This is a genomic window from Leeia oryzae DSM 17879 (genome assembly GCF_000376945.1).
Classification (GTDB): domain Bacteria; phylum Pseudomonadota; class Gammaproteobacteria; order Burkholderiales; family Leeiaceae; genus Leeia; species Leeia oryzae.
In genome coordinates this window covers 288,358-402,123 of sequence record NZ_AQXU01000025.1, presented here as the reverse complement: position 1 = coordinate 402,123, position 113,766 = coordinate 288,358, and the positions used below count along the sequence as shown (strand labels likewise).

110 protein-coding genes, 1 pseudogene and 1 riboswitch (2 of these 112 cut by a window edge) are annotated in these 113,766 nt (G+C 55.8%); of the genes and pseudogenes, 73 read left to right on the top strand and 38 right to left on the bottom strand.

Features of this window, described 5'->3' with window-relative positions; all coding sequences use genetic code 11:
- Positions 1–2,134 carry the 5' portion of a PAS domain-containing sensor histidine kinase gene (locus F552_RS0115350; protein WP_018152646.1) on the bottom strand. It extends 179 nt beyond the left edge of the window, so the window shows 2,134 of its 2,313 coding nt (coding positions 1–2,134); the start codon lies at positions 2,132–2,134; the stop codon falls past the left edge of the window.
- A gap of 276 nt (positions 2,135–2,410) precedes the next feature.
- Between F552_RS0115350 and F552_RS0115335 the strand changes: the two genes are divergently transcribed.
- Complete coding sequence (locus tag F552_RS0115335; RefSeq protein ID WP_018152645.1) at positions 2,411–3,421, top strand: TRAP transporter substrate-binding protein; 1,011 nt, start codon at positions 2,411–2,413, stop codon at positions 3,419–3,421.
- A 65-nt stretch (positions 3,422–3,486) separates the two neighbouring features.
- On the opposite strand, the gene F552_RS0115330 is transcribed toward F552_RS0115335, so the two are convergent.
- On the bottom strand, positions 3,487–4,650 hold the full coding sequence (locus F552_RS0115330; protein ID WP_018152644.1) for a hypothetical protein: 1,164 nt from the start codon (positions 4,648–4,650) through the stop codon (positions 3,487–3,489).
- A gap of 89 nt (positions 4,651–4,739) precedes the next feature.
- Positions 4,740–7,655 carry an ATP-binding protein gene (locus F552_RS0115325; protein WP_026182794.1) on the bottom strand — a complete coding sequence of 972 codons (2,916 nt, stop codon included), beginning with the start codon at positions 7,653–7,655 and terminating at the stop codon, positions 4,740–4,742.
- 472 nt (positions 7,656–8,127) lie between these two features.
- Here F552_RS0115325 and F552_RS0115320 point away from each other — a divergent pair, with 472 nt between their 5' ends.
- The 8 genes from F552_RS0115320 to gloA2 all read left to right on the top strand — a co-directional run bounded on the left by F552_RS0115320 (position 8,128) and on the right by gloA2 (position 15,216).
- Positions 8,128–8,730, top strand: coding sequence for a TRAP transporter small permease (locus F552_RS0115320; RefSeq protein WP_018152643.1), 603 nt, complete (start codon positions 8,128–8,130; stop codon positions 8,728–8,730).
- Positions 8,727–10,007, top strand: a complete 1,281-nt coding sequence (locus tag F552_RS0115315) for a TRAP transporter large permease (RefSeq protein ID WP_018152642.1) — start codon at positions 8,727–8,729, stop codon at positions 10,005–10,007. Before F552_RS0115320 ends, F552_RS0115315 begins: the two co-directional genes overlap by 4 nt.
- Before the next feature lie 144 nt (positions 10,008–10,151).
- The gene (gene nhaA / locus F552_RS0115310) at positions 10,152–11,480 is read left to right on the top strand and encodes a Na+/H+ antiporter NhaA (RefSeq protein ID WP_018152641.1); all 1,329 of its coding nucleotides are present in this window, start codon (positions 10,152–10,154) and stop codon (positions 11,478–11,480) included.
- Between the two features lie 126 nt (positions 11,481–11,606).
- Positions 11,607–12,938, top strand: a complete 1,332-nt coding sequence (miaB, locus tag F552_RS0115305; RefSeq protein ID WP_018152640.1) for a tRNA (N6-isopentenyl adenosine(37)-C2)-methylthiotransferase MiaB — start codon at positions 11,607–11,609, stop codon at positions 12,936–12,938.
- Positions 12,939–12,993: 55 nt separating this feature from the next.
- Positions 12,994–13,947: a PhoH family protein gene (locus tag F552_RS0115300; protein WP_018152639.1), complete on the top strand. Its 954-nt coding sequence runs from the start codon at positions 12,994–12,996 to the stop codon at positions 13,945–13,947.
- A gap of 18 nt (positions 13,948–13,965) precedes the next feature.
- Positions 13,966–14,337, top strand: a complete 372-nt coding sequence (locus F552_RS0115295) for a DUF5329 family protein (RefSeq protein WP_018152638.1) — start codon at positions 13,966–13,968, stop codon at positions 14,335–14,337.
- Position 14,338: 1 nt separating this feature from the next.
- Positions 14,339–14,827: an rRNA maturation RNase YbeY gene (ybeY, locus tag F552_RS0115290; protein ID WP_018152637.1), complete on the top strand. Its 489-nt coding sequence runs from the start codon at positions 14,339–14,341 to the stop codon at positions 14,825–14,827.
- Positions 14,827–15,216, top strand: a complete 390-nt coding sequence (gloA2, locus tag F552_RS0115285; protein ID WP_018152636.1) for an SMU1112c/YaeR family gloxylase I-like metalloprotein — start codon at positions 14,827–14,829, stop codon at positions 15,214–15,216. The genes ybeY and gloA2 overlap by 1 nt, the downstream gene beginning before the upstream one ends.
- On the opposite strand, the gene F552_RS0115280 is transcribed toward gloA2, so the two are convergent.
- Together F552_RS0115280 and F552_RS0115275 are read right to left on the bottom strand one after the other, a co-directional pair.
- Positions 15,198–16,406 carry an amino acid aminotransferase gene (locus F552_RS0115280; protein ID WP_018152635.1) on the bottom strand — a complete coding sequence of 403 codons (1,209 nt, stop codon included), beginning with the start codon at positions 16,404–16,406 and terminating at the stop codon, positions 15,198–15,200. The genes gloA2 and F552_RS0115280 overlap by 19 nt on opposite strands.
- Entirely contained in the window at positions 16,399–17,265 is an 867-nt protein-coding gene (locus tag F552_RS0115275) for a DMT family transporter (protein WP_018152634.1), read from the bottom strand. Before F552_RS0115275 ends, F552_RS0115280 begins: the two co-directional genes overlap by 8 nt.
- A gap of 177 nt (positions 17,266–17,442) precedes the next feature.
- Between F552_RS0115275 and F552_RS0115270 the strand changes: the two genes are divergently transcribed.
- Together F552_RS0115270 and F552_RS0115265 are read left to right on the top strand one after the other, a co-directional pair.
- The gene (locus tag F552_RS0115270; RefSeq protein ID WP_018152633.1) at positions 17,443–17,934 is read left to right on the top strand and encodes an Lrp/AsnC family transcriptional regulator; all 492 of its coding nucleotides are present in this window, start codon (positions 17,443–17,445) and stop codon (positions 17,932–17,934) included.
- Between the two features lie 96 nt (positions 17,935–18,030).
- Positions 18,031–19,284 carry an HD-GYP domain-containing protein gene (locus tag F552_RS0115265; RefSeq protein ID WP_018152632.1) on the top strand — a complete coding sequence of 418 codons (1,254 nt, stop codon included), beginning with the start codon at positions 18,031–18,033 and terminating at the stop codon, positions 19,282–19,284.
- Between the two features lie 20 nt (positions 19,285–19,304).
- On the opposite strand, the gene F552_RS0115260 is transcribed toward F552_RS0115265, so the two are convergent.
- Positions 19,305–20,189, bottom strand: coding sequence for a pirin family protein (locus F552_RS0115260; RefSeq protein WP_018152631.1), 885 nt, complete (start codon positions 20,187–20,189; stop codon positions 19,305–19,307).
- A 181-nt stretch (positions 20,190–20,370) separates the two neighbouring features.
- Positions 20,371–21,585, bottom strand: coding sequence for an HD-GYP domain-containing protein (locus F552_RS0115255; protein ID WP_018152630.1), 1,215 nt, complete (start codon positions 21,583–21,585; stop codon positions 20,371–20,373).
- Between the two features lie 212 nt (positions 21,586–21,797).
- Between F552_RS0115255 and F552_RS0115250 the strand changes: the two genes are divergently transcribed.
- The 3 genes from F552_RS0115250 (at position 21,798) to cysN (ending at position 25,038) form a co-directional block, all read left to right on the top strand.
- Positions 21,798–22,175 carry a YidB family protein gene (locus F552_RS0115250; RefSeq protein WP_018152629.1) on the top strand — a complete coding sequence of 126 codons (378 nt, stop codon included), beginning with the start codon at positions 21,798–21,800 and terminating at the stop codon, positions 22,173–22,175.
- A gap of 188 nt (positions 22,176–22,363) precedes the next feature.
- Positions 22,364–23,263 carry a sulfate adenylyltransferase subunit CysD gene (gene cysD / locus F552_RS0115245; protein ID WP_018152628.1) on the top strand — a complete coding sequence of 300 codons (900 nt, stop codon included), beginning with the start codon at positions 22,364–22,366 and terminating at the stop codon, positions 23,261–23,263.
- Positions 23,263–25,038: a sulfate adenylyltransferase subunit CysN gene (cysN, locus tag F552_RS0115240; RefSeq protein WP_018152627.1), complete on the top strand. Its 1,776-nt coding sequence runs from the start codon at positions 23,263–23,265 to the stop codon at positions 25,036–25,038. Before cysD ends, cysN begins: the two co-directional genes overlap by 1 nt.
- A gap of 307 nt (positions 25,039–25,345) precedes the next feature.
- Here cysN and F552_RS0115235 read toward each other — a convergent pair whose 3' ends face one another.
- The 4 genes from F552_RS0115235 to waaC form a co-directional block, all read right to left on the bottom strand.
- Entirely contained in the window at positions 25,346–26,119 is a 774-nt protein-coding gene (locus F552_RS0115235) for a transporter substrate-binding domain-containing protein (protein ID WP_156802346.1), read from the bottom strand.
- Positions 26,120–26,309: 190 nt separating this feature from the next.
- The gene (gene recQ, locus F552_RS0115230; protein WP_026182790.1) at positions 26,310–28,433 is read right to left on the bottom strand and encodes a DNA helicase RecQ; all 2,124 of its coding nucleotides are present in this window, start codon (positions 28,431–28,433) and stop codon (positions 26,310–26,312) included.
- 5 nt (positions 28,434–28,438) lie between these two features.
- The gene (gene waaA / locus F552_RS0115225) at positions 28,439–29,728 is read right to left on the bottom strand and encodes a lipid IV(A) 3-deoxy-D-manno-octulosonic acid transferase (protein ID WP_018152624.1); all 1,290 of its coding nucleotides are present in this window, start codon (positions 29,726–29,728) and stop codon (positions 28,439–28,441) included.
- The gene (gene waaC / locus F552_RS0115220; RefSeq protein WP_033375827.1) at positions 29,728–30,702 is read right to left on the bottom strand and encodes a lipopolysaccharide heptosyltransferase I; all 975 of its coding nucleotides are present in this window, start codon (positions 30,700–30,702) and stop codon (positions 29,728–29,730) included. Before waaC ends, waaA begins: the two co-directional genes overlap by 1 nt.
- A gap of 83 nt (positions 30,703–30,785) precedes the next feature.
- Here waaC and F552_RS0115215 point away from each other — a divergent pair, with 83 nt between their 5' ends.
- From F552_RS0115215 to F552_RS0115130, 18 genes are all read left to right on the top strand, one after another.
- Positions 30,786–31,568: a glycosyltransferase family 2 protein gene (locus F552_RS0115215; RefSeq protein ID WP_018152622.1), complete on the top strand. Its 783-nt coding sequence runs from the start codon at positions 30,786–30,788 to the stop codon at positions 31,566–31,568.
- Positions 31,565–32,572 carry an NAD-dependent epimerase gene (locus F552_RS0115210; RefSeq protein ID WP_018152621.1) on the top strand — a complete coding sequence of 336 codons (1,008 nt, stop codon included), beginning with the start codon at positions 31,565–31,567 and terminating at the stop codon, positions 32,570–32,572. Before F552_RS0115215 ends, F552_RS0115210 begins: the two co-directional genes overlap by 4 nt.
- A 124-nt stretch (positions 32,573–32,696) precedes the next feature.
- Complete coding sequence (locus F552_RS0115205; protein ID WP_018152620.1) at positions 32,697–33,062, top strand: ATP synthase subunit I; 366 nt, start codon at positions 32,697–32,699, stop codon at positions 33,060–33,062.
- Positions 33,063–33,067: 5 nt separating this feature from the next.
- Positions 33,068–33,871 (top strand): F0F1 ATP synthase subunit A, encoded by an 804-nt coding sequence (gene atpB / locus F552_RS0115200; RefSeq protein WP_018152619.1) that lies wholly within the window; start codon positions 33,068–33,070, stop codon positions 33,869–33,871.
- Positions 33,872–33,943: 72 nt separating this feature from the next.
- Positions 33,944–34,225 (top strand): F0F1 ATP synthase subunit C, encoded by a 282-nt coding sequence (atpE, locus tag F552_RS0115195; protein ID WP_018152618.1) that lies wholly within the window; start codon positions 33,944–33,946, stop codon positions 34,223–34,225.
- Positions 34,226–34,260: 35 nt separating this feature from the next.
- Positions 34,261–34,731 carry a F0F1 ATP synthase subunit B gene (locus F552_RS0115190; RefSeq protein WP_018152617.1) on the top strand — a complete coding sequence of 157 codons (471 nt, stop codon included), beginning with the start codon at positions 34,261–34,263 and terminating at the stop codon, positions 34,729–34,731.
- Between the two features lie 5 nt (positions 34,732–34,736).
- A complete protein-coding gene (locus F552_RS0115185) occupies positions 34,737–35,273 on the top strand; it encodes a F0F1 ATP synthase subunit delta (protein ID WP_018152616.1) in 537 nt (178 codons plus the stop codon).
- Positions 35,274–35,281: 8 nt separating this feature from the next.
- Complete coding sequence (atpA, locus tag F552_RS0115180) at positions 35,282–36,823, top strand: F0F1 ATP synthase subunit alpha (protein ID WP_018152615.1); 1,542 nt, start codon at positions 35,282–35,284, stop codon at positions 36,821–36,823.
- 24 nt (positions 36,824–36,847) lie between these two features.
- A complete protein-coding gene (gene atpG / locus F552_RS0115175) occupies positions 36,848–37,714 on the top strand; it encodes a F0F1 ATP synthase subunit gamma (RefSeq protein WP_018152614.1) in 867 nt (288 codons plus the stop codon).
- Positions 37,715–37,768: 54 nt separating this feature from the next.
- Positions 37,769–39,169 (top strand): F0F1 ATP synthase subunit beta, encoded by a 1,401-nt coding sequence (gene atpD / locus F552_RS0115170; protein ID WP_018152613.1) that lies wholly within the window; start codon positions 37,769–37,771, stop codon positions 39,167–39,169.
- A gap of 21 nt (positions 39,170–39,190) precedes the next feature.
- Positions 39,191–39,610, top strand: a complete 420-nt coding sequence (locus F552_RS0115165; protein ID WP_245546699.1) for a F0F1 ATP synthase subunit epsilon — start codon at positions 39,191–39,193, stop codon at positions 39,608–39,610.
- A 144-nt stretch (positions 39,611–39,754) separates the two neighbouring features.
- Positions 39,755–41,131, top strand: coding sequence for a bifunctional UDP-N-acetylglucosamine diphosphorylase/glucosamine-1-phosphate N-acetyltransferase GlmU (gene glmU, locus F552_RS0115160; protein ID WP_033375670.1), 1,377 nt, complete (start codon positions 39,755–39,757; stop codon positions 41,129–41,131).
- Between the two features lie 146 nt (positions 41,132–41,277).
- Positions 41,278–42,069 carry a DeoR/GlpR family DNA-binding transcription regulator gene (locus tag F552_RS0115155; RefSeq protein WP_018152610.1) on the top strand — a complete coding sequence of 264 codons (792 nt, stop codon included), beginning with the start codon at positions 41,278–41,280 and terminating at the stop codon, positions 42,067–42,069.
- Positions 42,070–43,899 (top strand): glutamine--fructose-6-phosphate transaminase (isomerizing), encoded by a 1,830-nt coding sequence (gene glmS, locus F552_RS0115150; RefSeq protein ID WP_018152609.1) that lies wholly within the window; start codon positions 42,070–42,072, stop codon positions 43,897–43,899.
- A gap of 102 nt (positions 43,900–44,001) precedes the next feature.
- The gene (locus F552_RS0115145) at positions 44,002–44,613 is read left to right on the top strand and encodes a glutathione S-transferase N-terminal domain-containing protein (RefSeq protein WP_018152608.1); all 612 of its coding nucleotides are present in this window, start codon (positions 44,002–44,004) and stop codon (positions 44,611–44,613) included.
- 95 nt (positions 44,614–44,708) lie between these two features.
- On the top strand, positions 44,709–45,593 hold the full coding sequence (gene argB / locus F552_RS0115140) for an acetylglutamate kinase (RefSeq protein WP_018152607.1): 885 nt from the start codon (positions 44,709–44,711) through the stop codon (positions 45,591–45,593).
- 66 nt (positions 45,594–45,659) lie between these two features.
- A complete protein-coding gene (locus F552_RS0115135) occupies positions 45,660–46,337 on the top strand; it encodes a pyrimidine 5'-nucleotidase (protein WP_051078346.1) in 678 nt (225 codons plus the stop codon).
- A 4-nt stretch (positions 46,338–46,341) separates the two neighbouring features.
- Positions 46,342–46,950, top strand: coding sequence for a 6-pyruvoyl trahydropterin synthase family protein (locus F552_RS0115130; protein WP_018152605.1), 609 nt, complete (start codon positions 46,342–46,344; stop codon positions 46,948–46,950).
- Positions 46,951–47,041: 91 nt separating this feature from the next.
- Here F552_RS0115130 and F552_RS0115125 read toward each other — a convergent pair whose 3' ends face one another.
- Positions 47,042–47,866 carry a BPSS1780 family membrane protein gene (locus F552_RS0115125; RefSeq protein ID WP_018152604.1) on the bottom strand — a complete coding sequence of 275 codons (825 nt, stop codon included), beginning with the start codon at positions 47,864–47,866 and terminating at the stop codon, positions 47,042–47,044.
- Positions 47,867–48,006: 140 nt separating this feature from the next.
- Entirely contained in the window at positions 48,007–48,738 is a 732-nt protein-coding gene (gene cobS / locus F552_RS0115120) for an adenosylcobinamide-GDP ribazoletransferase (protein ID WP_018152603.1), read from the bottom strand.
- Positions 48,739–48,837: 99 nt separating this feature from the next.
- A riboswitch (cobalamin riboswitch) is annotated at positions 48,838–49,036 on the top strand.
- A gap of 188 nt (positions 49,037–49,224) precedes the next feature.
- On the opposite strand from cobS, the gene F552_RS0115115 reads away from it, so the two are divergent.
- The 10 genes from F552_RS0115115 to F552_RS0115070 all read left to right on the top strand — a co-directional run bounded on the left by F552_RS0115115 (position 49,225) and on the right by F552_RS0115070 (position 58,878).
- Complete coding sequence (locus F552_RS0115115) at positions 49,225–51,090, top strand: TonB-dependent receptor domain-containing protein (RefSeq protein WP_156802345.1); 1,866 nt, start codon at positions 49,225–49,227, stop codon at positions 51,088–51,090.
- 1 nt (position 51,091) lies between these two features.
- A complete protein-coding gene (gene cobU / locus F552_RS0115110) occupies positions 51,092–51,619 on the top strand; it encodes a bifunctional adenosylcobinamide kinase/adenosylcobinamide-phosphate guanylyltransferase (RefSeq protein WP_018152600.1) in 528 nt (175 codons plus the stop codon).
- The gene (gene cobT, locus F552_RS0115105) at positions 51,616–52,662 is read left to right on the top strand and encodes a nicotinate-nucleotide--dimethylbenzimidazole phosphoribosyltransferase (protein WP_018152599.1); all 1,047 of its coding nucleotides are present in this window, start codon (positions 51,616–51,618) and stop codon (positions 52,660–52,662) included. The genes cobU and cobT overlap by 4 nt, the downstream gene beginning before the upstream one ends.
- 4 nt (positions 52,663–52,666) lie before the next feature.
- Entirely contained in the window at positions 52,667–53,275 is a 609-nt protein-coding gene (gene cobO, locus F552_RS0115100; RefSeq protein ID WP_018152598.1) for a cob(I)yrinic acid a,c-diamide adenosyltransferase, read from the top strand.
- Between the two features lie 2 nt (positions 53,276–53,277).
- Positions 53,278–54,153, top strand: coding sequence for a cobalamin-binding protein (locus F552_RS0115095; RefSeq protein ID WP_026182785.1), 876 nt, complete (start codon positions 53,278–53,280; stop codon positions 54,151–54,153).
- Positions 54,147–55,133 (top strand): FecCD family ABC transporter permease, encoded by a 987-nt coding sequence (locus F552_RS0115090; RefSeq protein WP_018152596.1) that lies wholly within the window; start codon positions 54,147–54,149, stop codon positions 55,131–55,133. The genes F552_RS0115095 and F552_RS0115090 overlap by 7 nt, the downstream gene beginning before the upstream one ends.
- Entirely contained in the window at positions 55,130–55,900 is a 771-nt protein-coding gene (locus F552_RS0115085) for an ABC transporter ATP-binding protein (RefSeq protein ID WP_018152595.1), read from the top strand. The genes F552_RS0115090 and F552_RS0115085 overlap by 4 nt, the downstream gene beginning before the upstream one ends.
- Positions 55,891–56,415 (top strand): histidine phosphatase family protein, encoded by a 525-nt coding sequence (locus F552_RS19585; RefSeq protein ID WP_051078331.1) that lies wholly within the window; start codon positions 55,891–55,893, stop codon positions 56,413–56,415. The genes F552_RS0115085 and F552_RS19585 overlap by 10 nt, the downstream gene beginning before the upstream one ends.
- Before the next feature lie 13 nt (positions 56,416–56,428).
- Positions 56,429–57,895 (top strand): cobyric acid synthase, encoded by a 1,467-nt coding sequence (locus F552_RS0115075; protein ID WP_033375668.1) that lies wholly within the window; start codon positions 56,429–56,431, stop codon positions 57,893–57,895.
- 104 nt (positions 57,896–57,999) lie between these two features.
- A complete protein-coding gene (locus tag F552_RS0115070) occupies positions 58,000–58,878 on the top strand; it encodes a substrate-binding periplasmic protein (RefSeq protein ID WP_018152592.1) in 879 nt (292 codons plus the stop codon).
- Positions 58,879–58,887: 9 nt separating this feature from the next.
- Here F552_RS0115070 and F552_RS0115065 read toward each other — a convergent pair whose 3' ends face one another.
- The 4 genes and pseudogenes from F552_RS0115065 to F552_RS0115050 all read right to left on the bottom strand — a co-directional run.
- The gene (locus tag F552_RS0115065) at positions 58,888–59,508 is read right to left on the bottom strand and encodes a LysE family translocator (protein WP_018152591.1); all 621 of its coding nucleotides are present in this window, start codon (positions 59,506–59,508) and stop codon (positions 58,888–58,890) included.
- A gap of 28 nt (positions 59,509–59,536) precedes the next feature.
- On the bottom strand, positions 59,537–60,715 hold the full coding sequence (locus F552_RS19580) for a cation diffusion facilitator family transporter (RefSeq protein ID WP_033375666.1): 1,179 nt from the start codon (positions 60,713–60,715) through the stop codon (positions 59,537–59,539).
- A gap of 175 nt (positions 60,716–60,890) precedes the next feature.
- Entirely contained in the window at positions 60,891–61,673 is a 783-nt protein-coding gene (gene pssA / locus F552_RS0115055) for a CDP-diacylglycerol--serine O-phosphatidyltransferase (protein ID WP_018152589.1), read from the bottom strand.
- Positions 61,674–61,711: 38 nt separating this feature from the next.
- Positions 61,712–62,350, bottom strand: a pseudogene (locus tag F552_RS0115050) (phosphatidylserine decarboxylase); the annotation flags it as partial.
- A gap of 198 nt (positions 62,351–62,548) precedes the next feature.
- On the opposite strand from F552_RS0115050, the gene F552_RS0115040 reads away from it, so the two are divergent.
- Both F552_RS0115040 and F552_RS0115035 read left to right on the top strand, forming a co-directional pair.
- Positions 62,549–63,016 (top strand): EVE domain-containing protein, encoded by a 468-nt coding sequence (locus F552_RS0115040; protein ID WP_026182783.1) that lies wholly within the window; start codon positions 62,549–62,551, stop codon positions 63,014–63,016.
- 5 nt (positions 63,017–63,021) lie between these two features.
- Positions 63,022–63,519, top strand: a complete 498-nt coding sequence (locus tag F552_RS0115035; RefSeq protein WP_018152585.1) for a flavodoxin family protein — start codon at positions 63,022–63,024, stop codon at positions 63,517–63,519.
- Positions 63,520–63,533: 14 nt separating this feature from the next.
- Here F552_RS0115035 and ruvC read toward each other — a convergent pair whose 3' ends face one another.
- Genes ruvC through F552_RS0115020 form a run of 3 tightly spaced genes read right to left on the bottom strand, consistent with a single transcriptional unit; the run spans position 63,534 to position 65,835 of the window.
- Positions 63,534–64,067: a crossover junction endodeoxyribonuclease RuvC gene (ruvC, locus tag F552_RS0115030; protein WP_018152584.1), complete on the bottom strand. Its 534-nt coding sequence runs from the start codon at positions 64,065–64,067 to the stop codon at positions 63,534–63,536.
- Positions 64,064–64,783: an N-acetylmuramate alpha-1-phosphate uridylyltransferase MurU gene (murU, locus tag F552_RS0115025; protein ID WP_018152583.1), complete on the bottom strand. Its 720-nt coding sequence runs from the start codon at positions 64,781–64,783 to the stop codon at positions 64,064–64,066. Before murU ends, ruvC begins: the two co-directional genes overlap by 4 nt.
- Positions 64,783–65,835 carry an aminoglycoside phosphotransferase family protein gene (locus F552_RS0115020; protein WP_018152582.1) on the bottom strand — a complete coding sequence of 351 codons (1,053 nt, stop codon included), beginning with the start codon at positions 65,833–65,835 and terminating at the stop codon, positions 64,783–64,785. Before F552_RS0115020 ends, murU begins: the two co-directional genes overlap by 1 nt.
- 45 nt (positions 65,836–65,880) lie before the next feature.
- Between F552_RS0115020 and F552_RS19575 the strand changes: the two genes are divergently transcribed.
- From F552_RS19575 to ruvA, 5 genes are all read left to right on the top strand, one after another.
- Positions 65,881–68,121 carry an LPS-assembly protein LptD gene (locus F552_RS19575; RefSeq protein ID WP_018152581.1) on the top strand — a complete coding sequence of 747 codons (2,241 nt, stop codon included), beginning with the start codon at positions 65,881–65,883 and terminating at the stop codon, positions 68,119–68,121.
- A 21-nt stretch (positions 68,122–68,142) separates the two neighbouring features.
- Entirely contained in the window at positions 68,143–69,453 is a 1,311-nt protein-coding gene (locus F552_RS0115010) for a peptidylprolyl isomerase (protein ID WP_211208296.1), read from the top strand.
- Positions 69,453–70,433 carry a 4-hydroxythreonine-4-phosphate dehydrogenase PdxA gene (gene pdxA / locus F552_RS0115005; RefSeq protein WP_018152579.1) on the top strand — a complete coding sequence of 327 codons (981 nt, stop codon included), beginning with the start codon at positions 69,453–69,455 and terminating at the stop codon, positions 70,431–70,433. The genes F552_RS0115010 and pdxA overlap by 1 nt, the downstream gene beginning before the upstream one ends.
- A gap of 50 nt (positions 70,434–70,483) precedes the next feature.
- On the top strand, positions 70,484–71,266 hold the full coding sequence (gene rsmA / locus F552_RS0115000) for a 16S rRNA (adenine(1518)-N(6)/adenine(1519)-N(6))-dimethyltransferase RsmA (RefSeq protein WP_018152578.1): 783 nt from the start codon (positions 70,484–70,486) through the stop codon (positions 71,264–71,266).
- Between the two features lie 151 nt (positions 71,267–71,417).
- The gene (gene ruvA / locus F552_RS0114995) at positions 71,418–72,002 is read left to right on the top strand and encodes a Holliday junction branch migration protein RuvA (RefSeq protein WP_018152577.1); all 585 of its coding nucleotides are present in this window, start codon (positions 71,418–71,420) and stop codon (positions 72,000–72,002) included.
- 4 nt (positions 72,003–72,006) lie between these two features.
- Here the strand turns inward: ruvA and F552_RS21125 are convergent, their stop codons facing one another.
- From F552_RS21125 to F552_RS0114965, 5 genes are all read right to left on the bottom strand, one after another.
- Positions 72,007–72,327 (bottom strand): TfoX/Sxy family protein, encoded by a 321-nt coding sequence (locus F552_RS21125; protein ID WP_018152576.1) that lies wholly within the window; start codon positions 72,325–72,327, stop codon positions 72,007–72,009.
- Between the two features lie 28 nt (positions 72,328–72,355).
- Complete coding sequence (gene dksA, locus F552_RS0114985) at positions 72,356–72,772, bottom strand: RNA polymerase-binding protein DksA (protein ID WP_018152575.1); 417 nt, start codon at positions 72,770–72,772, stop codon at positions 72,356–72,358.
- 143 nt (positions 72,773–72,915) lie between these two features.
- Positions 72,916–74,061 carry a c-type cytochrome biogenesis protein CcsB gene (gene ccsB / locus F552_RS0114980; protein WP_018152574.1) on the bottom strand — a complete coding sequence of 382 codons (1,146 nt, stop codon included), beginning with the start codon at positions 74,059–74,061 and terminating at the stop codon, positions 72,916–72,918.
- A gap of 1 nt (position 74,062) precedes the next feature.
- Complete coding sequence (locus tag F552_RS0114975) at positions 74,063–76,105, bottom strand: cytochrome c biogenesis protein ResB (protein ID WP_026182780.1); 2,043 nt, start codon at positions 76,103–76,105, stop codon at positions 74,063–74,065.
- Positions 76,106–76,333: 228 nt separating this feature from the next.
- Positions 76,334–76,981: a c-type cytochrome gene (locus tag F552_RS0114965; protein WP_018152572.1), complete on the bottom strand. Its 648-nt coding sequence runs from the start codon at positions 76,979–76,981 to the stop codon at positions 76,334–76,336.
- A gap of 169 nt (positions 76,982–77,150) precedes the next feature.
- Here F552_RS0114965 and yihA point away from each other — a divergent pair, with 169 nt between their 5' ends.
- Complete coding sequence (yihA, locus tag F552_RS0114960) at positions 77,151–77,777, top strand: ribosome biogenesis GTP-binding protein YihA/YsxC (RefSeq protein ID WP_018152571.1); 627 nt, start codon at positions 77,151–77,153, stop codon at positions 77,775–77,777.
- Between the two features lie 162 nt (positions 77,778–77,939).
- Here the strand turns inward: yihA and F552_RS0114955 are convergent, their stop codons facing one another.
- The gene (locus tag F552_RS0114955) at positions 77,940–78,491 is read right to left on the bottom strand and encodes a gamma carbonic anhydrase family protein (protein ID WP_018152570.1); all 552 of its coding nucleotides are present in this window, start codon (positions 78,489–78,491) and stop codon (positions 77,940–77,942) included.
- A 174-nt stretch (positions 78,492–78,665) separates the two neighbouring features.
- Between F552_RS0114955 and F552_RS0114950 the strand changes: the two genes are divergently transcribed.
- The 6 genes from F552_RS0114950 to F552_RS19565 all read left to right on the top strand — a co-directional run bounded on the left by F552_RS0114950 (position 78,666) and on the right by F552_RS19565 (position 85,696).
- Entirely contained in the window at positions 78,666–80,696 is a 2,031-nt protein-coding gene (locus F552_RS0114950; RefSeq protein ID WP_018152569.1) for a M3 family metallopeptidase, read from the top strand.
- Between the two features lie 84 nt (positions 80,697–80,780).
- A complete protein-coding gene (locus F552_RS0114945; RefSeq protein ID WP_026182779.1) occupies positions 80,781–81,305 on the top strand; it encodes an SH3 domain-containing protein in 525 nt (174 codons plus the stop codon).
- Entirely contained in the window at positions 81,289–81,870 is a 582-nt protein-coding gene (locus tag F552_RS0114940) for a glutaredoxin family protein (RefSeq protein WP_018152567.1), read from the top strand. The genes F552_RS0114945 and F552_RS0114940 overlap by 17 nt, the downstream gene beginning before the upstream one ends.
- Positions 81,871–82,164: 294 nt before the next feature.
- Complete coding sequence (locus F552_RS19570) at positions 82,165–82,749, top strand: YqiA/YcfP family alpha/beta fold hydrolase (protein ID WP_018152566.1); 585 nt, start codon at positions 82,165–82,167, stop codon at positions 82,747–82,749.
- A gap of 35 nt (positions 82,750–82,784) precedes the next feature.
- Positions 82,785–84,719 (top strand): ribonuclease catalytic domain-containing protein, encoded by a 1,935-nt coding sequence (locus F552_RS0114930; protein ID WP_018152565.1) that lies wholly within the window; start codon positions 82,785–82,787, stop codon positions 84,717–84,719.
- A gap of 47 nt (positions 84,720–84,766) precedes the next feature.
- Entirely contained in the window at positions 84,767–85,696 is a 930-nt protein-coding gene (locus tag F552_RS19565; RefSeq protein ID WP_018152564.1) for an energy transducer TonB, read from the top strand.
- A 17-nt stretch (positions 85,697–85,713) separates the two neighbouring features.
- On the opposite strand, the gene F552_RS0114920 is transcribed toward F552_RS19565, so the two are convergent.
- Positions 85,714–87,138: a cryptochrome/photolyase family protein gene (locus tag F552_RS0114920; RefSeq protein WP_018152563.1), complete on the bottom strand. Its 1,425-nt coding sequence runs from the start codon at positions 87,136–87,138 to the stop codon at positions 85,714–85,716.
- 127 nt (positions 87,139–87,265) lie between these two features.
- Between F552_RS0114920 and F552_RS0114915 the strand changes: the two genes are divergently transcribed.
- The 10 genes from F552_RS0114915 to F552_RS19560 all read left to right on the top strand — a co-directional run bounded on the left by F552_RS0114915 (position 87,266) and on the right by F552_RS19560 (position 95,664).
- Entirely contained in the window at positions 87,266–87,826 is a 561-nt protein-coding gene (locus tag F552_RS0114915; RefSeq protein ID WP_018152562.1) for a YqgE/AlgH family protein, read from the top strand.
- Positions 87,827–87,828: 2 nt separating this feature from the next.
- Positions 87,829–88,335: a Holliday junction resolvase RuvX gene (gene ruvX, locus F552_RS0114910; protein WP_018152561.1), complete on the top strand. Its 507-nt coding sequence runs from the start codon at positions 87,829–87,831 to the stop codon at positions 88,333–88,335.
- 6 nt (positions 88,336–88,341) lie between these two features.
- Complete coding sequence (gene pyrB, locus F552_RS0114905) at positions 88,342–89,358, top strand: aspartate carbamoyltransferase (RefSeq protein WP_018152560.1); 1,017 nt, start codon at positions 88,342–88,344, stop codon at positions 89,356–89,358.
- An 87-nt stretch (positions 89,359–89,445) separates the two neighbouring features.
- Positions 89,446–90,294: an undecaprenyl-diphosphate phosphatase gene (locus tag F552_RS0114900; RefSeq protein ID WP_026182777.1), complete on the top strand. Its 849-nt coding sequence runs from the start codon at positions 89,446–89,448 to the stop codon at positions 90,292–90,294.
- 29 nt (positions 90,295–90,323) lie between these two features.
- Positions 90,324–91,511 carry a cystathionine beta-lyase gene (gene metC, locus F552_RS0114895; RefSeq protein ID WP_018152558.1) on the top strand — a complete coding sequence of 396 codons (1,188 nt, stop codon included), beginning with the start codon at positions 90,324–90,326 and terminating at the stop codon, positions 91,509–91,511.
- Positions 91,512–91,623: 112 nt separating this feature from the next.
- Positions 91,624–92,517 carry a 50S ribosomal protein L11 methyltransferase gene (gene prmA / locus F552_RS0114890; protein ID WP_026182776.1) on the top strand — a complete coding sequence of 298 codons (894 nt, stop codon included), beginning with the start codon at positions 91,624–91,626 and terminating at the stop codon, positions 92,515–92,517.
- A 10-nt stretch (positions 92,518–92,527) separates the two neighbouring features.
- The gene (locus F552_RS0114885; protein ID WP_018152556.1) at positions 92,528–93,625 is read left to right on the top strand and encodes a DUF3426 domain-containing protein; all 1,098 of its coding nucleotides are present in this window, start codon (positions 92,528–92,530) and stop codon (positions 93,623–93,625) included.
- A gap of 66 nt (positions 93,626–93,691) precedes the next feature.
- Positions 93,692–94,069, top strand: a complete 378-nt coding sequence (gene gcvH / locus F552_RS0114880) for a glycine cleavage system protein GcvH (RefSeq protein ID WP_018152555.1) — start codon at positions 93,692–93,694, stop codon at positions 94,067–94,069.
- Positions 94,070–94,235: 166 nt separating this feature from the next.
- On the top strand, positions 94,236–94,754 hold the full coding sequence (gene tpx, locus F552_RS0114875; protein ID WP_018152554.1) for a thiol peroxidase: 519 nt from the start codon (positions 94,236–94,238) through the stop codon (positions 94,752–94,754).
- A 109-nt stretch (positions 94,755–94,863) separates the two neighbouring features.
- A complete protein-coding gene (locus F552_RS19560; RefSeq protein WP_018152553.1) occupies positions 94,864–95,664 on the top strand; it encodes a DUF3025 domain-containing protein in 801 nt (266 codons plus the stop codon).
- Here F552_RS19560 and F552_RS0114865 read toward each other — a convergent pair.
- Positions 95,661–96,263, bottom strand: coding sequence for a DUF2889 domain-containing protein (locus F552_RS0114865; RefSeq protein ID WP_026182775.1), 603 nt, complete (start codon positions 96,261–96,263; stop codon positions 95,661–95,663). The genes F552_RS19560 and F552_RS0114865 overlap by 4 nt on opposite strands.
- A gap of 258 nt (positions 96,264–96,521) precedes the next feature.
- On the opposite strand from F552_RS0114865, the gene F552_RS20180 reads away from it, so the two are divergent.
- The gene (locus F552_RS20180; protein WP_169333609.1) at positions 96,522–98,858 is read left to right on the top strand and encodes a sensor domain-containing diguanylate cyclase; all 2,337 of its coding nucleotides are present in this window, start codon (positions 96,522–96,524) and stop codon (positions 98,856–98,858) included.
- Between the two features lie 26 nt (positions 98,859–98,884).
- Here the strand turns inward: F552_RS20180 and F552_RS0114850 are convergent, their stop codons facing one another.
- From F552_RS0114850 to F552_RS20860, 3 genes are read right to left on the bottom strand one after another with little or no spacing between them, the layout of a single operon-like run.
- Positions 98,885–99,334, bottom strand: a complete 450-nt coding sequence (locus F552_RS0114850) for a GNAT family N-acetyltransferase (protein ID WP_018152549.1) — start codon at positions 99,332–99,334, stop codon at positions 98,885–98,887.
- Between the two features lie 30 nt (positions 99,335–99,364).
- Positions 99,365–99,796, bottom strand: a complete 432-nt coding sequence (locus tag F552_RS0114845) for a carboxymuconolactone decarboxylase family protein (RefSeq protein WP_018152548.1) — start codon at positions 99,794–99,796, stop codon at positions 99,365–99,367.
- A gap of 12 nt (positions 99,797–99,808) precedes the next feature.
- Positions 99,809–100,537, bottom strand: a complete 729-nt coding sequence (locus F552_RS20860) for a rhodanese-like domain-containing protein (protein WP_018152547.1) — start codon at positions 100,535–100,537, stop codon at positions 99,809–99,811.
- Positions 100,538–100,640: 103 nt separating this feature from the next.
- Between F552_RS20860 and pdxR the strand changes: the two genes are divergently transcribed.
- Entirely contained in the window at positions 100,641–102,155 is a 1,515-nt protein-coding gene (pdxR, locus tag F552_RS0114835) for a MocR-like pyridoxine biosynthesis transcription factor PdxR (protein ID WP_169333608.1), read from the top strand.
- A 7-nt stretch (positions 102,156–102,162) separates the two neighbouring features.
- On the opposite strand, the gene F552_RS0114830 is transcribed toward pdxR, so the two are convergent.
- The 3 genes from F552_RS0114830 to F552_RS0114820 form a co-directional block, all read right to left on the bottom strand.
- Positions 102,163–102,705 (bottom strand): DinB family protein, encoded by a 543-nt coding sequence (locus tag F552_RS0114830; RefSeq protein WP_018152545.1) that lies wholly within the window; start codon positions 102,703–102,705, stop codon positions 102,163–102,165.
- 51 nt (positions 102,706–102,756) lie between these two features.
- The gene (locus F552_RS0114825; protein WP_018152544.1) at positions 102,757–103,071 is read right to left on the bottom strand and encodes a rhodanese-like domain-containing protein; all 315 of its coding nucleotides are present in this window, start codon (positions 103,069–103,071) and stop codon (positions 102,757–102,759) included.
- Between the two features lie 113 nt (positions 103,072–103,184).
- A complete protein-coding gene (locus F552_RS0114820; protein ID WP_018152543.1) occupies positions 103,185–103,838 on the bottom strand; it encodes a protein-L-isoaspartate O-methyltransferase family protein in 654 nt (217 codons plus the stop codon).
- 285 nt (positions 103,839–104,123) lie between these two features.
- Here F552_RS0114820 and F552_RS0114815 point away from each other — a divergent pair, with 285 nt between their 5' ends.
- On the top strand, positions 104,124–104,990 hold the full coding sequence (locus tag F552_RS0114815) for a CorC family transporter (protein WP_033375664.1): 867 nt from the start codon (positions 104,124–104,126) through the stop codon (positions 104,988–104,990).
- A gap of 2 nt (positions 104,991–104,992) precedes the next feature.
- Complete coding sequence (lnt, locus tag F552_RS0114810; protein ID WP_169333607.1) at positions 104,993–106,495, top strand: apolipoprotein N-acyltransferase; 1,503 nt, start codon at positions 104,993–104,995, stop codon at positions 106,493–106,495.
- Here lnt and F552_RS0114805 read toward each other — a convergent pair.
- Both F552_RS0114805 and F552_RS19550 read right to left on the bottom strand, forming a co-directional pair.
- Complete coding sequence (locus F552_RS0114805; RefSeq protein ID WP_018152540.1) at positions 106,487–106,681, bottom strand: hypothetical protein; 195 nt, start codon at positions 106,679–106,681, stop codon at positions 106,487–106,489. The two genes, lnt and F552_RS0114805, sit on opposite strands and share 9 nt — an antisense overlap.
- 10 nt (positions 106,682–106,691) lie before the next feature.
- On the bottom strand, positions 106,692–107,450 hold the full coding sequence (locus tag F552_RS19550) for a flagellar brake protein (protein WP_018152539.1): 759 nt from the start codon (positions 107,448–107,450) through the stop codon (positions 106,692–106,694).
- Between the two features lie 210 nt (positions 107,451–107,660).
- Here F552_RS19550 and F552_RS0114795 point away from each other — a divergent pair, with 210 nt between their 5' ends.
- Both F552_RS0114795 and F552_RS19545 read left to right on the top strand, forming a co-directional pair.
- The gene (locus F552_RS0114795; RefSeq protein ID WP_018152538.1) at positions 107,661–108,422 is read left to right on the top strand and encodes a GNAT family N-acetyltransferase; all 762 of its coding nucleotides are present in this window, start codon (positions 107,661–107,663) and stop codon (positions 108,420–108,422) included.
- 112 nt (positions 108,423–108,534) lie between these two features.
- Complete coding sequence (locus F552_RS19545) at positions 108,535–109,308, top strand: lysophospholipid acyltransferase family protein (protein WP_083917522.1); 774 nt, start codon at positions 108,535–108,537, stop codon at positions 109,306–109,308.
- 18 nt (positions 109,309–109,326) lie between these two features.
- Here F552_RS19545 and F552_RS0114785 read toward each other — a convergent pair whose 3' ends face one another.
- Complete coding sequence (locus tag F552_RS0114785; RefSeq protein ID WP_018152536.1) at positions 109,327–110,163, bottom strand: symmetrical bis(5'-nucleosyl)-tetraphosphatase; 837 nt, start codon at positions 110,161–110,163, stop codon at positions 109,327–109,329.
- Between the two features lie 23 nt (positions 110,164–110,186).
- On the bottom strand, positions 110,187–113,588 hold the full coding sequence (locus F552_RS20175) for an EAL domain-containing protein (RefSeq protein WP_018152535.1): 3,402 nt from the start codon (positions 113,586–113,588) through the stop codon (positions 110,187–110,189).
- Between the two features lie 108 nt (positions 113,589–113,696).
- Here F552_RS20175 and F552_RS0114775 point away from each other — a divergent pair, with 108 nt between their 5' ends.
- A protein-coding gene (locus tag F552_RS0114775) for a UvrD-helicase domain-containing protein (protein ID WP_018152534.1) crosses the window boundary here: on the top strand, positions 113,697–113,766 show its start. It continues 1,958 nt past the right edge of the window; only the first 70 of its 2,028 coding nucleotides appear in the window; it begins with the start codon at positions 113,697–113,699; its stop codon lies beyond the right edge, outside the window.

The window sequence follows — 113,766 nt, the reverse complement described above, 5'->3', positions numbered from 1 at the left end:
GCTGCTCCTTCTGCATTTGGTTCAGGCCGCAGCCACGATCAATGATCCGGCATTCGACCATGCCGTCCTGTTCATGGACATCCAGCGTCATCGAGCGGATTTCCCGAGGGGTGTCCGTCATGGCATCGACCGCATTGCGCACCAGATTGAACAAGACCTGTTCGATCATGACACGGTCGACGGGAATGTCCGGCAAGGGGTGTTGCTGGCGCTTGATGCGTACACCGGCGTGTCGCAGTTCTACATCCAGCAAGGCCAGCACGTTGTCTATCAGGGTATCGAGCTGACAAGGGCGCAGGTTGGGTTCTTTCCGCTGCACAAAGTCACGGATGCCGCGGATGATATGTCCCGCACGCTGAGCCTGTTCGCCGGTTTTCTCGATGGCCTGACGGATCAGGTCGAGATTGGGGGCGGGTTGCGCAAGCAGGTTCAGGCAGCCGGTACTGTAGCTGGAAATGGCCGCGAGCGGCTGGTTTAGCTCATGCGCCAGACTGGAGGCCATTTCCCCCATGCTGATCAGGCGGGAAGAATGCTGCAACCGCTCGGCATGCTGACGTTCCCGCTCGCTGGCCAGGCGGGTATCGGTGATGTCCGTCGCGATTTCCAGCCAGACGGCCCGGCCATCCACCCAGATGGTCTGGCGCCGCTGGATGTGATACCAGCGCTGATTGATCGCATCCCAAAATTCGCCTTCCTGTGTTTCCTGATGTTGCCCCTGTGCCGGTAGCAAGGGGATGACGCACAGCGGGGTCTCGCTTTCTGTCAACAGGAAGCGGGTACGGAAATTGTGGTTGGTAAACAGCAGCTGGCGGGACTCGGTATCCACCACGCTGACGGCGGTATCCAGTCCGTTCAGCACCGTCACAAAGCGCTCCTGGGAGGCACTCAGCGCCTCACGCTCCCGTTTGAGTTCGGTGATGTCATACAGGGAGCCCATCCACCCGGTCTGCTTACCCTGACCGTCAATCAGCGGTGAGTAATACACCCGTACATCAAAGCGTTCACCATTCTTGCGCATGAAGCGCAGGGTGTAGCCGGTTTTGGACGGATTCTGATGTACCAGCACATCCTTGTATACGGCCCGGCAGGCTTCGTCTTCTTCCGGCGGCCAGTAAGGCATCGGTGCATGATGCCCGATCAGTTCCTCGGCCGGCATGCCTACCATGTTGCAAAACGCGCGGTTGACATAGATGATGTTGCCGTTCATGTCCATGGCGCGCATGCCGCTGACCATGGAGTCTTCCATGGCACGGCGCATGCCCATTTCCTGGCGCAAGGCCAGCTCGGCCTCGCGGCGCTGCTGCATATGACGCTTTAGTGTCCATAACGACCACAGCATGATCATGGCCAGCGCACTGACCACAATCAGCAAGGTATTTTGCAGTTGCGGCGTGCTGGTCTGATAGCTGGTGGCCCGCAGGCGGATGCCATCGCCAAACGGTTCCAGTTCCAGATCGTGGGTAATGTCTGATGGCGGCAGGGACTGGTCAAACCGGGCGGCCAATAGCTTGCCGGAGATGGTTTCGATACTGATCTGGTGCTTGCGGGCAATCCACCACGGTACGTGCTGCTTGAGGATGGTCTTCAGCGAGAACGCCGCTATCATGGTACCGGCTGGTTTGGTGCCCTGGTAGGCCGGGATGACCAGAAAGATCAGGGCATCCTGATTGGCCTGGACCAGCGGCGGGCTGTAGACCGGGCGTGCCATCAACCGGGCGCGGCGCAAACCTTCCTGAACCTCCGGTGTCTGCAACCAGCCATTTTGCAACCTGTGACTGGAAGGAGGAGAGGACCAGACCGCATGATGTGCTCTGTCCAGCCAGATAATGCCAGTCAGTTCAGGATTATCATTCTGGAGAAACTGGCTGCGTGCCAGAAACACTGGCTGGGAGATATATTCGCTTACGGTGGCTTTGGTCAGGTCCGCCAACTGGTTTTGTTGCCCTTGCACTTGCAGGCGCAAGGCTTGCTCCTGCCACAGCACATCTTCGATCAGGCTTTCCTGCCGGCTACGGTATTCGTTCAGGCGAAACAGCACCACAAAGCCGATTACGGCTGCCAGAAACAGCAAAATGACCATGTTGGGCATGGCCCACAGCCAGCGGGTATGGAATCGCCAGGGTCTGACGCGCATGTCGGGTTCTCTAGGTGTGAATCAGTATCATGATGGTAACCCCATCATCATCTTACCTTGATGCAAAATGCAAGGGTTGGCTATTGCGGTTTTCCCTGATAAAGATTTCCCCAATAGGCGTGCATGATGGCTTCCGGTAAAAAGTGATCATGCAAGGCAAAAACTGGTCTGGCACCTGCAAGTCTTTGCAATACAACGAGAAGTCGGCGATCTGGATCGTGAACGACTTTTGACGCCAAAGGTAAACCTTGGTAGTTACTTTAAAGGAAAACAGAGATGAAGACCTCCTGGACATTGAAAGCATTATTGGTTGCGGGTGCAGTATTTGGCGGCCTGACCGCCATGGCAGACCCGATCGTGATTAAATTCAGTCATGTGGTGGCGATCGATACGCCCAAAGGGCAGGCCGCGGAATACTTCAAGAAGCAAGTGGAGTCACGCAGCAAAGGCCGCATCAAGGTTGAGGTGTATCCTAACAGCCAGCTGTTCAAGGACAAGGAGGAGCTCGAAGCATTGCAGCTGGGATCGGTGCAGATGCTGGCCCCTAGCCTGGCCAAATTTGGCCCATTGGGCGTGAAAGAGTTCGAAGTCTTCGACCTGCCGTTCCTGTTTGACAACTACGATGAAGTCCATAAAGTAACCCAGGGTCCTATCGGGCAGAGCATGCTAAAGAAACTGGAAGCCAAAGGCATTACCGGTCTGGCCTTCTGGGACAACGGCCTGAAACAGATGAGCGCCAACAAGCCGTTGCATACCGTTGCCGATTATAAGGGCCTGAAAATGCGTATCCAGGCATCCAAGGTGCTGGATGCCGAGATGCGTGCCCTGGGTGCCAACCCCCAGGTGATGGCGTTCTCCGAGGTGTATCAGGCGCTGCAGACCGGCGTGGTGGACGGCACGGAAAACCCGATGTCCAACTTTTATACCCAGAAAATGCATGAGGTGCAAAAACACCTGACACTGACCAACCACGGTTATCTGGGCTATGCGCTGATCATCAACAAAAAGTTTTATGATGGCCTGCCGTCCGACCTGAAGAGCATTGTGGATGTGTCCGTGAAACAGGCAACCGACTTTGGCAACAAGATTGCCAAGGAAGAGAACGACAAGGCTTTGGCGGCCGTCAAGGCCTCCGGTAAAACTACCGTGTATGTGCCAACAGCGGCAGAGCGCAACGAAATGAAGAAAGCGCTTGTCAAAGTTCACAGCCAGATGGATGACCGGGTTGGTCTGGATCTGGTCAAGCAGATTTACAAAGAAACCGGGTTTGATCCTGCCAAGCTGTAAGCCGGTACATCCCGTTAAAAAAGGGCAACCCTCAAATGAGGGTTGCCCTTTTTCTTTGGCGGCTGTTACAGCGCAGGGCTTTGCGGCAGGTTCGGCAGATTAGGCGGAATAATCACGCATTCTGCCAGGGCCTCGGCCTCGGTCATATTGCGGATCGACTCGAAGAACATTTCGCAAGCCTGCAGCACCTGGGTTTTCATCCAGGTAGTCTCGCATTGGCTCAACGTCTGGGTAGGGTCGCTGGCCGGTGCCTGCCCCATTTGTGCCTGCCAGCAGGCGGCGGTCAGGTCTTGCTCCATGACGGTAAACCCGGCGGCATTGGCCTTGTTCATGTCGCCACCGTAATTTTTGGGATCAGATGCATACCAGATATAGCTTGGATGATTGCTGCCCAGCACCGGAATGGCCGGCTGTCCCTGTGTGACCGGAATGCTGCCCAGCTGCAAGACATCCAGCGAAGGGAGTTTGTACTGGTTTACTACCCAGTCGCGTGCCGGTGCGCCAAAAGCGACCATTGGCTTGCCTGCCTGGACTGAGGGCGGATTGGCCGTCCAGGTGCCCAGCAGACTCTGGATGTAAGGCGTAAAGTAACTATAAATACCAGTGAATGAGCTGCCCGCGTTGGAGGGGGCGGCAATCGGGGCGATATCCACGATGGTCTGGTAAGCGTCCGTTTGTGTTTTTTGTACTCCGTTGGCCACCAGCAGATCGGCCCAGCGATTGGTGGTCGGGTTGTTCAGGTAGTCCTGCGTCTTGAACATGACGGATTCAGGCGGGAAGTGCAGCAGCTCTACCGTTGGATGGTTCTGCATGGCCAGGCCCAGCGGCAGGAAAAAGTACCAGTCACTTTGCCATAAGCCGGCTTGCTTGATGTTGTTGGCGCCTGCGTAACCGAGATCACCTGCGGCAAGAAAGTTCTGTATCGCTTGTCCGTAATTGTCATCAACGCCGGTCAGATTGGCGTACACCTCGGTGCCCTCCTGCGTGACGTTTACGGTGGCGGACGGGTAGCCATCCCGAACGACACTTTGCTGCAGGTAATGGGCCACGGTATCCGTCAGGGTGGGGGCCGGTGTCGGGCATTCGGTCTGACAGTTAGGATAGGAGAAGAGCGCCGTCACCCGGTCTGCAGACCCAAGGTCGACCTTGAGTGTACTGGCTGCTGCCGTGTGAGCGTGCAATGCAAAGGCTGATACCAGCGACAGTGATACGATCCCGTATGACTTCATGCAGAACTCCTTCTGGAATGGATAATCAGTCAGCAAACATGCCGAGGTTGCTCATCATGGCATGATGTCAAATGATTATCCAGTATGCATCATGCATTTTCCAGTTTGGAGAGCGAGACCAGCGCTTCTTCCAGCGCCATGGCCAGATCGTTGACCATGTCTTCCTCTACCTGGTTGTTGGCCGCGCCGATTTCCAGCGCTGAAGCGGTCTGGTGCAACCGGTCTGCACCAATGGAACGTCCGACCGACCTCAGCGAGTGAGCGAGGCGGTGGACTTCCTTCAGGTTGTTGTCGGCAAAGGCAAGTCGCAGGTCGCTGGCGGTATTGCTATGGTGGTGATTGAACTTCTTGAGGATATTCAGATAGCGGTCCGGCTTGAGGCCCACGGTTTTCTGTCCTTTGAGCAGGTCAATGCCCGGCAGGATTGGTAACTGGAACGATGCATCACCCGTCAGTACGATATCTGCGGGGGCCGTATCGGACGCCCGGGCGGGGCGGTCACTCAGGTGCTTGGCCATGATGCTGTAAAGCTGGGCTGGCAGAAACGGTTTGCTCAGTACATCATCCATGCCGGAGTCTGCCAGGACGTCCTGGGCTTCTTGCAGTGAATGGGCGGTCAGCGCAATGATGGGCAGGGAAAGGTCGCCCGACTTCCGGATATATTGTGCCGCCGTGATGCCATCCATGACGGGCATGTGGATATCCATCAGCACCATGTCGTAGGTGGTATTTTTTACCTTGTGCAATGCTTCGGTACCATTGCTGGCGGTATCGACATAGGCACCGACAGCATGCAGCAATTCTTCGGCAATCTGGCTGTTGATCGGGTCGTCTTCCACCACCAGCACGCGGCGCTTGTAGAGGTGACGATATTCATCGCTGATCGTGCCAGAAAATGCGCTTTGCTTGTCGGCTAGTCGTCGGCCTGTGAACTGTTCTTGTACCAGCGACGAGCACAGGGCGACATACAGCCGGCCCGGCAGTAGCGGCGTACTCAGAACCCGCACGTGCTGTTGCTGGATGTCTGGGAGCTCCAGATCGACCGAGGTGCTGAACGGAGCGGCCAGCAACAGGACCGGCAGCGGTGAGCCATTTGCTTGCTGCAAGTGGCTCAGTTGCCGGAGTTCAGTGGTGCTCCGGTTATCCAGATCCGCAATCAGGATATCCGCGTTCAGATGCCCGGCATCAATCTGTTCCAGCGTATCGTGCAAGGTATTGTTTAGTATGACCTGTATGCCGAACTGGCCGAGATATTTGGTCAGGTTGTACTGCAGTTCGGCCTGCTGGAAGGTCAGGATGGCGGTTTTCCCCGTCAGGGCTGCCTGCCGGTTGGCCGGAATGGCCGAGGATTCCGCATCGAGTTCCGGTAGTCCGGCACGCACGGTAAAGTAGAAGGTACTGCCTTCTCCTTCTTTGCTTTCTACCCAGATGCGGCCACCCATGGCGTTCACGATCTGGCGGCAGATGGCCAGTCCAAGGCCAGTGCCGCCATAGTGGCGTGTGATTGACTCGTCTACCTGGGTAAATGGCTGGAAGAGGGCATTCACCCGGGCGGCGGGAATGCCGATGCCGGTATCCGTCACCCGGAACAACAGTTCAATCTCCTGTGCATCTGTGCTGACCGGGTTGACGCGCAGGGTTATATTGCCGCTGGCGGTAAACTTGGTGGCGTTACTGAGCAGGTTCAGCAGGACCTGTTCCAGCTTGAGCTTGTCGCCCACCAGTTGCACCGGCACTTCCGGTGATACCTCGATGAACAAATCCAGCCCTTTTTCGTTGGCTTTGAGCGCAATCTGGTCGCAGATACGCCCAAGGCTGTCTTCCAGCCGGAATATCCGTGCTTCCAGTTGCAGTTTGCCGGCATCGGATTTGGAGAAATCCAGAATGTCATTGATCAGGCTGAGCAGGATGTCAGAAGAAGCCCTGATTTTGGTCAGGTAATCTTTCTGGCGGGTATCCGAGGCTTTTTGCAGTGCCAGTTCCGACAGCCCGATAATGGCGTTCATCGGCGTGCGTATCTCGTGGCTCATTCTGGCCAGAAAACCGGACTTGGCCTGCGTAGCGAGTTCTGCGTCCAGAATCGCTTGCTGCAATTTGCGGCTCCAGTTCATCACCAGATGGTAGCCAAGATAGGTCAGGGCAAAAAACAGGATGCCCAGCACCAGATACACGGCTGTCGACATGGCTTCTAGCAGATGCTGGTCTTCCAGCAAGTGTTGTAAGGTTTCCCTGCCGGTATCGTGAATGATGTTGCGACTGAGCCGTACAGACAGGGCTATGAACAGGTAGACACCACCCAGCAGCATGATGACGGACAAGATGACAGCCTGCTGGCTTTTGATCTTGGTATATTGATTGGCGGGGAACTCCCGGTCTCGCCACTGGCAGACCCGCTGGCTGAACAGGGCCAGGATGGGGGCGCTGACCAGCAGGGATTGCACCACATAACCTACCCACCAGCCTTGCCAGAGGTCAAATGTTGCTTGGGGGGGCAGGTGTCCGGTATAGCTCCAGATAAAGGTCCCGACGCTGCTGAGTACCCCGCCCAGAAACAGCAGGATGGTGTACGACAGCAAGGTGTCCAGGCTACGCAAATGCAGGGACGCCGAGGTCGCCCGGTAACCCACGACAAAAACGGCAAATGCCAGCGGGTCTGACAGGGCGAAAATGGCGGCCCAGCCCGGCGCCATATGGAAATAGATCGACAGGCAGAATGTTGCCAGGTAGGCTGGTATGGCCCCCCACCAGAAACCGAACCACAGCGCCAGCAGCGAGCAGATGGTCAGCGGCGGATAAATGGACAGCAGCAGATTGGCCCCGCCAAAGTGCACCGGAATCCCGTACCAGTTGTAGTGCACCGAGGCCAGCCCGAGGGCGATGCTCAAGACGGTACACAAGACCCAAATGGCCAGGAAGCGGACGCTCGCACGGGCGTGTTGCATGTCTTTCCATGACACGTGCCGGTAATACGCCCCCGAAGCTTCATCTGCCGCAATAAATACCATGATGCTATAGCCTGTGTTTAAGAATACGGGTGAATCAATATGTGAGTCTGTCGTGCCAGATCGTACAAAGGTGGGGGCCTGTGACATCTGTCATCACGGATATCGGCCATTGCCGGATGACCCGTATTATGAAATTGCCATTTAAATTCTAGATGCTTATTTTCAATTTTCAAGGAAACCTTTCACCGGTTTTTCTCTGCACCAAGGCCTGTTTCTAAAAGGAAATACGGGGTTTCCCCAACAGGATTTCCCCAATAGTCCTGGCCTGCGTCTTTCCGCACAATCCCATCATGCACAAAACAGCATGGTACCGGATGTCTGTCTGACCCATGCCGTTACGTGCCTTGACGTCAGATTTCGGGCTGGACACTTTCAACGTGGGGGCCAGTCCGGGAGTTAGAGTCCCGCTCAGGCGGGCTCCTTTTTCCTCATGGTCTGGTGTGTTCAAGAAAACCTATTAGAGGAGGCAGTCATGAAATGGCTAGATAAGCTGGAAGAAACATTCATTGCGTTTCTGATGGCTGGTGCAACCGCGATCATTTTTATGGCGGTGCTGCAACGATTTCTGTCAGGTGTGGCCTGGATGGGCATCCAGGACTACTTTATTCAGCTTGACGTAAGCTGGGCGCAGGAGCTTTGCATCATCATGTTCGTATGGATGGCCAAGTTTGGCGCAGCCTATGGCGTGCGCACTGGCATTCATGTAGGGGTTGATGTACTGATCAACCGCCTGTCTGACAAAAACCGCAAGAAATTTGTCCTGTTGGGACTTGGGGCTGGGGCTCTGTTTACCAGCATCATTGCGACCATGGGGGCCGAACTGGTCTTTCATGTGCGTGAAAGCGGTTCAACCACCGAAGTGCTCGAATGGCCACAGTGGATTATTTATCTGGCCATTCCGCTGGGCTCTTCCCTGATGTGTTTCCGATTCTTGCAAGTGCTGGTGAGTTTCATCAAGACCGGTGAGTTGCCAAAACATGACCACGGCCATGTAGAGGGAATGGAAGACATTTTGGATGAAGCGAATCTGGTCCCGCAAGACATGAAGCACGGCAAGCAAGGAGACCAAGCATGAGTGCGCTGATTATTCTCACTATCCTGATCATCCTGATGTTGACCGGGATGCCGGTCTCGATCTCACTCGGGTTGACGGTATTAACATTTTTCTTCAGTTTCTCGAATGACCCCATGACAGTGGTTGCCCAAAAACTGTTTACCGGTATCGAGAAATTCGAAATCATGGCCATTCCTTTCTTTATTCTTGCGGGTAACTTCCTGACACATGGGGGGGTGGCCAAAAGAATGATCAACTTTGCAACGTCACTCGTAGGACATTGGCACGGAGGCCTGGGGTTGGCGGGCGTGATGGCATGCGCCTTGTTTGCTGCCGTTTCCGGCTCCAGTCCGGCCACCGTGGTTGCCATTGGCGGATTGATTCTGCCTGCCATGGTCAAGCAGGGCTTTCCCAAAGGATTTGGTGCTGGCGTGATTACCACGAGCGGGGCGTTGGGTATTCTGATTCCTCCTTCCATCGTGATGGTTATGTACTCGGTAGCCACCAATACATCGGTTGGCAAGTTATTCATGGCTGGCGTGATTCCGGGTCTGATGCTGGCGCTGTTTTTGGGGCTAACCACCTGGAATCTGGCCCGCAAACATGATTACCCGCGCATGCCGAAGGCAACCTGGGCAGAGCGTGGCAAAGCCTTGCGTGAGAGCTTCTGGGGATTGTCACTGATCGTGATCGTGCTAGGTGGTATTTACAGCGGCAAATTCACACCGACCGAAGCGGCTGCCATGAGTGCGGTATATGCTTTCTTTATCGCTGTTTTTGTCTACAAGGACATGTCGCTCAAACGGGTTCCCAAGGTATTGCTGGACTCGGCCAACATGAGTGCAATGCTGCTGTATATCATCACCAATGCTGCACTGTTCTCTTACCTGATGACCAGTGAAAACATTCCACAGGCGTTGGCAGGCTGGATGATTGGTCAGGGTTTGGGCAAGATTGCCTTCCTGCTGTTCGTCAATATCTTGCTGCTACTGGCAGGTAATGTGATGGAGCCTTCCTCCATTGTCTTGATCATGGCGCCGATCCTGTTCCCGGTGGCCATGCAATTGGGGATCGATCCGGTACACTTCGGCATTCTGATCGTGGTCAATATGGAGGTCGGCATGTGCCATCCTCCGGTTGGGCTGAACCTGTATGTGGCTTCCGGTATCACCCGCATGGGTATTTCCGAGTTGACGGTCGCCGTGTTGCCTTGGCTGCTGACCATGATCTGCTTCTTGTTGCTGGTTACGTACGTACCCCAAATTTCACTTTGGTTACCTTCGTACCTGGGGATGTAGTCAATGTTATAGCAGATGCTTTGCCATCAAGCCTCGCAGCCTTTGGGCTGCGAGGCTTGTGCTACCTGCAATACCGGTTTTTGCACGCAAACCAAAAAAGCCACGTAAAATGATTTGCAGCTAACTCAACCGCATAGACCCATCATGCCAAAACACCATCAACATGCCTTGCTGCGACTGATTGTTGCGCCGTTCGAACGCTTCATGGCGTCCTCCATGGCCAGCGGTTTCCTGCTGGTGCTGGTAACGCTGTTCGCGCTGGCCTGGGTCAACTTTCTGGATGAAGAAAGCTACCACCATCTGTGGAATACCACCATCACCCTCGGCGTAGGGCACTGGTCATTCGTGCAGACCTTGCACTTCTGGATCAACGACGGTCTCATGGCCCTGTTTTTTCTGCTGGTCGGGCTGGAAATCAAGCGCGAACTACTGGTAGGAGAGCTGGCCTCCCCGCGCAAGGCGGCACTGCCGGTGGTGGGCGCCTTGGGTGGCATGCTGGTACCGGCCCTGTTTTTTGTGTATTTCAACCAGGGGTTGCCGACCGCCTCCGGGTGGGGCGTGCCCATGGCCACGGATATTGCCTTTGCGCTGGGCGTAGTTACCCTGCTGGGGCGACGGGTGCCGTTTGGCCTGAAAGTCTTTCTTACCGCATTGGCCATTGTCGATGATCTTGGTGCCGTGCTGGTGATTGCCTTCTTCTATACCAGTCAGTTACATACCGGCATGCTGATGGCGGCGCTGGCGGTTTTGCTGGTGCTGTTCGTGGCCAACCGGCTGGGTGTGTATAGCCTGCTGTTTTACTGTTTAGGGGGCGTGTTGCTGTGGTGGTTCACCTTGCAGTCCGGTGTGCATGCCACGCTGGCCGGCGTGGCCCTTGCCATGGTGATTCCGGCGCGCCAGGCGGCATCACCCGGCATGTTTTTGAGCGAGGCCCAACGCCTGCTGGCCGATCTGGCTGAGCGGCAGCCGGACAAGCTGAAGCTCTTGAGCGATGCCAAAGCCATTGACGTGATCAAGGGGCTGGAAGAGGGCTGCGAGCTGATACAGCCACCCTTGCTGCGCATGGAGAACCACTTGCACCACGTGGTAGGCTTTCTGATCATGCCGCTGTTTGCGCTGGCCAACGCCGGCGTGGTGTTCCACGGTAGCCTGCCAGACCACCTGTTATCACCGCTGGGTGCTGGTATCGTATGCGGACTGGTGCTGGGCAAGCCGCTCGGCATTGTGCTGTTTTCGCTCCTGGCTCGCTTGTTCAAACTGGTCGAACTGCCTGCGGATGCCACCGTGTCGCAATTGATCGGCGTCGGTTGCCTGGGGGGCATCGGCTTTACCATGTCGATCTTTATCGCCGGCTTGGCCTTCCCGACACCGGCGATGCTGGAAAGTGCCAAAGCCAGTATCCTGCTGGCGTCGGTACTGGCCATTTGCATCGGGACGCTCTGGCTACTGTTGTGTAAAAGACGTGACGGATAAGCCAACCCGGCCTACCCGCATCAAATTGGGCAGACACTTTTCGTGCTTGTGGTAAAATCGACCAATTTAATCAAGTATTTGTAGCGCAACCGTGTGTCGAGCAGGTTGCCCTAAGGTTGGTCGCACATGAGCAAGAAAATCTTTATCAAAACCTTCGGTTGCCAGATGAACGAGTACGACTCGGACAAAATGGCCGACCTGCTGAATGTCTCCGAGGGCCTCTCCAAGACGGATAATCCCGAAGAGGCCGATGTCATCCTGTTCAATACCTGTTCTGTGCGTGAAAAAGCGCAGGAGAAGGTGTTTTCCGACCTGGGTCGTATCCAGCATCTGAAACAGCAGAATCCCGACCTGATCATCGGCGTAGGTGGCTGTGTGGCTTCGCAAGAGGGCGACACCATCATCAAGCGTGCACCGTATGTGGACGTGGTGTTTGGCCCGCAAACCCTGCACCGTCTGCCAGAGCTGATGAACGAACGCCGCAAGACCGGTGTCTCCCAGGTGGACATCAGCTTCCCGGAAATCGAAAAATTCGACAAGCTGCCACCGGCGCGCGTGGAAGGCGGTTCTGCCTATGTATCGATCATGGAAGGCTGCAGCAAGTACTGTACCTACTGCGTGGTGCCGTACACCCGTGGTGAAGAGGTGTCTCGTCCGTTTGACGATGTGCTGACCGAAGTCGCCAGCCTGGCGATCCAGGGCGTCAAGGAAATCACCCTGCTGGGCCAGAACGTGAACGCCTACCGTGGCAAGATGGCCGATGGCGAGATCGCCGACTTTGCCATGCTGCTGGAGTACGTGCACGATGTGCCGGGCGTAGAGCGTATTCGCTATACCACCAGCCACCCTAACGAAATTACCCAGCGTCTGATCGACTGCTACGCCAAACTGCCCAAGCTGGTGTCTTTCCTGCACCTGCCGGTTCAGGCAGGTTCGGACCGCGTGCTGTCCGGCATGAAGCGCGGCTATACGGCGCTGGAGTACAAATCCGTGGTACGCAAACTGCGCGCTGCCCGTCCGGATCTGAGCCTGTCGTCTGACTTTATCGTTGGCTTCCCGGGCGAAACCGAAGAAGATTTCGAAAAAACCATGAAACTGATCGAAGAAATCGGTTTCGACCAGAGCTTCTCGTTTGTGTACAGCGCTCGTCCGGGTACACCGGCAGCAGACCTGGCTGACGACACGCCACAGGACGTCAAGCTGGCCCGTCTGGCCCGTTTGCAAACCCGTATCAACCAGATGGCGCGCGAAATCAGCGACAGCATGGTGGGTTCGGTTCAGCGCGTCATGGTCGAAGGCATCAGTAAAAAGAACAGCGAAGAACTTTCGGCACGGACAGAAAACAACCGTATCGTGAACTTCCCGGGCAACCCGCGCCTGATCAACCAGTTCATCGACGTGCGCATTACCGCCGCCAACCCGAACACCCTGCGCGGGGAAGTGGTGGTTGCCGAGTAAACGGTGCGACCGGGTAAACCGATTGCGTCATAGACAGTTATAAGAAAGACACCTGTTGGCCATATTAGATCTGGCATTTACGCCTGTAGACAACCTGAAGCTGGCGCATCTGTGCGGTGCGCTGGATGAGAATCTGCGTCAGATAGAGAACGGCATCGGGGTGCAGATTACCCGGCGCAACGAGAAGTTTTCGGTGGAAGGTGCGCCGGACAAAACTGCCCAGACCATCGAGTTGCTGCAGGCATTGTATGCTCGTGCCGGCCGGCCGATCGAGATCGAGGAAGTCCAGCTGGGCATCATCGAGACGCTGCGGCCGGATTTGTCGGGCCCGGATGCCGCCTCTCCGGTGCTGCTGACCCGGCGTCCGGACTTGCGCGGACGTACCCCGCGTCAGGCCGAATACCTGCGTGCCATCCAGAATCACGACATTACCTTTGGCATCGGGCCAGCCGGTACCGGCAAAACCTATCTGGCCGTTGCCAGTGCCGTAGATGCACTGGAGCGCGATCAGGTCAAACGGCTGGTGCTGGTGCGTCCGGCGGTGGAGGCTGGCGAAAAGCTGGGCTTTCTGCCGGGGGATCTGGTGCAGAAAGTCGATCCGTATTTGCGCCCGCTTTACGATGCGTTGTATGACCTGATGGGCTATGATAAGGTGCAGAAATGCTTCGAGCGGCATCAGATCGAAATTGCACCGCTCGCGTTCATGCGCGGCCGTACGCTCAATCATTCGTTCATCATTCTGGACGAGGCGCAAAACACTACTCCGGAACAGATGAAAATGTTCCTGACCCGTATCGGCTTTGGCAGCAAGGCTGTCGTCACCGGTGACGTGACCCAGATTGACCTGGACCGTCGCCAGAAAAGCGGTCTGATCGAGGTCAAGTACATCCTGAACGATGTGCGTGGCATCTCGTTCCATCAGTTCCTCGCCGAGGACGTGGTACGTCATCCGCTGGTACAGCGGATCATCCAGGCGTACGATGCACACAAACTGGCATCCGGACATTAGCCGGTTGCAAAGGCACACATGAACCCCGCTCCATGGCGCTTGACCGGATTGATTGCCGTACTGCTGCTGGCGTCGCCCGCGCAGGCGGCAGAGTCGGTCGTCACACAGGAAGTCCAGCATCTGCTGACTTTTGTTGCTGCCTCCGGCTGCACGTTTGTCCGTAACGGGACATCGTATGCCGCAGACAAAGCCAGCGAGCATTTGGCCAGCAAATACACCTACATCTCTGGCAGGGTCAAACGTGCCGAAGATTTCATTACATATACGGCGTCAGCCAGCTCCATCACCGGCCAGCCCTATCTGGTGCACTGCCCCAACAAAGCAGAGCAGACCAGTCGTGCATGGCTGACCACCGAGCTGCTACGCTACCGTCAGCAAAGGAACCCATAACATGGCAAAGTCCGCACTGGAACTGACCATTCAATACCAGGTACCGCAAGCCGGCCTGCCTGGGCGTGAGTTTTTCCGCAAGATCGCCAAAGCGGCGCTGCTACCGCCGCTGGTGGCTGAAGTCACGCTGCGTATCGTCGATGAAGAAGAGGGACGTACGCTGAACCATGAGTATCGTGGCAAGGATTACGCGACCAATGTGCTGACGTTTACCTTTGACGACGACATGCCAGTCATCGAAGGTTTGCCTGTGATGGGCGACATTGTCATGTGCGCACCGGTGGTGGCCAAAGAGGCTGCCGACCAGGGCAAAACCCTGGAAGCCCATTACGCCCATCTGCTGGTGCACGGCATGTTGCATCTGCAGGGGTTCGATCATCTGGAAGATGAAGAAGCTGAGGAAATGGAAGGGCTGGAAACCCGCCTGCTGGCAGATCTTGGGTTTGCTGACCCTTACGCGGCTGAAAAAACCGGGGCCATTGACGACTGATGCTGACCGGTATCCACCACGCGGCCATTATCGTCAGCGATTACGCCGTTTCCAGGCATTTTTATACCGAACTGCTGGGGCTGGCCGTGATTGCCGAAAACTACCGGGCAGACCGGGACTCCTGGAAGCTGGATTTGCTATTGCCGGATGGCGGACAGGTCGAGCTGTTTTCGTTTCCCAATCCGCCTGCCCGTGTGTCCCGCCCGGAGGCCAGCGGTTTGCGCCATCTGGCCTTCAGTGTGGATGATCTGGATATGGCCATTGCCCGCCTGACGCATGCGGGCGTGGCTGTTGAAACCACACGGGTAGACCCCTATACCGGGGCTCGCTTCACCTTTTTTGCCGATCCGGACGGTTTGCCCCTCGAGCTTTACGAAACCATTTCCTGATCCAGCGCATCGGTGTGCAAGGTGCTGACCAGTGCCTGCGCCAGATACGGCAGGTTCTTTTCTGTTAGTCCCGCCAGATTGATGCGTCCTGCATCTGTCCCATAAATCCCGAACTCACGCCGTAACTGCTGCATCTGCGGCTTGTCAAACGGCAGCAATGAGAACATCCCTTTGTGATGGCGAATCGCCGCCAGAGCAGGGTAATCCCCCAATGCGGCAATCTGGTCGGTCAGTGCATGTCGCAACTGCCGGATGCGCAGGCGCATCTGCTCCAGTTCGTCCATCCATAGGGCGTTGAGCGCCGGGGTATGCATGATGCGTGCAGCCACGGCCGCCCCGTGGTCTGGCGGCATGGAATAATTGCTGCGCGCCAGGTTCTCCAGCAGGGACTGGATATGGGTACGTGCAGTCGGCGATTTGCCTATTACCATGGCGCATCCGGTACGTTCGCAATACAGCCCCAGATTTTTCGAGCAACTGGCCGCAATCAGCACCTCATCCAGCGTTTCTGCCATGTGTCGCAAGCCGGTCGTATCGGCGGTCAGTCCATTCCCCAAGCCCAGATAGGCAATATCGATCAGGGGAACCAGCCGTTTTTCTTGCAAGAAGGCACTCAGGGTTGCCCACTGGTCTGCGCTCAGGTCTACGCCGCTCGGGTTGTGACAACAGCCATGCACCAGGACCACATCACCCGGTTTGGCCTGTGCCAATCTATCCAGCATGGCCGCTTCGTTAAGCGCGCCATGTGGGTCCAGGTACGGATAGTGGCGCACCTGCAGCCCCGCTTTGCGGGCAATCGGCTCATGGTTGATGTAGCCCGGGTTGCTGATCCATAACGTGGCGTCAGGGTGGATGCTGGCAATCATGTCGCACAACAGCCGTAGCGCACCGGTACCGCCAACCGTTTGCACGGTGGTGGTACGCGGATGCAGGGCTGGCGGCAACAGCAGGTGGGTCATGGCCTGATTAAAGGCGTCGTTGCCGGTCAGTCCGCGGTAGCTTTTGGAGTCCCCTTCGCTGGCCAGCAGGGTTTCTGCCTGCTGTACCGCCCGCAGCGTCGGGGTCTGTCCGTGCTCGTCCCGATACACCCCGACAATCAGGTCCAGTTTATCGGTACGCAGGTCTGCACGATAAGCCGACAACATCGCCCACAACGGGTCCGGCTGGGCTGGCTGAATGAACTCAAGCATGTTGTGCTCCTTTGCGTGAAAAGGTCAGATTGGCGACGGCGACGCCCGCGGTGATCAACAAGATGCCGGCCATGATGGTGGCTGTCACCGGTTCGCCCATCAACGGTATGGCGCACAGGGTGGCCAGTGCCGGCGTCAGGGAGCCGATCAGGGCACTTTTTTCGGCTCCCAGCTTGCTGATGGAAAAGCCATACGAAAAACCGGCAATCAGGCCAACCCCCACGCCTTGCAGCAAAATGAACGGCAGGGCACTGTGCAGCGAAAAATGTCCCAGATGCGTCGGTACGGCACCGCTGAGCAGCAACAGGCAGATCATCAGGAAGGAGGGCGTGCACAGCAGCAGGTTGCAGCTCAAGGCGTCCAGACCGGATTTGCGGATGCCCAGCGTGTAAATCCCCCATAGGGCACTGGCACCTAGCAGGTATAAGGCGCCGCTCAGGACATGGCTTTGCAGGTGGGTCAGTTGCTGCCAGAGCAGTGCCGCAATACCGCCCAGAATGAACAGCAAGCCCAAGACGCGATGGCGGGTGACAGTCTGGCGGAACAGCAAGACGCCAAACAGGGTCACAAACAAGGGCGCGGTGCCGGCCACCAGTGCACCGACATACGCGGTAGAGGTGGCAGCCCCTCCCCATGCGGCGGCAAAGAAGAACGGTAATCCGCCGCCCGCCAGAATCATGAGCATATAGCGCGCAGGGACTTTGCGAATCTCGGCCCAGCGCTGCTTCAGTAGCGGTAACAACAACAGGCCCGGGATGCCAAACCGCAGTAGCGCCACGTCAGCTGGTGCCAGCGGGGATTTGCCAATGGCACGAATGCTCAGGGCGAATCCGGTCCAGATGCCGAGCGTGACCAGCATCGAAACATATCCCGGCCATTTGGGTAAGGTGGGTGCTAGGGTGCCTTGGTGTGCCATTTCATCCCCGATACGGTAAAAGGTATGAGGTATTTTATGTTTTGCTTGTTGGAATAGGTTTGCATATGGATGTGCCAATTGGTTATATTGGGGTAATAAATTCTGCTAAAGGTGGTTAAAGTGAAAAATCATGCCTCAATCGAGCTGGACCGCTTGGACCTGCGGCTACTGCAGGAAATCCAGCAGGATGCCCGACTGACGACGGCTGAGCTGGCCGAGCGCATTTCGCTGAGCGCATCGCCGTGCTGGCGGCGCCTCAAGCGCCTCGAAGAAGAAGGGGTGGTTGAGGGCTATCATGCCCGGCTCAATGCCGAGCAACTGGGGTGGGGCGTGACGGCCTTTGTGCATATCATGATGGAAAACCACAGTGCCGAACTGTGCACCCAGTTTGAAGAAACGGTCCGCCATATCCCGGAGGTCATTTCCTGTCACAATATTTCGGGACAATACGACTTTCTGCTGCAGATTGTGGCGCGCGACCTGCAAAGCTTTGGCGAGTTTGCCCGCAAGACCATCCGCTCATTGCCCGGTATCAAGGAAATCAACTCCAGCTTTTCGCTGAAAGAGGTCAAAACCGGTAATGCCTTGCCGGTCGAGCCCTCAACGGCCTGATAGTGGCCGCAGCTCAATGGTTTGCAGTAGCTCAATATTTGCGATCTGCTATGCTGGTACTGTCACTGATTCAGCCCGGGTAATAAAGGTTTCCCCTTGATACTGTCATTCCACAAAAAAGTCGCCTTGCAGATTGCAGGAATCTCCCTGTTGCTGGCCTGTATTGCCAGCCCACTGGCGTGGTATGTGGCGCGCGAGAACGCAGAAGAAAATCTGGTGGAGTTTGCAATGGAGGAAAGTCATCGCTTGCTGATGCATCAGCCGGGCATTCCCTTGCATGGGCCAGAGGATGTCAAAAGGCACGCGACGGAAGCCGCGCATTCCTTGACCGGGGGGCTTTTCGAAATAGCCGAAATCTATGATGTCAAAGGGGCCAAGCTGGCAGAAGGCAAAACCGATGACGGCGAGCGGCTGGAGGCACTGCTGCCGCATCATACGGCACCGCAATATGCCAAGCCCTATTATGAAAGCCGCCATCTGCCGGATGGTTTATGGACGCTCAGGGTATTTGTCCCGCTAGAGCGGACCGGCAGCATTCCCTACGGTTATTTTGAAGGGGTGCGCCTGGTGCCCGAGTGGCAAAATGCCCAGATACGGGATGATGCGTTTAGTGTTGCGCTGATGGTCGGGCTGGCTTCATTGCTATGCGGGGGGATTTTGTACCCGGTGGTCATCCGCCTGAACCGAGAAAACGAGCACAAAGCCCAGGAAATCCTTACTTCTCACTTGTCGATGATGGAAGCGCTCGGTCGCGCCATTGCCAGACGAGATTCCGACACCGGCATCCATAATTACCGGGTGGCCTGGATGGCCGCCAAGCTGGCAGAGGCCACTGGCGTGCATGGCTCGGACATGCAGGCATTGATTGCGGGCAGTTTTCTGCACGATGCCGGCAAGATCGGTGTGCCGGATGCCATTTTGCTGAAACCCGGCAAACTGACCGATGAAGAAATGCAGATCATGCGTACCCACGTCAACATGGGCGAAGAGATCATTAGCGGCGCGGGCTGGCTGGATGGCGCCAAGCACGTGGTGGCCTCGCATCATGAGAAATGGGATGGCAGCGGTTATCCCAAAGGTGAATCCGGCACGGCCATTCCGCTGCCGGCAAGGATATTTGCCATCGTGGATGTGTTTGATGCCCTGTGCTCGAAGCGTCCCTACAAAGCCCCCATGAGTCTGGAGGCGGCTTTGCAGGTATTGCGTGAAGGCGCCGGTACGCACTTCGACCCGGCGTTGCTGGCCCGGTTTGTCGACATGGCGCCCGCGATTTTCCAACGGCTGGCGGGTGCCTCAGAGGAGGAGATCAAGTCGCTGATGGCCGACATGGTGCACCGGCACTTCGACTGATCTCCCGTGTTGCAGCCGGTTTAGAATTTGCCGGACTGGTAGTCCATAAAGGCTTGCTCCAGTTCGGCACGCGTGTTCATCACAAACGGACCATATTGGGCAATCGGTTCATTGAGCGGATGCCCCGCCACCAGATAGATACGCACCGGCGTCTCCTTGGTATTGGCTAGTGTCACCCCGTCTGCGGCTTGGTTATCCAGTAGTGCCATCGTCTGCATGGCTACCGGCTGGTCGCCGATCATCGCTTCCCCGTCAAACACATAAGCAAAGGCATTGTGACCTGCCGGAATTGGCAGGTGAATGCGGCTACCCGCTGGTAGTGTCAGGTCGACCAGTAACGGCTCGGTGTGCGGCTTTTCAACCGGCCCCACCAGTACGCCGATCCGGCCGGCAATCAGCGCCCCACTGACGCCCGTCTGAGTCCGGAAATGCGTCAGCGACTCATACGGGATATCCTGATAACCCGGTGTGGTCATCTTGTCTTTGGCTGGCAGGTTCAGCCACAGCTGAAAGCCTTGCATCCGGCCTTCTTTCTGTTGCGGCATCTCGGAATGGATAATCCCCTTGCCAGCGACCATCCACTGTACGCCGCCAGTTTCCAGCAAACCCGCACCCCCATGGTTATCCCGATGCTGCATGCAGCCGGCAATCAGGTAGGTAACGGTTTCAAAGCCGCGATGCGGATGGTCCGGAAACCCGGCGATATAGTCGTTTGGGTTGTCTGAACGGAATTCGTCCAGCATCAGGAAAGGGTCCAGACGTCGCTGCAAGTCTTGCGTCAGCACCCGCAGCAAGCGCACGCCGGCACCATCCGAGGTGGGCATGCCGCGGACAAGACGTTCGACACCGCGGCTGGTGCCGCTTTCAGGCAACGACAAAAGTGTTTGTTCAACGGTCGTGTTCATGTGGGTCTCCGGCGGGTTAAGTCCTGGCCATCTTGGGCCAGTGGCTAGCACTACGGCTAACCATGCGATGTACACAGACTACCAAGTTCTGACCCGGGGAGTAAGGGGGCGCCGCTGGATTGATTGTTCTGTAAATGGAACAATCCAGGCCAGGGAGGTGCTACATGACCTTACCCGGTCTCTAGACGATATAGCGCATCGGATCGATGTTCCATTTGACCGGATCTTCATGGCTGACAATCTTGTCGCCACCGCCAAACCCAAGCGGCTTGGACAGGTCGACTTCCTGTACCGGAATGAAGGTGTTTGATTTGGTACTGAACATCACTTTGAGCTTTGGCGTCAGCATGTTGGTGTCGCTTTGCTCCGTCACTACCCCGATCCGGCCGCTTTCCAGCCGAACCAGCGTACCCACCGGATAAATGCCCACCGTACGCATGAACGCCTGCATCAGCTTGGGGTTAAAGTGGAACTTGCTCCACTCCCACATTTTCTTCAAGGCCTCGGTGGGCGGGATGCCTTTGTGATAACAGCGGTTGGCGGTAATCGCATCGTACACGTCTACAATGGCCGCCATTTGCGACAAGGTTGTAATCTGGTCGCCCGGCAGTTTGTCCGGGTAGCCGCTGCCATCCATGCGCTCGTGATGATGCCGGGTAATGTCCAGCGGAATCTCGCCTACCCCTGGAGTTTCCAGCAACAAGGCATGCCCGTCTTCCGGGTGCTTCTTGATGATGTCAAACTCCTCATCCGTCAGTCGGCCCGGCTTGTTCAGGATATGGTCCGGCACCTTCATCTTGCCGGTATCGTGCAGCAAGCCACCAGCACCGGCTTCGCGGATCAGGTTGGCATCCATGTTCAGCGAGTTGCAAAAAGTCACCATCAGCGTACACACGCTGACAGAGTGCAAAAAGGTGTAATCGTCTTTGTTCTTGATTCGCAGCAGCGAGACCAGTGCGCCACTGTTGCGCATGATCGAACTGGTGATTTCCTCGACCAGCGGCACCACGTTCGTGACATTGATGGCGTGCCCCAGCCGGACATCCCGCATCACTTCCCGCACAATCTTGGAGGCTTGCGCGTGAATCTTGCGCGCCTTTTCCATTTCTTCTGCGACAGACACACGGATGATCTGCGGCTGCTCCTGCGCCATCTGGAGCATTTCTTCATGAATCTGGGCGTCGGCTTCTTCCTTGGTCAGCGCATCGGCAACATCCAGTCCCTTGTCTGTGTCGATATACATTTCGTGAATGCCTGCATCCCGAATCTTCTGTATGTCGGCATCACTTTTGATGACAAACTGGTTCCGGGCAAAAGGATGTGACATCCAGTCACAAATCAGGTCGTGCAGGAACATGCCCGGTTTTAGCTGGTCAACATTAATTTTTTTGATCATGGGAACTGGGGGTCTTTGCGCATAATCCCAGTATAGTAGTTTTATAGCGACATTCTAGGCAAATGCTTTAGACAAACTTTTTAACAATTGCCCGCTCGTGTTTGGACACTTGTTTTTTTACCTGTCTGTAATGTAGGGTACTTATCATGAGCTGTCGCAGGGTGGTATCGGGTATTGGTTGATAAACGCAGCAGGGTTTACAGGAGAGTCTCATGGGATTATTTGATCAGCTAGGTACATTGCTAAATGGCGAGGGTTCTGGTCCATTGGCTGCCGTAAGTGACCTGATTGAGCAGCAAGGCGGTATTGGCGGGCTGGTGAGCCGTTTTCAGGAAGGCGGTTTGTCGGAGATTGTATCGTCCTGGGTGAGCACGGGGGATAACCTGCCCATTTCGGCAGAGCAGATCCAGCAAGTGATCGGTCAGGGCAAGCTGGCGGATATCGCGAACCAGCTGGGCATTTCACCGGAAGAAGCCAGCGGTCAGCTGGCCAATCTGCTGCCAGGGGTGATTGATAAACTGACACCCGGCGGCAATTTGCCAGACGCAGCCGGCGGTTTGCTTGGTCAGGTCAAATCCCTGTTTGATTAATCACGCGTCTCGTGAGCTGCGGGTGGCGTTTGCGCCGCCTGCGGCCGTCTCTGGTCCTGGCAACAGGGCTGCCCGCATACATAGATTTATATAACAAACAGTTATTAGCTCATGCCATCTTGATCGATGGAATGGGTGGTTTTACGTTATAATTTCACTTTTATTGTATCTTGCAAGTGGCGAATTCAATGACACTGACCCACCTCCAGCGGCTTGAGGCTGAAAGTATCCACATCATGCGTGAAGTGGTCGCCGAGTGCGACAACCCCGTCATGCTCTATTCCATCGGCAAAGACAGCGCGGTGATGTTGCATCTGGCACGCAAGGCATTTTTCCCTGCCGTGCCACCGTTTCCGCTGCTGCATGTCGATACGACCTGGAAGTTCAAGGCCATGTACGAAATGCGTGACCGCATGGCCAAAGAACTGGGGATGGATCTGCTGGTGTACCAGAACCCGGAAGCCGAGGCCCTGGGCATCAACCCGTTCGAACACGGTTCGCAAGTGCATACCGACATGTGGAAAACCAATGGCCTGAAACAGGCGCTGGACAAGTATGGGTTCGACGCTGCGTTTGGTGGTGCTCGCCGCGATGAAGAAAAATCCCGTGCCAAAGAACGGATTTTCTCGTTCCGTACTGCGCAGCACCGCTGGGACCCAAAGAACCAGCGTCCAGAATTGTGGCACCTGTATAACACCCGCAAACTTAAAGGCGAGTCGATCCGCGTGTTCCCGTTGTCCAACTGGACCGAGCTGGATATCTGGCAGTACATCTATCTGGAAAATATTCCGATCGTACCGCTGTACTTCGCGGCAGAACGCCCTGTGGTTGAACGCAACGGCACCCTGATCATGGTAGACGACGAGCGTATGCCATTGCAGCCGGGCGAAGTCCCCATGATGAAACACATCCGTTTCCGCACGCTGGGTTGCTACCCGCTGACCGGTGCGGTCGAATCAACTGCAGATACCTTGCCAGCCATCATTCAGGAAATGTTGCTGACCAAAACGTCTGAACGCCAGGGCCGCATGATCGACCACGATTCAGCCGCCTCCATGGAAAAGAAAAAGCAGGAAGGTTATTTCTGATGGCACACGTATCTGATCTGATTGCCACCGATATCGAGCAATATCTGAAGAGTCACGAACACAAGAGCCTGCTGCGCTTCATTACCTGCGGCAGCGTGGATGACGGCAAAAGTACCCTGATCGGCCGCTTGCTGTACGAATCCAAAATGCTGTTTGAAGACCAGCTGGCTGCCATCGAGGCAGACTCCAAAAAATGGGGTACGCAAGGCGGTGACATCGACTTCGCCTTGCTGGTCGATGGTCTGGCGGCCGAACGCGAACAGGGCATTACCATTGACGTGGCCTATCGCTTTTTCTCGACCGATCGCCGCAAGTTTATCGTGGCAGATACCCCGGGGCACGAGCAGTACACCCGCAACATGGTAACTGGTGCGTCTACTGCCGATGTGGCTGTCATCCTGATCGATGCCCGCCGTGGCGTGCTGACCCAGAGCCGTCGTCACAGCTATCTGGTGTCGTTGATCGGCATTCGCCATGTGGTGTTGGCCATCAACAAGATGGACCTGATGGACTATTCGCAGGAAGTCTACGATCGCATCGTGGCCGAATACCGCGAATTTGCCGCCCAGATCGGCCTGCAGGATGTCACACCGATTCCGATGTCTGCGCTGAAAGGCGACAACATCGTCGACAAGAGCGATGCACTTTCCTGGTACACCGGTCCAACGCTGATGGAATATCTGGAAACGGTTGAAATCGACGAAGCCCGCATGCAGAAATCGGCTTTCCGCTTGCCGGTACAATGGGTCAACCGCCCGAACCTGGATTTCCGCGGCTTTACCGGTACTGTGGCCAGTGGCGTCATCAAGCAAGGGGATCGTATTCGCGCCCTGCCATCCGGCAAGGAAAGTACGGTTGCCCGCATCGTCAGTTTTGATGGCGATTTGCCGCAAGCCATTGCCGGTCAGTCCATTACCCTGACGCTGGCCGATGAAATCGATATTTCCCGCGGCGATGTCATTGCCGCGGTGGATACGGCCCCGGTCATTGACAGTGCATTTGAAGCAACGATTGTGTGGATGCATGAAACAGCCATGCAACCGGGCCGTCCGTATTTGCTGAAAATCGGTGCACGCACAGCCACCGCAACCATCAATGCCATTGATTACCAGGTCAATGTCAACACGCTGGAGCGCTCTACGCCGGCAACGCTGGAGCTGAATGCCATCGGTGTCTGTTCACTGACCTTGGACCGCAGCATTGCGTTCGACCCTTACGCGGATAACCGTGATACCGGCGGCTTTATCCTGATTGACCGTCTGAGCAATACCACGGTGGCAGCGGGTCTGATCAACCGCGGCCTGCAAGGCGAGCAAAAACTGGGCACGGATGGTCCGGCAGATCAAAATACCCGTGCTGCACATCTGGGTCAAAAACCGGTCACCTTGTGGCTGGCCGGCGGTGATACGGATGCGCGCCATGCGCTGGGTGTGGCGGTCGAGAAAAAACTGCTGTCTATCGGCATGCACACCTATCTGCTGGAAAGCAGCCAGATTGCCAATGCGCTGGGTGCCAGTGGCGATTATGCACAGGCCTTGAACCAGCAAGCCGGCATTGCTGCCCTGATGCTGGATGCCGGGCTGGTCGTGGTTGTGGTCGCGGCAGAAGGGGCCATGCTGGAACATACGGCACTGGTCGCCAGCCTGAAAGGCCAAGGCGTGCTGGTATCGCTGGATGAGCCCGTCGCCAATGGCATACAGCTGGACTTGAGCATCGGCCAGGACGACGTGATTGCCGCTCTGCTCCAGGCCTTGCAGGACAAAGGCGCACTCTAACCTGGGTCTTGCCGTAGTAAAAAAGAAAAGCCCCGTTCTGTCTGGACGGGGCTTTTTACCTTGGGGCACAAGGTCAGTGAGTAGCAGGGTCACATCAAGTCGCCATGTACCACTAAAAAGAAGTGGTAGAGCTACAAGCAGGGAGGGCAACCCGCTCTACCACCCTTTGAAAAGCATTGCTTGATGATCTCGTTGCTACTAATTTCACTGTAGAAGGTTTTTGAGAAAAAAACAGGAATTTTTTGTGCAGCTGGCAGGCAAGTGACTAATCACCTTACTGCCAATATGAACAGTGCAGTGATGGCGGCTAACGGGTTTTTTTCGGTGTGGCAGGCGTCGCTGGCAACACCGGTGGTGCCAGCCATTCCGGCATGAGTCCGGGCGGGCCCTGATAACCAAGCGGCACCAGATATTTCCGTGTCAGCGATTCATACAAAGGCAGATAGCGCACTCGCTCAAGCTGTGCGTCAAACTGGTCCCGGATGGCCTGATCCTTGAACTGGACAGAGTAATTGGTGCTGGGAAAGAGGTAATAAATCGCCAGGGGCTGGGTCACATCCACCTGTTTGCTGGCAATGGGGTTGGATGCCCTGAAAATGTACAGGTCCGAAATCACCACATCGGTATGGTGTCCATACAGAAGGTGGTTTTGCAGGATCTGGGGCGAGACCTCCTGATAATTGGGGTTGCTAGCCACGCTGCGGGCAAAGGCGTCCCCCAGATTGATATGCGCATTCTGGAAGGCGGCGACCCGGTGTTGTCCGAGGTCAGCCAGGCTGCCAATCAGCAGTTTGCTACTGGCCAGCGTAATGGCGACATTCTGGTAGCGGATATACGCTTTGGAGGTATACCCCGGTAGGGTGGCGCCGCCTTTTTTGACATTCGAAATCCCGTCCACAGCGCCACTCTCCAGCAGCAACAGGGTACGCTTGTTGGGGACGAATACCGGCTCCAGTTTGTAGCCCATGTCCTGAATCATCTGCTTTAACAGATCATATTCTACGCCGCACCGGCAACTGCTACTGCTGTACGGGAGCTTGCTGTCGCTAAAGGCAATCTTCAGGACGCGGGGCGCACTCATTGACACCAGTGGCTGGCAGGCCAGCCAACAAGCAAGCAAAAAGAAGAGGGCCCGCAGGGGCGAGGCAATGGACATGAGCGCGGCTTTGATGAATCGGTAAGTAAAGGGTTACATCTTTCATCATAACGCTAAAACCAACCAAGGCAACCGATACAAAATCAAATGCAGTGCCTGTCGTGAGGCAATTATCTTATTTCTGCAACATGCCGGTTTTTACGCAACGCAGCAAGCCATAACTGAATTCACCGTCCAGGGCATCAAACGCTGGTTTCAGACGCATGTCTTCGTCAGCTGAAACCAGGACGGTTTCAATGCGGTTCAAGGTTTCCGGGTCCAGTTGGGTTGCCGTACTGACATCAATCATGCCTGCCGCAATCCCGGCACATAAATGGTTGTACACGGTCTCGGCAGACAGTCCGCGGCTGTTGGCTACCGCTACAGCCGAACGTCCGCTTTTGACTTCGGCAATGCTAAGCTCCGAAGACTCGTTGATGACCGGTTTCATCGCCACCGGCCTGCCATATTGCGCGTGATGCTGCTCAATCTCGTCAATGAAGGCTTGCCCGTAACGCGCGAGCTTGCTGTCACCCACCCCGAACAGATTGCGCATGTCCTCCAGCGTTTCTGGCCGGCGGTCGAGCATATGCCGCAGGGTAGTGTCCCCGAAAATCATGTAAGGCGGGATGCCTTGTGCTTCGGCCAATTGCTTGCGCCGTCTGCGTAGTGCATCCCACAGCATGGCTTCTGCCTCATCGCGGAAACGGAAGCCACTGTCGCTGGCCGCTTTTTTGGCTTTGGCACTGGCCTTGCGGAGCGTCAGGCGCACGTCACCTTTTAGCAAGGGTTTTGCCCGCTCGGTCAGATGCAGCGCACCGTACTGTGCCGGGTCGCTGTCAATCCAGCCGCCGGCCAGCAACTGGCGAAAAACCGCCCGCCAGCTGGCCTCGGGCAAGTCCTGACCAATGCCAAACGTACTCAGTTTTTCGTGCTGATGCTGCGCCACTTTTTCTGTCGATTTGCCCAGCAAAATATCCGTGACATGCCCAGCCCCGAACCGCTGTCCGCTGCGGTAGATGCACGACAGCGCTTTTTGCGCCGCTTCTGTCGCATCCCAGGTTTCCGGTGGAGTCAGGCAGTTATCGCAGTTGCCGCAAGGCTGGCTGTTTTCGCCAAAGTAGCCCAGTAGATGCTGGCGCCGGCAGGTGGTGCTTTCGCACAGGCCTAGCATCGCGTCCAGTTTCTGCCGTTCCAGCTGACGCTGGGCTTCCGGCAGATCGCTATTGGCCATGATTTCCCGCTGCAGCATCACGTCCTGCATGCCATACAGCAGCAGGGCTTCCGAGGGTTCTCCATCCCTACCGGCCCGGCCGGTTTCCTGATAGTAACCCTCGATACTCTTGGGCAGGTCCAGATGGGCGACAAAACGGACATCCGGTTTGTCGATACCCATGCCAAAGGCGATGGTGGCCACCATCACAATGCCATCATCACGCAGAAATTTCTGCTGATGCAAGGTACGGGTTTTGATGTCCAGCCCGGCATGATAATGCAGCGCCGCAATGCCTTGCGTTCTGAGCCATTCCGCCGTGTCTTCAACCCGCTTGCGCGAGGCACAGTACACAATGCCGGCTTCCTTGGGGTGGCTGCGGATGAACGCCAAAAGCTGGTCCTTCGGCTTCTGCTTCTCCATGATCCGGTAGCGGATGTTCGGGCGGTCAAAGCTGGTCACAAAGTGTTCGGCATCGCTTAACCCCAGTCGCTCGGCAATGTCGTCACGGGTGTTGCGGTCAGCCGTGGCAGTCAGGGCAATGCGGGGCACATTCGGCCAGCGTTCATGCAGTACCGATAACTGGCGGTATTCTGGCCGGAAATCGTGTCCCCATTGTGAGACGCAATGGGCTTCGTCAATGGCAAACAGCGCAGGGGTGACTTGCCCAAGTAGTGACAAAAATCGCTCGGTCAACAAGCGTTCCGGTGCAACATATAGCAAGTCCAGTTCACCTTGGAGCAATTGCTGCTCGGTCAGCCATGCGTCACGGCTATCCAGTGTCGAGTTCAGATAAGCCGCCCGCACCCCCAGTTGGCGCAAGGTGTCCACCTGATCTTGCATCAAGGCAATCAAGGGGGAAACGACAATGCCGCAGCCAGGGCGGATCAGCGACGGAATCTGGTAACACAGCGATTTGCCGCCACCGGTCGGCATCAAGACCAGTGCATCGTCACCACGGGCTAGTGTCTCAATAATGGCTTGCTGCTTGCCGCGAAACGCCGGATAGCCAAAGGTATGTTGCAGTACCGAGAGTGCTTGGGTCATCGAGGTCACGGCGTGATCCGGCCAAGGTGTGGCGGCAGCGCCGGCAGTATCTGTACAACACGTTCGGCGGCACCCCGATGCTGTCGGGTAAACGTCAACCCGGCCTCACGCATGCTGGCAAGATGCTCGGGTTCGCTCAGCAACACGCTGGCTGTCGACAAGGCATCTTCCATATCCAGAACCTCGCGGGCGGCTTCACTGGCAACTGCCAATTGTGCGGCTTCGGCAAAGTTAAACATGTGTGGCCCCAAGAGCGTCGGGCATCCCGCTGCTGCTGCCTCAATCAGATTCTGGCCGCCCAGGGGCAACATGCTGCCGCCGATCAGTGCCAGCTGACTGGCGGCATACCAGGCATACATTTCGCCCATGCTGTCGCCAAGCACCGCGTTAATATCAGCGCCCAGCGGTACTGCCAGATCAGCCGAACTTCGGCGTGACCAATTCAAACCGGCATCCGTCATCAGCAGTGCGACCTCATCAAACCGCTGCGGGTGGCGAGGGACGATCACCAATAAGGCTTGCCGGGCGATGCGATGGCGCACCCAGTGAGTCAACAGCAACTGTTCTTCCCCTTCGCGGCTGCTGGCAAACAAAAATACGGGACGCTTGCCAAGCCAGGCTGCTAGTTGCTGACCAAGCATCAATTGGGTAACGGGGGGCGTAAGGTCAAACTTCAGGTTGCCACACACATGTACGTGCTGCGCCCCTAGCGCGGCAAAGCGTTCGGCATCCGCTTGTCCTTGTGCGGCAATGGCAGAAAAGCGGCACAGGGCAGGGCCAATCAGCTTGTGCCATTTGCGGTAACGCAGGGCGGAGCGTTCAGACAAGCGGGCATTGACCAGAAACAGCGGCACATGCGCGACGGCGGCAGCGTGACACATATTGGGCCAGATTTCCGTTTCCATGATCAGTCCCAGCGCAGGCTGAAAGTGGCGTAAAAAACGGCGCATCGCAAACGGATAATCATAGGGCAGGGTAACGATAGTCGCAAACTCGCCATACAGACTCTCGGCCGCTTGCCGACCGGTGGCGGTCATGTGGGTAATCACCAGATGATAGGCTGGATAGTGTTCGCGCAGTTTGTCCACCAAAGGTTGAGCCGCCCGGGTTTCGCCAAGCGACACGGCATGCAGCCAGATCACCGGCTGCTGTGGCTCGCTAGTACGATAAACGCCAAATCGCTCGGCAATAAACCGCTTGTAGCCGGGCTCTTTGCGACCGCGCCACCAGAGCCGTAGCGGGATAACCGGTAACAGCAGAAACCAGCAGGCCGTGTAGACAAACCGACGCCACATCACTCGGTCACCTTGCGGCTATCCAGTGCTGCCAATACATGCTGCAAGACTTCATCGAACGAGGGCTGTTGCTGAACGCCGCCCAGATTGGCTACGTATTGGTCGCCAATCACACCGGCGTGGTTCGGGTCGCTATCGCAAAAAATCGCAATGGTCGGGGTTTCCACTGCATTGGATATATGGGTAAAGCCGGTATCCACACCGATGGTCACTTCCGCGCGGGACAGCATGGCCGTTGCATCCATCAAGGTCAGTTTGGGGGCCACGATAGCGCCGGGCAACTGGCTGGCAATGCGCTCGGCCCGCTCGCGCTCGGCATGGCTTCCCCACGTCAGGATGCTTTGCAACCCTGTGGCTGCCAGTGCCTGACCAAGGCGGATCCAGTTCGGTTCATGCCATTCCTTGGCCGCGCGGGCGGTATTGACCAACAGGCAGGCGTATGGCCCGGCGGGTAGCCACGCCAGCGGATGATCTACATTCCGGATGCCATAGCGGATGGCCTCATCCGGGGTATATCCCAGCGCCAATCCCGCCAGTTTCCGGTTCTTGGTAATCACATGGTCGGTTTTCGGGATGGCAAATGTCCGGTCATAAAAGGGGAGCGCAAACCGGTCACGGATATTGGTTTTGTCAAATGCGCAAGATGGCCCACGGGCCCGCTTGCATACCCATGCACTTTTCAGCAGACCTTGCGGGTCAATGATCGCATCGTAACGATCCTGGTCGAGGCGCTCAAGAAACGCACGGATTTCTGCATGTATTGCCGGTGACCACAGGCGCTTGCGCCAGCGACGGATGGCAATTGGCAATACGTGGGCAACACCAGGATGCAGCCGGGGCAATTCGGTATAAGCCTCTTCCGCAACCCAGTCGATCTGTGCGTCAGGGAAGTGCGTTTTGATGTCTGTCACCACCGGCAGGGTATGGATCAGATCCCCCATGGATGACATGCGGACAAGTAAGATATTCGGCATGTGCAGCATTGTACCGGAGCTTAGGGGTATAATCTCGGGCAAAACCGAATTCACGCTCAAAAACCATTCACAGGCTTTCATCAATGGCCAGCATTCCGGATGCACCCAAGCCGCTGTCGGCAGTATTGATTACCAAAAATGCAGGCGCGCATTTGTCTGCCTGTCTGACTTCGCTAGCGTTTTGTGACGAAATCGTCATTGTCGACTCAGGTAGTACTGACAATACCGAAGCCATCGCCACACAGTTTGGGGCAAGATTCATTTTTCAGGAATGGTTGGGGTTCGGGCCGCAAAAGCAGTTCGCGGTCAATCAGGCCAGGCACGACTGGGTGCTGTGTCTGGATGCGGATGAATCCGTCAGTCCACGCCTGGCTGCAAGCATTCAGGTGGCACTGACACGCAGTGATTACGCTGTTTATCGTATGCCGCGCTGTAACCGGTTTATGGGGCGTTGGTTAAAGCATGGGGAAGGCTATCCGGATTACAACATCCGTCTGTTTGATCGCCGTCAGGCACAATGGAGTGCCCACACCGTGCACGAGCATGTGGTCACCCGTCAACCGGTGGGAACGCTGTCTGGAGACCTGATGCATGATTCCGCCGATGACATCTCCGTTTATCTGGACAAGCAAAACCGTTACACCACACTACAGGCTGCGGCACTGGTTGCTCAGGGCAAAGTGCCTACAGTCAGCAAGATGCTTTTTTCCCCGTTATTAAGAGCGTTCAAAATGCTGGTACTCAAAGGGGGCTGGAAAGACGGCGCCGCCGGGCTGGTACATATCAGCATCGGCTGCTTCAACAGTTTTATCAAATATGCAAAGGCAAGAGAACTTGCCCGCCAGAAACAGGAACACAACTCATGAAAATACTGGTTACCGGTGCTGCCGGGTTTATCGGCATGCATGTTGCCGAGCGTCTGCTGGCCAGAGGCGATGAAGTTGTCGGTATAGATAACCTCAATAGTTATTATGATCCGGCGCTCAAAGAGGCTCGTCTGGCGCGTCTGACCCCGCATGCCAATTTCCGTTTCGAGAAAATGGACATTGCCGATGCCGCACCATTGATGCTGTTGTTTGCCAAAGAAAAATTTGATGCCGTCATCAACCTGGCGGCCCAGGCGGGTGTGCGGTACTCGCTGGAAAACCCGCGGGCCTATGTCGCCAGCAATCTGACCGGGTTTGTCAATGTGCTGGAGGCGTGCCGTCAATACCCGGTGCGTCATCTCGTTTATGCCAGTTCCAGTAGCGTGTACGGCGCCAACCAGAAAGTCCCGTTTTCGGAGTCGGACTCGGTAGATCATCCGGTCAGTCTGTATGCAGCCACCAAAAAATCCAATGAACTGATGGCTCATACCTATAGCCATCTGTTTAATATATCGACCACGGGTCTTCGGTTCTTTACGGTCTACGGACCCTGGGGGAGGCCTGATATGGCTTACTGGTCCTTCACGAAAAAGATTCTGGCAGGAGAAACCATCCCGGTCTTTAATCATGGACAATTAAGGCGAGACTTTACTTACATCGATGATATTGTCGAAGGTATCATTCAGGTGTTGGACCGTCCGGCTACACCGGATGCCGAATTTGACCGATTGGCCCCCCAGCCGGCAACCAGTTTTGCACCTTATCGGGTGTTTAATATTGGCAACCACAACCCGGTGCCATTGATGACGTTCATCGAAACGCTGGAAAAAGTGCTGGGCAAAGTCGCCAACAAAGAATTTTTGTCAATGCAACCGGGCGACGTCGAGGCAACCTATGCCGATACCGAGCGGTTGCAGCAACTGTGCGGCTTTGCGCCGTCTACCTCGTTGGAGGACGGGTTGATGCGGTTTGCGAAATGGTACGAAAACTACAATATTTCATAGCATTGTCATGTAACTCATTGAAATTCAATAAGGGAAATGCCTGATAAGTTTGACGGGAACTACTCATTTTCGCTATAATCCAGCGGTTTTTTAGCCCACAGAAAATTCAAGAAGGGTCTAGCGAGTGAATAGTGCCAAAGCAGGTAAGGTGATTTTGTTGCAACTGGCTCTCACGTTAGCGGTGGCGGTTCTTGCGGGTATGTTTTCTGGCTGGGTTGCAGCAATTTCTGCCATGGTTGGCGGTGCAATTGCTGTTGTTGGTGCGGTGGTGTACGTGAAAGTAGCGTATGCTGTGCCGCTGGCAAGTCCGCAAGTGCTGATGAGGGCGCACTTCCGGGCCGAAATGTTCAAGTTGCTGGTAACGGCAATCTTGTTTGCGCTTGTATTTATGGGATTAAAAGGGGTGGCTGCACTATGGGTGTTTCTTGCCTTTGCAGCGGCTTCCGCAGCCTACTGGCTGGTACTGGTATCTATTAAAAATAACGGGTAAGTCTTATGTCTGAAGTACAACACGAACCAGCAAACGCTACCGAGTATATCAAGCACCACTTGACGTTCCTGACGTCAGATGAGGTTAACCATACCGGTTTTCACCTCGATACCTTCTGGATTGCTTTGGTATTGGGTCTTCTGTTCATCGGCATTTTCAGCTTGGTGGCTCGTCGCGCCAGTGTGGACAAGCCAGGTCGTCTGCAGTGTCTGATCGAAATCATTGTTGAAATGGTGGATACGCAGATCAAGGATGCATTCCACGGCAAGAGCAAAGTCATTGCGCCTCTGTCCCTGACGATTTTCTGTTGGGTGTTCCTGATGAACGCCATGGACTTCTTGCCGGTTGACCTGCTGCCATGGCTGGCTAAACACCTGTTTGGCATTCACTACCTGCGCGTTGTACCAACCGCTGACGTGAACCAGACCTTCGCCATGTCCATCTCCGTGATGTTCCTGATCGTTGGCTTCTCGATTGCAGCCAAGGGTGTGGGCGGTTATGTGAAGGAGTTGTTCACTGCGCCTTTCCATGCGTCCGGTACTGCCATGACCATTGTGCTGGCACCTATTAACTTTGCATTCCAGTTGATCGAACTGGTGGCAAAACCAATTTCTCTGGCGTTGCGGTTGTTCGGTAACATGTACGCTGGCGAACTGATTTTCATCCTGATTGCCATGCTGCCAATGAGTGCGCAATGGATTCTGGGTGGCCCATGGGCAATCTTCCACATTCTGGTGGTTACCCTGCAGGCGTTTGTGTTCATGATGTTGACCATTGTTTATCTCAGCCTTGCTGTAGAAGACCATTGATCAGGATCTGACAAGAGTTAGAAGTATCATTTTTTTAACAACCTTTCTTTTTTATCTACTAGGAGTACATCAATGCAAGCACTGATCGCTCAACTGCAGGGCTACACTGTTCTGGCAGCAGCCTTCATCATCGGCCTGGCCGCTATCGGTACAGCTATCGGCTTCGCCCTGCTGGGTGGCAAGTTCCTGGAAGCTTCTGCTCGCCAGCCTGAACTGATCCCAGTTTTGCAAACCAAACTGTTCATTATCGCTGGTCTGTTGGACGCGATCTCCATGATCGGCGTTGGTGTTGCTATGCTTTACACCTTCAACAACCCATTCATCGCTGCAGTTAAGGCTGCTGTTGGCGCCTAATCTGGGTCCCGTTTAAACCCTGAGAGGAAAACAACATGGATATCAATGCCTCGTTGTTAGGGCAAATGATCACCTTCGCTATTCTGGTGGTCTTTACCATGAAGTTTGTTTGGCCTCCGCTGACCCAGATGATGGACGAGCGCGCTAAACGCATTTCAGAAGGTCTTGCCGCTGCTGAAAAAGGCAAGCATGACTTGGAAAATGCTGAGAAGCGTGCTGCGGACAAACTGCGTGAATCAAAAGGCCAGGCATCAGAAATTATCGCCTTGGCTGAAAAACGTGCAGCGCAGATTGTTGATGAGGCAAAACAGGCTGCCAAGGCAGAGGGCGAGCGTCAGCTTGCAGCTGCTGAGGCTGAAGTCGAGCAGGTATTTGCTCGTGCTAAAGAAGAACTCCGTCAGCAAGTGGCCGTTCTGGCTGTGGCTGGTGCAGAGAAAATCTTGCGTCGTGAAATCGATGCAAAAGCACATGCAGATTTGCTTGAAACCATCAAAGCGGAATTGTAAAACTCATGGCAGAAATCGTTACCGTTGCGCGCCCATATGCTGAGGCTGTGTTCAAGCTCGCCAAAGAGCAGAACCAGCTGACAGCCTGGGACGACGCTTTGCGTCTGTTGGTGGCGGTGGTTCAGGATGCTTCAATTGCCGGGATTATCGGCAATCCGAATGTGTCCGGACCGCAGGTCGAGTCTCTGCTGCTGGATATTGTTGGCGACAAGGTTTCTTCAGAAGTGAAAAACTTTGTGCAGGTACTGGTCGAAAACAAACGACTGGTCCTGGTGCCAGAAATCGCACAACAGTTTGCCGAGCTCAAGCTCAAGGCAGAACATAGTGTCGATGCCAGCATCGTGTCCGCCTACCCGCTGACTGATGCCCAACTAGGTGAGCTCAATGCCCAACTGGTAAAACGGTTTGATCGCCAGATTCGCGCACAGGTGACGGTTGACCCCGAGTTGTTGGGCGGGGTCAAGATCACGGTCGGAGACGTTGTGATCGACGCATCCGTACGCGGCAAGCTGCAGGCGATGGCCTATGGGCTCAAAAGTTAGGAGTAAACATGCAACTGAATCCATCTGAAATCAGCGAGCTGATTAAGAACAAGATCCAGAACCTGTCTTCAGGTTCGGAATCTCGTACACAAGGTACGGTTGTGTCGGTAACTGACGGTATCGTTCGTGTTCACGGTCTATCTGACGTGATGCAGGGCGAGATGTTGGAATTCCCGAACAACACCTTTGGCCTGGCACTTAACCTGGAGCGTGACTCCGTGGGTGCCGTTGTGATGGGCGATTATGAGCACATCACAGAAGGTAACGAAGTTAAATGTACCGGTCGTATTCTTGAAGTACCTGTTGGTCCGGAATTGATTGGCCGCGTGGTTAACGCGCTGGGTCAGCCAATTGACGGCAAAGGCCCGATCGCTGCCAAGGCATCTTCTCCAATCGAAAAGATTGCTCCAGGCGTGATTGCACGTCAAAGCGTGTCTCAGCCAATGCAGACTGGTATCAAGGCGATTGACGCCATGGTGCCGGTAGGTCGTGGTCAGCGTGAGCTGATCATTGGTGACCGCCAGACAGGTAAAACTGCTGTTGCCATTGATGCCATCATCAACCAAAAAGGCACCGGCGTTATTTGTATTTATGTTGCGATTGGTCAGAAGGCTTCTTCTATTGCCAACGTCGTACGCAAATTGGAAGAGCACGGCGCGCTGGGTCACACCATCGTGGTTGCTGCTTCTTCTTCTGAATCTGCAGCGATGCAGTTCATTGCACCGTACGCCGGTTGTTCAATGGGCGAATACTTCCGCGATCGCGGCGAAGATGCACTGATCGTATACGATGACCTGTCTAAGCAGGCTGTTGCATACCGTCAGATTTCTCTGCTGCTGCGTCGTCCACCTGGTCGTGAAGCTTACCCTGGTGACGTATTCTACATCCACTCTCGTCTGCTGGAGCGTGCTGCTCGTGTGAACGCCGAGTATGTAGAAAAACTGACCAACGGTGAAGTGAAAGGCAAAACCGGTTCTCTGACCGCGCTGCCAATCATTGAAACCCAGGCTGGTGACGTATCTGCTTTCGTTCCTACCAACGTGATTTCCATTACTGACGGTCAGATCTTCTTGGAAACTGACTTGTTCAACTCTGGTATCCGTCCAGCGATTAACGCCGGTATTTCTGTTTCACGTGTGGGTGGTGCTGCTCAGACTAAAGCGGTTAAAAAACTGTCTGGTGGTATCCGTACTGACTTGGCTCAGTACCGTGAACTGGCTGCGTTTGCTCAGTTTGCTTCTGATCTTGACGAAGCGACACGCAAGCAGCTGGAACGTGGCCGTCGTGTAACCGAGCTGATGAAGCAAGGTCAATACGCTCCGATGAAAGTCTCTGAAATGACCCTGACACTGTTCGGTGTTAACAAGGGTTACTACGATGACGTTCCAGTCGAGAAGTGTCTGGCTTTTGAAGCAGCGTTCTTGTCATACGTGAAGGCAAACTTGCCGCAAGTGCTTGCAGATGTTGACAGCACTTCCGAGTTGTCTGGCGATAACGAGAAACTGCTGGCTTCTGCGATGGTGGAGTTCAAGAAGACTTCGACCTACTAATCGGACGCAAGGACAGGAACTGTTATGGCAGGCGGAAAAGAGATTCGCAACAAGATCAAGAGCGTTCAAAACACGCAAAAGATCACTCGTGCGATGGAAATGGTTGCCGCATCCAAAATGCGCCGTGCGCAAGACCGGATGCGGGCTGCCCGCCCTTACGGTGAGAAAATCCGCACCGTTGCCGCTAACTTGTCGCAAGCCACCAAAGATTACATGCACCCTTTCCTCATTGAACGTTCAAGCGTCAAACGCGTGGGCGTCATTGTGGTGACATCTGACAAGGGTTTGTGTGGTGGCTTGAATACCAACGTGCTGCGTCTTTTGACGCAGCGCATGAAAACCTGGCAAAGCCAGGGCGTAGAGATGGATGTCTGCGCCATTGGTGGTAAAGGCTTTGGTTTCATGCAGCGTATCGGCGCTACCGTGGTATCTCATGCGACTCACTTGGGTGACACACCGCATCTGGATCAGTTGATTGGTCCAGTCAAGGTGATGCTGGATGCATTCATCGAAGGCAAGATCGACGAACTGCATGTTGTTTACACCAAGTTTATCAACACAATGCGTCAGGAGCCTACCGCTGAGCAATTGCTGCCAGTGAAGGCCGATGTGCTGAAAAACGATCAGACTCATAATTGGGAATACCTGTATGAGCCTGATGCGCGTACCGTGATTGATGAATTGCTGCTGCGTTATGTAGAAGCACTGGTGTATCAGGCTGTGGCTGAAAATATGGCCTCCGAGCAAAGTGCGCGGATGGTTGCGATGAAGGCTGCATCTGACAACGCAGGTACCGTAATTGACGAACTGAAACTGGTTTACAACAAGACCCGTCAGGCCGCAATTACCAAGGAACTGTCTGAAATTGTCGCGGGGGCAGCAGCAGTCTGATGCTTGAGGGCATGACTGCTACGCATAGGTTTTAACTGGATTTTGGGAACCAACATGAGCAAAGGTAAAATTGTTCAGATTATTGGTGCTGTGGTTGACGTGGAATTTCCACGTGACTCAATGCCCAAGGTATACGACGCCCTGAAAATGACCAACCCCGAGTTGACGCTGGAAGTTCAGCAGCAACTGGGTGATGGCGTGGTGCGTTCTATTGCCATGGGTTCTACCGATGGTCTGCGTCGTGGCATGGAAGTCGCAGGTACTGGCGCTGGTATTTCTGTACCAGTCGGTGCTGCTACTCTGGGCCGTATTATGGACGTTTTGGGTAACCCTGTTGATGAAGCTGGCGATATCAACGCCAACGACAAATGGGCTATCCACCGTAAAGCACCTAAGTTCGACGAGCTGTCTTCAGCTAACGAACTGCTGGAAACCGGTATCAAGGTGATTGACTTGCTGTGTCCGTTCGCTAAGGGCGGTAAAGTGGGTCTGTTCGGTGGTGCGGGTGTAGGTAAGACCGTTAACATGATGGAACTGATCAACAACATTGCCAAGGCCCACAGCGGTCTGTCAGTGTTTGCTGGTGTAGGTGAGCGTACTCGTGAGGGTAACGACTTCTATCATGAAATGAAAGACTCAAACGTTCTGGATAAAGTGGCCATGGTGTATGGTCAGATGAACGAGCCTCCTGGTAACCGTTTGCGCGTTGCGCTGACCGGTCTGACCATGGCTGAGTACTTCCGTGACGAAGTGCGTGAAGACGGCGGCAAAGGTCGTGACGTGTTGTTCTTCGTTGACAACATCTACCGTTACACACTGGCCGGTACCGAAGTTTCTGCGCTGCTGGGTCGTATGCCTTCTGCTGTGGGTTATCAGCCTACACTGGCAGAAGAAATGGGCCGCCTGCAAGAGCGTATTACTTCTACCAAGACAGGTTCTATTACGTCTATCCAGGCCGTTTACGTGCCAGCGGATGACTTGACTGACCCGTCTCCAGCGACAACATTTGCTCACTTGGATGCAACTGTTGTGTTGAGCCGTGACATCGCCGCGCTGGGTATCTACCCTGCGGTGGATCCACTGGATTCAACCTCACGTCAGCTGGACCCATTGGTAGTGGGTGAAGAGCACTATTCAGTTGCTCGCGGTGTGCAGCAAACCCTGCAACGCTACAAAGAATTGCGTGACATTATTGCGATTCTGGGTATGGACGAGTTGTCTCCAGAAGACAAGCTGGTTGTTCAGCGCGCTCGTAAGATCCAGCGCTTCCTGTCTCAGCCATTCCACGTAGCTGAAGTGTTTACTGGTAGCCCAGGCAAGTATGTTTCTCTGAAAGATACTATTTCTGGCTTCAAGGCAATTCTTAGCGGTGATTATGACCACTTGCCAGAACAGGCATTCTACATGGTCGGTACCATCGATGAGGCTGTCGAAAAAGCCAAATCACTTCAGTAATAAGGTGGGTGGAATATGGCCATGACGATGCATGTAGATGTGGTAAGTGCTGAACAGAACGTTTTCTCTGGAACTGCAGAATTTATTGTGGCGCCAGCAGAAAAGGGTGAAATCGGTGTTTACCCACGCCATGCGCCGTTGTTGACGCGTTTGAAACCTGGTCTTCTAAAGATCAAGCTTCTGCATTCCGATGAAGAAACATTCATTTTTGTTTCTGGCGGTTTGCTGGAAGTGCAGCCTCATGTTGTAACAGTGTTGGCTGATGCTGCATTGCGCGGTGCGGACCTCGATGAGGCCCGTGCTGCTGATGCCAAGCGTCGTGCTGAAGAAGCACTGAAAGACAAGTCTGCTGCAATGGATCTGGCAAAAGCTCAGGCTGAACTCGCAGAGGCGGTAGCTCAACTTGCCGCTATCAACAAGCTGCGCAAACGGTCTCACTAACCGGGTCGTACCAAATAAAAAAGGCAGCTTCGGCTGCCTTTTTTGTTATCTGCGGCCGATTTGCTACCCCCATGCTGCGGTAACTTCCGGTTGCTGGTATATTTCTGACTTTATTTTGTTGCGCCAACCCTCACGGATTCTCTTATGGCTTCTCCTCTTCATGTAGTCATTTTGGCTGGTGGTAAAGGTACTCGCATGTACTCCAAGCTGCCAAAAGTTCTTCACCAGATTGGTGGCAAACCCATGCTGGGTCATGTTATTGATTGTGCGAGCAGGCTGACGCCTGAAAATCTGGTGGTCATTTATGGCCATGAGGGGGAGTTGGTGAAAGCATCCATGGGCAATGAGCAACTGACATGGGTGCTGCAAGAGCCGCAACTTGGAACTGGACATGCGATGCAGTGTGCCGCTCCTGCTTTGCCACCAGAGGGCATGACCTTTGTATTGTATGGTGATGTGCCGTTGCTGGCGGAGGGTACACTTAACAATATGCTGGCGGTAGCGGGTAGTGGTGAGCAAGTGGTTTTACTGACGCAATTGCTGGATGACCCGAGCGGTTATGGGCGTATCGTGCGTGATGCCCAGGGGGCAGTTTCTGCCATTGTAGAGCACAAGGATGCATCTCCAGAGCAGTTGTCGATCAATGAAATCAACACTGGTATTTTGTTACTGCCAAATCGTCATTTGCACCGCTGGCTGGCTGCTTTGACCAATAATAATGCTCAGGGAGAATATTATTTGACGGATCTGATCGGGCTGGCGGTGCAGGATGGGGTGATTGTCGAGACCGTCCAGCCAGGTAAGCCCTGGGAAACACTGGGCGTCAATAACAAATTGCAACTGGCTGAACTGGAGCGCCATTATCAGTCAGAAGTTGCTCAACAGTTAATGCTGCAAGGCGTTACTTTACGCGACCCTTCGCGCCTGGATGTTCGCGGTCAGCTACGTTGTGGCCAAGATGTGATGATTGATGTGAATTGTGTGTTTGAAGGGGATGTCGTGTTGGGTGATGACGTAGTTATTGGCCCGAACTGCGTTCTCAAGGATTGCACGCTTGCAGCCGGGACGCAAATTGCTGCCTATAGCCACATTGATGGCGCAATGGTGGGAGAAGGTGCCAGAATTGGCCCGTTTGCACGTCTTCGCCCTGGCGCAGAGTTGTCTGCTGATGTGCACATTGGCAATTTTGTGGAAATTAAAAAATCCAAAGTTGGTTTGGGTAGCAAGGTAAACCATCTAAGCTATGTGGGGGACGCGAAAATTGGTGCGGGTGTAAATGTCGGCGCCGGTACGATTACTTGCAACTATGATGGAGCCAATAAATCGCTAACCGAAATTGGTGACGGGGCATTTATTGGCTCTGGTAGCATGTTGGTGGCACCAGTGACAATTGGTGTCGGGGCCACGATTGGTGCGGGTTCTACCATAACCAAGCCTGCACCGGACAATGTGTTGACCGTTGCCAGGGCAAAGCAACTCACCATCACAAATTGGCAGCGTCCGGTGAAAAAGAAAGATTGATTTCCGCTTTGGTGGAATTTTCACACGCCAGACAAAAGCCCGATCGGTTAACCCTGTCGGGCTTTTTGCTTATGGTTGTCCTGCCGATGTTGCCAAACCGAAACTCAGCCTGATATGATGCTAAAACTTTCGAAACGAAACATGCCATGACCAAACGAAACACTCAGCAACGTCGCCATGCGATCGCCGTGTTGGTGCAGGAGCAGGGAGAGGTCAGTGTAGAAGCGTTGACCCAACGCTTTGCTACTTCAGAAGTGACCATAAGAAAAGACCTTGCCTTGCTGGAAACGGGTGGTCTGTTGCTCCGTCGATATGGAGGTGCAGTATCGTTACCCAGTGAAATGGTCATTGAACCGGATGTCGAGCAGGTTTCGAATCGAAAGCAAGCGATTGCACGGGCGGCCGCAGAGCGGATTCGAGATCATAACCGAGTGATCATTGATAGCGGGACGACGACGAGTTCCATGATCCCCCTGCTGGGTAACAAACGCGGTCTGGTGGTGATGACCAATTCGTTGAATGTGGCAGGGCAACTGCGTGAATTGGAGAATGAACCGATTCTGTTGATGACTGGCGGGACATGGGACCCGCATTCAGAGTCATTTCAAGGGCAGATGGCGGAGCAGGCGCTACGCTCTTATGACTTTGACCAATTGTTTATTGGTGCTGACGGGATTGATCTTGAGCGCGGTACGACCACGTTTAATGAGCTGGTTGGTCTGTCACGGGTGATGGCAGAAGTTGCCCGAGAAGTGATTGTGATGGTGGAGTCCGAGAAAATCGGCCGCCGTATTCCCAATCTGGAGCTGCCATGGCAGCGTATTCATACATTGGTGACCGATGATGGCCTGGGGGCTGAGGCGCGTGACCAGATTCAAGCTAAAGGCGTGACGCTGATCTGTGCGTCTCCCTCTGCAGATACACCAAGGAGAAAATGAATGTGTGGAATTGTTGGTGCGATTTCCCCGAATAATGTAGTGCCTTTGCTGGTGGAAGGGCTGAAACGTCTGGAGTATCGCGGCTATGATTCTGCCGGCGTTGCGGTGCTGGCGGATGACCACATCCATCGTGTGCGCCGTGTCGGCCGGGTGGTGGAAATGGAAAATGCTGCTATTGCCGAAAAATTGACCGGCAATATCGGCATTGGCCACACCCGCTGGGCGACCCATGGCGGGGTAACCGAGCCGAATGCTCACCCGCATGTGTCTGAAGACGAACTGGCTATTGTCCATAACGGCATTATCGAAAACCATGAGGCGCAACGTCAGCGCCTGAAAGCACTGGGGTACAAGTTTACCTCCCAGACCGATACCGAGGTGATCGCCCATCTGGTACACCATTACTTCAAACAGCATGCCGATCTGTTCAAGGCGACCCAACAGGCTGTCCGTGAATTGACCGGCGCCTATGCGATTGCCGTGATCTCCCTGAAGCAGCCGGACACCCTGATTTGTGCCCGAGTCGGCTGCCCGTTGCTGATCGGGCTGGGTGAAGGTGAGAACTTCATCGCGTCGGATGTTTCTGCCGTGTTGTCTGCCACCCGCCGGGTGATTTTTCTGGAAGAGGGTGATGTGGCCGAGATCAAGCGCGACAGCATCCAGATTGTGGATGCAATTGGCGCTGCTGTGACACGCAAAGTGCACGTTTCAGATGTATCGCTGGCATCTTTGGAGTTGGGGCCTTACAACCACTTCATGCAGAAGGAAATTCACGAGCAGCCTAAAGCGCTGTCTGACACCATTGAACAGGTGCTGGATGCGGGATTCCGTCCGGAACTGTTTGGCGAGGATGCCGAAGATGTGTTCGCGAAGGTGAATGCAGTGCAGATTCTTGCGTGTGGTACCAGTTTTTATGCAGGCTCGGTTGCGCGCTACTGGGTTGAGGCGATTTCGGGACTGCCTTGCTCGGTAGAAGTCGCCAGCGAGTATCGTTACCGCGATGCCGTGGCTAACCCGAATGCGCTGATTGTGACCATCTCCCAGAGTGGCGAGACACTGGACACGATGGAAGCGTTGAAATATGCAAAATCCCTGGGCCATGACCTGACCCTGTCCATTTGCAACGTACAGGAAAGTGCCATCCCGCGAGCCAGCCGTCTGGTGTTTTATACCCGTGCCGGCGCCGAGATTGGTGTGGCATCCACCAAGGCTTTCACCACCCAGCTGATTGCGCTGTTTACGCTGGCCGTTACGCTCGCCAAGCGTACCGGGCGTCTGAAAGTGGAAAAAGAGGTCGAGTATATCGAGGCATTGCGCCACTTGCCGGGCAGTGTGCAGCATGCCTTGAATCTGGAGCCGCAAATCAAGAGCTGGGCGGAGCGTTTCTCCAACAAGGAACATGCCTTGTTCCTGGGGCGTGGCGTGCATTACCCGATTGCGCTGGAAGGCGCCTTGAAACTGAAAGAAATTTCGTACATCCACGCCGAAGCCTATCCGGCGGGTGAACTGAAACATGGCCCGCTTGCGTTGGTGGATGAAAAAATGCCGGTAGTGGTGATTGCGCCCAATGATGCCCTGCTGGAAAAAGTGAAGTCCAACATGCAGGAAGTCCGCGCACGGGGCGGCGAGCTGTTCGTGTTTGCCGATCTGGACAGCCACTTCAGCGAGTCCGACGGCGTGCATGTGATTCGCACGCCTCGTCATGTGGGCGTACTGAGCCCGGTGCTGCATGCAATTCCGGTGCAAATGCTGGCTTACCATGCCGCTTTGCAAAAAGGGACCGATGTGGACAAGCCTAGAAACCTGGCAAAATCCGTGACAGTGGAATGAGGTCGGGGATAGTCTAAAAACTTTTTTGCGTCAGATACTTGCGCAATTTCCGTGGGGCGCTACAATGCGCCCCAATTCTATTGTTTGTGAGCGGACCATTTGATGATGGACTTGTACACCTGGCGTACGCCCAATGGTCGAAAAGTATCGATCATGCTGGAGGAACTTGGCGTTCCGTATCAGGTCCATACGATCAATATCGGTGCAGGGGAACAGTTTGCACCGGCGTTTGTAGCAATTAACCCGAACAGCAAGATCCCGGTTCTCGTTGATCGTAGTGCAGCAGAGCCGGTCACGATTTGTGAGAGCGGTGCGATTCTGGTGTATCTGGCAGAGAAGTATCAGCAGTTTTTGCCCGTATCCGGTCCGGCACGCTATGCAGTTCTGCAATGGATGATGTTTCAGATGGGGAGCATTGGCCCTATACTGGGACAAGTGCACCATTTTCTGCGGTTTGCACCCGAGCCGGTTCCATATGCCATCCACCGCTATGGCACCGAAGCCAACCGCTTGTACGCGGTGCTGAATCAGGTGTTAAGCCAGTCTGAATATATTGCCGGTGACTATTCGATTGCCGACATGGCGCTGTTCCCCTGGATCAGCCGGCATGACTGGCAGCAGATTGAGCTGGCCGATTATGAACATGTGGCCAGGTGGTATGAGCAGGTGCAAGTCAGACCTGCCGTTATGCGGGGCATGGCGGTTCCTGGCTAACAGCTTTAGATGTTGGCCGTAGATGTTTAACATCGTGATTTGACGTATTGCTTCAGACGACCTCCCCCTCGTCTGAATAATCCATCGGAGTGAATATGAATACCAACACCATTGATGGGCAACAAAAAGCCGCCATACTGGCTGAGGCGTTGCCTTACATTCGCAGCTTTGCCGACAAAACCGTCGTGATCAAATACGGCGGCAATGCCATGACGGATCCGGACCTGAAAGAAGGTTTTGCACGTGATGTTGTCTTGCTGAAACTGGTGGGTATCAACCCGGTGGTGGTGCATGGTGGCGGACCCCAGATCAATGAATTGCTGGCACGTGTGGGCAAACAGGGCGAGTTCATTCAGGGCATGCGGGTGACTGACTCTGAAACCATGGACATTGTGGAAATGGTGCTGGGTGGTCTGGTCAACAAGGAAATCGTGAGCCTGATCAACAAGCATGGTGGTCGTGCCGTGGGTTTGACCGGTAAAGATGGTGGCATGATCAAGGCCAGCAAGATGTTCCTGAAAGGTACGTCTGACGAAGAGCAGCTGGATATCGGCCAGGTGGGGGAAGTGGCAGATATCAACCCCGAGTTGGTGGCTTTACTGGACAGCGCTGACTTTATTCCGGTGATTGCGCCGGTTGGCGTGGGCGAGAACGGAGAGGCTTATAACATCAATGCCGATCTGGTGGCTGGCAAGCTGGCGGAAACCCTGAAGGCGGAAAAACTGGTCCTGATGACCAATACGCCTGGAGTACTGGACAAGAGTGGCAAGTTGCTGACCGGGCTGACCCCGCAAAAGATTGATGATCTGGTTGCGGATGGTACCTTGTCTGGCGGTATGCTGCCCAAAATCAGTTCTGCACTGGATGCAGCTCGTGCGGGTGTGCCATCGGTACATATTATCGATGGACGCGTGAAGCATGCACTGTTGCTGGAAATTCTGACCGACGTGGGTGTCGGGACGATGATCCGGGCCAAGTAAGTAAACGTTAATGTGAAGCTCGCTAGGGGGGATGCTCCCCCTTGTTTGATTGTGAATGGGGGCTGGGTGCAAGAATCTCATCGCGCATGGCAGCCCTGGGTGTGGTTGTTTGATCTGGACAATACGCTGCATGACGCCAGTCAGGCCGTGTTTCCGCGTATCTCCGAGGCCATGACCCAGTATCTGGTGCACCATCTGGGGATGACGGAAGCCGACGCACACGTGCTGCGGGTGAGCTATTGGCAGCGCTACGGGGCGACGCTGAGCGGATTGGTCCGGCACCATGGTGTCAACCCGCATCATTTTCTGAAAGAAACTCACCAATTCCCTGATTTATTGGATATATTGCGTACTGAGACTGCGCTGGCGGCTCAGCTCGCCTGCCTGCCGGGGCGCAAAATCATCTTTACCAATGCCCCGCGGCATTATGCGCACGCGGTATTGCACGGGTTAAAAGTGGATAATCTGTTTGACGATGTGTGGGGACTGGAGGATATCCGGTTTTACCCCAAACCGTCGCTTAAGGGCTACCAGCAGATTTTGCGGCATACCGGTGTGGATCCGTCCCGGGTGATCATGGTGGAAGATACGCTGGAAAACCTGCGGACTGCCAAACGGTTGGGCATGAGAACGGTGCTGGTGAGCCCGCGCATGCAGAAGCCTTCCTGGGTGGATGCCTGCGTCAAGAATATTGCAGCAATGAAGCGCATTGCCTGGTTACGGACCAGGGTTAGCAAGGAATGACAGGATGCTGATACGAAAAAAATTTGGCTTTGAGAGTGCGCATATTGTGCGCAATTGCTCAAGCGACCGCTGCCGGCGCTCCATCCATGGCCATAGCTACAAGGTGGAAGTGTTGCTGGAAGCGCATGCGTTGGATAACGGGCAGATGGTGTACGACTTTGGTCTGATGAAAGGGACCATCCGGGATGTCATCGACGCCTTTGACCATGCCGTGACATTCTGGGACCGGGATGAACCGGATTATATTGAGTTGTCCAAGCGCTTTTCTGCGCGCTGGATCAGCATGCCGGTATCCCCGAGCGCAGAGCAGTTCAGCCGGGTCTTTTTTGTGATTATCGATGCCTTGCTGAAACAGACCGTGATGCAGAATGGGGAAGCAGATGTCACCCTGCATTCGGTGATTGCGCATGAAACTGAAACCGGCTATGCACAATGCTTCCGTGAGGATGCCTATAACCCGCGGATGGGCGAGATCCGGCTGGAGGACGTGGTGTTCTCTGATCAGGTACGAGCCGAGTGGATGGATGCAGACATGTACGAGAAACTGAAGCAGGGGCTGTCTTTTGTGAACCCGAAAGTGACCATGCAGGTGCATACGCGCGACGATGACTGACCGGAAATAATGGATGGCAAAAACAAAAGGGAGCGTTTACGCTCCCTTTTGTTTTTGCCGCTACGATTACCCACTTGAGGCTTGCGGCGGTTTACCCCTGCAGATAAATGTCTTTATAACTGGTATAGATTGCTGCAAACAGAATGGGAAATACCACCAGCAGACCCAATCCGAAAGGAATGCTGCCAATGATGATCAGGATGGTGGACAGTATGCCCATGACGATGAAGGTCAGAACATTTTTCCAGACACCGGACAGACTGGCCTTAAGGGCCTCGATCGGCTCCATGTTCTGCAGTACCACCAGGGCCGGAGCAAACAGCACGGCGGAATAGATCATGAAGCCGACAATCATGGACAGGAGCATGATCAGGATCATGCCGAAGCCGAACGCACCCGCGAACATGGCATGAAACATATAGGGTGCTCCACCCGAGAAGGCGCTGGACATGCCGCCTGACATCATGGAGCCTCCCAGGATGATGGCAAACAGAATCATCATTGCAATCATCATGGCGACTGTCAGACCCAGCTGTACCAGTCCGACGATGACGAGTGGCGAGGCGTGTTGTTGCAGTCCGCCGAAGAGATGGTTCACGGTCAGCGCTTCGCCATCATCCAGCGCCTTGGCGCCCAGCATGAAACCGCCGGTCAGGATCACGATGGCAATGGGCTGGATGACCATGCCCAAGAGCGGGATCAGGCTACAGACCATGATGACCACCATGAAGATGATCAGGTTGGCAATCCAGATGGCAGGTGCCTGCTTGAACAGTTGCCAGCCTTCCGTCAGCCAGTTAATGCTGTTGCCGGCTGGTACGGCCTGACCCGCAGGGTTGAAACGGCTGTCATGATGGAAAGTTCTGCCCGGTTGCGGATCGGGTCTGGGTGCTTCATACGGATTTTGCTGAGTCATGTTGGCTCCCTGAATGATGATGTTGTTATGCCCATGAACAGGATGAATGTATGACAAGCTAATTCAGAAGAGTAACTGTAAAGCAGCGGTTTGCCAATAGCATAACCGCTGCTGGTAGTGAGATTGGCAGGGTGAGTTGATCAGATGAGCGGAATCGCACCCAGCAGCAATAACCCGGATTCGAGGATTTCGACTCCTGCGCCAAGGCAGTCTCCCGTGACCCCCCCCACCCGTTTGATCAGGAAGTGCTTCCACCACCAAGTTAATGCGAGGGCTGCCAGTAAGGCCGGGGCTAGCCATGCGCTGGCTATCATGAGCAGTGCGGCCCATATCCACAGGACATGGCGACTGAATTGCCACTGGAATTGTTCTGCCATGCCGTGGCCAAGCGGTGGGAGCGTTCTGGACCAGTAAAGGGTGCCCAGCCGTGCCCATGCGGGGATCAAGAGCAGATAAGCCAGATGCTGCTGCTTGACGAGCAGCATGAGGCCGACCAGTTTGGCCAGTAGTTGCATGACCAGTGCGATAACGCCAAAGCTGCCAAGATGCGGGTCTTTAAGGACTGCCAGAAATCTGGCCGGGTCTCGATGGGCTGCCCCCAGGGCATCACTCATATCGGCCAGACCGTCCAGATGCAAGCCGCCGGTTACCCAGACCCAGAACATCAGACAAAGCACCGCCGCCAGCCAGGGATCTAGCAGATGCCCGACCCATGCTGCGAGCCATAAGAGACTGCCGATGATCAGCCCGACCAGTGGAAACCAGATTGCTGATGCCGGTAGCAGGGCCGGATTGAAAGGGTCGATCCGGGGTGTGGGCAAGCGGGTCAGGAATTGCACCGCCATCAGAAAGGTGATCCAGCGTTGTTTCATATAAATGGGCCAATGGGGGGTGTTGTAATTATGTAAGCTGCAGGCTAATTTTGCCATTTTGGCAGGAATTATGAAGTAATTTCAGTATGGCTTGCTGTTATAATTCATTTTCTTCAAGGTGCTACCCTGGAAATGCGAGTTTTCGGGGTGTTAAACGGGAAACAGGTGAAATGCCTGTACTGCCCCTGCAACGGTAATTCAGTGTGGGTTTTCCATCAGGCCACTGCGCAGAAAAGCGTGGGAAGGCGGAAAACCAAGTCTGATGAGTCCGGATACCGGCCTTGGGCGGTTTGCCTCTTGCAAACCGGTGCAGCCTGCTTGGCCGGCGATAGCCGCCAGCAGGGTGACATTACGCTCGGCAGGGTGCACGCGGCGGGATCTTCTGGATACCGTTGCGCTTGCGATGGCCCCTCATGTTTCCCGACGTTTTCCCTGTCTTTATTTTGATCATGCCATGCAGCGGGCGTGGCATCAGGGAGATGTTTGGTGAAGTATCGTTATTCTGTTGTGATTCCATTTATATGTTCTAGCATGGCGGCCGGCGTGTCGGCCTGGGCCGAAGATGCCTTTGAACTGCCCGAAACCGTGATTACCGCGACCCGGGTGGCGACGCCCGAAGCGCAGGTGATTGGTGATGTAACCAAGATTACCGCTGCAGATATCCGCAAGTCGGGCGCGGCTACCATCACAGACGTATTGTCGCGCGTGGGCGGGTTGCAGGTGTATCAGCTGGGTTCTGCCGGTGCGTCAGCCACCATGTACGTGCGCGGGACCAACACCGGGCATACCGTGGTTCTGGTGGACGGTGTCCGCGTCGGTTCTTTAACCCTGGGAGCCATGGCGCTTGAGAACCTGCCGCTGGAGCAGATTGATCACATCGAGGTTTACCGCGCCTCCGCCAGTAGCCTGTATGGCAGTGATGCCATTGGAGGGGTGGTTCAGGTATTCACCAAGAAAGGCTCCGGACAGCTCCTGCCAACGGTAACGATTGGCGCAGGCAGCCTTGGTGGCCGATTGCTATCAGTCGGTGCATCTGGCAACCAGAGTGGGACCTCTATTGCATTGCAGGCTTCTGAGAAATCGGAAACCGGTATTGATGCCCGTCCGGATGGCTCGTCATTCCATGACCCGGATAAGGATGGGTACCGCCAGAGAGCAGCCAGCATCCGCGTCAGCCGACAAGTGACCGACCAGCATACGCTGGGTGCTGTATTGCGCTACTCGGATACCAAGTCCGAACTGGATACCAGCCAGATCGCACATGATGATTACCAGATTCAGAAAAACCAGGAATTTCAACTGTTTGCGGATAGTCGCTGGACGGAGAGCTGGCAAAGCCAGGTGCGCTGGTCGCGCAGTATTGATGACAACTTTTATAGTGCATTGGATTATTCAAACGCGCCGTACGCTGCTCAATATGTCAGTACGGAAAACCGCCTGTCAGTAGATAACAGTATCGCCTTACCCATCGGTAAATTATTGCTGGGGGCAGAGCATGTAAGCCAGCACATTGGCGGGACATCGGCGCTAAGCGTGAATCGGCGTACGCAACGCGCCGTATGGGCTGGCTGGCATGGTGAAGCAGGCGCACTGGATTGGCAGGCCGATGCCCGTACCACTCGCGATAGCCAGTTTGGTCACAAGACGACCGGATCTTTGATGCTGGGCTGGCATCTGACCCCGGAATGGCGTGTCTATGCCGGTGGAGGCAGCTCTTTCAAGGCCCCCACTTTCAATGACCTGTATTATATTGACCCATATGGCAGCAACGGTAACCCCCTGCTTAAACCAGAGTCCAGCAAGAATGTTGAAGCCGGTATTCGCTACCAGTCAGATCGTCGGACAGTCTCGCTGGTGGTGTATAAAAACAGGGTAAAAGACCTGATCGAATGGCGCTCTACAGACCCAACCGATGACTTTGCACCATGGAGCCCGGTGAATGTGGCTTCGGCAACCTTGAAAGGTGCCACATTGCACTGGCAGGATAAACTCGGTGAAGATATTAATGTAGATGCCAATCTGGACTGGTTGCATGCCATCAATGATGAAACCGGCAAGCAATTGATTCGCCGTGCCAGCCATCAGGGGAATATCCAGATATCTACGCACTACGGACAATGGTCGCCATTCCTGAATCTGAAAATGGTGGGCCGGCGTGAAGATAGCAATAACACCAGGCAGTTAGGTGGCTATGCGTTACTGGATATGGGTACTGATTACCAGCTGGATAATGACTGGAAATTACGGCTAAGTATCAAGAATCTGCTGGGTAAAGCCTATTTGCCCGCTTGGGGTTTCCGTGCACCTGGCCGGACGGCATGGTTATCACTCACCTGGAATCCTAAGCAATAACATGACCTCTACCCTTATCCTTGGCGGTCGCCGGAGTGGTAAAAGTGCGCGCGCGCAGGCGCTGGCCAGTACCTTTGCAGAGGTTACACTGATTGCAACGGCGACCGCCTCTGACGGCGAAATGGCCGAGCGGATTACCCGGCACCAGGCGGACAGGCCCGCACATTGGCATACCGTGGAGTCTCCGTTGTATCTGGCCTCTGCCTTGCAGCAGGCGGATGCAGCAGGATGCTGCCTGCTGGTGGATTGCCTGACACTTTGGCAGACCAATCTGCTGCTGGCAGAGGATGAAACGTTATTGGCACGGGAGACCGATGCTTTGCTGGCCATATTGCCCCGACTACAAGCCGAGGTGATTTTGGTGAGTAACGAGGTGGGCTGGAGTATTGTGCCTGAGTCCGCACTGGCGAGGCGGTTTGCGGATGAGGTTGGCCGCTTGCACCAGCGACTGGCCGCAGCATGCCAGCGGGTGGAGCTGGTGGTGGCAGGGCTGCCGCTGACCATGAAAAACGAAACGGGAACGCGATGAACTGGTGGACGGAGCCGGTAAAACCGGTAAGTGAAGACGCAAGACAACAGGCCTTGCACCGGCAGTCACAATTGACCAAACCGGCGGGTGCGCTGGGTGAGCTGGAAAATCTGGCCGTGACACTGGCCGGGATGCAGGGTGTGGAACAGCCGCATATTGTTGCGCCGTGGATTACGGTGTTTGCGGCAGACCATGGTATTGCGCTGGAGGGCGTGTCTGCTTTCCCAAGGGCGGTGACGGCGCAAATGGTGGCCAATTTTGTACAGGGCGGGGCGGCGATTTGCGTATTGGCCAAAGCATTGTCGGCCAGGTTCGAAGTGGTTGACGTAGGGGTAGAGGCGGATACACGTCATCTTGCGTCTGTAGTACAAGCCAAGATATCGCCAGGTACGGCCAATTGCCGGCATGTGCCAGCCATGACCATGGTGCAGTTGCATCAGGCATTTTATGTCGGGGCCAGCGCGGTAGAGCGTGCGTTGTCTTCATATGCGGATGTGTTTATTGCTGGCGAAATGGGGATCGGCAATACAACGGTTGCCAGTGCGCTGGCCGCACGCTGGCTGCAGATGCCGGCAGAGGCGGTGGCTGGCCCCGGTACGGGCTTGGCCCCTGCGGGTGTGGTGCACAAGGTGCGAGTGCTCAACGATATCCTGGCGACCCATGCCGGGCTGACGGATACCGAAGACGAATTGGCCGCCATGGGCGGTTATGAAGTGGCCGCGATCTGTGGGGCGTATATCCGGGCGGCACAGGCGGGCTTGCCGTGCCTGGTGGACGGGTTTATCAGTTCGGTGTCGGCATTGGCTGCGTGCCGTATCAACCCCGGTGTACGTGACTGGCTGATTTTCGGGCACCAGTCGGCAGAGCCGGCCCACCAATGGGTGCTGGAAGCGATGCAGGCCAGACCGCTGCTACAGCTGGGCATGCGCCTTGGGGAAGCAAGCGGTGCGGCAGCGGCCGTACCGATCCTGAAACTGGCGTGTGAACTGCATGCGCAGATGGCGACCTTTGCCGAGGCGAGTGTCAGCCAGAAGGAAGAATGAGACCATGACGACAGATACAGATAAAGCAAGCCGCTATGCGGCACGGATGGCCCGCAAGAAAGCGCTGATTGACCAGAAAATTGCCGAGGCCAATGTCGATACCGGTTTGCTGCTGGTGCTGACCGGCAACGGCAAAGGCAAGTCGTCTTCGGCCTTTGGCATGGTGGCCCGTGCGCTGGGGCATGGGCTGCGGGTAGGGGTAGTACAGTTCATCAAGGGACGTACTGATACCGGTGAGGAAGCCTTTTTCTCTCGCCAGCCTGGCGTAGAGTGGCATGTGATGGGCGATGGTTTTACCTGGGATACCCAGAACCTGGCCCAGGATCAGCAAAAGGCGCAAACCGCCTGGGAAATGGCACAGAAAATGCTGCAAAACCCGGCGTATGATCTGGTGGTGCTGGATGAACTGACGTACTGCATCCAGTATGGTTTTCTGGATGGGGAGATGATTCGCCAGGATTTGCTGTCCCGACCCGAGATGCAACATGTGGTGGTGACAGGGCGCGGTGCGCAGCCAGTGCTGACCGATATCGCGGACACGGTGACCGAGATGCGCCCGGAAAAGCATGCCTATGAGGCCGGTATCCGGGCTCAAAAAGGGGTGGAGTGGTAAGCGTGGGTTACCGGATAAGCGGTCTGCTGGTGCTGTGTGCGAGCTTGTGGCAATTGCCTGCACTGGCCGAATTACGCGTGGTGGATGATGCGGGCAAGCCAGTTGTCCTGGCCGGCCCGGCCAAGCGTATTGTCAGCTTGTCTCCCCATCTGACTGAGGATCTGTTTGCGATTGGCGTAGGCGACCGGGTGGTCGGTGCGGTCGATTACAGTGATTACCCTGCGGCGGCTGTCAGCATACCGCGGGTGGGGGGCTATAGCGGGCTGGACCTAGAAAAGATTCGTGCCTTGAAACCGGACCTGATCGTCGCCTGGCAGTCGGGTAACCCGCAACCGCAACTCGCCCGTCTGGCCCAATTGGGGATTCCGGTATTTATGGATAACGCGCAGCAATTAAGCGATGTTCCGACCGTATTACAACGGCTGGGTGTGCTGACCGGACAAACCGGGCAGGCCCAGCTGGCCGGGCAGCAATTCGCCGGCAAGATTGAGACCTTGCGTCGTCGCTACGCGCACAAAAAAGCGGTGCGGGTGTTTTATCTGGTGTGGCGCAGACCCTTAATGACCATCAACAAAGCGCAGATCATCTCGGATGCCATGCGCGTCTGCGGGGCTCGCAATGTCTTTGCCGATTTGCCTACTTTGGTGCCCACCGTAGATGAGGAAGCGGTGATTGTGGCCAACCCGGAGATGATCCTTAACAGTGCCGAGAGTGGTGCAGCCGATCTGCAACCCTGGAAGGCATGGCCATCGATCATGGCGGTGAAACATCAGCAACTGGTGACCTTGCCAAAAGATTTGCTGACCCGGATGGGGCCAAGGCTGGCGGACGGCGTGGCTGCGCTGTGCCAGGCAGTAGAGAGGGCCAGGAAATGGTAGCCACGCATCTGACCCTGCGGCGCATGCTGGTTGTCCTCCTTGCCCTGGCGACGCTGTGGCTGTGCATGGCATTGCTGAGTGTGTGCGTTGGCAGCACCACCTATCGTCCCTGGCAGTGGTGGCAAGCCGGCGCTGACCAGCAGTTGGCGAAGGATGTCATCCTGCAACTGCGCTTGCCAAGAACCTTGGCTGCGCTGGCAGTCGGTGGTTTGCTGGCACTGGCCGGAACGGTGCAGCAGGTTTTGCTGAGAAACCCCAAGGCAGACCCTTACGTGCTGGGGACAGCCGGGGCGGCTGGAGTGGGGGCTTTGCTGGCCATGCTGCTGGGTGCCGGTGCGGTGATTGTCTCGGTCTCTGCAGGGGTGGGGGCTTTTGCCAGCATTTTGCTGGTGTTTCTGTTTGCCGGTTATGACCGGTCTGCAGCCCAGACCCGGCTGCTGCTGACCGGCGTGGCCGTGTCTTCGTTTTGTGTGGCCCTGAATGCCCTGTTGCTCAGTCTGGCGCCGGACGGTTTGCTGCGCGGCATGGTGTTTTGGCTGCTGGGGGATTTGTCGGGTGCCGATGGCGCTTGGCCACTGGCCGGACTGGGTGTATTGCTGGCACTGATCTGGCCGTTTGCCCGGGATTTGAACCTGCTGGGCCACGGTGTGCAACCCGCACATGCGCTGGGGCTGCCGATTCGCCGTCTGCGGACGGGGTTATATGTGCTCGTTGCCATAGCAACGGCGCTGGCCGTGACAACGGCGGGCATGATCGGTTTTGTCGGCCTGATTGTGCCCCATGCCCTGCGGTTGATGCTGGGGACTGATTTGCGTCTGTTATTGCCTGCCAGTGCGCTGGGGGGCGGTATCGTGCTGGTGCTGGCCGATATGGTGGGGCGCATGGTGCTGGCTCCGCAGCAAATTCCGGTCGGGGTGATTACCGCACTGGTCGGGGTGCCTGTGTTCCTGTGGCTGTTACGGCAACGGGGGATGACATGAGCGCGGCGATCCAGTTGCACGGGGTCGTGCTGCAGCAGGGCGATCGAACCTTGTGCCGCGACCTGTCCCTGACCTTGCAGCCGGGCGAGCGCTGGCTGGTACTAGGAGAAAATGGCTGCGGCAAGAGTACCCTGCTGTCGGTACTGGCCGGATGGATGCCGCCATCTGCGGGTGCTGTCACGTTAGGCGGTACCGATATTGCTCGGCTTCCTTCTGGGCAGCGCGCCACGCAGTTGGCATGGTTGTCACAGCAGGATGAGCACCCCTTCCCGATGACGGTGATGGAAAAATCCCTCACTGGGCGTCATCCTTATATCCCGCGCTGGTCGTGGGAGAGCGACACGGACCGGCGCATCGCCTTAGACATGCTGGCGCGTCTGGACATTGCGCATCTGGCTGCGCACGATCTGGCCACCCTGTCTGGCGGCGAGCGGCGCAGGGCCAGTCTGGCCGCGGTGATGGCCCAGCAAACCGACTGGCTGCTGCTGGACGAGCCGCTGTCGCAGCTGGATATCCGCCACCAGCAGGCCGGGTTGCAGCAACTGCAGCAACTGGCCGAAGCGGGTAAAGGTATGGTGGTGGTCAGTCATGATCCAAACCATGCATGGGCGTTTGCCAGCCATGTATTGATGCTGTTTGGCGATGGCCGCTGGCAAGCCGGTACGGTTGCGGCGCAACTAACGGCAGACAACCTGAGCCAGCTGTATCATTGCCCGGTAGAGGCGCTGGACCGGCACGGTATGCCGTGGTTTTTGCCGTGCAGGTGATTCTGCTGCGCCATTCGCCTTGCCCGGAAGGTGACCGACGCTGTTATGGCCGGCTGGATATCGCCCCTGATCTGCCCGGCATGCAGACCGCCTTGCCAGCGCTACATGCTGCGCTGCCGGAGGCATACGATGTCTGGAGCAGCCCGGCCCAGCGGTGCCAGCAACTGGCCGCACAGCTGTCTCCGGTCTATCTTACCAGTACCTGTTTGCAGGAGCTGGACTTTGGAGTTTGGGAGGGCATGCCCTGGGACGAGGTTCCGCGTGCCGAGCTGGACGCGTGGGCGCAGGACATCTGGCATTTTTGCCCCGGGGGAGGGGAATCTGCCTCGCAGTTGCAAACCCGCTGGCAAACCTTTGTGGATGGGTTGCAATCGGAGCGGCTGGCCAGACCGCAAGTCATCGTGACCCATGCCGGGGTTATCCGCATGGCCTTGAGTGATGCGGGTATCATCCCTGCCCATGACCGCTGGCAAGCCCGTATCGACCATATGGTCCCGTATCTGATCGACTATTGAAGTATCAATTACCATGCCTACGTTAATGATTCAGGGCTGCACCTCGGATGCTGGCAAAACCACCATGGTGGCTGCGCTGTGCCGGTTGCTGGCCCGTCGGGGACGGCGTGTCGCCCCCTTCAAGCCCCAGAATATGGCGCTCAATAGCGCTGTCACTGCAGACGGTGGTGAAATTGGCCGCGCGCAAGCGGTGCAGGCGGCTGCTTGCCGGATCCCGGCACATACCGACCATAATCCCGTCCTGTTAAAACCCAGCAGCGACTGCATGGCCCAGGTCATCATCCACGGTAAATCCATCGGCAATCTGCATGCGGTGGATTATCATGCCTACAAGCGCCAGGCCAAAGCGGCGGTGTTTATGTCATGGCAACGATTGGCCAGCCAATACGACTGGGTGGTAGTAGAAGGGGCGGGCAGCCCGGCAGAGGTGAATCTGCGGGAAGGGGACATTGCCAACATGGGCTTTGCCGAAGAGGCGGACTGCCCGGTGTGGCTGGTCGCCGATATCGATCGGGGCGGCGTGTTTGCCCACTTTGTCGGCACCTTGGCCTGTTTATCGGCCAACGAACAGGCACGCATCGAAGGGTTTATCATCAATCGCTTCCGTGGCGATATCAGCCTGCTGCAACCCGGTATCGACTGGCTGGAAGCACAGACCGGCAAACCGGTGCTGGCCGTGGTACCTTACCTGATGGATCTGGACATTGCCGCTGAAGATGCCCTGCCGAAAGCCTCATCCGGCAACGGTGCGTTCAAGGTGGTGGTGGTTACCTTGCCGCACATTTCCAATCACAGCGATTTTGACCCCTTGCGACGGCAGCCCGGGGTCGATCTGGTGTTTGCGCACCCGGGGCAGGCCTTACCCCCTGCCGACCTGCTGATTCTGCCCGGCAGCAAGAACACCCGCAGCGATCTGGCCTGGCTGCGGCAACAGGGCTGGGATATCGCTATCCAGAAGCATCTGCGCTACGGCGGCAAGTTGATCGGCATTTGTGGCGGCTACCAGATGCTGGGCACTCGCATTGCAGACCCAGACGGAGTGGAAGGCGAGGCGGGCGAGAGTGAGGGACTGGGGTATCTGCCATTGCAAACGACCCTGGCGCCAGACAAAACGCTCAAACAGACCCAGGGCTACATGCAACTCAGCGGCCATTCTGTCCCGGTGCACGGTTACGAGATCCATCACGGGCAAACGCATTACCATGGCCCTGTCACATCCATGCTGACGCTGGGGCCGGACAAGCTCCTGGACGGTGCCTTGAGCCAGGACGGGCACATCATGGGGTGTTACCTGCACGGCCTGTTTGATACACCTGACGTGGTTGCTGCCCTGCTGGCATGGGCCGGGTGCGAGGTACAGCCAGCCGTATCTACTGCCAATGCTTTGGACCAGTCACTGGACCGGCTGGCGACGGCGCTGGCGGAGTCACTCACGACTGCCGGGCGGGCGGCTTTGATCCGGCTGGATCATGGTCTATGATGGAAAAAGGATAATCCCCCGGACGGGTTGTTGTGAGATGGCGGGGTCTGGTGACTTTCGCCGGTTTTCATGAATTGCTGACATGCTTGGCAGACAGGGGCCATATGCAGACCGTTGATCCGCATCGCTATCGGTTGGCTCCCCTATTGGGCAGCCTGTGTATTCTGCTGTTTGTGGGGCTGCAGGCGCTGGGCGACTCACTACATTATTACCCCGTGGGCCCCATCTATGAATATCGCTGGCAATTGCTGGCGCTGGCGTTAAAACATACACCGGAAGGCGGTCCGACGACGCTGTTGCCTTATCAGGATGATGCCTCCCAGAAAAGGGCTGTGTCCTTGCTGCAGACGGGCGCTATTGATGTCCTCGCGCTGGGGACGAATCAGGAACGCGAGAATGAGATGCTGCCGGTCAGGATTGATATTTCGCGCGGGATTGTCGGCTTCCGGGTACTGATCATCCGTGCGGCTGACCAGCAGCGGATCAAGGGCATGGATGCCGCGTCTTTTCTGAAACTGACATTTGGCTTGAATGCACAATGGGCCGACGTACCCATCATGCGGGCCAATGGCCTGAATACCGAAGTTTCCTTAGGGTATGAAACCCTTTTTGCCATGCTGACGGCCAAGCGGTTTGATGCTTTTCCGCGGGGGTTGAGCGAGGCGCAGATCGAGCTGGCGCAGCGCAAGGCCCAGTATCCTCAGTTGGTGCTAGAGCAAAGCAAGGCGCTGTATTTCCCGTTTCCTATCTACTTCTGGGTCAACAAGCATCATCCTCAACTGGCCAGCCGGATTGAGACCGGGCTGAAGCGCGCACTGGCCGATGGCTCATTTCACCGTCTGTTTGCACGCTATTATGCAACAGAAATTGCCGCTCTCAAGGCGCATCCACGGCAGATCATTTTCCTGATCAATCCGGTCCTGCCCCCAGGTAACCCCTTGCCTGACACCAACTGGTGGTGGCATCAGCCCCGCATCCGCTAAACACGCTGCTCATTTCTGGCTTTGAAGCGCTACCCGCACACCCAGGCCGATAAACGTCAGTCCGGCCAGCGTATCCAGCTTGCTGGCAACGCCGGGTTTGGCTTTCAGCCATGCGCCGACCCAGCCAGAACACAGTCCGATCGATCCAAAAATAATGGCGGTTTGCACCATGAATAACAAGCCGAGCAGCAGCATTTGTGTCGCCAAGTGCCCAGCCTGCATGTCGATGAACTGCGGCAAGAAGGCGATAAAGAACAACGTGACTTTCGGGTTGAGCATGTTGGCGATGATGCTCTGGCGGTAGATGAGCCACAGTGTCTTGTTGTCTTGCCGGGTATCCAGCTGCAGGTTGCTTTTCCCGGTCAATGCCTTGATGCCAATGTAAAACAGATACGCTGCACCGGCATATTTCAGCAGATTAAACGCCAGTTCGGATTGGCGAATTAATGCCGCAAACCCCAGCGCCGCCAGCAGCGTGTGCCATAGGCAGCCACTGGCAAAGCCCAGCGCCGCCGAAACAGCAGCACTTTTTCCCTGGCTGATGCCACGGGTCAGCACATAAATATTGTCCGGCCCCGGAGCCAGGGTCAGGGCAATGGAGCTCAGCAAGAACAGTTCAAATTGGGGCATGGGGGAAATCCTTGGCGGTTACATGGCATCAGGACGGCTTGCGCAGCGAATGGTGCAGGCGGATATCCCGGATATGCGCCGAGGTATGGGCCAGGGTGGCTAGCGCTGCTTTCAAACGGTCCAGTTCAGCAGGGTCTGGCAGGTCTTCCGGGTTCAGAAACAGGTCCAGCTCCAGCTGACCGTCCAGATAGTGCAAGACCAGTTGTTCTTCGCGCAAGGTCTGCCCGGGCAGGTGCGGCAGCAAACTGGCCCTGACATGGTTCCTGTCCGGCAGAATCGCGCTACGCTTGGCGTCGTTGTCATCTTCCGGGTCTACGTGCACCAGAACATCCAGCACCGGGTGGTTGGCCAATACCAGTCGTCTGGCCTGCTCGGCAATGAAATGACCTTCGGACACACTGATGGTCGGGTTGACCAGCACGTGTGCGTCCACCAGCACCATGTCTCCCATTTTACGGGTACGTAGTTCATGCACGCCTTGCACGCCTACCGTGCCTTCTAGCGTGCGACGAATGGCCGTGACCGTTTCGGCATCCGGTGCGGCATCACTCAGGTCTTGCAGGGCATCCCAGCCAAACTTCCAGCCCATGCGTGCCACCATGAACCCGACCAGCGAGGCCGCCAGCGCATCCAGAAACGTGTAGCCCAGCAAGTTGCCGGCAATCCCCAGCGCAACCACCAGCGACGATGCCGCATCAGAGCGGGCATGCCAGGCATTGGCCACCAGCATGGAAGAACGAACACGCTCTGCTTCTTTCAGCATGTAACGGAACAAACCCTCTTTGGCAAACAGGGTGATGCAGGCCACCCATAAAGCAATGCTGTGCACGGTAGGGGCAGCAGAACCCGAAGTCAGGCGTTCGCCCGCCCGCAGCAGCATGCCCAGTCCGGCCACCAGCAAAATGACCCCCAGCCAGAGCGAGGCCACCGTTTCATAGCGGGCGTGACCATAATGGTGGCCTTCATCCGGCGCCTGGTGGCTGTGGCGGTTGGCAAACAGCACCACAAAGTCGGCGACCAGATCAGACAAAGAGTGCAGACCATCGGCAATCAGGGCCTGGGATTTGGAAAAGATGCCAACCACTACTTGCAGTACTGTGAGTACCAGATTGATGGCCACACTGATCCAGGTGGTGCGGGCGGCTACCCGCTGGCGTTCATCCGCCATTTCATGGTCTTTTTGTTCGATGGGCAATATGGTTGTCATGTGAACCTGGGTAACAAAAGGGGCAAATCAGAATCCGAAGGATAACGCGATCATGCGGGCATGACAAATCGATTGTTGCAGGGCTTGGCCTGCATCAATTTGCCAGTGTGGCGTGCCAAAAAATCAGGGGCACCGAGGTGCCCCTGAGATACGCCTTGGCTGCTACGCGCAAGGTTTATTCTGTTGGCGGCTGGGCAGGCTGTTTGCCCTTTTTCAGCCACAACCAGGCGGCAATGACATAGCCGGACAAGCCGTAGATGACAAACAGGCTAAACAGCGCGATCGGCGCATCATAGGCAATGATCAGGATCAGCAGTACCAGCAACAGCAGCACAAAGAAGGGCACGCTGCGGCGCATGTTCACTTCCTTGAAGCTCCAGAAGCGAACATTAGTGACCATGGTCAAACCGGCAAACAGGGTCACAATCAGGGCAATCCAGTGCAGGACCGGGTAAAGCGCAGGCGAGAAGCCGTTATCGATGGAAATCCACACCGAACCCGCTACCAGCGCGGCCGCAGCAGGGCTGGGCAAGCCGGTAAACCAGCGTTTGTCGGCGACACCAATTTGCGTATTGAAGCGTGCCAGGCGCAAGGCGGCACAGACTGCATAAATGAATGCCGCCATCCAGCCGATCTTGTGCAACGGTTGCAATGCCCACTGGTACATGACCAGTGCCGGTGCCACCCCGAACGAAACCATGTCGGACAGCGAGTCATACTCGGCGCCGAAGTCACTTTGGGTATGCGTCAGGCGGGCAACCCGGCCATCCAGGCTATCGAGCACCATCGAAATGAAGATGGCCACTGCTGCATGGTCAAACTTGCCATTCATGGCCTGCACAATGGCATAGAACCCGCCAAAGAGGGCCGCCGTCGTGAAAGAATTGGGCAGCAGGTAGATGCCCTGCTTGCGAATCCGTTCGTTAAATGGCGTTTTGGTTTGCTCTAGTTCAGGCATGTTGTTCTCTAGTCTGGTTGACCGGTCGGGCCGGGTTACAGGTCGGCCAGAATCGTGGCGACGCCAGTGACCTTGTCGCCCACGCTGACGCGCGGCTTGGCGGACAATGGCAGGTAGACATCCACCCGTGAGCCAAACCGGATAAACCCGTAGCGCTGGCCACGGGTCAGGTTCATTTTGGGCTCGACATAGCACAGGATGCGGCGGGCCACCAGGCCGGCAATCTGCACACAGGTAACATCGTGGCCGCTAGTGGTCTTGATGTGCAGTGCATTGCGTTCGTTTTCTGTCGATGCTTTGTCCAGCGCCGCATTCAGGAACGAACCTGCGTTGTACCAGCGGTTGATAATTTCGCCATCGACCGGGCTTTTGTTGCTATGCACGTTAAACACGTTCATGAATACGCTGATTTTCAGCGCGCGGCGGTTGAGGTAAGGGTCATCCGCTTCTTCAACCTTGACAATGCGACCATCTGCCGGGCTGATGATGGCATTGGCGGCTTGCGGCACCGGACGTGCCGGGTCACGGAAAAACTGGACAACAAAGACAAACAGGATCCAGCCGACAAAAGAGAGGCCTGGCACGGCATAAGAAAGTACCACCGCAATCGCCAGTGCGATTGCAATGAAAGGCCAGCCTTCACGGGCTAGAATCGGGTGTGGGTAAGTCGGGTTCATCCGTAATCCGTCTGTAAGTGATTCATCAAAGCTGCAATCTTATCTCAAACTGGATGCAAGGGGAAATGACGATGCCGCTAAAACCGCAGGCAGGCAGCGGCTGCCTTGCGGTGGTGCCGGGTCAGGCCATCAGCCTTGCTGGCAGTTGCCTGCATTTGGTGCAACAATTCCATTCTGGAAATGCTTGGGAGACACGCTATGAAATACTGGTTAATGAAGTCTGAGCCGGATGAAGTGGGGATTGACCATCTGGTGGCAGATCCGGCTACACCGGTGCCCTGGTTTGGCGTGCGCAACTACCAGGCCCGCAATTTCATGCGCGACCAGATGCAGCAGGGCGATCTGGTGCTCTTTTATCATTCCAGCTGTGCCGAGCCAGGTGTGGCGGGTGTCGTCCGGGTGGCGAGTACTGCTTATCCGGATGCCACCCAGTTTGATGCCGGCTCCCATTACTTTGACCCGAAATCCACTCCGGCAGAACCGCGGTGGTTGAATGTGGACGTGCTGCTGGTCGCCAAAACCCGGTTTCTTCCCTTGCAAGCCATGCGGGAAGACCCGGTGCTCGAAGGCATGCAAGTGCTGAAACGCGGCAACCGCTTGTCGATTACGCCGGTAGACCCCGCCCACTGGGCGCACATTGCCAACCTGATCGGTTTTAAAGGGTGACTCTCTTGCACAAGCCCGTCCTGCTGGTCGTCTATGCCAGCATCACTGGGGCAACCCGGTCTTGGGTGCAGTCATTCTGTCATGGTGCCGCGGACGAGTCTGCCGTGACGGTTCGGTTGCTACAGGCTGCCGATGTGTGTACCGAGGATGTGGTTGCGGCGGATGCCTATGTGTTTGCCTGCCCGGAAACGTTAGGCAGCATGGTGGGCGAGATGAAATCTTTTTTTGACCGGACGTATTACCCCGTGCTGGATCAGGTGAACGGACGTCCTTATCTGCTGGTGGTGTGCGCCGGCAGTGATGGAGAGCCGACGGTCCGTCAGATGCAGCGGATCCTGACCGGCTGGCGCTTAAAACCTGTTGCTGAAGCGCGACTCATCAAGACCCATGCCCAAACGCCTGAGGCGATCCTTGCCAGCAAGGAGCTGGACGAAGCCCTGTTGCAAGACGCGGAGGAAGCGGGCAGGGCTATGGCCTCTGCACTCCTCATGGGCATATTCTGAGCGTTGGCCGATGGTTAAACCAGACGTCCGCCCTTGACCCTGAACCCTTTGGTAGCCAGTTTGCCCAGATGCGCGCCGTGGGCATGGCAAATGGCAGCCGCAAGGGCATCTGCAGCATCTGCTTGCGGAATGGCAGGCAGATTGAGCAGGCGTTTGACCATTTCCTGTACCTGCTCTTTGGCCGCGTGGCCATTCCCTACGACCGCCTGCTTGACCTGCAGGGCAGTATATTCGGCAACCGGCAAATCCAGTGCCACCATGGCGCTGATGGCGGCTCCCCGCGCCTGCCCCAGCAGCAGGGTGGATTGCGGGTTGACGTTGACAAAGACTTTTTCGATCACGGCCATGTCCGGTTTGTAGGTACTGATGATCTCGCTGATGTTCTGAAAAATGACCTTCAGACGCTGTGGCAGTTCACCTTCCCCGCTTTTGATGCAACCGCTTTGCACGTAGGCTAATTGTTGCCCCGCCTTGTCGATCAAGCCAAAACCGGTGACGCGCAGGCCTGGGTCAATACCAAGGATGCGGACGACTTTGCCTGTGTTCATCGGGTAGCATCCCAGTGCGAGGCTACCCAGGTTCGGGCCTCCTCCAGTCGTGCCGGGGTGCCAACATCCAGCCAGAAGCCCGTATGCAGTTGACCGGAGACTTTGCCGGCGGCAGCGGCAGCTTTCAGGAGCGGGCCGAGTTTGGCCGGTTGCCCTGCCGGGGTGTCCGCGAAGAGGGCCGGGTGGTACAGCCCGATACCGGAGAAGGTCGAGCGTTCATGCGCATGTACCCCGACTGCCCCTGCTATCAGGGAGAAATCACCCTGCTCGTTGTGTGGCGGGTTGGGAACCAGTACCAGATGTGCCAGCATGCCCTGTTGAATCTGTTGTTGGGCACTGGCGAGCAGCGACAGGAAGTCGATATCCGTGAGAATGTCGCCATTCACGACCAGAAACGGGCTATCTGGCGTATTGGCAAGCAACGGCAAGGCAGTGGCTATGCCTCCCGCGGTTTCCAGTGCCGTAGCTTCCGGTGAATAGCGAATCCTGACGCCATAATCATCACCTGTACCCAACTGCTGCTCGATCTGTTGCCCCAGATGCGCATGGTTGATGGCAATTTGCCGGATGCCTGCCGATGCCAGATGCCGGATATGCCAGCCGATCAGCGGTTCGCTGCCGACCTGCAACAGCGGCTTGGGGGTATGGTCGGTCAGCGGGCGCATGCGCTCTCCGCGGCCGGCCGCCAGAATCATGGCGTGCACATGGGACTGCATCAGAAGGTATATCCGACTTGGGCCTGTTGCCCCTGCAAATCGTCAATGATGCGTGCCACCGGCGCCAATGGCCGGTAGCGGCGACAGGTCTTGGTCAGATACGTCAGAATGAGCGGCAGGTCGTCCAGATAACGTGCTTTCCCGTCCCGGTGGTTCAGCCGGGCAAACAGGCCGACGATTTTCAGGTGCCGTTGTACGCCCGCCCATTCAAAGTCGCGGTAGAAATGGTCAAAGTCATCGGGTACACCCACTCCCGCCTTACGAGCGGCTGACCAGTAGCGGATGGCCCAGTCCAGTACCTGCTCTTCTTCCCAACTGATATAAGCATCTTTCAGCAGGGATGCCAGATCATAGCTGACTGGTCCGCGCATGGCGCCCTGGAAGTCGATCACGGCAGGGTTGTCTGTCGTCGAATACATCAGGTTACGGCAGTGATAATCCCGGTGCATGAACACTTGGGTCTGATGGGCCAGGTTGTCGACCAGAGCGGCTTTTACTTCTGCCAGCCATTTGGTCTGCTGTTCATTCAAGGTCGCTTTCAGGTGTACTCCGACATACCATTCATCAAAGATGTCCATTTCCTTGCGCATGTGGGCTTCATCAAAAGCTGGCAGGCCTACTGGGTCGATCGCCTGCATGCGGATGAGGGCGGCAAAGGCATCTTCATACAAGGGGCGAGCCGTTTCCAGCGACAACACATCCTGATAATGAATATTGCCGAGATCACTCAGCACCATGAAACCAAGCGACAAATCGGCATGCTCAACGACAGGCGCATGGACGCCGGCCTTGTGCAGCCGGCTAGCAATATCCACAAAGGGACGGCTGTCTTCCAGCGCGGGAGGCGCATCCATCACCACGCGGGTACTCTGGTCCGGCAAGGTAATCCGATAGTAGCTTCTGAAGCTCGCATCCGCTGAGGCTACGGTCAGTGTGTCGGCAACCCCTGGGTATATGCCTTCAATCCATTGTTTCAGTTCATTTTCGCGGGTCATTCTGCTTGCATCCGTCATGGTTTGCTTGTGTGGCGGTGTTGGCTTCGGGCCAAACATGGTAAAGTTCTGGGATTCTATCACTTTGCCGCGATTGTGTTTTTAATGCCGCAACTAAAACCTATAGCCTTGGCCGTCTTGGCCCTGTTCAGTTTGCCTGCTTTCGCCGATGACGCGAGCAGTGCCGATACGCCTGACTTGGACGCGTTATCCTTGTCCCCGTCACTGTCAAGCAGCAGCAATCCGGCAGACGCACCGATTTTCATTAACGCGAATCAATTGCAAGGTGCTGGCAATGCCAGTCTTGAGGCCGAAGGTAACGTAGAGGTGTTTCGCGGGGATCAAACCCTGCGCGCGGACTGGCTGAAGATGCAAAACAATGGCGAGCAGATCGATGCCAAAGGCAATGTCAGCTTCGAGCAGAAGCAGGACAAAATGTCCGGCCCGGCCTTGTCACTGAATACAACCCGTAAAGAAGGTGTGTTCGAGTCGCCCGAATATGAGCTGGGCAGCCGTGGTGCCAGAGGCAAGGCCGACCAGTTGCTGTTTGAAGGCCAGGACCAATATCGTTTCAAGAACGCAACCTATTCGACGTGCGTGAACCCGGATTCCGACTGGTATCTCAAGACGACGGATCTGTCGCTGGACTACACCCGCAAGGTGGGGGAAGCCACAGGTGCCCAAATGGTATTCAAAGGGGTGCCGATCTTTTATCTGCCCTGGATGGACTTTCCGCTGGATGGCGGCCGAAAGTCTGGTTGGCTAACCCCGACTTTGCGTACTTCCGGAGCCAGTGGTGCAGAATTTTCTGTTCCATATTACTGGAACATCGCCCCTAATCGTGACGCTACCATTACGCCGCGCGTGATCTCCAAACGCGGCTTGCAGGTACAAGGCGAATTCCGCTATCTGGAGCCTGACTATCATGGCCAGCTGAATGCCGAATTCCTGCCGAATGACAAGAAGGCCGATCGTAACCGCTACGGTATCAAGTGGAATCACCTGCAGCAAATCAGCGACTGGCAATTGGGCATCAATGCCGAAAAGGTGTCAGACCGCAACTATTTCAATGACCTGAGCGATAAGCTGTCTGTCACTTCGGTGACCAACCTGCCCAGAGAGTTGTGGTTGAGCAAAAGCCAGAATGGCCTTTCCATGACGGCACGGTTTCTGAAATACCAAACGCTGCAGGATGATGCCAACAGTATTGACCCGCCGTATGCCAAGCTGCCCCAGCTGACGCTCAACTGGTACCGGCCGAATTTGGGAAAATTCGACTTCAATCTGCAAAGCGATTTTACCGCCTTCAGTCATCCTACCAAGGTCAATGGCCGGCGTCTGGTGGCTTATCCAAGCCTGAGCTTGCCGCTTTCCTCCACCTATGCATATTTCACGCCCAAGCTGGGCATTCATGCGACACGCTACGATTTGTCGAGCGAAAACAATACGACAGGCATTCATGGTGCAACGCGCATATTGCCCATTTTCAGCGTAGATAGTGGTCTGTATTTTGAGCGTGCAACCAATATGTTCGGCAAAACACAGACCCAGACGCTGGAGCCGCGCCTGTATTATGTGAACATCCCGTACCGGGACCAGAGCAAGCTTCCCAATTTTGATACCGCAGAAGCTGATTTCAGCTTTAGCCAGCTATTCTCGGAAAACCGCTATACCGGTAGTGACCGTATCAACGAAGCGAATCAGGTAACCGCCTCCGTCACTTCTCGCCTGATCAATGACGAAACCGGGGAAGAGCAAATGCGGCTGTCCGTCGGGCAACGCTACTACTTCCGCAAGACGCAGCGGGTGACGCTGGATAACTCGGTCATCCATGAAAGAAGCTCGGACATCCTGGCTGGTTTCGATGGTCAGTTAACCGACAAGTGGCATGGTTCAGCGGCACTGCAATTTAGCACCAAAACGGCGAAGACCCAAAAGGCCAGTCTGGATCTGCAATATCGTCCGGGGCCGGGCAAAGTGTTGAATCTGGGGTATCGCTATGACGTGACGCCAAGCAGCGAGGCAGACAAGTTCCGTCAGCTGGATGTGTCTGGGCAATGGCCATTGGGCGGCGGGTGGTATGGTGTGGGACGCTGGAATTACTCGCTGAAGGACAAGAAACCGCTTGAAGTATTGGGCGGGCTGGAATATAACGCGGGTTGCTGGGCCGTGCGGATGATCGCCCAGCGCTATGTCACCACCAACAAACAGCGCAACACGGCTTTCTTCGTGCAGCTGGAAATGAACGATGTGGCCCGCTTGGGCTCCAATCCGTTGCAATTGCTGAAAGACCGGATTTCAGGTTACAAAACGTCGCAAGAGTTGAATAAAGAGCAAGCCAATTAACCAATTGATGAGTTTACAGGTATGAATGCAAGGATTCTTGATCGTCTGATGTCTGCTGTGTTGGCACTGGCCATTTCCTCTGTGGGTGCTGCTGCGCATGCCGCACAACCCATCGCTGTCGATCGCATTGTGGCGGTCGTCAACAAGGATGTGATCACCGAGCGGGAGCTGAACGAGCGCTTGCGTGTAACGCTTGCCAACCTGAAACGGCAAGGGGTAACACCGCCGTCTGATGAGGTGCTGAAAAAACAGCTGCTGGACCGCATGATCACCGACGAAGTGCAATTGCAATTTGCCGTGGACAGCGGCATTCGTGTTGATGACGCTCAGCTGGATGCTGCGATGAATCGTATCGCAGAGCAGAACAAAATGACGCTTGAGCAGCTCAAGGAGGCATTGTCCAAAGATGGCATCCCGTTTGCCAAGTTCAGGGAAGACATCCGCAAGGAAATCCTGATGGACCGGGTCCGCGAAAGCGAGGTCGACAACAAGATCGTGATCAGCGATGCAGAAGTCGATAACTACCTAAGCTTGCAGGCAAAGACCAAAGGACAAGGTACCGAATATCAATTGCAGAATATCGTCATTGCAGTACCTGAGCAGGCGAGTCCGGAAGAAGTTTCCAGCAAGCAAGCCCGTGCGCAAGCCGCCCTTAAAGAGTTGCAGTCTGGCAAGTCGTTTGCCGAAGTTGCTGCGGCTTATTCCAATGCCAATAATGCCATGCAAGGCGGCCAACTGGGCTGGCGCGAAGGCAGCCGTTTACCGGATATCTATCTGAATGCCATCAGCAAACTGGAAAAAGGCCAGTTTACGGGGGTCCTGAAAACACCTAACGGATTTCATATTGTGCTGGTGGCCGACAAGCGCCAGCAAGGTGGCGAAGTCATGGTCGAGCAAACCCATGCGCACCATATCCTGATCAAGACAAACGAAGCCGTGTCTGAAACGGATGCCAAGGCTCGCTTGATGGCCATTAAAGAGCGCCTGGATAATGGCGGCAACTTCGAAGAATTGGCGCGCCTGCATTCCGAAGATGCAAGTGCCAACAATGGTGGTGACTTGGGCTGGCTTAACCAGGGCGATACCGTGCCTGAGTTTGAAAAAGCAATGAACGGCCTGAAGCCAGGTGAAATCAGTGGTCCGGTCCGTAGTCAGTTTGGCTGGCATCTGATTCGTGTCGATGAACGTCGCCAACAGGACGTGTCCGGTGAAAAAGCCCGTCTGGAGGCGCGTCAGGCCTTGCGTAGCCGCAAGTCGGACGAGCAGTACGACAACTGGGTGCGCCAGTTGCGTGATCAGGCATTTGTCGAACTGCGGCTTGAAGACCAATAATGATTCGCGCGAATCTGCCGCTAGCAATCTGCAGTGGTGAGCCAGCCGGCATTGGCCCCGATATTTGTCTCGGACTCTCTCGGGATGGTGCTGGGTTCCAGCGCCCGCTGGTGGTGATTGGCAACCATCGTACGTTTGCCGAGCGTGCCGTCATGCTGGGGGTGTCATTTGACTGGCCGATGTATGAGGAGGGTACCACTGCCCCCATCTCTTTTCTGGATGTAGACATGCCAACACCCGTGCTGGCGGGTATGCTGGACTGTCACAATGCGTCCGGCGTGCTGGCCATTCTGGATACGGCAATCGCGGGGTGTCAGCAAGGCCGGTTTGCCGGCATGGTGACGGCCCCTGTCCATAAAGGCATTATCAACGACAGTGGTGTGCCATTCTCTGGGCATACCGAGTATCTGGCCCAGAAAACGGGCACGCCAAGGGTGGTCATGATGCTGGCGGGTGCTGACTTGCGCGTAGCATTGGCAACAACCCATCTGCCACTAAAAGATGTCAGTGAGGCGTTGACACAGCCTCTGCTGGAAGAAGTGCTCACCATCCTGCACAACGATCTGAAAACCAAGTTTGGCATTGCCAGTCCCAGAATTCTGGTAACAGGGTTAAACCCGCATGCCGGAGAGTCAGGTCATCTGGGGAGGGAAGAGATCGAAGTCATCGAGCCTGTGTTGCTGCGCCTGCGCCGGACTGGCATGCAGTTACAAGGCCCGCTGCCTGCGGATACCCTGTTTCAGCCCAAATACCTGCAGTCAGCAGATGCCGTACTGGCAATGTATCATGACCAGGGATTGCCGGTCTTGAAATTTGCCAGTTTTGGCGAAGGGGTGAATATCACCCTCGGGTTGCCTTTCATTCGTACGTCGGTAGATCATGGCACCGCGCTGGATCTGGCGGGTACGGGCAAGGCCTCGGATGGCAGTTTGCTGGCGGCCATTGAGTATGCCGAATTAATGGCAGCGAGTGGGCATTAACCTGATTTATCGTCATCAACCCCGATTTCATTCCACGGATTTACACATTTATGCAGCATATTCCCCGCAAGCGCTTTGGTCAGAACTTTCTGATTGACCACAGCATCATTGATGCCATTGTCCGGGATATTGATCCCAAGGCCGGGGATTGTGTCATTGAAATTGGCCCGGGCTTGGCCGCGATTACCCAGCCGTTGTTGGCCAGGTTACCGCATTTGCACGTGGTCGAAATTGACCGCGATATCGTGGCGCGTCTGAGCCGCTTGTATCCACCCGATCAACTGACCATTCACTCGACCGATGCGCTAAAGTTCGATTTTTCGACAGTTGGCAAGGATTTGCGCATTGTCGGGAATCTGCCGTACAACATCTCTTCTCCGCTATTGTTTCACCTGGCCGAGTACCGTCATTTGATCCGGGATATGCACTTCATGCTGCAAAAAGAGGTGGTTGACCGTATGGTGGCAGAACCGGGAACGTCGGATTATGGCCGCCTGTCTGTCATGCTGCAGTACCGTTTCCATCTGGAATGGCTGCTGGACGTACCTCCCACTTCATTTGACCCACCGCCGAAGGTGGATTCAGCCGTTGTACGCCTGATTCCCCGCGAGGACCTGATTCTGTCGGCAGAGGTAGAAAAAGTGCTGTCACCGCTGGTGACGGCAGCCTTTTCACAACGCCGGAAAACCGTCCGCAATACCCTGGCCGGGTGGTTTGATGCTGAAGCCCTGCAGGCGCTCGGCGTTAATCCGGGTGATCGGGCTGAAAATCTGTCTGTCCATACCTATATCAAGTTGGCCGAAGCCGCGGTTCAGCGCGCTGCTGCCCGATAGGGGTATCACCTGGTACGCAAGGGCGACCGCCAGTGCAATGCAGGACGGGATTTGATGCAATTTCAGATGAGCGTCTGATCAGGTTGAGGCCTGTTGCTGAGCATCGTCAATAGTGCGCCCCGTAAATGGCGTTACGGTAAATGAGAAAACAATGATTGGTTATATTCAAGGTACCTTGCTGGAAAAATCGCCGCCCGCCATTCTGTTGCTGGCAGGCCATGTTGGCTATGAGCTCGATGTACCGATGAGTACCTATTATGATTTACCCCCGGCGGGCGCAGAAACCCGGCTGTATGTGCATATGGTTGTTCGGGAGGATGCCCAGTTGCTGTATGGTTTCCTGACCAAGGACGAGCGCGATGCCTTCCGGAAACTTCTGAAGGTGAGCGGGGTCGGGCCAAAGCTGGCGCTGGCGGTGCTGTCCGGCCTGTCGGTGCGTGAACTGTCACTGGTGATTGCCAATGGGGATGCAGCACGTCTGGCTAAAACACCGGGCGTAGGCAAAAAAACGGCAGAACGGCTCTTGCTGGAGCTGGGGGGCAAGATTTCGTCATCCGAACCGTTGCTGCCAGGGATTGTAGCGCCTGTCGTAACAGCACATGATGAGGTCTTGCAAGCGCTGGTTGCGCTGGGGTATTCAGAAAAAGAAGCCGGTTTGGCTGTAAAGTCTCTGCCCGAGGGTAGTTCGGTCGAAGATGGTATCCGGCAAGCATTACGGCAACTTGCCAGAGCTTAACAGGTTAATCGTGCTTACTGGCCGCCTTGCACTGGTCGTCCAGCTCAAGCAATAACCGCGTCCTTTCCATACGGGCTACCATTTGCCATGGTGTGTTGCTTAATGCCCCTTCCAAGGCCCATAGAAGATTTAGGCTTGCCTCCGGGCACACTTGCCGTACTCGCAAAAAGGTTCTCACGGAACCAAGTTCAATAACTTGTGCTATCGACCCGATCCCTGCCTTTTCCAGCATGGCAAGCGATTTGGGACCAAGATTGCTGATTTTCCGGTTCGAGTACAAGATGGGCTCCCGTTGTTCCCATAAAAAATGGCCCTGAAGGGCCATTTTTTATGTTACCAGAAGATATCTGCAATCAGTCTGCGTACTGTTTTTTCAAGCGTTCACGACGCTCTTGCGCTTCGATGCTCAGTGTTGCAGTTGGTCGTGCCAACAGGCGTTTCAGGCCAATAGGCTCTCCGGTATCTTCACAATAACCGTATTCGCCTTGATCGATGCGGTTAATGGCCTGGTCAATCTTGATCAGCAACTTGCGTTCACGATCCCGGGTGCGCAGTTCCAGTGCATACTCTTCTTCGAGTGTGGCCCGGTCCGCAGGGTCAGGCGTTGCTTCCTGTTCTTGCAAGTGCTGGCTGGTTGCATTTGCGTTTTCCAGCAATTGTGCTTTCATGTTCAGCAAATACTGGCGAAAGAACTCCAGGTGGCGACTGTTCATGTAGTCATCACCGTTGTCGTTCTGGATGTCTGCTTCTGTCAAAGGGCGGTTTTCCATAGTTTTCTACCGTCTAGGTTGCTGCACAACAATATTAAAGATTAACGGACAAAGCCTGTATTGTGCAAGTGCAATATGACAATTTAACCATTATAAAAGCATATTAGACTTTAACTGGCGTTGTCAGTCAGATGCCCAATCTATTATAGACCACCGTATGAATGCATGCCGGACAACCACATATTAACACCAAGGAAAGCAAAGCTGGTGACCAGCAGGCCACCGACTGCCCACCATGCCAGCGCCATGCCTCTCACGCCCTTGATCAGGCGCAGATGTAACCACGCGGCGTAGTTCAGCCAGACAATCAGTGCCCAGGTTTCTTTCGGGTCCCATGACCAGTAGCCGCCCCAGGCTTCGGCTGCCCAGAGTGCGCCCAGAATGGTGGCAATGGTAAAGAAGAAGAAACCAATGGCAATCGCCTTGTACATGATTTCATCCAGCACGGCAGGGGCCGGCAGATAGGTGGCCATGCGTGTTCTGGTCAGCAGCAGGGCTACTCCGATCATGGCTGCCAACGCGAATGCACCATACCCTACAAAGTTGGCAGGCACATGGATTTTCATCCAGTAAGACTGCAGGGCCGGAATCAGGGGCTGAATCTGCTGGGCGCCACGACTGACGGCATACCATGCGATAAAGCCGACGGCGGTTGTAATCACCAGCAGAGCGAATGGCAGTAGTTGGCTACCCTGATAACGCTCGCTGTAAAAGAGGGTTAACAGGGATGCAATCAGGCAGAACAGCACGAAGACTTCATACAGGTTACTGACCGGAATATGCCCGACATCGGGCCCTAGCAGGTAGCTGGCATACCAGCGAACAAACATGCCGGTGAATCCCATGAGGGTCGCTGCCCAGGTGAGTCCGGTAGCAAATTTGGTGGCAAAGGCCGAGCGGCGGAAAAGACCAAACCAGGCGACTACCAGCGCCAGAATATACAGGACCCCCATCCACATGATGGCTGACTGGCTCGATAGCATGTAGCGCAGCGTAAACACTTTTTCGGCGCGGGCCAGGTCTCCTTGATGCAGGCTGATGGACCACAGGCTGAGCGCCGCAATGCCAATGACCAGTGGGCGAATGGATTTCCAGTACCATCCCAAGGCAATAACTGCGGGTGCAGTTGCCATCAGGATGATTTTTTCGTAGATATCCATGTCGGCGTTAAAGTGTGTAAACACATAGAACGCGCTGAGCAGGATGCCTATTGCAAATACAAGATCAAACGTATCCGGTTTGAAGCGGTTGCTGGCAAATTTGCCAGATGTCTGACTGACGAGTTCCATGTCATGCCTCCGGTGATGCAGGGGATTGCAGGGCTTGTTTCAGCGCTGCCTGATAACGGGTAAATGCGTGTTCAAACTGCTGGTTTTTACGCGTGCCGGACATGCTGAACAGTAGTTTGCCATTCTGGCAGGCCAGCCAGATGCGCTGCTCCTGAATATAGAACATGGCAAATACGCCCAGCACCAGAAACAGGCAACCCAGATACACGATTTTCTTCGCCGGTGACCGGGAAATCTGGAAGCCACTGGCTTGTACCTGCTGAAAATCGGTAAGCTGGAAGTATACACTGCTACCGTACTCATGCAGAGCACTCATCGAGACCAGACTATCCAGTACAAAGCGCATTTCCTGGCCTGTGGGCGCGTGTTCCGGATGCTGCATCTTGTAGGCTTCCAGCGCCGAAGTTTGCAGGATTTTCAGATAGATCTGTGCGACTTCATTTCGTTTGTCTTGCGGTACATTGATCTTCAGCTGCCGGTCCAGTTCCGGAAAGCCGCCCCTAGCGAAGGCGGCCAGCACGCGTTCTGCACTGTCAATGAACTGCAAGCGGTAAGTCTCTGACAGAGCGGTCGATGTGAGTGCCTGCTTGGCAGTCTGTTCGGCAATCAGTTTGCGTTTGCCAGCATCCAGCAGCAAGGCGCGCAAGCTCATGAAGCCGGTGATTTCGCCATTGGCATCGGCCGGGAAACGGAAATACTGGTAAGGGTCAATCACCCGGGCTTTCATGCCGCTGATGAAATACGGTGCCCCTTCCAGAGTGATGGGAGACATGTAGTTGATGTATTCACGTGCCTGGCCGGAAGCATCGCGCAATTTGTACAGGATGCTGGGCCCCACATTGTGCAGGGTTTTTTCCTTGGTCACTTTGGCGGCGTTTTCCATGTCGCCCTTGAATTCATCCATCATGCCCTGCCTTGCAGGTGTTTTGTCGTTGGCAAAGTTTTCAATGTTGAAGAAGCGGAAATCACCCAGTTCCAGCGTATAGGGTTGCTGGTGGACGCTGACGGGCTGGTTGCTCTGGGAAACCCCTTTTAAATCGGTGGTTTGCGTTGACGGCGCATCCAGGTCCCAGCGCTTGAGCGTCACCGGTGAGCCGCCGTCCCCAAAACTGGCCTGGTAAATGGCAATATTGTCGACGATCAGTGGATGATTCACGCTGGTGGTACCGCTGATCTGCTTGCCGCTGTTTTTCAGCGTCACAACAATGTCACTGGCAAAGCGTTTGGGCTGGCCAGTCGGGTAGTGCTCGACGTGGAATTTCTTCAGCGTGACCGTGAATGGCAGCTCCTGAACAAAATAGCCTTCTTTGTGATTCAGAAACAGTACGTCCGTGCTGCTGCCTTCCGGAATGGTGACATTGCCACGAAACGTCGGATTGCTGTCTGACAGCTTGCTGCGTGCCGGAATCTGGCTGACCCGCATTTCACGGGTTTCTACCTGCTTGCCGTTGAACCACTCTTGCATGCGTATAAACAGATTGCCATCCAATAGCCCGCCGATACAGATCAGGATAATGGCAGCATGGGCAAAGAAGTAACCAAGTCGTTGAGCTACCCCTTTTTTGGCCGCCAGCAGGCGGTGAGGTTGGCTGGCGTGGAGCTGGTCTTTCAGTTTGTACTTGAAACCGTTGGTGTTCAGGAAGTCTGCGGCGATACGTGTCTGGGCATCCAGGTCGAGCGTGGTCGCGAAGGTGGTCTGATGCTGGAAATTCTGTAGTGAATGCAAGGTTGCGTTTTCGCGAAAACTGCGCATGTCCTTCACAAACTGGGGGGCATGACGGTAAATGCACAAGCTGGTGGAGACCACCAGAAAGCCCAGAATGGTGACAAACCAGCCGGTACTGTAGATATTGAACAGGCCAAGGCGACGGAAAATGTTGAACCAGAATGGGCCAAACTCAACCAGATAACCGGTATAGGACTCATTTTGCTTGATGATCGTGCCAATGATGGATGCCAGCGCAATGACGACCAGCAGCGTAATGGCAAACCGCATCGAGCTTAGCAGTTCATAGATGGAGTGTCTGAAAGTATTCTGGCGCACGGTTTACCCAGTATGGCTAGCGAGTGTGATGCAAAGGTTGTTTAGCAGGAAGGCAACCTGGCTCGGACAGCAGAAAATGATAACGGTTCCCTGCAATCGGCATGATGGATTGCCTTGCCGCGAATGATAGTCGCGTTTGAAACCGGAAAACTTGTTGGCAATCAAGAAATGCAACGGAAAGAGGATGCCGGACATGCCGCCTGGGGCAGCATGTCCGGACAGGCTTGCTTAGCGTAGACCTGCGATGTATTCAGAAACCTGTTTGATCTCTGTGTCAGACAGGCGTGCAGCTGTCGTGCGCATCATTTTGTTAGCATCATTTGCACGTGCGCCAGAGCGGAATGCGTTCAGCTGTGCAATCACATAATCGCTGTGCTGGCCGGCCAGGCGCGGATATTGCACCGGAATGCCTGCGCCGCTTGGGCCATGGCAGGCCATACAGGCTGGCACGCCTTTGCTGGCGATGCCGCCACGGTAGATTTTCTCGCCAGCTGCGGCAACATCTTTGCCACGGCCTTTGCCTGGTTTTGGTTTCTGGATGGAGAAGTAGGCAGCCAGGTTTGCCATGTCGGCGTCAGACAATGCCGTCACGATGCCGCGCATCGGGTTGGCACCTGCGCGCCAGTCTTCCGGCTTTTTAGGGTCCATTGGCGCTTTGAATTGCTGCAGTTGTTTCAGCAGGTATTCAGCGTGCTGACCAGCCAGTTTCGGGTTGGTCGGTACCGCGCTATTGCCATCGGCAGCGTGACAGGCAGCACAAACGGTGGTGGCAATTTGCTGACCTTTGCTTGGATCACCTTTAACAGGCTCTGTAGCCCAGGTTAGTGGAGCGATGACCGTGGCAATCAGGGCGGCCACAAGACGAGTGCGCTTCATGGGAGAAACTCCTAGCTATGTATAAAAATTCTGCTGGCTGGCGTAAGGGGCATACAAACAACAGTTGTTGCGCAATCAGGCACTAAATTGCACTGTCAGACTTTCGCCACCATTCTAAACCCGCTATTCTAAACACCTTTTCTTAGATACGCCACATCGCGAAAGCCCCATGCCCAGTTTGCAACAGCTCAAATTCTTTATTACGGTCAACCATTTGGTCGATTTGCCGCAGACAGTGGCTGAAGTCGCCTTTGCCGGGCGCTCGAATGCCGGCAAATCCAGTGCGATCAATACACTGGCAAAACATACACGACTTGCGTTTACCAGTAAAACCCCTGGGCGTACCCAGCATATCAATTATTTTGAAATTACCGATGGCGTGCATGTGGTCGACTTGCCTGGCTATGGCTATGCCCAGGTGCCTAATGCCGTACGCAAGCACTGGGAAGGCTTGCTGGGCGAGTACCTGCGCTCGCGTGACGAGCTGAAAGGCCTGGTCGTGATCATGGACAGTCGTCATCCGCTGAAAGACCTGGACTGGCAGATGCTGGAGTGGTTTGCTCCCACCGGCAAGCCGATTCATATCTTGCTGACCAAGTCCGACAAGCTGACCCGCCAGGAGTCTGCCAAGCAATTAAGCGAGGTGAAAAAGGCTGTTGCAGAATGGCCACAAATCTCGGTGCAACTGTTCTCCAGTCTGAAGAAAACCGGGGTGGAAGAGGCAGAGAAGCGCGTGCTGGGCTGGCTGTATGGTGAAGACGATACCGATGCAGTAGAAGAAAAGGCGAATGCCTGATTATTTCTGGAACTTTTTTCCGGTACTTGACTCTCACTTGTGAGCGCTACGATGCTCCCCGCTTCCCTCCCTGAGCGGGTGCCTTGTTCAAGTATCAAGGTTTTGAGCCCCGGTCATTGACTGGGGCTTTTTTATTGCATGTGCAGCGGGCCGGCAACCCGGTTATTCGGCGCTATTGGCTGCTTCTGTCTTCAGGTGATTGTTCTTGACGCGCACGTAGTGCTCGGCAGAATAACGCAGGAACTGGCGCTCGTCGTCCGTGAGTGTGCGTACTGCCTTGACGGGTCTGCCAATGTACAGGTGACCGCTTTCTAGACGTTTGCCTGGCGGTACCAGACTGCCTGCGCCAATCATGACCTGATCTTCGATAATGACATCGTCCATGACGATGGACCCCATGCCGACCAGGACCTCATTGCCGATCTGGCAGCCATGCAGAATGACGCTGTGGCCAATGGTGACATAATTGCCGATCACGAGCGGCGAGCCTTCGGGTTTGGCCGGTGTCTTGTGGGAAACGTGGCACATGGTCAGATCCTGGATATTGCTGTGATGACCGATATGGACATGATTGACGTCACCCCGGATTACCGTGTTGCACCAGACGGAACTCTCGTCACCCAGGACGACATCGCCGATGACCTGTGCGCTTTGATGCAGGTAGCAATCTTTGCCCAGTGTCGGTCGGGTTTCAAGATAGGGTGTAACAGGCATTGGGTATCTCCGGATTCAAGGTTGGCGTAGTATAAACGTAAACGGACAGATTTGTTTCTGTGACCGTCAGCTCTTGCGGGATGGCTTGTTCGTCCTCATATATAACCGTATTGACCATGATCCGGTTCGTGTCCCGAGGCACGATTGATTCAGTTTTCGAGAAAGAAATCATATATGTCTAATCCGCTGTTGCAGGCGAAAGGCCTGCCCCGTTTTTCTGATATCAAGGCCGAGCACGTGACGCCTGCCGTGCAGCAACTGCTGGCGGATGCGGAGCAGACGATTGCTACGCTGACCACGTCAAACGAGGCACCCACCTGGGATGCCTTTATCGAGCCGCTGGACGTTGCGCTGGAACGGTTGTCGCGTGCCTGGGGCGTCGCCGGCCACCTGAATGCCGTGATGAATACGCCGGAGTTGCGCGCGGCCTATAACGAGAACCTGCCACTGGTGACCGAGTTTTATACCCGTCTTGGCCAGAATGAGGCCTTGTATGCTCGTTACAAACAATTGGTGACGTCGCCATGGTTTGAGCAGCAGGCAACCCTAGTGCAACGGCGTTTTCTGGAGAATGAAATCCGTGACTTCCGCTTGTCTGGCGCGGAACTGAATGAGTCGGGCAAGGCCCGCTTTGCGGAAATCCAGGCAGAGATGGCTGAATTAGGCAACCAGTTCTCTAACCAGTTGCTGGATGCGACGGATGCGTTTGCCATGTATGTGGAAGACGCAACTGACTTGGCGGGCATTCCGGAGGATGTGCTGGAGATGTACCAGCAGGCTGCAGAAGAAGAGGGCAAAACGGGGTACAAGCTGACCCTGCAAATGCCGTTTTACTTGCCGTTAATGCAATATGGTGAAAACCGGGCCTTGCGCGAAACCCTGTACCGGGCTTATGTGACCCGGGCCTCGGAGTTCGGGGACCCCGCGCTGGATAATGGTCCGCTAATGGCCAGACTGTTGACCTTGCGCCAGGAAGAGTCTGCCTTGCTGGGGTTCGATAACTTTGCCGGCTTGTCTCTGGAAAGCAAGATGGCAGATTCCGCTGAAGAGGTGATGCGGTTTCTGGCGGATCTTGGTCAGAAAGCCAAGCCTTTTGCCGAAAAAGATATGGCCGAACTGAAAGCGTTTGCCAGGACGCTGGGTCTGGATGACATGCAGATGTGGGATGTGCCTTTTGTGTCTGAAAAACTGCGGCAGCAGGCGTATGATTTTTCTGAACAGGAAGTGCGCCGCTATCTGCCGGAAGACAAGGTGCTGGGTGGCCTGTTTGGCGTGGTTGAAACCCTGTTTTCCGTGAAGGTCGTGCCGACGGAAGCTGAAGTATGGCACCCGACGGTGCGTTTCTTCTCGCTGGTCGACCGTGACCAGCGTGTGGTTGGCCAGTTCTATCTGGATTTGTACGCGCGGGCCGGTAAACGCGGTGGCGCCTGGATGGATGATGCGATTACCCGCTGCAAACGGGGCGACGAGGTGCAGATCCCCGTTGCCTATCTGGTGTGCAACTTCCCGTCTCCGGTTGGTAATGAGCCCGCATATTTCAGCTTTGATGATGTAACGACCCTGTTCCATGAGTTTGGGCACGGGTTGCATCACATGCTGACCGAAGTGGATGTGCGTGGGGTGGCTGGCATTAATGGCGTAGAGTGGGATGCCGTAGAGCTGCCAAGCCAGTTCATGGAAAACTTCTGCTGGGAATGGTCGGTGCTGGAACCCATGACGGCCCATGCCGATACAGGGGTGCCGATGCCTAAAGCCTTGTTTGACAAGATGCTGGCGGCCAAAAATTTCCAGAGCGGCATGCAAATGGTGCGTCAGCTGGAGTTCTCCATGTTTGACATGCTGATTCATGATGGTCGCGTGTTTGCCAGTGCCGCAGCGGTGCAGCAGGTGCTGGATCAGGTGCGTTCGCAGGTCGCGGTGGCAATTCCGCCTGCTTATAATCGCTTCCCCAACAGTTTCGGGCATATTTTTGGTGGTGGATATGCCGCGGGCTACTATAGTTATAAATGGGCAGAGGTGCTGTCTGCCGATGCCTTCTCTGCGTTTGAAGAAGAGGGCGTGCTGAATGCCACGACCGGGCAACGGTTCCGCCAGCATGTGCTGGCAGTAGGTGGAGGACGCCCTGCGATGGAGTCTTTTGTGGCCTTCCGTGGGCGCAAGCCAGAAGTGGCGGCACTGCTCAGGCACAATGGCTTAAGCGCCTAGACAGGCATATTGGCCGCAGGCTGTCGATTGACGTTGACGGGCTTTTATATTACAAGGGGCATGACGATAGATGAGAGTGTGCTGATGCGACGATTAAAACGCTTCGGGTTGTTGGTGATGCTGTCATGCTTCTGTTTGCCTGTTGCTGCCGAGGACTTTGCCATTGTGCAAGGACCTGCCAATGCCAATGTGCGCAGTGGCAACGCGGAATACGCCAGAATCTTGCGATCGGTCTCTCCGGGGGCAAGGGTGGAAATCCTGACTACCAGCAGCACCTATACCCGGGTAAAGCTGGATGACGGCACCACCGGCTGGATATTGAACCGACTGTTACAAGCCGAGCCTAAACTGGAGAAGGCGGCATCAGCCCCGGAGGCCGTGACCGTCGAGAATCCGGTGGTGGACCAGTTAAAGACGGAGCTGGCACAAACGCGGCAACAATTGAGTGATGCCCGACGATTGAGTGAGCCCAGGCAGGAACCCCGGTTCCAGAACCTGTCTTCGGCCGAGTTGCTGGCGGGGGTGGGGTTGTTTTTGCTGGGCGGGATAGTCGGTTCCTTGGGTGTGATTCAGTATTACAGGAAGAAACTAAATGGCTTACGCATTTAAAGCAGGTTGGGTACTTGGTGCGCTGTTGCTGGTCGCTGGCGTGGCACAAGCGCAGATTTATGTCTGGACAGACCCTGCAACCGGCAAGAAGGTGTACTCCGACCAGCCGCCGCCGGCCAATGCCAAAGACGCAAAAACCAAATCCTTTGGTGCCAATCTGACGTCTTCCGGAGATTTGCCGTTTGCCGTCAAGGAAGCTATGCGCAAAAACCCGGTGGTGTTGTATGCCAACCAGTGCGACAGTTGTAAAAAGGGTGTGAATCTGCTGACAGAGCGCGGCATTCCGTATACCAGCAAAAATCCGGAAACGGATGTGGATGCATTGGCGACCGTGAAAAAACTGACGGGCGTGCAGGAGGTACCGGTGCTGACCGTTGGTACGAATACGGTCAAAGGGTTTAACGAATCCAGCTGGAATGCCGCATTGGATGCCGCCGGATACCCGAAAAGCAGCATGAAGGGCTTGAAAGTAAACGGTGACGTGCCGGATAAGGCCAAGCCTGCGCCGGTGCCCGCACCCGCGACCAAGCCAGTAACCAAACCTGCTGCTCCAGCGTATCCCTGAGATCTGCCCTGTCTGCGACCGACACGCTTGGGTCGCAGACAATCCTGCCGGGTGGTGTGTCGAGGCGAGGCAAGTCTGCGTTTTGTAACAATAGACTTGCCTGTGATACATCTTGCCTGATGCACTGTCGTGCACGTCTAATGTACTCATCTGTTGCTGTTCACGGTTTTTCTTGCCCCCGTCTGGGGTATGGCTCACTTCATTGCCGACGATAGCCCATATCGTCAGGTGTTACGTGTATCGGGTGGTGATGCCGCCATGATATGACTTCAATCAACGCTGGTCATGACAACGATGCTGATCTATTTACATGGTTTTCAATCGAGTCCTCGCTCTATCAAGGCCTGGCAGCTGGGCGAGTTCTGGCGTGCCCGGGGGCGCGATGATTTTCTGGTGCCGGCCCTGCCAGACCGGTCGATGGATGCCGCCGACTGCCTGATGGCCTTGCTGGAACGGCAACGTGAACCGGTGTGCCTGATTGGCAGCTCGCTGGGCGGTTTTTATGCACACTGGCTGGCCGAACGCTATCAGCTCCCCGCCATTCTGGTGAACCCGGCGGTAGAGGCACCCGCGCTGCTCCGGCAAATGCTCGGGGTGCAGACCAACCCTTATACCGGTGCCGAATATCAGCTCACAGAGCTGGACCTGGCGGTCTGGCAGGCGATGGATGTACCGGTGACGAACCCTGACCGCTATTGGCTGATGACCCAGACGGGTGACGAAGTGCTGGATTACCGGGCTGGTGTGCGCAAGTTTAACGGCGCCAGGCTGACCCGGGAGGAAGGGGGTAGTCATCGCTTTGAAGGTTTTGAGACATGGTTTGACGAAATCATGGCATTTGCCGATCAGCAGGCGGTTTGTGTGCAAACTCCGGTATAATTGCTTTCTTTTAAGTTCGAGCTATAGCGATTGCCATGAATGTGCTGTTTGAAGAAGAAGGTAGTTTCAAGGTTGGCCACGTAATGACGGAGGCCGAGGCATCGCTACAGGTCGAAAGCATCAGCGGCAAGCGCAGTAAAATCAAGGCAGGCAATGTACTGCTGAAGTTCAAGGAGCCGCTTGGCGACTTCATGAAAGCGGCAGAAGCCAAAGCCGCCGAGCTGGAAGTCGATTTTCTGTGGGAGATGGCACCGGCAGAAGAGTTTGCTTTTGCGGATTTTGCCGCCGAATACTTTGGTGCAAACCCGGCCCCGAGTCTGGATGCGGCGGCGATGGTGATCCGTTTGCACGCATCCCCCATGTATTTTTACCGCAAAGGTAAAGGGCGCTACAAGGCTGCCCCTGAAGAGTCGCTCAAGGCGGCACTGGCAGGGCAGGAGAAAAAGCGTTTGCAAGCCGAAGAAGTGGCCAGAATGGTCGCCGAGCTGGTCAACGGCAAGTTGCCAGAGCGTTTTCCGCCACATATCAATACCCTGTTGTACCGTCCTGATAAAAACAGTCTTGAATACAAAGCACTGGAACAGGCCATGGGCGAGTCCGGCAAATCGGCACTGCAATTGCTGATTGATGCTGGCGGTGTCGTGAATCATCACGACTACCATCTGGGTGCATTTCTGTTTGAATACTTCCCGCGCGGCACAGGTTTTGCTCCTGTACAAGTGCCGGCGTCATCCGGCGATGGACTGCCTGTCGCTCAGGTTCAGGCATTTTCGATTGATGATGCATCGACTACCGAGATTGACGATGCGTTTTCCGTACAGTGGCTGGCTGATGGCCAAGTCCGGGTTGGCGTGCATATTGCCGCGCCGGCTTTGGGGATTCCGGTCGGCTCTGAGCTGGATCAGGTGGTGATGAACCGTTTGTCGACGGTGTATATGCCGGGCAATAAAATCACCATGCTGCCGGATGAGTTTGTCAGTGCGTTTACCTTGCAGGAAGGCAAGGCATGCCCGGCGCTGTCTTTGTATTTGCTGGTTTCAGCCGATGGCGAAGTGACTCCGCAGGAGACGGTGCTTGAGCAAGTGTTCATTGCCGCCAACCTGCGTCATGACACGCTGGAGACCTGTTTTAACGAAGAAACACTGGCGGCCGTTGATAGTGCCGATTATGCCTACAAGGCAGAGCTGACCTATCTGTGGCAGTTCGCCAATCAACTGGAAGTGGCGCGCGGCAAGGCCGACCCGAACCGGGCACCGCAGCTGGACTATGGCTTTGTGATTGAAGGCGAGCATGTGTCGATTGTGCCGCGCAAGCGGGGTTCGCCGATCGACAAGCTGGTGTCCGAATTGATGATTCTGACCAACAGCTACTGGGGCAAGTTGCTGGCAGATCATGATATCCCCGGCATTTACCGTGCCCAGAGCGCGGGCAAAGTACGGATGACGACACGGGCAGAGCCGCATCAGGGGCTGGGTGTTGCCCAGTACGCATGGTCAAGCTCGCCATTGCGGCGCGCGGTGGACCTGATCAATCAGCGGCAATTGATCGCGTGTATTGCCGGCGAGAAAGCGCCATACCCCAAAGGCCAGGATCTGTTTGTCGCCATGCGCGAATTTGATGCCGCTTACAGCGCGTACCTCGGCTTCCAGAATCGTATGGAGCATTATTGGTGCCTGCGTTATTTGCAGCAGGAAGGCATTGAAGAAATTAGTGGCTCGGTGCTGCGAGATGGCGCATCGGTCCGCGTAGATGGCATGCCGCTGGTGATCAAGCCGGAAGCCATGCCAACCCTGACGCAGGGTGCCCGCGTGCATGTAAAGATCATGAGCATTGATTTCTGGCAAGGCCAGTGCAGGGCGCACTTCCTGCGTCTGGAAGAGGGCATGCAGGTGGTGGAAGAGGAGGAAGACGCCGAGATGACTGAGCCCGTTGTGGATGAAGTGCCGGCAGAAAGCATGACGAATGCGTGACATGTGCCTGCGGCTTGCATAGAATCAGCAAATCATCCGGAGTATTCATGCCTTCCAGATCAGAACACGCCAAGCCCGTACTGACGCCTGCGCTGATGGTGCAATTTGCGCCGCCACGCAAGACGCCGGTATGGCCTATCTGGTTTGCCGTGAGTGTCTCGCTGATGCTGCACGCCGGCATCATCAAAACCCATTTTGTCGACCCGCTGCTGCACGCCCTTAATAACATGCCCAGAAAGCTGGAAGTGGTGCTGGTCAACAGCAAGCATGCCAGGGCCCCGGTGAATCCGCAGGCGCTGGCGCAGGCCAACCTGGACGGGGGTGGCAATACCGAACAAGACCGCATGGCCAAATCGCCCCTGCCTGCGCGCGATCAGGATCAGAACGGGGATAGCCTGGAACAGATGCGCAAGCAGCAACAGGCGCTCAGTGCAGAGAATGCCGAGCTACTGGAGCAGGTGCATCAGCAAAATGCCGCCAAAACCCAGGTGCAACTGGTCGAAAAAGTCTTGCCGCAACCCGGCGAGCAGACGCTGGATGGGACTGATGCCTTGCAGCGGGATCTGGAAATTGCCCGCCTGGAAGCCCAGATCAGTAAAGAGTATGAGGCTTACCAGAAGAAGCCCCGCCGCAAATACGTGACGGCGCGCACGCTGGAAAGCCAGTCAGCCCTGTATTACAGCGTCTGGAAAAGCAAGATCGAACACGTCGGTGAGCTGAACTACCCGGTCGGGCTGTACGGGGTGCTCAAACTGGTGGTGACCATTCGGCCGGATGGCTCTATGGACAGCATCGAAATCATCAAGAGCTCCGGCAACAAGCGGCTGGATGCGGCGGCTGTGCATATTGTCAAACAGTCTGCTCCATTCAAGATACCTAGCCGTGCTTTGCTGGGGGATGACAACCGTTTGTCGATCATCTCTACATTTACCTTCATGAACTCGGGCAAATTGTCCAGCAAGCTGGGTGACGAATAGGTTCGGTCCCGCCGTACTTAGCCGCCTTTGGCCGCCTTAAACAGGTCGAGTGCCTGCACGCGTTGTACGCCATGGTCCACGATGGGTGCCGGATAGTCTTTGCCCAGCGTAACGCCAGCTGCTGCCAGTTCGATCGGGCTGGCCTGCCAGGGTGCGTGAATAGCCTTGTCTGACAGATTGGCCAGTTCCGGCACATAGCGACGAATGAACTTGCCGGCGGCGTCAAATTTCTCGCTCTGACTAATGGGGTTGAAGATGCGGAAGTAAGGTTGCGCATCGCAGCCGGTACTGGCCGACCACTGCCAGCCGCCATTATTGGCTGCCAGGTCAAAATCCAGCAGTTTCTCTGCAAAATAGGCTTCACCCAGCCGCCAGTCAATCAACAAATCCTTGACCAGAAATGAAGCCGCAATCATGCGTAGGCGATTGTGCATATAGCCGCTTTGGTTCAACTGCCGCATGGCCGCATCGACAATCGGGTAACCGGTCTGGCCGGCTTTCCAGGCCGCCAGCCAGTGGGGATTGTTCGGAAACACCAGCGATTGATAGTCCGCCTTGAATGCCGTGGTGGCAGCGTGGGGGAAGTGCCAGAGAATCTGGTGATAAAAGTCCCGCCAGATGAGTTCGCTTAGCCAGGTTTGAGCGCCAGCGCTACCCTCCTGAACCGCAAACGCCACCAGCTGGCGTATCGAGATGGTGCCAAAACGCAAATGTACCGACAGATAGGACGGACCCTTGATCGCCGGAAAATCGCGTGTCTGGTGATAGACCGGCAAGCGCTGGGTGAAGTCCAGCCAGGTTTTTTCTGCCCCTTGGCTACCCGGGAAAATATGGCCGGCGGCCAGGTCGATGACCTCAAAGCCGAGTTCCGTCAACGAGGGTTGCTGGTAGTTACCGGTAGCTGCCAGTTGGCCGGGGGCCGGGCGACATGGATAGCTTTGCAGGAAAAATGGCGTCAGGCGCTTGAGCCAGGCATTTTTGTAAGGGGTAAAGACGCTATAAGGCGTGCCGCTTTGGGTCAGGACCTCGTCCTGCTCGAAAATCACCTGATCCTTATAACTGTCGAAGCGAACACCTGCCGCTTGCAAGGCATGTGCTACCTGTTCGTCACGCCGGATAGCATCAGGTTCGTAGTCCCGGTTGCACATAACATGGCTGACATTCAGCTGCCGGGCCAGCGCCGGGATTTCCCGGACGGGGTCGCCGTGCAAAAACAGCAATTGGCTGCCCGCCTGGCGCAATTCGGCATCCAGCTGGCGGCAGCTTTCCCAGATGAAACTGACGCGCTTGTCCTGTCTGGGTAGGCTCGACAGGATGGTGGTATCAAAGACAAACGCACAATAGACCTTTGGGCCCGTGCGCAAGGCATGGTATAGCGCAGCATGGTCATGGAGGCGCAGGTCGCGGCGAAACCAGACGAGGATGGCAGAGTGATCAGGCATGAGACAAAGACTTTGCGGAAGAATTGATCAGTTGATAAGGTGTTTTAGCTGATTTTTTGCACATTAGCCGGGTGAATCGAAGTCTTGCAAGCGCACATCCGCGTCAAGCTGTGAGATAATTTGTGCCATGGAAAACGTCAATCTTACCCATCACTTCTTAATTGCCATGCCCAATATGCAAGATCCGCATTTTGTACGCAGTATTGCCTACATTTGCGAGCATAACGAGCGTGGTGCGCTGGGCATTATTGTAAACCGCCCGACAGATCTTACGTTAAAAGAGTTGTTCGAGCAGGTGGATGTGCCGCTGGAAGATGACGCGCTGGGGAAAACCCCGGTGTATTTTGGCGGCCCGGTGCAGATGGACCGCGGGTTTGTCCTGCACCGCCCGGTGGGCAGCTGGCTGTCTACCATGGCGATGAACGGGGACATGGCGCTGACAACATCCAAAGACATTCTGCATGCCATTAGCCAGAAGCAGGGGCCGGAACAGTTCATGCTGACGCTTGGCTACGCCGGTTGGGATGCTGGCCAGCTGGAAGACGAAATTGCCCAGAATGCCTGGCTGACCGTGCCTGCCCGGCAGGACGTGATTTTCGAAGTGCCTGCCGATGAACGTTTTGAAGCGGCGATGGCCTCACTGGGTATTGACCTGCTCAACCTGTCTGATCAGGCCGGGCACGCCTGAGCATGTCGCAAACGCCGTTTCCTGCCCCGCTGCTCCCGAGAAGTGACTGGCCGATACCTGCCTCGGGCACGGTGCTGGGGTTTGACTTTGGCGAGGCCCGCCTTGGTGTTGCCACCGGCGATATCACCATGGGGTTGGCAACGCCCTTGCAGGTGATTGCAGACGCCGCTACCGACCGGCGGTTTGAGGTGATCGAATCCCTCATCCAGGAGTGGCAGCCGGTGTGGCTGGTGGTGGGACGCCCGGCTTACCCGGATGGCAATCCACACCCGGTCGCGGCGCTGGCAGAAAAATTTGGCCGCCGCCTGTTTGGCCGTTTCAACCTGCCCGTCAGCTGGGTAGACGAGCAATATACCTCCAGTATCGCGACCCGCTTGCTGCATGAGCAGCAGGTGAAGTCAAAGCAGCACAAAGGCAAGCTGGACCAGCTGGCCGCACAACAGATTCTGCAAGATTTTTTTGATCATTATCCGCCCGAGATCAGCCGGATCCCGGAAAGCAAGGAGTAGTCAGTCATGGAATTTCTCGGTAGCCACTTGATCTCTGCCGAACAATTGTCACGTGAAGATATCGCGACCGTTTTCAGAACGGCAGAGCTGCTGGAGCCTGTGGCCCAAGGCAGTAAAGTGACACAGGTGCTGAACGGTGCCGTGCTGGCCAATCTGTTCTTCGAGCCATCTACCCGTACCCGTATCAGTTTTGGTGCGGCGTTCTCGCGCCTGGGTGGCCGGGTACTGGATACCACCGGCTTCGAGTTCTCCAGCTTTGCTAAAGGCGAGTCCATTTTCGATACCAGCCGCGTGATTTCCGGCTACGCCGATGTCATGGTGGTGCGTCATCCGAGGCTGGGCGCCGTCAAGGAGTTTTCTGAGGCCAGCTGCGTACCGGTGATTAACGGTGGCGACGGTCCTGGCGAACACCCGACCCAAGCGTTGCTGGACCTGTACACCCTGAAAAAAGAACTGGGGCGTAGCGCCGACCAGTTTGACGGCATTCGCATTGCGTTGGTAGGTGATCTGAAATATGGCCGTGCGGTGCGTTCACTGGCCAAGCTGCTGGCCCTCTTTAACGGTATCACCTTCAATCTGGTGGCGCCGGACGAACTGCAAATGCCGCAACCCCTGATTGACTACCTGAAGTCCCGTGGGCACCAGGTCAATCAGACCGCCAATCTGGAAGAGGGACTGGCCAATGTGGATGCGGTGTATACCACCCGCATTCAGGAAGAACGCTTCCCGAACCCGGAAGACGCCGAACGCTTCCGTGGCAGCTACACCATCAACCGCGATGTATTTGGCCGCGTCTGTCGTCCGGATACCGTGTTGATGCACCCGCTGCCGCGCGATAACCGTACAGACAACTGCGAACTTAACAACGACTTGAATGATCACCCGCAACTGGCCATTTTCCGCCAGACAGATAACGGCATTCCGGTACGGATGGCCCTGTTTGCGCTGGTGATGGGGGTAGTCGATGAGATTCCGGGTTCGCTGCGCGATCCGGTCTGGAAGAACCGCCGCACGTACCGCTAAATTACGCAAGTCCGACAAAAGAAGCATCTCGACGAGATGCTTCTTTTGATTTGAGTTTTTCTATCTACAATGAATGGAATGAATCCCTTGGATACCATTTTGCTGCTGAAGGCTGCCGTCATGGGCCTGGTGGAAGGTCTGACCGAGTTTTTGCCGGTGTCGAGTACCGGGCACCTGATCATTGCCGGTGACCTGCTGAATTTCTGGACCAAAGACAAGGCCGATGTATTTGAGATCGTGATCCAGCTGGCTGCCATTCTGGCCGTCTGCTGGGAGTACCGCCACAAGATCGTTGATGTTGTGAGCAAGTTGCCCAGCCAACCGCGCGCCAGACGCTTTGTGCTGAACCTGATCATCGCTTTTCTGCCGGCAGCGATTCTGGGCGTGCTGTTTATCAAGAAGATCAAGGAACACCTGTTTAACCCGGTATCGGTCGCGGTGGCGCTGGTGGTCGGCGGGGTGGTGATTTTGTGGGCAGAGAAGCGCGAACACCGTATCCGCGTACATGAGGTGGATGACATGTCACCGCTGGACGCCCTGAAAGTGGGTATGGCCCAGGCGCTGGCGCTGATTCCCGGTACCAGCCGCAGTGGTGCGACCATCATTGGTGGTTTGCTGTTTGGCCTGTCCCGCAGGGCGGCGACCGAGTTTTCGTTCTTTCTGGCGATTCCGGTGATGTTTGCGGCCACCCTCAAGGAAACCTGGGGCGTGATTCATCCGAAAGCGGGCGAAGCCGCCGTCATCCTGACTCACGCCGACTGGATGGTGTTTGCCGTTGGCTCGCTGGTGGCCTTTATCAGCGCATTTGCGGCGGTTCGTGGCTTGTTGCGGTTTGTGGCCCGGCACGATTTTGGCGTGTTTGCCTGGTACCGTATGCTGTTTGGCGGTGTGATTCTGGCCACGTGGTACTGGGGCATGGTGAGCTGGGCTTCCTGACGGGGGCATCAACATAGAAAGTAGCAGACATGTCAGATTCGACACGCAAGTACCAACCCGCCACCACGGTAACTCACGCGGGACGTGCAGATAAAACCGTTCAGGGACCGGTCAATCCGGGCGTGATACGGGCATCAACGCAATTGTTTCCGGATACCCGCGCACTGCATGCAGCGGCCGGGTCGCGCAAGTCGTATGGCCGTTATGGCACCGAAACCCATGCGGCGCTGGAACAAGTCCTGTGTGAACTCGAAGGCATGGAAAGCTGTCTGCTGACGCCATCCGGCCTTTCTGCCGTGACGACCACGTTGCTGGGGTTGCTACAGCCCGGTGACCATCTGCTGATGCCAGACAGTGTCTATGACCCCACCCGGAACTGCTGCGAAAACCTGCTAAAGCCGCTGGGGATTGTGACCACATATTACCGGCCGACCATGGGCGCCGACATTGAGTCGCTGATCTTGCCGACAACCAAGGTGATCTTTGTCGAGTCGCCAGGTTCGCATACCTTCGAGGTGCAGGATATTCCTGCCATTGCAGAGGTTGCACACGAACGTGGCGTGCTGGTGGTGTCCGACAGTACCTGGGCTACGCCGATTGGCTGGCATGCGACCGAGCTGGGTGTTGATGTCAGCCTGCACGCAGCCACCAAATATATTGGCGGGCATTCAGACGTGATGCTGGGTGCCATTCTGGGGTCTGGTGAAACATTCAAACAGATCCGGCGCGTACACACCTTGCTGGGGATTGCGGTCAGTGCAGACGAAGCGTCTCTCGCTTTGCGCGGGCTCAGAACCTTGACTACCCGTATGGCGGCACATGCGCAAGCGGGGCTGGTCGTTGCGCGCTGGCTCAAGAACCAGCCAGAAGTGGCTGAGGTCTTGTATCCGCCACTGCCTGGCAGTCCCGGGCACGATCTCTGGAAGCGGGACTTTAACCCGCAGTTTGCCGCCAGCCTGATGGGCGTCGTGTTCAAGCCGGGCGTGAGCCATGAGGCAGTAGAAGCCCTGGTGGACTCGGTACGCCTGTTTGGTATCGGCTATAGCTGGGGTGGTTATGAAAGCCTGATTCTGGCTTCACGGCCCGCCCGGACCCGCACTGTGACCGCGGCAGACTGGTCGTCGGCCATGGCCCGGATTCATGTCGGGCTGGAGTCGGTAGATGATCTGATGGCGGATCTGGAAGTCGGTTTTCAGGCCTTGCGTCAGCACGACTGAGCGCCATCGAAGGCCCGCAATCATCCGAATGGCGTATTACTAAGCTGTACGGCGTTTTTACTTATTGAATTGTGCATGGCATTATGGTGCCTGTTATGAATTGGAATTTGCCATGAGTTGGGTTTCATTAGCTATCCTGTCTTCCAGTCGTGAGGCAGAAACATTGTCGGATGCCTTGTTTGAACTGGGTGCCCTGTCGGTCAGCATCGAAGATGCGCACGCAGGCACGGATCAGGAACAGCCGCTGTTCAACGAGCCCGGCGAGGCCGTAGATACACTGTGGCATGACAGCCGGGTGGTGGCCCTGTTGCCGGAAGACAGCGAGCCGACGGAATGGCTGGCTGCGCTGCAAGAAGGCCTTGGCTGGGCAGAGTTGCCTCCCTACACCGCCGAAGTGGTGGCCGAGCAGGACTGGGTACGTCTGACCCAGAGCCAGTTTGACCCGATCCGGATTTCTGACCGTCTCTGGATTACCCCGACCTGGCATGATGCCCCGGGCGAGGGAACCGTCAATCTGTGGCTGGACCCGGGCCTGGCATTTGGGACCGGCAGTCACCCGACCACCCGCTTGTGTCTGGAATGGCTAGATCGTCATCTGCCAAAAGGCGTGACCGTACTGGATTACGGTTGTGGCTCCGGGATTCTGGCCATTGCCGCCAAGAAACTGGGTGCTGGTCCGGTTGTCGGGGTGGATATTGATCCGCAAGCCATGCAGGCCAGTCATGACAATGCCTCGCAGAATCAGGTTGAGGTCGCCTTTTATCTGCCGGACGCAGCGCCGGTAGGCACGTACGATGTGGTGGTTGCCAATATTCTGACCAATCCGTTGCGCACGCTGGCGCCGTTACTGGCCGGATCGGTCAAGCCTGGCGGGCACATCGTGTTGTCTGGCATTCTGGTTGAACAAGTCAGCCTGGTGCAAGAAGCCTATGCCCCATGGTTTGATCTGGAACTGGCCGATAGCCGAGAAGGCTGGGCCTGTTTGTCTGCGGTTCGGGTTCGCTGACCGGATTAGCATGCATTACGCGACACGCTGCCCCAACTGCAGAACGGCATTCCGCGTCAAGGCTGACCAGCTGGCAGCCATGGCCGGTAAGGTGCGCTGCGGGCGTTGTGCCTATGTCTTTAACGCGCTGGACCACTTGTTACCGCCAGCCGAAGGACCGAGAACCGAGTTCCCGGCCGAATTGGCCGTGCCACGCTCTCCCGGTGCACCCCGGACGTTGGTGGAAACGCCTGCTGTCACGCCTGTAATGCCGACGGATGCATCGCCACCCAAACCGGTGTCTGATGGTCTGAAAGGCAAGATCGAAGCGCTGGAAGTGCAAAGCATGCAGCAGGTGGATGCACTTGAAGAAGCGGCGCAGCAGGCCGATGCGGTGGATCATGCAGAAGCCGTGCCGGTAGGTGAAGCAACCGCTGTGGCGACGCCAGCCGGGAAGCATGTGGATGAGCCGGAAGCACCTGCCAAGCTGGATCTGGCCCCGTTTTTGCAGCGGCCCGCCTTGGCGGCCATTGTGGATACGCAAGCCCAAAAAGCACATGACGCCCCAAAGTCTGTGGTTGGCGTAGTGGATGAGCTGCCCTCCCCGCAGCTGGATCTGAGTGCCTTGCTGGATATTCATCCGCCGCCACCACGTTTTCGCTGGTTATGGCGCATACTGGCAATATTGGCATCGCTGATGCTTGTGATGCAGTGTCTCTGGATCTGGCGGGTGCCCTTGTACAAGGCCGCGCCAGAAAGCATGGGCATCTGGCAGACCGTCTGCCCGCTGCTGAAATGCCGCCTGCCCAGCATACAGGACGCCACGGCGCTGGAAGTCGATAATGTGGAGCTGGAGGAGAAAAGTGCCTCGCCACGCATTGTCATGTGGTCGCTGGAACTGCGTAATCAGGCCAGTTACCCGGTCGCGCTGCCTGACCTGCAACTGACATTGACCGATACGGCTGACCTGTCGGTCGCGCGTAAATACTTTGCACCGCACGACTATCTGGCGGCGGTTGACGCTGCCAAAGGAACGCTGGCGGCAAAGTCGGTGCTGATGATCCATGTGCCTTTATTGCTGGATAACTTGAACCCGGCTGGATACAGAGTTCAAGCCATTTACCGGTAACAGGTTTCAGTCACCCTGACGGGTGGCGCTGTTGCCTTATTCACTGATCTGAAACAGGAGTCTGATATGAGTATCCCTGCAGAGTTACGTTTTGCCACCTCTCACGAATGGTGCAAGCTGGAAGACAATGGCGTGGTCACTGTCGGTATTTCGGATCATGCCCAGGAGCTGCTCGGGGATCTGGTCTACATTGAATTGCCGGACACCGGACGTGTAGTGGCCGCCGGCGAGGCATGTGCCGTGGTCGAGTCCGTCAAGGCCGCGTCTGACGTGTACGCGCCGATTGCCGGTGAAGTGCTGGAAATCAACCCGGCTGCCGTGGATGAGCCTGAAGCGGTTAACCGTGACCCGTACCATACCTGGTTGTTCCGGATCAAACCTGCCAATGTGGCGGACTTGTCCGGCCTGCTGGATGCCGACGGTTACGCTGCAGAAATCGGTTAAGCTGCCCAGGCGCAGTACATTCACCCGGAGTGCGGGTGAACTGGATAAAGATTGTCATGACGCCTTGCCATTTTTGACTTTCTCGACCATGCTTAGACAATGACTTGGCATGTTGGCCAAGGCGATTCAATAAGGCTTGATGAGCCATGAATAAGGAGACCAGTAAATGTCTACCGTATTGCTGAAAGGCGAACCGGTTAACGTGGGGGGAACTTTCCCGCGCGTAGGTGATATCGCTAAAAGTTTCATGCTGGTTGATAAGAATCTGAACGATGTATCGCTATCCAGCTTTTATGGCAAACGCAAGGTACTGAACATTGTACCGAGCCTGGATACTGCGGTATGTCTGGCATCTGCCCGCAAATTCAATGAGCTTGCCAGCCAGATCGACAACACGGTGGTACTGGTGATTTCGGCGGATCTGCCATTTGCCCAGGCCCGTGCCTGCGCAGCAGAAGGCCTGGAAAATGTGATGACCCTGTCGTCCATGCGCGGCCGTGATTTTTACAAAGATTATGGCGTGATGATTACCGATGTACCGTTGTCCGGGTTGATGGCGAGAGCCGTGATTGTGCTGGATGAAGAAGACAAGGTATTGCATGCCGAACTGGTGAATGAAATTACCAGCGAGCCTAACTACCAGGCTGCACTGAAGGCCTTGTTGCCGCCAGAACCTGCTGCCTGAGTATCGTGGACGCAGGCCTGACCCTGCGCCGCCAGATAGCCAATCCTGCCGATCGCTGTAGCGGCAGATTGGCTATTTCTGTTTATCCATTCCCTTCTGGTGTTGATGCATGAGTAAATTTTCGCCACAAGCCTGGCAATCCGACGTGCTGGACAGGAGTCCGTGGTGCAAAGTATTTGCCAGATGGCAGCGAGACTTCCGGCAGTTTGCCGATTGGCCGACGCTGGCGTGGCTGAATGCACAGGCGGCCGAGGCAGGGGTGGTGAACGCACAGCATCAGCCGATCCGTTTTCTGGTTCAGGATGCGCCGCTCAAGGCGCTTCCGTATGAGCTGCAGATTTTCCAGAGCGGACTGGTGCCGACCCGACCCGGGAACTGGCACGACCTGTTCAATGCCCTTTGCTGGCTTAGGTTTCCGGCAACCAAGGCGGTGCTGAATGCCCGCCATGCCGACAGCGGGGACGAGGTGTCCAGTCGTGGACGCATGCGGGATGCCCTGACGCTGTTTGACGAGTGCGGCGTGATTGTTGAGTATACGGATGACAGCTGGTGCCACCGGCTGCGTCAGCATGACTGGCAAGGGGTCTGGCTGGAAGAACGTGAGCAGGGGCAGTCTGCACTGACGTACACCCTGTTTGGTCATTCCGAGTTTGAAAAAGGCTTGCAACCGTTCCGGGGCTGGACAGCCAAGGCGCTGTTTTTGCCATGCGGCACGGCAGACACCCTGGATGCAAGGCTGGCGGCAGTCCTGGCATCAGACCAGTTGCAACACCCGCGCGATCTCAGTCCGCTACCGGTGTTGGGTGTGCCAGGCTGGCATCCGGAGCAGGATGCCGGTTTTTATGCCGATAGCGGTTATTTCCGCCCCAAGCGTATTCCGTCAGAAAACCTGGCGCCAGATAGCGCTTAGTCTTTGGTTTCTTCCGCCTCTTCGTCTGCTTCTGATTCCCGGTAAAAATCCGGGTATTGCACTTTGACGGCGTCCCCATCGCTGCGCCAGCCGTGACAGGTATTGATCAGCGGTGCAATGTTGATCGGAGAGGTAGACGGTACATCCAGACCTTGGTCACGCTGACGTTTGCGCTGCCCGGATGACACCGTCTGATAGGCCGTGGTGGCAATGGGCCCCATCAGCTCGGTGATATGGGTGCAACCATCACGACCGCGAAACAAGGCTTTCAGTTTTCGGGTAAAGCCAGGGCCGATGGTCAGGCCGATCAGCTTCTTGTACATCACCGCGACTTCGGGGCAAGGAATAAACGGACCATATGCCGTAAAGGCTTCTGCGTCGACAATCAGGAAGTCTTCATTGATGGTGATGCGTACCGTCATGTCGTGGAGCGGTTCGCCCGGCGGGCGGTAGCGGCCATCATAAAACACCAGTTCGTAGGATTTGGTATCGACAATCCGGCCTTCGATATCCCACAAACCATCCGCTCTGGAGTAGCCGTGGCAGACAACTTGCCGGGTGTGAAACAGGGTGCGTTCTACTGGGGGGGGTAAACTCATGATTTTAAAAGATTCATCAAGGAACGGTTTCTGGCCTTACAGAGTAGGACATTTTGAGGCAGGATGGAAGTGTCGGGCGTGATTGTATTTAAAATTCTGGCTGACATTGACGTGCTGTTTGCTATGCTAATATCAGGGATGCGACTTCAGAAACGCTAGATGCCTGATTCACCGGCTTGTCCGGGCATCAATTACAAATCCAGACTGGTATGCCAGATGCGCTCTCATTTGCGTAACGCTTTACCCTCCGGTTATCGCATGCTTATCATCCCCGCCCTGATCCTGGTGGTTGGCATGCTGTTGACCGCTACGCTGGTCATGTATGCCAGAGGGCAGGCACAGGCTGCAGCCAATCAGGCCTTCCGGGACCATGCAATGGATCTGGTCACGGGGGTCAGGCAGTCTTTGTATGCCAATGCACAGATATTGCGCGGGGTACGCGGTTTGTTCAACGGGAGCAATCAGGTTTCCCGTGATGAATTCCAGTCCTACGTGAGCCGTCTTGAGCTGTCCAGCCATTACCCTGGCATCGAAAGCATCGGTTATGTGCAAATGATGCCGCACGACCAGGTGCCGTCCATGCTGGACGCCATTCATGCCGATGGGGCCCCCTGGTTTGAAATTACGCCGCGCGGTGTCCGCCGGGAATATGCCCCGGTGGTGTATCTCACCTCGTTTGCCCACTTTTCTACGACCCGCCTGGGCGAAGACTTTCTGATGGACCCGGCACGCCGCTGGGCGGCCTTGCAATCCAGGGATAGTGCCGAGCCCGTTTTGTCGGGACGACTGGTCGGCGAGGATATGTTCGGCCAGAAGGATGCCCGTAAAACCATTCTGATATTGCCGGTATACACCTCAGGCAACCAGCCTGCCACGCCGGCATTACGGCAAAAAGCATTGCAGGGATGGACATTTGCTGCACTGAACATTCAGGTGTTGTTGCAAGGTTTCTGGCATACAGAGGCGGAAGAGCATGCCTTGAAAATGCATTTGCAGGTTTATGACGGTGATACGGTCAAACCGGATGCCCTGATGTTTTCGGACGTGCTGGGCGAGCCGGAAACCGAAGGTGACAAGGTTACCTTTGTTGTCCATTCGGATCTGTTTGAGGGGCGCTGGACCTATGTGTTTCAGTCAAGATTGTCCGACTGGCTGGGGGTATCGATTAACCGGGACAGCTATGTTTTTGGCGTTTCCGGCATCATCTTGTCCTTTTTGCTGGCGACCCTGGCCTGGATGTCGGCCTCCCGGCACCAGTTTGCCGCTGCCTCCCTTGCCAGAGTGGCGCAGGGTAACCGGGCTTTGGCCGAGCAGGGCAGCTTGCTGCTGGCGATTTATGACAGTTCCAGTGTGGCCATTTTTCTGGTGGACCCGCAAGGGGTGATCCAGCATGCCAACAAGCGGCTCTCGGACATTATGCTGATACCCGCCGGCGATGAACCCAAGGGGGCTGCCTTTATCGAGATGATCAAACCTGAAGATCAGGGCAAGGTGTTGTCTCATTTGAAACTGCTGTATCAGAAAGACAAAACCAATTTCTCGCTGGAACTGCAATGCGTGCGCCGGGATGGCCGCCTGTTCTGGGGCAAACTCACTGGTCGCCCCATGTGGAGCATGGAAGGCAATGTCAGCGGGGTGGTCTTTGCGCTGGAAGACATCACCGAGCAGCGGGCCATCGCCGAGACCATGCGCCTGTCGGATAACGTGTTCAAAGCCAGTCCCAACGGTATCATGGTGACAGACAGCCACAATAATCTGATTGCGGTGAATCCCGGTTTTACCCGGTTGACCGGGTATTCCGAGGAGGAGGCGCTGGGTCGCAATCCCCGCTTCCTGAAAGGGCCGGGGCAGGGCGATGCGTTTTATCAGGACATGTGGCAACAGCTTGCCAGCAAGGGGTCATGGGAAGGCGAGCTGGTGAACCGCCGCAAGGACGGCAGTGTGTATACCGAACGCTTGCAGATTACCCAGATTCTGAACGATCAGGGGGAGGTGGTGAATTATCTGGGCATGTTCCAGGATGTGACCGAGCGACATCAGGCAGAAGAGAGAATCCGTTTTCTGGCCCTGCATGACTATCTGACCGGTTTGCCAAACCGGGCGGCGCTGATCGAGCGGGCGGAGCAATTGCTGGAACAGGCCAAACGCTACAATCGGCGGTTTGCCATTCTGTTTCTGGATCTGGACAAATTCAAGCCGATCAATGACCAGTATGGTCATGAAGCGGGGGACGCCGTCTTGCAAGCCGTTGCCGGGCAGTTGCAAACCATTGTCCGGGCGGCTGATACGGTATGCCGGCAGGGTGGGGACGAGTTCGTGATCCTGTTATCCGAACTGCAGCCGCATGGCAGCTTGCGGGATCTGGCCGAGCGCTTGCTGCATGCTGTAGAGACCCCCTGTAGTTTTAACGGCGTCACCCTGTCCGTCTCTGGCAGTCTGGGAATTTCGATTTATCCGGACGATGGCGCCACCATCAGTGAGGTGATCCAGCAGGCTGATTCAGCCATGTATATTGCCAAACAGTTGCCAAGCCCGCACATCTGCTTTGCCGGTGATATCCGGCAGGAGGACCAGCCGGCGCACAATGAGTCGTGAAGATCCCTCGGGTATCAGCGAATGACTTACAGGTTCTTGTTGTAGGTGAGAAAGACTTTATCCCGTTCCCAGCCACATCCTTCATAAAGTGCCTGTGCCGTCAGGTTGGTTTTGGCCGTGGTCAAGTCCAGCCGGCGTTTACCCGCCCGGATGCCTTCCGCTTCGGCTGCCTGCATCAACCGTTTTCCTGTGCCGGTTTGCCGGGCGCCCGGGCTGACAAACAAGTCATACAAGACATAAATCGGGGCGGCGATGACAGAACAGAAGCTGGGATAAAGCTGGCAAAACCCGGTCAGTTGCTGTTCGGCGTTGCTGGCCACCAGAATCACGGACTCCTGGTTGGTAAGTCTGGTGCGCAGATAATCTGTCGCCAAACCGATATCCGAAGGCTGCTCGTAAAATTGCCGGTAGGCATCAAAAAGCGGCGCCAGTGCCGGGATATCCTGCAGGGTGGCGAGGCGGATATGAATTGTCATAAGGTGTTTCCTGTTGGCGGATGGACGGGCTTATTGCCGCATGCCGATGGCGAGACGGTTGAGCGCATTCATGTTGGCAATGGCAAAGGTCAGGTCGGAGATTTCCTGGTCGCTAAAATGCTGGGTCAATGGCAGGTAGTCGGCGTCTGGCGCATGGGTCTGGCTGACGTGCGTCAGGGATTCTGCCCATTGCAACGCCGCCCGTTCCCGCGCGCTGAACAAGCTGCTGGCATGCCAGCCCGCCAGCGCATCCAGACGTTGCTGGGACTCGTTGTGTGCCCGCAGGGCTTTGCTGTGCATGTCCAGACAAAAGGCGCAGCCGTTGATCTGCGAGACACGCAAATACACCAGTTCCAGCAGGCGACGGTCAAGGCTGGATTGCTCCAGATATTTCTTGACCGACCGCAAGCCTTGCAAGGCCGCTTCCGATAATTCGTGATAGGGAAGGCGCAAGTTGCTCATGAGGTGTTCCGCCTAGTTACAACCGCAGCCGATGCGGCAGGCCGCGCCGGTTTCGACGGCATAACCATCCCGTTTCCACCAGTCGATGCCACCGATCAGCTCTTTGACATTAAATCCAAGCTTTGCCAGTTTCAGCGCACCTTTGGTCGATGCATTGCAGCCGATGCCGTCACAGTAGGTGACGTACAGTGTGTTTTTGTCCAGTTCTTGGGTGCTGGATTCGTCCATCAGGCGATGGGGCAGGCTGATGGCGCCCGGAATGTGCTCGGCAGCAAAGGCATCGCTGCTTCTGGCATCCACAATCACCAGTTTTTCCCCTTTGTCTAACGCGACCTTGACATCGGCCGAGTCCATTTCATAGGCCAGTTTGTGTTCATAATGCGCTATCTGGGCGTCGCGTGTCGTATCCATCTTGGGTCCTTTCCAGTTGTGTAGCGGGTGGTCCAGCTGATTGTCACCATAGCGTTGCAGTACTTGATAAATCACCACCTCATAACCATCCAGCCAGGCAGCCTGTTGTGCTTTGGCCTGCTGATGCAGGGGGTGGCGAATCAGCAGTTGCAAGGCCTCCATGGTTTCCCAGTAATAGGTATTGGCAATGTGTCCGTTGCTCGGGTTCTCCCAGGATTCCTCACCGATATACCCCTCGATCTGTTTTGCCATGGTGGCGATTTGTGCATCGAGCTGATGAAATGTGTCATCAAACTGCTTTTTCCGGAAGATGAATGTCGCCGCGTACATGATTTGCCTTTTGTCTGGATTCTCTACACAATATCGTCATAATGGTTCTGTTTGTAGTGCCAATTTTTATTTTGTTGATGGTGCCAATATGGTGATGGGTGAGATGAAAGTAGCTGTCGAGGCCTTGCAGGCGGGGCTGGTGCTGGATCTCCAGCAGAACCCGGGCATGCCCATGAACAAGCGCTTGTACCGGCTGCTGCGTCAGCGCATCTTGCTGGGGGATTTGCCGGCAGGGGCCAAACTGCCCGCCACCCGACAATTGGCCGATGCATTGAATATCGCCCGCAATACCGTGCTGTTTGCGTTTGAACAGCTGCAGGTCGAGGGGTTTGTCGAAACCCGCACCGGTGATGGTACCTATATCGCTACTACCCGTATGCCCGCCGGGAGCGCTGCCGGCAAGGCACAGCGCAAAGTGGCCGAGCGCTTGCCAGACCCTGTTGCACCAGTGTTGTCCCGCAGGGCGCATGATGTCCTCGGGCAGCAGTTCATGAGCCCGCGGATCAGTGGTGGTACGGGCGCCTTTATGCCCGGTGTGCCGGCCATCGATGATTTCCCGCTGCTCAAATGGCAGCGCCTGGTACAGCAGATGCATCGCCTGCCCGACAGAACCTGGCTGTCTTACCCTAGAGAGGGGGGCGTGCATGAACTCAAGGTGGCGCTAAGCCAGCATCTGCGGCTGACACGTGCGCTGCAATGTCGGCCGGAACAGGTCATCATCACCTCCGGTACGCAGCAATCCCTGGACTTGCTGGCCAGAGGGCTGACCGACCATGGTGACGATGTCTGGTTGGAAGACCCGGGTTATAACGGCGCCCGCTCGGCTTTGCTGGCCGCCGGATCGACCCTGCACCCGATCCCGGTGGATGACGAGGGGCTCAACTGGGAGGCCTCCCCCACGTTGCCAGCCCCCCGGCTGATCTATATCACCCCCTCGCACCAATACCCGATGGGATGCGTGATGAGCCTGCCCAGACGTCGGGCCTTGCTGGCCTATGCCCGCGCACACGATAGCTGGATTCTGGAAGATGACTACGACAGCGAGTTCCGTTACCACGGCCCGCCGCTAGCGGCGTTGCAGGGGCTGGATGATGCCGGGCGCACCATTTACATGGGGACGTTCAGCAAGGTGATGTATCCCGGTTTGCATCTGGCGTATATCGTGGTGCCGGATGGCCTGGCGATGCCGCTGATCCGTTTGCAGGCCAGACTGTACCGAGAAGGGCAGTACCCGCTGCAAGCCGCACTGGCCGAGTTTCTCGGCAGTGGCCAGTTTGCCAGTCATATCCGCAAAATGCGCAGCCTGTACTGGCAACGACAACAGGTGCTGCGGCACTCGCTGGCAGATGCACTAGGGGAGGCCCCAATGTGGTGTGGCGGCAGTGCGGGTCTGCATCTGGTGACCTTGCTGCCGGAGGGTATAGATGACGTTCAGCTCAGCCAGCGCCTGCTGCAACGGCGCATCATTGCACCGGCACTGTCGCTGCATTATGGCGGCGCACATGCCCGTCAGGGCTTGATGCTGGGGTATGCCGGGGTCAAGGAAGCCGACATTGAAACCGCCGCGCGGATACTGGCCGAGGAATGGACCGCGGCAGGTACGCGCGCAAACGTCTGATGGCGGTTTATGCCTCGATGTCCTGCACCCAGGCAATCAGGTCGGTCACGCCGATATCCTGCCCGGCCTGGAACAGCAGGGTGCTGATCTGGCCCCGGTGATGGGTTTGGTGATTGAACATGTGGGACAGGACCGCAAATACCGGCTTGCGCATCGGTACACCCTGGATGTTGCGATAAGCCAATTGGCTATCCAGATGCGCGTCGGTCAGCAGGTCGGCTAACCGGGCAAGCACATCATCCAGTTGCTGGCGAAGCGCCAGCAAGTCCGGCAGGTTAGCCGCCATCTGGCGGGTGAGGCTGTCGGGTGCGGGAATCGCGGTCACGACCTCTGCCAGTGCTGCAAAGCGGGGATCTCCGGCAAAGCGGCCCAGCCAGATTCGGTCTGCCACCACCAGATGGTTGAGCGTCCCGAAGATGGATCCGAAAAATGCCCCGCGATCTTGCATGAGCTCAGACTGCGGCAACGCCGCGGCGGCGGCGTATACCTTCTGGTTCATGTCCCGGTTATACACACAAAAGCGTTTCAGGTGCTCAGTCATGTCTGGCATGGCGTGTCCTCTGTATATCGTGGGGGCTGGGATTCGGGTGAAAAATCCGGATTAGTAGTGCGCCATGGACGGGTCAACGTCCGTTGCCCAGGCTTCCACGCCACCGCTCAGGTTATGAACCGGTCCGAGACCTGCGGCCTCCAGATACAAAGCGACCTGATAACTGCGCATGCCATGATGGCAGATGGTAATCACGTCACCCTCTTCAATGTCATTCAAGCGGGACGGAATGGTCTGCATCGGGATATTGATGCTGCCAGGAATGGCGCATAGCGCGTACTCCCAGGGTTCGCGCACATCGATCAACTGGGGTTTCTGCTCTTTGCCCAGCCATTCGGACAGTTGGGATGCGGTAATCGTTTGCATGGTATGGGTCTCGCCAAGATAAAAAATGCCAGCACAGTGGTAAGCACTGGGCTGGCATTTGATCGTATCAGAAGCGCGGGCTGCAGAGAACCGCTACGCTTTGAAATCTGCTATCAGAAGCTGAACCGGTTAGGCTGTGCAGCATTCTTCAGCGGGGTGTTCATGGTTTCCAGGAAACGACGCTCGCTGAAAGAGCCATCATCCTGACGGGTGAACAGCGTGGCGTACATCACCGGTGCATCACCAATCACGGCAAAAATGCGGCCGTTACGGTTCAGCGCTTTGGTAAAGCCTTCTGACAGGTAAGGCAGCGAGCCACCCACAACGATCACGTCGTACGGTGCATGTGCACTCCAGCCCTGAGCGGCATCACCGGTTTCCAGTGTGACATTGCGGATGCCGGCAGCGTCCAGATTGTTGCGGGCCAGTTCGGTCAGCTCCGGATCAATGTCCACGCTGTAGACGTGACGTCCCAGTTTGGCCAGCAGGGCGGTCAGGTAACCGCAGCCGGTACCCACTTCCAGAATCTTGTCGGTCGGGCGGATTTTCAGTTCTTGCAACAGACGGGCTTCCAGCTTGGGCTGAAATGTGCGGACATTGTCTTTGATCGGGGTTTCCATATCGACAAATGCAAATTCACGCCATGGTTGCGGGATGAACTCTTCACGCTTAACTTCAAACAGCAGATCCAGAACCTGTTCGTCTAGAACCTCACATGGACGAATCTGTTGTTCTACCATGTTGAACCGGGCTTGTGCCAAATCCATTGCCATACTCCGTGTTGTTAGGACTCGCCCGGCAAACCGGACAAGATAAAAAATTTATCCCGCATTATCCCACAATTTCACTTTCACGGTCACGGGGTAATCCGGCAAGAAGCCGATGAAATTGCGTATTTTCCCGACAAGTGTGATGAATCTCCGACAACTGACCCGCTGTCTTCTGGCCTGAGTCAAAAAACCGTCATGCTGACAGGGGTTTTTCGCGCAACGATGTCTTTTTGTCATGTTTACTGGCTATAATCGGGCTATGTTTATTACCGTACTGTGATCATGGAAGGTTCCCCCAGTAGCAAGTCAGCAAGCAAACCAAGCTGGTTAGAGCGTATTTCGGCCCTGTTGATGCGAGAGCCGGAAGACCGGGAGCAGCTGGTAGAACTGCTCCACTCTGCTTATGAACGCAATTTGATGGATGCCGATGCACTCGCCATGATTGAAGGCGTTTTGCAGGTGTCTGATCTCCGTGCCGGCGACATCATGGTGCCGCGCTCCCAGATCGATGCAATCGACATCGATGACCCGATCAGTGAATTCATGCCCATGGTGCTGGAAACCGCCCATTCGCGCTTCCCGGTCTTTGAAGGTGACCGTGACCAGGTGCAAGGCATCCTGCTGGCCAAAGACCTGCTCCGGTATTTTGTCGACCCGGACAACTTTGACTTGCGGGACATGCTGCGGCCGGTGGTGTTTATTCCCGAATCCAAACGTCTTAACGTCCTGCTGAAAGAATTTCGCAGCAACCGTAACCATATGGCGGTGGTCGTTGACGAGTATGGTGGGGTGGCCGGTCTGGTGACCATTGAAGACGTAATCGAACAGATTGTCGGCGACATCGAAGACGAATACGACTTTGACGAGACCGAGGACAATCTGGTGCAGGAGCGCGATGGCAGCTGGCGCGTCAAGGCCGTGACCGAGATCGAAGACTTCAACGAGACCTTGTCCCTGAATTTGCCGGATGACGAATTCGATACCATCGGCGGTCTGGTGGTGAACCAGTTCGGACACGTACCGAAGCGGGGGGAAACCGTATCCGCCTTTGGCCTGTTGTTCGAGGTGGTAAGAGCCGATAGCCGGCGGGTGCATACGCTACTGGTGACACGTCAGCAGGCAGATACGACTGGCCAGTCCGGCGAATGATCTTGTCCGTCCGTCATAAAAGCGCACTGGCGCTCATCGTGGGTGCGCTGTCTGTTTTTACGTATGCGCCGTTTGCGGTTGCTGATATGTCGCTTGGCTGGCTGGCCCCTGTGCCGCTGGCCTTTCTGTTTTATGCGTGGCTGACTGCGCCTGGCCGTAAGCAGGCCTTCTGGCTTGGCTGGTGTTACGGGCTAGGCGCCTTTCTGGCCGGTGTGCACTGGATTTACGTCAGTCTGTCTGTTTATGGCGGCATGCCGGCGCCCTTGGCCGTGATCGGCACCATCCTGCTGGCAGCGTATCTGGCCCTTTTCCCTGCGCTCGCCGGGGTGCTCAGTTATCACGTGAAATTGCCCCGATGGTTAAGGGTGTGTTTCTTCATGCCGCTCGCCTGGGTCATGACCGAATGGTTGCGTGGCTATCTCTTTACCGGGTTTCCGTGGCTGGCGGTAGGCTACACTCAGACAGATACGCCGATTGCCGGCTGGACGCCGGTGGGCGGCGTATTTCTGGCATCCTGGTGGGTTGGCGTTCTGGCTGGCTGTTTGCTGCTGATGTGCCTGCGCCATGGCAATCTTCGTACCCAGCTGGTGGTGATCGGTCTGGTTTTTCTATCCGGGCTGGGCTTGAAACAGATTGCCTGGACAGAAGCGCTGGGTAAGCCGCTCCCGGTATCCTTGCTGCAAGGTAATATTCCTCAAGACCTTAAATGGAACCCTGCGTTTGCCAGACAGTCGCTGGATACCTACGCTACGCTGGTGCAGGCATCGCGAGGCAAACTGATCGTCCTGCCGGAAACGGCCCTGCCGCTGATTTATCAGCAGGCGGAACGCAATATCCCCGGTTTTCTGGCCGGTTTAAGGCAGGAGGCTCGCGAGCGGCAGGCCGGTTTGCTGCTGGGAACGCCAGAGCAGGGGGCTCGCTGGGACATTTACTACAACAGCGCCGTCCTGATGCAGGGCAGCAAGCCGGACCAGTGGTATCGCAAGGTACATCTGGTGCCTTTGGGAGAGTATTTGCCCGGCAAACCCTTTAGCACCTGGTTGCTGGACATGCTGCATATCCCTCTGGGCGAGATGGCATCCGGCTTGCCACGGCAACCACTCATGACATTGGGCGAGCAAACGCTGGCAGTCAATATCTGTTATGAGGATGTTTTCGGCGGAGAGCTGACCAGGGCAGGCGGTAAGGCCTCCATTCTGGTGAACATGAGTAATCTGGCGTGGTTCGGGCACACCGTGGCGCTGGACCAGCATTTGCAGATTGCCCGTGTCCGGGCGCTGGAAAATGGCCGGCCCATGATTCGCTCGACCAATACGGGGGCGACCGCTGCAATCGCGGCCGATGGCCGCTTGATTGGTATGCTACCGTATTTCACGGCAAATTCACTGGAGGTTCAGGTGCAGGGCATGCAAGGGGAAACGCCATACCAGCGGTTTGGGGCGGCGTGGATCTGGCTGTTGTTGGCATTGGCTGGTGGAATGTGCTGGCGGCAACGCTCAGCGTAATGCGGACGGCCGTTGGTCGTGCAGCGGCTGGCCCGGCGGAAACATGACCCAGGCGGTGATCAACCCCGCCAATATGCACACCATGGCTGCAATGGTCAGACGTATGACAGTGTTTTCGCCCAGTGGTAACCGGGCAAGGCCCCAGACCAGCGCCGGGATGACAAGCAATAACGTCAGTTCCAGCATGGCTGGTGCGTTATTCCCGCTTAAGTAGCGTGTTGCGTTCTCTTTCCAGCTGGGCAATGAACCGTTGCAGACGGTTCTGCAAGGCTGCGACATTCCCGGTAAACATGCAGCCCATCCGGTGCTGGATGGCGTCATTTTTCTGTTTCAGGCTGACCAGGTTTCTGACTTGCATGGAGACATCAAATACGCCGGCATCCCGCAGATCCAGCAGGCAGCTGTCGTAGGTTTCAAAAGGCTTGAACTGTTCTCTGTCCGGTACGATCAGCCCGATGCCCCCCAGACTGATGTCACACAGCGCCAGACGCTGGGTGCCTGTGGCCGTATTGCGTACGGTCAGCCAGTACGGGTTGGCAATGGGGGTTTGCAGCCGGAAGTATTCACGGCGCTGCATTTTGACCAATGCATCCGGCAGCGCGACCGAGAAGGCCGGTTTGCCCTGGTGTTGAATGGCAGTTGCCTTGCCGACCGCAAACTGGATTTTGACCCCTTCCGGCGAGGTGACAAAGACATTGCGTTCACTGTTCAGCAATTGCTGGTTCACCGTTTCACTGCCACCCCAGTCAAAAACCAGCGTACCAGCGTCCGTATTGACCTCTAGCAACGTTGTCAGCATGGAGGTCTGACCCTGGCGGAAGTAAATGGCAATGGGTTGCTTGGATTTGATCAGGCCACGCAGCACATAGACAATCTCGACCTGGGTTTGCAGCGTAAAACGTCCAAATTCATCATCTGAAGGCAGGGGTGTCGGACTTTCTTGTGTATCCATCATGTGCAGCACTAAATCCTGAAGGGTCGGCAGGGGGAATCTGGCCGGAATTATGGCACAAGCGCAGGGATTGTTGGTGACAATCTGTGTAAAGATCCTTGTGCGTTTTCTAGAATTTCAGCGACGTCACTGTCATCAAGCCGTAAAAACTCTTTCACGTATTTGTCATGTCAGCCCATTAATCTCTCCTGAAACCCATCAGGAGATAAGAACATGTACGTTGCAGAAGAGCAGCTGCTAAAAAACGAAGCCCCCAAATCCGAATTGCGACTGGTATTTGCAGATAGCGAAAGCGACATTGAAGACGCACAGCGCTTGCGTTTCAAGGTATTTGCCGAAGAAATGGGCGCCCATTTGCCCAACCCTGCGTCAGGGCTGGATCAGGATATTTTCGACCCCTACTGCGACCACCTGCTGGTACGTGATGAGCGCATTGGCCGTGTCGTGGGGACGTACCGGATTCTGCGGCCGGAAGCGGCCAAGCGGATTGGCGGCTATTACTCGGAAACCGAGTTTGACCTGACCCGCCTGCAGCATATCCGTAGCCGGCTTGTCGAGCTGGGCCGCTCTTGCGTGCACCGTGACTATCGCTCTGGCGGGGTCATTACCTTGTTATGGGCTGGCCTTGCCGATTACATGTCCCGCTATCATTACGATTACCTGATTGGTTGTGCCAGTATCAGCATGGGGGACGGCGGTCATGCCGCGGCCACCTTGTACCGCCAACTGAAAGAAAAGCACATGGCGCCTGCCGAATGGCGCGTATCCCCGCGTTGCCCGCTGCCGCTGCATGCGCTCAACCAGCATGTCCTGACGGATGTGCCGCCGCTGATCAAAGGCTATATGCGCGCCGGTGCCATGGTATGTGGCGACCCCGCCTGGGACCCGGATTTCAATACTGCCGATCTGCCGTTGCTGTTGCCAATGTCCCGCCTGAACCCGCGTTACGCGCGGCACTTCCAGGCAAGCAACTGATACACAAAATGATGTCTCCGGCCGAACTATCCTCCCAGTGGAGGCGGTTCGGGCGGACAGGTACTTATGATTTCTGGTGACCCGCCGTCCTGGCCTATTTATAATCCGCTGCATGACAACTTCACCTCAACCTGTTTCCTTGCCCGGGTGGCGACGCATCTGGCGACTCTCCCGTCTGTTTCTTCATCTGCTGTCAGGCATGCTGGAAGTAAAACTGCATTTTGCCGGCGCCAGTCTGGATGAGCGACGCTTCAGGGTGCAGCGCTGGTCTAGCCGTATGCTGAATGTACTGGGTATCCGCCTCGATATTATCGGTAATGTGCCGGCCCACGTGCCTGGCAATAGCCTGTGGGTGGCCAACCATATTTCCTGGCTGGACGTGTTTGTCATCAATGCCATGATGCCATGCCAGTTTGTGGCCAAATCAGAAGTATCGGGCTGGCCGCTGGTCGGCTGGCTATGCCGTCATACCGGTACGCTGTTTATCGAACGGGAAAATCGTCGGGATCTGCTGAGGGTCAACGCAGGGGTTGAGCAGGCCCTGCGGGAAGGCGGATCGGTTGCCTTCTTTCCGGAAGGCACAACCACAGACGGGCGCCGGCTAGGCAGTTTTGCCGCTTCATTGTTTCATGCAGCTTCTGCAAGTCAGGGCGATGTTCGTCCGGTTGCGCTTCAGTATCTGGATGCTGCCGGGCAATGGTCGGACAAGCCGGCTTATATTGATGACATGTCGCTGATGCAATCCATGTGGAATATCGCGGGTGCCAACACCACGGTTGCCAGGCTTACCCTGTTACCCGTCCTGAACGCCGCACACATCAACCGCCGGGAGCTGGCGGCCGAGGCGCATCGCCACATTGCAGGTGTCATTACCAAAGACCATTAGGCGTGGCGAAAAAGGTCGTTACAGACTGGTGTCAATGGCCAGGGCGTCCGGCAGGTCTTTGCAATCTACCTGGAAAATCTGCAGGTCTTCCAGCCGCAAGGCGGTCAGCTGTCCGCCCCAGACACAGCCGGTGTCCAGTGCCTGTAAATAATCTGTCTGTCGTAACCCCAGTGCCGACCAGTGCCCAAAGATCAGGCGTTCTGTGGCGGACTTCCGGTTGGGCACTTCAAACCATGGTGTCAGCCCGGCTGGTGCACCGTCGATTTCGCCTTTGTATTTGAAGTCGATATCGCCTGACGCGTTAATGAATCGCAGCCGTGTCATGGCGTTGACAATAACCCGCAGACGGTCAATGCCTTCAAGGCGGTCATCCCAGTGGCCTGGTTTGTTGCCCCAGAGTTGTGACAGAAATTTCTTCCAGCGCTTGCCTTGTAATTCCTTTTCGACTTCCCGGGATAATTTGAGGGCCGTTTTTTTGTCCCATGCCGGCATCAGGCCTGCATGCACGATCAGATAGCCGGACTCTTCTCTGGCCAGCGGCTGCTGACGCAACCAGTCCAGCAACTCATCGCGATCCGGCGCGTCCAGTACCGGCTGAATGGTGTCCGACGGGTTGATTTTGGCATAACCGTGCGCAGCGGCCAGCAGAAACAGGTCGTGGTTACCCAGTACGATGCCTGCGTCCGGCCCTAGCTGCTTGATAAAGCGCAAGGTCTCCAGCGAGCCCAGCCCGCGGTTGACCAGATCCCCGACAAATACCAGTCGATCTTTGCCGGGGGTCCAGCGGATGACGTCGAGCAGTTGGGTCAGGGCGCTATAACAACCTTGCAGGTCGCCAATGACGTAAGTAGACATGTAAAAACTTCAGGAAGGTGGGTCTAGTTTAAGAAAGCTGGTTCGTTAACACGATCATAAAGCATTTCTTGCAGTGTATCTGCCGGCAGCGGTGGCGCGTAGTAATAGCCCTGAAAACTGTCACAGCCGGCTTCTTTCAGAAATGCCAGTTGCTGGGCGGTTTCCACGCCTTCGGCCGTGACCGCCATTTTCAGGTTTTGTGCCAGCCCCAGAATGGCCCGCACGATGGCTTCATCATCACTGTCTTTGGTCAGGTCTTTGACAAAAGACTGGTCAATCTTGATGCGGGTCACGCTCAGTCGCTTGAGGTAGCTCAGCGACGAGTAACCGGTGCCAAAGTCATCAATGGCCACGCTGACGCCAGCATTGGTCAGGGTTTCCAGTACATGCTGGGCATGCTGCGGATCATGCATGAGCATGGTTTCTGTGAGCTCAACCTCCAGCAAGCGAGGCGGAATCCGGTGGTGTGCCAGCGTGCTGAGCACCTGCTCGGCAAAACCTTCCTGCATCAGCTGGCGCAACGACACATTAATGGCCAGCGTGGGCGGTGTCAGCCCCTGCTTGATCCAGCTGGCCAGCTGGCGACAGCTTTCATTCAGCACAAAATTGCCCAGATCCAGAATCAGATGGCTCTCTTCGGCAATCGGAATAAACTGGCCGGGCGATACCTGACCCAAGTGCGGATCCCGCCAGCGCAGTAGTGCTTCCATACCCTCGATTTCACCCGAGGCTACATTGTACTGCGGCTGGTAATTCAGGCTCAGACGCTGGTTTTTCAGCGCAGAGCGCAAGCCGGATTCAATGACCATGCGCTCGCGCGAGGCTTCCAGCAGGTTTTGCTGGAACAGCTGCACGTTGTTACGTCCCAGCTGTTTGGCGTGGTACATGGCAATGTCGGCGTGCTTGATCAGCTCTTCGGCAGAATGGCCGTCACCCGGGAACAGGCTGATACCGATACTCGGTGTAATGTGCAGGGTATGGCCATGGATCGTGAACGGCGAGGACAGACTGGTCAGCAAGTGCTGAGCCACTTTGTCAGATTCGTTGGCGCCGGCATTGGGCAGCAGCAGGATGAACTCGTCACCGCCCAGGCGGGACACCGTGTCGCCTTTGCGGACACTGGCCAGCAGGCAGCGTGCCACTTCCTGCAATAGCAGGTCGCCAATGGCGTGTCCCAGCGAGTCATTGATGTGCTTGAAGTGGTCCAGGTCAATAAAGATGCAGGCAAACTGGCTCTGGGTGCGGTCGGCCGCCAGCAGCAGCTGTTCCAGCCGGTCGTTCAGCAGGGCGCGGTTGGGCAGGCCGGTGAGCAGGTCATGATGCGCCAGATATTGAATCCGGTCGCTATCTGCCTTGCGCTGGGTCATGTCGCTGGCCAGCATCACATACTGGCTGGCGGTGGATTCGTCGGTACCGGGGACACAGGAGACCGACAGCCACATCGGGAAGGTGGAGCCATTCTGGCGCACACCAACCCAGTCACCCTGCCAGTGCAGGCTGGTATCCAGTTGTTCCCAGACATGCTGGGTATCCTGGATGGACGGCGGCGCGCTGAAAAACAGGGCTGGCTTTTGCAGCAGATGTGCCTGGTCGTAACCGGTCATGTGCATGAATGCCCGGTTGGCCGAGAGAATCTTCTTCTCCGCGTCAATAATCAGGATGCCCTCATGACTGGCTTCAAATACTTGCGCTGCCAGCAGTCGTTCTTCATCGGCCTGGCGCAAACTGGAAACGTCCAGCACGCTACCAATCATCCGTAGCGGTTGACCTTGTTCATCCCAGGAGATGATCTTGCCGCGAGAAAATACCCAACGTACTTTGCCATTACCGTCCTGAATGCGAAACTCGCTCTGGTAACGGTCGCTTTTGCCATCTACATGCTGCTGCAGGCTGGTTTGCCAGCGTTCCTGGTCTTCCGGATGCAAACACTTCTGCCAGGTATTCAATGGATCGTGGGAGGAGGCTTCTTTCAGCCCCATCAGTTCCTGGCATCTGGGCGAGTAATATTCGATGCCTGCCGTGATGTGCCAGTCCCAAATGCCTTCGCCGCTGCTTTCCATGGCGTAGCGCCACATAGCCTCGGCATCACGTAGCGCAACGCCCAGTCGCTGGCGCTCGGCATCCAGCTGGCGCTTTTCCAGCTCGGTCTGCAACAGCTGTCGCTGATCATCAAAAAAGCTCAGCATGTCTTCGTTGATGAGGTTGACGTTGCTAAAGGTAATCAGGATGCACAAATCCCCTTTGCAGTTTTCTTTGAGGGGAATGGACAACACGCTGTACGGACGATCATGCCAGCGATGAAGGCTGACGGCAGAACGACAAGCCTGCTCCTGATTTCTCAGTGACGGCGTAGGGGCTTCTGGCTGGCTGAAATCATAGTAATACAGCCATTCATAGCCATGATTGGTTTCCTTGATAACCCCGGTATTGCTGGCCGCACTGATGATTTTCACGTCTTCGCACAGTCGTTGCAGCAAATCCGGGATATTGTCGCTGACGGTGATCTGATGTTTTACGCCCGCCAGCCAGCGGTAGATTTCACTGCGCTGAACCAGCAGGTTTTGCTGGTAACGCCGCTCACCCTGACGGGCAGACAAAAACAGGCCGATCAACGCGCCGACCAGCAAAAATATCTGCAAGGGCAGCAAATGTCCGGTCAGCGGAGAGACCGCCACCGTTACCGTGCCGGGTAAAGAAAAAATGGCAATCGCCAGTTGTAGCATGATCAGTGAGTGGGCAAAGCGGCGCAAGCGCAACGCCGACCAGACCATGACCGGGATAAACAGATAAATGGCCGGATTCTGAGCTTCTGCACTGACCTTGCCACCCGGGTTCACGATGAATAGCGAGCACACGAACGAGATGATCCAGAACTCCGGTGTCTGCAAGGTACGCTTGAGCCGTTTTACCGAGAACATCAGTAAGGGAACGGTCACCAGCAAGGTGCCAAGCGTATGTGCAACACAAACCTCCACCAGTTGCCATACATAAGCTTCGTCGGGCTTGAACAGGGAGAAACCCGGGATCAGCAATAACCGGGAGATGGATGCCAGTGCAGCAAACAGCACAGGCCAGCACAGCAACAGGACAAAATCTTTGCTACGCCGCAGACTGGCATCAAAATCCTTGTGCCGCAGCACAAATACGGTCAGGGCACTTGGCAAGGTGCTGATCAGCGCATACCCCAAACCGGCCAGTGTCAGCGGGGGGAGGGCCAGCCAGCATCCCAGCAGCACAAATGGCCAGGCCAGCATGCCCAGGCGCCACATCAGGACAAACGCCAGACCCGGGATCAGGTTCAGGCTGGTGTGTACACCGAAGAAAGGCGTAGTCAGCATCCCCAGTTGCGCAAACAGGGCACTGCTGGCAAACGCCAGAACAACGCTAAGTACTTGTCTTGCAAGGGAGGAAGGGCCGGTTTTCATCACGCCGTAATCTAAGAAATGCAGGCGTGACTATAGCCCTGTTCTGCCAGAACCGGAAGAGGTTTTCAACGTGGTACAATCAATTTGGTTCTAGTGCAGATTGTCGTCATGCTGTCTCATCTCAATGTCCCGCAGCGCGAAGCGGTTAAATATCTCGATGGCCCGTTACTGGTACTGG

Excerpts from the sequence above, each read along its gene's own strand:
- ybeY (WP_018152637.1), top strand. The coding sequence starts at position 14,339 with ATGGCAAAGTCCGCACTGGAACTGACCATTCAATACCAGGTACCGCAA.
- waaA (WP_018152624.1), bottom strand. The coding sequence starts at position 29,728 with ATGTGGCGTCGGTTTGTCTACACGGCCTGCTGGTTTCTGCTGTTACCG.
- F552_RS0115040 (WP_026182783.1), top strand. The coding sequence starts at position 62,549 with ATGAAATACTGGTTAATGAAGTCTGAGCCGGATGAAGTGGGGATTGAC.
- atpG (WP_018152614.1), top strand. The coding sequence starts at position 36,848 with ATGGCAGGCGGAAAAGAGATTCGCAACAAGATCAAGAGCGTTCAAAAC.
- gcvH (WP_018152555.1), top strand. The coding sequence starts at position 93,692 with ATGAGTATCCCTGCAGAGTTACGTTTTGCCACCTCTCACGAATGGTGC.
- miaB (WP_018152640.1), top strand. The coding sequence starts at position 11,607 with ATGAGCAAGAAAATCTTTATCAAAACCTTCGGTTGCCAGATGAACGAG.
- F552_RS0114795 (WP_018152538.1), top strand. The coding sequence starts at position 107,661 with ATGTACGTTGCAGAAGAGCAGCTGCTAAAAAACGAAGCCCCCAAATCC.
- waaC (WP_033375827.1), bottom strand. The coding sequence starts at position 30,702 with ATGCCGAATATCTTACTTGTCCGCATGTCATCCATGGGGGATCTGATC.
- F552_RS0114815 (WP_033375664.1), top strand. The coding sequence starts at position 104,124 with ATGGAAGGTTCCCCCAGTAGCAAGTCAGCAAGCAAACCAAGCTGGTTA.
- F552_RS0114830 (WP_018152545.1), bottom strand. The coding sequence starts at position 102,705 with ATGCCAGACATGACTGAGCACCTGAAACGCTTTTGTGTGTATAACCGG.
- F552_RS0115155 (WP_018152610.1), top strand. The coding sequence starts at position 41,278 with ATGACCAAACGAAACACTCAGCAACGTCGCCATGCGATCGCCGTGTTG.
- F552_RS0115125 (WP_018152604.1), bottom strand. The coding sequence starts at position 47,866 with ATGACTCAGCAAAATCCGTATGAAGCACCCAGACCCGATCCGCAACCG.
- dksA (WP_018152575.1), bottom strand. The coding sequence starts at position 72,772 with ATGGAAAACCGCCCTTTGACAGAAGCAGACATCCAGAACGACAACGGT.
- F552_RS0114885 (WP_018152556.1), top strand. The coding sequence starts at position 92,528 with ATGCATTACGCGACACGCTGCCCCAACTGCAGAACGGCATTCCGCGTC.
- F552_RS0115185 (WP_018152616.1), top strand. The coding sequence starts at position 34,737 with ATGGCAGAAATCGTTACCGTTGCGCGCCCATATGCTGAGGCTGTGTTC.
- F552_RS0115295 (WP_018152638.1), top strand. The coding sequence starts at position 13,966 with ATGAACCCCGCTCCATGGCGCTTGACCGGATTGATTGCCGTACTGCTG.
- F552_RS20860 (WP_018152547.1), bottom strand. The coding sequence starts at position 100,537 with ATGTACGCGGCGACATTCATCTTCCGGAAAAAGCAGTTTGATGACACA.
- F552_RS0115335 (WP_018152645.1), top strand. The coding sequence starts at position 2,411 with ATGAAGACCTCCTGGACATTGAAAGCATTATTGGTTGCGGGTGCAGTA.
- F552_RS0115250 (WP_018152629.1), top strand. The coding sequence starts at position 21,798 with ATGGGATTATTTGATCAGCTAGGTACATTGCTAAATGGCGAGGGTTCT.
- F552_RS0115020 (WP_018152582.1), bottom strand. The coding sequence starts at position 65,835 with ATGTTTGGCCCGAAGCCAACACCGCCACACAAGCAAACCATGACGGAT.
- F552_RS19560 (WP_018152553.1), top strand. The coding sequence starts at position 94,864 with ATGAGTAAATTTTCGCCACAAGCCTGGCAATCCGACGTGCTGGACAGG.
- yihA (WP_018152571.1), top strand. The coding sequence starts at position 77,151 with ATGCCCAGTTTGCAACAGCTCAAATTCTTTATTACGGTCAACCATTTG.
- F552_RS0115215 (WP_018152622.1), top strand. The coding sequence starts at position 30,786 with ATGGCCAGCATTCCGGATGCACCCAAGCCGCTGTCGGCAGTATTGATT.
- F552_RS0115130 (WP_018152605.1), top strand. The coding sequence starts at position 46,342 with ATGCTGATACGAAAAAAATTTGGCTTTGAGAGTGCGCATATTGTGCGC.
- F552_RS0114865 (WP_026182775.1), bottom strand. The coding sequence starts at position 96,263 with ATGAGTTTACCCCCCCCAGTAGAACGCACCCTGTTTCACACCCGGCAA.
- F552_RS19575 (WP_018152581.1), top strand. The coding sequence starts at position 65,881 with ATGCCGCAACTAAAACCTATAGCCTTGGCCGTCTTGGCCCTGTTCAGT.
- rsmA (WP_018152578.1), top strand. The coding sequence starts at position 70,484 with ATGCAGCATATTCCCCGCAAGCGCTTTGGTCAGAACTTTCTGATTGAC.
- pdxR (WP_169333608.1), top strand. The coding sequence starts at position 100,641 with ATGAAAGTAGCTGTCGAGGCCTTGCAGGCGGGGCTGGTGCTGGATCTC.
- argB (WP_018152607.1), top strand. The coding sequence starts at position 44,709 with ATGAATACCAACACCATTGATGGGCAACAAAAAGCCGCCATACTGGCT.
- glmS (WP_018152609.1), top strand. The coding sequence starts at position 42,070 with ATGTGTGGAATTGTTGGTGCGATTTCCCCGAATAATGTAGTGCCTTTG.
- F552_RS0115065 (WP_018152591.1), bottom strand. The coding sequence starts at position 59,508 with ATGCCCCAATTTGAACTGTTCTTGCTGAGCTCCATTGCCCTGACCCTG.
- F552_RS0114955 (WP_018152570.1), bottom strand. The coding sequence starts at position 78,491 with ATGCCTGTTACACCCTATCTTGAAACCCGACCGACACTGGGCAAAGAT.
- F552_RS0115330 (WP_018152644.1), bottom strand. The coding sequence starts at position 4,650 with ATGAAGTCATACGGGATCGTATCACTGTCGCTGGTATCAGCCTTTGCA.
- F552_RS0115325 (WP_026182794.1), bottom strand. The coding sequence starts at position 7,655 with ATGGTATTTATTGCGGCAGATGAAGCTTCGGGGGCGTATTACCGGCAC.
- cobS (WP_018152603.1), bottom strand. The coding sequence starts at position 48,738 with ATGAAACAACGCTGGATCACCTTTCTGATGGCGGTGCAATTCCTGACC.
- atpD (WP_018152613.1), top strand. The coding sequence starts at position 37,769 with ATGAGCAAAGGTAAAATTGTTCAGATTATTGGTGCTGTGGTTGACGTG.
- ruvX (WP_018152561.1), top strand. The coding sequence starts at position 87,829 with ATGTCGCAAACGCCGTTTCCTGCCCCGCTGCTCCCGAGAAGTGACTGG.
- F552_RS0115235 (WP_156802346.1), bottom strand. The coding sequence starts at position 26,119 with ATGAGTGCGCCCCGCGTCCTGAAGATTGCCTTTAGCGACAGCAAGCTC.
- prmA (WP_026182776.1), top strand. The coding sequence starts at position 91,624 with ATGAGTTGGGTTTCATTAGCTATCCTGTCTTCCAGTCGTGAGGCAGAA.
- F552_RS0115190 (WP_018152617.1), top strand. The coding sequence starts at position 34,261 with ATGGATATCAATGCCTCGTTGTTAGGGCAAATGATCACCTTCGCTATT.
- F552_RS0115075 (WP_033375668.1), top strand. The coding sequence starts at position 56,429 with ATGCCTACGTTAATGATTCAGGGCTGCACCTCGGATGCTGGCAAAACC.
- F552_RS0115085 (WP_018152595.1), top strand. The coding sequence starts at position 55,130 with ATGAGCGCGGCGATCCAGTTGCACGGGGTCGTGCTGCAGCAGGGCGAT.
- F552_RS0115165 (WP_245546699.1), top strand. The coding sequence starts at position 39,191 with ATGACGATGCATGTAGATGTGGTAAGTGCTGAACAGAACGTTTTCTCT.
- F552_RS0115090 (WP_018152596.1), top strand. The coding sequence starts at position 54,147 with ATGGTAGCCACGCATCTGACCCTGCGGCGCATGCTGGTTGTCCTCCTT.
- F552_RS19580 (WP_033375666.1), bottom strand. The coding sequence starts at position 60,715 with ATGACAACCATATTGCCCATCGAACAAAAAGACCATGAAATGGCGGAT.
- pyrB (WP_018152560.1), top strand. The coding sequence starts at position 88,342 with ATGGAATTTCTCGGTAGCCACTTGATCTCTGCCGAACAATTGTCACGT.
- F552_RS0114825 (WP_018152544.1), bottom strand. The coding sequence starts at position 103,071 with ATGCAAACGATTACCGCATCCCAACTGTCCGAATGGCTGGGCAAAGAG.
- F552_RS0115280 (WP_018152635.1), bottom strand. The coding sequence starts at position 16,406 with ATGCTTGAGTTCATTCAGCCAGCCCAGCCGGACCCGTTGTGGGCGATG.
- cysD (WP_018152628.1), top strand. The coding sequence starts at position 22,364 with ATGACACTGACCCACCTCCAGCGGCTTGAGGCTGAAAGTATCCACATC.
- F552_RS0115320 (WP_018152643.1), top strand. The coding sequence starts at position 8,128 with ATGAAATGGCTAGATAAGCTGGAAGAAACATTCATTGCGTTTCTGATG.
- F552_RS0114945 (WP_026182779.1), top strand. The coding sequence starts at position 80,781 with ATGCGACGATTAAAACGCTTCGGGTTGTTGGTGATGCTGTCATGCTTC.
- F552_RS21125 (WP_018152576.1), bottom strand. The coding sequence starts at position 72,327 with ATGGCCCTTCAGGGCCATTTTTTATGGGAACAACGGGAGCCCATCTTG.
- F552_RS0115315 (WP_018152642.1), top strand. The coding sequence starts at position 8,727 with ATGAGTGCGCTGATTATTCTCACTATCCTGATCATCCTGATGTTGACC.
- F552_RS0115010 (WP_211208296.1), top strand. The coding sequence starts at position 68,143 with ATGAATGCAAGGATTCTTGATCGTCTGATGTCTGCTGTGTTGGCACTG.
- pssA (WP_018152589.1), bottom strand. The coding sequence starts at position 61,673 with ATGCCTGAACTAGAGCAAACCAAAACGCCATTTAACGAACGGATTCGC.
- F552_RS0114930 (WP_018152565.1), top strand. The coding sequence starts at position 82,785 with ATGAATGTGCTGTTTGAAGAAGAAGGTAGTTTCAAGGTTGGCCACGTA.
- murU (WP_018152583.1), bottom strand. The coding sequence starts at position 64,783 with ATGCAGTCCCATGTGCACGCCATGATTCTGGCGGCCGGCCGCGGAGAG.
- F552_RS0115145 (WP_018152608.1), top strand. The coding sequence starts at position 44,002 with ATGATGGACTTGTACACCTGGCGTACGCCCAATGGTCGAAAAGTATCG.
- atpB (WP_018152619.1), top strand. The coding sequence starts at position 33,068 with ATGTCTGAAGTACAACACGAACCAGCAAACGCTACCGAGTATATCAAG.
- atpA (WP_018152615.1), top strand. The coding sequence starts at position 35,282 with ATGCAACTGAATCCATCTGAAATCAGCGAGCTGATTAAGAACAAGATC.
- F552_RS0114915 (WP_018152562.1), top strand. The coding sequence starts at position 87,266 with ATGGAAAACGTCAATCTTACCCATCACTTCTTAATTGCCATGCCCAAT.
- F552_RS0115070 (WP_018152592.1), top strand. The coding sequence starts at position 58,000 with ATGCAGACCGTTGATCCGCATCGCTATCGGTTGGCTCCCCTATTGGGC.
- F552_RS0115260 (WP_018152631.1), bottom strand. The coding sequence starts at position 20,189 with ATGAACACGACCGTTGAACAAACACTTTTGTCGTTGCCTGAAAGCGGC.
- cysN (WP_018152627.1), top strand. The coding sequence starts at position 23,263 with ATGGCACACGTATCTGATCTGATTGCCACCGATATCGAGCAATATCTG.
- ccsB (WP_018152574.1), bottom strand. The coding sequence starts at position 74,061 with ATGGAACTCGTCAGTCAGACATCTGGCAAATTTGCCAGCAACCGCTTC.
- F552_RS0114950 (WP_018152569.1), top strand. The coding sequence starts at position 78,666 with ATGTCTAATCCGCTGTTGCAGGCGAAAGGCCTGCCCCGTTTTTCTGAT.
- recQ (WP_026182790.1), bottom strand. The coding sequence starts at position 28,433 with ATGACCCAAGCACTCTCGGTACTGCAACATACCTTTGGCTATCCGGCG.
- F552_RS19545 (WP_083917522.1), top strand. The coding sequence starts at position 108,535 with ATGACAACTTCACCTCAACCTGTTTCCTTGCCCGGGTGGCGACGCATC.
- ruvA (WP_018152577.1), top strand. The coding sequence starts at position 71,418 with ATGATTGGTTATATTCAAGGTACCTTGCTGGAAAAATCGCCGCCCGCC.
- ruvC (WP_018152584.1), bottom strand. The coding sequence starts at position 64,067 with ATGAACACAGGCAAAGTCGTCCGCATCCTTGGTATTGACCCAGGCCTG.
- F552_RS0114940 (WP_018152567.1), top strand. The coding sequence starts at position 81,289 with ATGGCTTACGCATTTAAAGCAGGTTGGGTACTTGGTGCGCTGTTGCTG.
- F552_RS19550 (WP_018152539.1), bottom strand. The coding sequence starts at position 107,450 with ATGATGGATACACAAGAAAGTCCGACACCCCTGCCTTCAGATGATGAA.
- metC (WP_018152558.1), top strand. The coding sequence starts at position 90,324 with ATGTCAGATTCGACACGCAAGTACCAACCCGCCACCACGGTAACTCAC.
- nhaA (WP_018152641.1), top strand. The coding sequence starts at position 10,152 with ATGCCAAAACACCATCAACATGCCTTGCTGCGACTGATTGTTGCGCCG.
- F552_RS0115275 (WP_018152634.1), bottom strand. The coding sequence starts at position 17,265 with ATGCTGGTCACGCTCGGCATCTGGACCGGATTCGCCCTGAGCATTCGT.
- F552_RS0115210 (WP_018152621.1), top strand. The coding sequence starts at position 31,565 with ATGAAAATACTGGTTACCGGTGCTGCCGGGTTTATCGGCATGCATGTT.
- atpE (WP_018152618.1), top strand. The coding sequence starts at position 33,944 with ATGCAAGCACTGATCGCTCAACTGCAGGGCTACACTGTTCTGGCAGCA.
- tpx (WP_018152554.1), top strand. The coding sequence starts at position 94,236 with ATGTCTACCGTATTGCTGAAAGGCGAACCGGTTAACGTGGGGGGAACT.
- F552_RS20180 (WP_169333609.1), top strand. The coding sequence starts at position 96,522 with ATGCTTATCATCCCCGCCCTGATCCTGGTGGTTGGCATGCTGTTGACC.
- F552_RS19565 (WP_018152564.1), top strand. The coding sequence starts at position 84,767 with ATGCCTTCCAGATCAGAACACGCCAAGCCCGTACTGACGCCTGCGCTG.
- F552_RS0115255 (WP_018152630.1), bottom strand. The coding sequence starts at position 21,585 with ATGATCAAAAAAATTAATGTTGACCAGCTAAAACCGGGCATGTTCCTG.
- cobU (WP_018152600.1), top strand. The coding sequence starts at position 51,092 with ATGACCTCTACCCTTATCCTTGGCGGTCGCCGGAGTGGTAAAAGTGCG.
- F552_RS0114845 (WP_018152548.1), bottom strand. The coding sequence starts at position 99,796 with ATGAGCAACTTGCGCCTTCCCTATCACGAATTATCGGAAGCGGCCTTG.
- F552_RS0114820 (WP_018152543.1), bottom strand. The coding sequence starts at position 103,838 with ATGGATTTGGCACAAGCCCGGTTCAACATGGTAGAACAACAGATTCGT.
- F552_RS0114920 (WP_018152563.1), bottom strand. The coding sequence starts at position 87,138 with ATGCCTGATCACTCTGCCATCCTCGTCTGGTTTCGCCGCGACCTGCGC.
- F552_RS20175 (WP_018152535.1), bottom strand. The coding sequence starts at position 113,588 with ATGAAAACCGGCCCTTCCTCCCTTGCAAGACAAGTACTTAGCGTTGTT.
- F552_RS0114965 (WP_018152572.1), bottom strand. The coding sequence starts at position 76,981 with ATGAAGCGCACTCGTCTTGTGGCCGCCCTGATTGCCACGGTCATCGCT.
- F552_RS0114850 (WP_018152549.1), bottom strand. The coding sequence starts at position 99,334 with ATGACAATTCATATCCGCCTCGCCACCCTGCAGGATATCCCGGCACTG.
- F552_RS0114805 (WP_018152540.1), bottom strand. The coding sequence starts at position 106,681 with ATGCTGGAACTGACGTTATTGCTTGTCATCCCGGCGCTGGTCTGGGGC.
- cobO (WP_018152598.1), top strand. The coding sequence starts at position 52,667 with ATGACGACAGATACAGATAAAGCAAGCCGCTATGCGGCACGGATGGCC.
- cobT (WP_018152599.1), top strand. The coding sequence starts at position 51,616 with ATGAACTGGTGGACGGAGCCGGTAAAACCGGTAAGTGAAGACGCAAGA.
- F552_RS0114785 (WP_018152536.1), bottom strand. The coding sequence starts at position 110,163 with ATGTCTACTTACGTCATTGGCGACCTGCAAGGTTGTTATAGCGCCCTG.
- F552_RS19570 (WP_018152566.1), top strand. The coding sequence starts at position 82,165 with ATGCTGATCTATTTACATGGTTTTCAATCGAGTCCTCGCTCTATCAAG.
- gloA2 (WP_018152636.1), top strand. The coding sequence starts at position 14,827 with ATGCTGACCGGTATCCACCACGCGGCCATTATCGTCAGCGATTACGCC.
- pdxA (WP_018152579.1), top strand. The coding sequence starts at position 69,453 with ATGATTCGCGCGAATCTGCCGCTAGCAATCTGCAGTGGTGAGCCAGCC.
- glmU (WP_033375670.1), top strand. The coding sequence starts at position 39,755 with ATGGCTTCTCCTCTTCATGTAGTCATTTTGGCTGGTGGTAAAGGTACT.